The organism is Candidatus Amarolinea dominans (assembly GCA_016719785.1).
Taxonomy (GTDB): domain Bacteria; phylum Chloroflexota; class Anaerolineae; order SSC4; family Amarolineaceae; genus Amarolinea; species Amarolinea dominans.
Genome location: JADJYJ010000010.1, coordinates 1 through 115,343, shown reverse-complemented (window position 1 = coordinate 115,343; position 115,343 = coordinate 1). Strand labels below are relative to the sequence as shown.

Annotated in this window: 101 protein-coding genes, 2 tRNA genes and 2 pseudogenes (1 of these 105 running past the window's edge); 66 read left to right on the top strand and 39 right to left on the bottom strand. The window is 61.6% G+C overall.

The window, feature by feature from the left end; translation table 11 throughout:
* A protein-coding gene (locus IPM84_13350; GenBank protein MBK9093729.1) for an exo-alpha-sialidase crosses the window boundary here: on the bottom strand, positions 1 to 651 show its 5' portion. The gene continues 564 nt to the left of window position 1, outside the view; the window shows 651 of its 1,215 coding nt (coding positions 1–651); the start codon lies at positions 649 to 651; its stop codon lies off the left edge, out of view.
* Between the two features lie 53 nt (positions 652 to 704).
* Complete coding sequence (locus IPM84_13345) at positions 705 to 2,156, bottom strand: hypothetical protein (GenBank protein MBK9093728.1); 1,452 nt, start codon at positions 2,154 to 2,156, stop codon at positions 705 to 707.
* A gap of 197 nt (positions 2,157 to 2,353) precedes the next feature.
* On the opposite strand from IPM84_13345, the gene IPM84_13340 reads away from it, so the two are divergent.
* Together IPM84_13340 and IPM84_13335 are read left to right on the top strand one after the other, a co-directional pair.
* Positions 2,354 to 3,820 (top strand): hypothetical protein, encoded by a 1,467-nt coding sequence (locus IPM84_13340; GenBank protein MBK9093727.1) that lies wholly within the window; start codon positions 2,354 to 2,356, stop codon positions 3,818 to 3,820.
* Positions 3,733 to 5,766 carry a UvrD-helicase domain-containing protein gene (locus IPM84_13335; protein MBK9093726.1) on the top strand — a complete coding sequence of 678 codons (2,034 nt, stop codon included), beginning with the start codon at positions 3,733 to 3,735 and terminating at the stop codon, positions 5,764 to 5,766. Before IPM84_13340 ends, IPM84_13335 begins: the two co-directional genes overlap by 88 nt.
* Here IPM84_13335 and IPM84_13330 read toward each other — a convergent pair.
* Together IPM84_13330 and IPM84_13325 are read right to left on the bottom strand one after the other, a co-directional pair.
* The gene (locus IPM84_13330) at positions 5,662 to 6,249 is read right to left on the bottom strand and encodes a PIN domain-containing protein (protein MBK9093725.1); all 588 of its coding nucleotides are present in this window, start codon (positions 6,247 to 6,249) and stop codon (positions 5,662 to 5,664) included. The genes IPM84_13335 and IPM84_13330 overlap by 105 nt on opposite strands.
* 6 nt (positions 6,250 to 6,255) lie before the next feature.
* On the bottom strand, positions 6,256 to 6,801 hold the full coding sequence (locus IPM84_13325; GenBank protein MBK9093724.1) for a type II toxin-antitoxin system Phd/YefM family antitoxin: 546 nt from the start codon (positions 6,799 to 6,801) through the stop codon (positions 6,256 to 6,258).
* Positions 6,802 to 6,915: 114 nt separating this feature from the next.
* On the opposite strand from IPM84_13325, the gene IPM84_13320 reads away from it, so the two are divergent.
* Positions 6,916 to 8,085 carry a radical SAM protein gene (locus tag IPM84_13320; GenBank protein MBK9093723.1) on the top strand — a complete coding sequence of 390 codons (1,170 nt, stop codon included), beginning with the start codon at positions 6,916 to 6,918 and terminating at the stop codon, positions 8,083 to 8,085.
* Between the two features lie 10 nt (positions 8,086 to 8,095).
* Here the strand turns inward: IPM84_13320 and IPM84_13315 are convergent, their stop codons facing one another.
* Entirely contained in the window at positions 8,096 to 8,530 is a 435-nt protein-coding gene (locus tag IPM84_13315; GenBank protein ID MBK9093722.1) for a hypothetical protein, read from the bottom strand.
* Positions 8,531 to 8,765: 235 nt separating this feature from the next.
* Between IPM84_13315 and IPM84_13310 the strand changes: the two genes are divergently transcribed.
* Positions 8,766 to 9,956 (top strand): LysM peptidoglycan-binding domain-containing protein, encoded by a 1,191-nt coding sequence (locus tag IPM84_13310; GenBank protein ID MBK9093721.1) that lies wholly within the window; start codon positions 8,766 to 8,768, stop codon positions 9,954 to 9,956.
* Between the two features lie 324 nt (positions 9,957 to 10,280).
* Here the strand turns inward: IPM84_13310 and IPM84_13305 are convergent, their stop codons facing one another.
* Positions 10,281 to 10,424 carry a hypothetical protein gene (locus IPM84_13305; protein MBK9093720.1) on the bottom strand — a complete coding sequence of 48 codons (144 nt, stop codon included), beginning with the start codon at positions 10,422 to 10,424 and terminating at the stop codon, positions 10,281 to 10,283.
* Positions 10,425 to 10,501: 77 nt separating this feature from the next.
* On the opposite strand from IPM84_13305, the gene IPM84_13300 reads away from it, so the two are divergent.
* Complete coding sequence (locus tag IPM84_13300; GenBank protein ID MBK9093719.1) at positions 10,502 to 10,801, top strand: hypothetical protein; 300 nt, start codon at positions 10,502 to 10,504, stop codon at positions 10,799 to 10,801.
* A 294-nt stretch (positions 10,802 to 11,095) separates the two neighbouring features.
* Entirely contained in the window at positions 11,096 to 13,012 is a 1,917-nt protein-coding gene (locus IPM84_13295; protein ID MBK9093718.1) for a PAS domain S-box protein, read from the top strand.
* A gap of 39 nt (positions 13,013 to 13,051) precedes the next feature.
* Here IPM84_13295 and IPM84_13290 read toward each other — a convergent pair whose 3' ends face one another.
* Positions 13,052 to 13,447 (bottom strand): CBS domain-containing protein, encoded by a 396-nt coding sequence (locus IPM84_13290; protein ID MBK9093717.1) that lies wholly within the window; start codon positions 13,445 to 13,447, stop codon positions 13,052 to 13,054.
* 188 nt (positions 13,448 to 13,635) lie between these two features.
* On the opposite strand from IPM84_13290, the gene IPM84_13285 reads away from it, so the two are divergent.
* A tRNA-Arg gene (locus IPM84_13285) sits at positions 13,636 to 13,708 on the top strand.
* A gap of 203 nt (positions 13,709 to 13,911) precedes the next feature.
* A complete protein-coding gene (locus tag IPM84_13280; protein MBK9093716.1) occupies positions 13,912 to 15,345 on the top strand; it encodes a hypothetical protein in 1,434 nt (477 codons plus the stop codon).
* A gap of 81 nt (positions 15,346 to 15,426) precedes the next feature.
* On the opposite strand, the gene IPM84_13275 is transcribed toward IPM84_13280, so the two are convergent.
* Together IPM84_13275 and IPM84_13270 are read right to left on the bottom strand one after the other, a co-directional pair.
* The gene (locus tag IPM84_13275) at positions 15,427 to 16,395 is read right to left on the bottom strand and encodes a site-specific integrase (protein MBK9093715.1); all 969 of its coding nucleotides are present in this window, start codon (positions 16,393 to 16,395) and stop codon (positions 15,427 to 15,429) included.
* A gap of 116 nt (positions 16,396 to 16,511) precedes the next feature.
* Entirely contained in the window at positions 16,512 to 18,242 is a 1,731-nt protein-coding gene (locus IPM84_13270) for a nucleoside kinase (protein ID MBK9093714.1), read from the bottom strand.
* A 121-nt stretch (positions 18,243 to 18,363) separates the two neighbouring features.
* Here IPM84_13270 and IPM84_13265 point away from each other — a divergent pair, with 121 nt between their 5' ends.
* The 15 genes from IPM84_13265 to IPM84_13195 all read left to right on the top strand — a co-directional run bounded on the left by IPM84_13265 (position 18,364) and on the right by IPM84_13195 (position 32,987).
* Positions 18,364 to 19,896, top strand: coding sequence for a hypothetical protein (locus tag IPM84_13265; protein ID MBK9093713.1), 1,533 nt, complete (start codon positions 18,364 to 18,366; stop codon positions 19,894 to 19,896).
* Between the two features lie 219 nt (positions 19,897 to 20,115).
* Positions 20,116 to 20,277 carry a Flp family type IVb pilin gene (locus tag IPM84_13260; GenBank protein ID MBK9093712.1) on the top strand — a complete coding sequence of 54 codons (162 nt, stop codon included), beginning with the start codon at positions 20,116 to 20,118 and terminating at the stop codon, positions 20,275 to 20,277.
* A 162-nt stretch (positions 20,278 to 20,439) separates the two neighbouring features.
* Positions 20,440 to 20,601 carry a Flp family type IVb pilin gene (locus IPM84_13255; GenBank protein ID MBK9093711.1) on the top strand — a complete coding sequence of 54 codons (162 nt, stop codon included), beginning with the start codon at positions 20,440 to 20,442 and terminating at the stop codon, positions 20,599 to 20,601.
* 165 nt (positions 20,602 to 20,766) lie between these two features.
* Positions 20,767 to 21,162 (top strand): pilus assembly protein, encoded by a 396-nt coding sequence (locus tag IPM84_13250; GenBank protein MBK9093710.1) that lies wholly within the window; start codon positions 20,767 to 20,769, stop codon positions 21,160 to 21,162.
* Between the two features lie 27 nt (positions 21,163 to 21,189).
* Positions 21,190 to 21,609: a pilus assembly protein gene (locus IPM84_13245; GenBank protein MBK9093709.1), complete on the top strand. Its 420-nt coding sequence runs from the start codon at positions 21,190 to 21,192 to the stop codon at positions 21,607 to 21,609.
* 388 nt (positions 21,610 to 21,997) lie between these two features.
* Positions 21,998 to 22,936, top strand: coding sequence for a pilus assembly protein (locus IPM84_13240; protein ID MBK9093708.1), 939 nt, complete (start codon positions 21,998 to 22,000; stop codon positions 22,934 to 22,936).
* Between the two features lie 32 nt (positions 22,937 to 22,968).
* Positions 22,969 to 23,640: an isoprenylcysteine carboxylmethyltransferase family protein gene (locus IPM84_13235; protein ID MBK9093707.1), complete on the top strand. Its 672-nt coding sequence runs from the start codon at positions 22,969 to 22,971 to the stop codon at positions 23,638 to 23,640.
* Between the two features lie 33 nt (positions 23,641 to 23,673).
* Positions 23,674 to 24,492 (top strand): Flp pilus assembly protein CpaB, encoded by an 819-nt coding sequence (gene cpaB, locus IPM84_13230; protein MBK9093706.1) that lies wholly within the window; start codon positions 23,674 to 23,676, stop codon positions 24,490 to 24,492.
* Between the two features lie 89 nt (positions 24,493 to 24,581).
* Complete coding sequence (locus IPM84_13225; GenBank protein MBK9093705.1) at positions 24,582 to 25,907, top strand: response regulator; 1,326 nt, start codon at positions 24,582 to 24,584, stop codon at positions 25,905 to 25,907.
* Positions 25,908 to 25,972: 65 nt separating this feature from the next.
* Positions 25,973 to 26,881 carry a type II secretion system F family protein gene (locus IPM84_13220; GenBank protein ID MBK9093704.1) on the top strand — a complete coding sequence of 303 codons (909 nt, stop codon included), beginning with the start codon at positions 25,973 to 25,975 and terminating at the stop codon, positions 26,879 to 26,881.
* Between the two features lie 12 nt (positions 26,882 to 26,893).
* Positions 26,894 to 27,820 carry a type II secretion system F family protein gene (locus IPM84_13215; protein MBK9093703.1) on the top strand — a complete coding sequence of 309 codons (927 nt, stop codon included), beginning with the start codon at positions 26,894 to 26,896 and terminating at the stop codon, positions 27,818 to 27,820.
* A gap of 39 nt (positions 27,821 to 27,859) precedes the next feature.
* The gene (locus IPM84_13210; protein ID MBK9093702.1) at positions 27,860 to 29,794 is read left to right on the top strand and encodes a PD40 domain-containing protein; all 1,935 of its coding nucleotides are present in this window, start codon (positions 27,860 to 27,862) and stop codon (positions 29,792 to 29,794) included.
* A 72-nt stretch (positions 29,795 to 29,866) separates the two neighbouring features.
* The gene (locus IPM84_13205; GenBank protein MBK9093701.1) at positions 29,867 to 31,336 is read left to right on the top strand and encodes a CpaF family protein; all 1,470 of its coding nucleotides are present in this window, start codon (positions 29,867 to 29,869) and stop codon (positions 31,334 to 31,336) included.
* A 145-nt stretch (positions 31,337 to 31,481) separates the two neighbouring features.
* On the top strand, positions 31,482 to 31,829 hold the full coding sequence (locus IPM84_13200; protein ID MBK9093700.1) for a DUF192 domain-containing protein: 348 nt from the start codon (positions 31,482 to 31,484) through the stop codon (positions 31,827 to 31,829).
* A 30-nt stretch (positions 31,830 to 31,859) separates the two neighbouring features.
* Positions 31,860 to 32,987 (top strand): response regulator, encoded by a 1,128-nt coding sequence (locus IPM84_13195; protein MBK9093699.1) that lies wholly within the window; start codon positions 31,860 to 31,862, stop codon positions 32,985 to 32,987.
* A 250-nt stretch (positions 32,988 to 33,237) separates the two neighbouring features.
* Here the strand turns inward: IPM84_13195 and IPM84_13190 are convergent, their stop codons facing one another.
* The 8 genes and pseudogenes from IPM84_13190 to IPM84_13155 form a co-directional block, all read right to left on the bottom strand.
* Positions 33,238 to 36,441 (bottom strand): type I restriction endonuclease subunit R, encoded by a 3,204-nt coding sequence (locus IPM84_13190; GenBank protein MBK9093698.1) that lies wholly within the window; start codon positions 36,439 to 36,441, stop codon positions 33,238 to 33,240.
* Complete coding sequence (locus IPM84_13185; GenBank protein ID MBK9093697.1) at positions 36,438 to 37,223, bottom strand: hypothetical protein; 786 nt, start codon at positions 37,221 to 37,223, stop codon at positions 36,438 to 36,440. Before IPM84_13185 ends, IPM84_13190 begins: the two co-directional genes overlap by 4 nt.
* The gene (locus tag IPM84_13180) at positions 37,220 to 38,362 is read right to left on the bottom strand and encodes a restriction endonuclease subunit S (protein ID MBK9093696.1); all 1,143 of its coding nucleotides are present in this window, start codon (positions 38,360 to 38,362) and stop codon (positions 37,220 to 37,222) included. The genes IPM84_13185 and IPM84_13180 overlap by 4 nt, the downstream gene beginning before the upstream one ends.
* Positions 38,359 to 39,471 carry a DUF1016 family protein gene (locus IPM84_13175; protein ID MBK9093695.1) on the bottom strand — a complete coding sequence of 371 codons (1,113 nt, stop codon included), beginning with the start codon at positions 39,469 to 39,471 and terminating at the stop codon, positions 38,359 to 38,361. The genes IPM84_13180 and IPM84_13175 overlap by 4 nt, the downstream gene beginning before the upstream one ends.
* Before the next feature lie 61 nt (positions 39,472 to 39,532).
* Entirely contained in the window at positions 39,533 to 39,919 is a 387-nt protein-coding gene (locus IPM84_13170; protein MBK9093694.1) for a type II toxin-antitoxin system VapC family toxin, read from the bottom strand.
* Complete coding sequence (locus tag IPM84_13165) at positions 39,916 to 40,140, bottom strand: hypothetical protein (GenBank protein ID MBK9093693.1); 225 nt, start codon at positions 40,138 to 40,140, stop codon at positions 39,916 to 39,918. Before IPM84_13165 ends, IPM84_13170 begins: the two co-directional genes overlap by 4 nt.
* A gap of 11 nt (positions 40,141 to 40,151) precedes the next feature.
* Positions 40,152 to 41,737, bottom strand: a pseudogene (locus IPM84_13160) (SAM-dependent DNA methyltransferase).
* A 271-nt stretch (positions 41,738 to 42,008) separates the two neighbouring features.
* Positions 42,009 to 42,081, bottom strand: a tRNA-Lys gene (locus tag IPM84_13155).
* Positions 42,082 to 42,447: 366 nt separating this feature from the next.
* Here IPM84_13155 and IPM84_13150 point away from each other — a divergent pair.
* Positions 42,448 to 42,594, top strand: a complete 147-nt coding sequence (locus IPM84_13150; protein ID MBK9093692.1) for a hypothetical protein — start codon at positions 42,448 to 42,450, stop codon at positions 42,592 to 42,594.
* Between the two features lie 5 nt (positions 42,595 to 42,599).
* Complete coding sequence (locus IPM84_13145) at positions 42,600 to 43,775, top strand: MFS transporter (GenBank protein MBK9093691.1); 1,176 nt, start codon at positions 42,600 to 42,602, stop codon at positions 43,773 to 43,775.
* A 20-nt stretch (positions 43,776 to 43,795) separates the two neighbouring features.
* Here the strand turns inward: IPM84_13145 and IPM84_13140 are convergent, their stop codons facing one another.
* Positions 43,796 to 44,590 (bottom strand): alpha/beta fold hydrolase, encoded by a 795-nt coding sequence (locus IPM84_13140; GenBank protein ID MBK9093690.1) that lies wholly within the window; start codon positions 44,588 to 44,590, stop codon positions 43,796 to 43,798.
* Between the two features lie 267 nt (positions 44,591 to 44,857).
* Between IPM84_13140 and IPM84_13135 the strand changes: the two genes are divergently transcribed.
* The gene (locus IPM84_13135) at positions 44,858 to 45,424 is read left to right on the top strand and encodes a histidine phosphatase family protein (GenBank protein ID MBK9093689.1); all 567 of its coding nucleotides are present in this window, start codon (positions 44,858 to 44,860) and stop codon (positions 45,422 to 45,424) included.
* Between the two features lie 15 nt (positions 45,425 to 45,439).
* On the opposite strand, the gene IPM84_13130 is transcribed toward IPM84_13135, so the two are convergent.
* A complete protein-coding gene (locus IPM84_13130) occupies positions 45,440 to 46,702 on the bottom strand; it encodes an MFS transporter (GenBank protein MBK9093688.1) in 1,263 nt (420 codons plus the stop codon).
* A gap of 155 nt (positions 46,703 to 46,857) precedes the next feature.
* Here IPM84_13130 and corA point away from each other — a divergent pair, with 155 nt between their 5' ends.
* The 3 genes from corA (at position 46,858) to IPM84_13115 (ending at position 49,918) form a co-directional block, all read left to right on the top strand.
* Positions 46,858 to 47,823 (top strand): magnesium/cobalt transporter CorA, encoded by a 966-nt coding sequence (corA, locus tag IPM84_13125; protein MBK9093687.1) that lies wholly within the window; start codon positions 46,858 to 46,860, stop codon positions 47,821 to 47,823.
* 217 nt (positions 47,824 to 48,040) lie between these two features.
* Positions 48,041 to 49,084 (top strand): hypothetical protein, encoded by a 1,044-nt coding sequence (locus IPM84_13120; GenBank protein ID MBK9093686.1) that lies wholly within the window; start codon positions 48,041 to 48,043, stop codon positions 49,082 to 49,084.
* A gap of 87 nt (positions 49,085 to 49,171) precedes the next feature.
* Positions 49,172 to 49,918, top strand: a complete 747-nt coding sequence (locus tag IPM84_13115) for a CDP-alcohol phosphatidyltransferase family protein (GenBank protein MBK9093685.1) — start codon at positions 49,172 to 49,174, stop codon at positions 49,916 to 49,918.
* Here IPM84_13115 and metF read toward each other — a convergent pair.
* A complete protein-coding gene (gene metF, locus IPM84_13110; GenBank protein MBK9093684.1) occupies positions 49,906 to 50,784 on the bottom strand; it encodes a methylenetetrahydrofolate reductase [NAD(P)H] in 879 nt (292 codons plus the stop codon). The two genes, IPM84_13115 and metF, sit on opposite strands and share 13 nt — an antisense overlap.
* A gap of 189 nt (positions 50,785 to 50,973) precedes the next feature.
* Between metF and IPM84_13105 the strand changes: the two genes are divergently transcribed.
* From IPM84_13105 to IPM84_13085, 5 genes are read left to right on the top strand one after another with little or no spacing between them, the layout of a single operon-like run.
* A complete protein-coding gene (locus IPM84_13105; GenBank protein ID MBK9093683.1) occupies positions 50,974 to 52,128 on the top strand; it encodes an ABC transporter substrate-binding protein in 1,155 nt (384 codons plus the stop codon).
* Positions 52,129 to 52,145: 17 nt separating this feature from the next.
* Complete coding sequence (locus IPM84_13100; GenBank protein MBK9093682.1) at positions 52,146 to 53,201, top strand: branched-chain amino acid ABC transporter permease; 1,056 nt, start codon at positions 52,146 to 52,148, stop codon at positions 53,199 to 53,201.
* A 14-nt stretch (positions 53,202 to 53,215) separates the two neighbouring features.
* Positions 53,216 to 54,142 carry a branched-chain amino acid ABC transporter permease gene (locus IPM84_13095; GenBank protein ID MBK9093681.1) on the top strand — a complete coding sequence of 309 codons (927 nt, stop codon included), beginning with the start codon at positions 53,216 to 53,218 and terminating at the stop codon, positions 54,140 to 54,142.
* Positions 54,143 to 54,148: 6 nt separating this feature from the next.
* The gene (locus IPM84_13090) at positions 54,149 to 54,937 is read left to right on the top strand and encodes an ABC transporter ATP-binding protein (protein MBK9093680.1); all 789 of its coding nucleotides are present in this window, start codon (positions 54,149 to 54,151) and stop codon (positions 54,935 to 54,937) included.
* Positions 54,938 to 54,989: 52 nt separating this feature from the next.
* Positions 54,990 to 55,718, top strand: coding sequence for an ABC transporter ATP-binding protein (locus IPM84_13085; GenBank protein ID MBK9093679.1), 729 nt, complete (start codon positions 54,990 to 54,992; stop codon positions 55,716 to 55,718).
* A gap of 141 nt (positions 55,719 to 55,859) precedes the next feature.
* On the opposite strand, the gene IPM84_13080 is transcribed toward IPM84_13085, so the two are convergent.
* Positions 55,860 to 56,501, bottom strand: a complete 642-nt coding sequence (locus tag IPM84_13080; GenBank protein MBK9093678.1) for a histidine phosphatase family protein — start codon at positions 56,499 to 56,501, stop codon at positions 55,860 to 55,862.
* Between the two features lie 127 nt (positions 56,502 to 56,628).
* Between IPM84_13080 and IPM84_13075 the strand changes: the two genes are divergently transcribed.
* The 3 genes from IPM84_13075 (at position 56,629) to IPM84_13065 (ending at position 60,113) form a co-directional block, all read left to right on the top strand.
* Complete coding sequence (locus IPM84_13075; protein ID MBK9093677.1) at positions 56,629 to 56,928, top strand: DUF4143 domain-containing protein; 300 nt, start codon at positions 56,629 to 56,631, stop codon at positions 56,926 to 56,928.
* A 273-nt stretch (positions 56,929 to 57,201) separates the two neighbouring features.
* Positions 57,202 to 58,575 (top strand): PD40 domain-containing protein, encoded by a 1,374-nt coding sequence (locus IPM84_13070; GenBank protein MBK9093676.1) that lies wholly within the window; start codon positions 57,202 to 57,204, stop codon positions 58,573 to 58,575.
* 80 nt (positions 58,576 to 58,655) lie between these two features.
* Positions 58,656 to 60,113: a M23 family metallopeptidase gene (locus IPM84_13065; GenBank protein MBK9093675.1), complete on the top strand. Its 1,458-nt coding sequence runs from the start codon at positions 58,656 to 58,658 to the stop codon at positions 60,111 to 60,113.
* On the opposite strand, the gene IPM84_13060 is transcribed toward IPM84_13065, so the two are convergent.
* Positions 60,046 to 60,405 (bottom strand): HigA family addiction module antidote protein, encoded by a 360-nt coding sequence (locus IPM84_13060; GenBank protein ID MBK9093674.1) that lies wholly within the window; start codon positions 60,403 to 60,405, stop codon positions 60,046 to 60,048. The genes IPM84_13065 and IPM84_13060 overlap by 68 nt on opposite strands.
* Positions 60,406 to 60,417: 12 nt before the next feature.
* Complete coding sequence (locus IPM84_13055) at positions 60,418 to 60,699, bottom strand: type II toxin-antitoxin system RelE/ParE family toxin (protein MBK9093673.1); 282 nt, start codon at positions 60,697 to 60,699, stop codon at positions 60,418 to 60,420.
* 241 nt (positions 60,700 to 60,940) lie between these two features.
* Here IPM84_13055 and IPM84_13050 point away from each other — a divergent pair, with 241 nt between their 5' ends.
* Together IPM84_13050 and IPM84_13045 are read left to right on the top strand one after the other, a co-directional pair.
* Entirely contained in the window at positions 60,941 to 62,323 is a 1,383-nt protein-coding gene (locus IPM84_13050; protein MBK9093672.1) for a PD40 domain-containing protein, read from the top strand.
* A gap of 12 nt (positions 62,324 to 62,335) precedes the next feature.
* Complete coding sequence (locus IPM84_13045) at positions 62,336 to 64,705, top strand: M23 family metallopeptidase (protein ID MBK9093671.1); 2,370 nt, start codon at positions 62,336 to 62,338, stop codon at positions 64,703 to 64,705.
* An 87-nt stretch (positions 64,706 to 64,792) separates the two neighbouring features.
* Here the strand turns inward: IPM84_13045 and IPM84_13040 are convergent, their stop codons facing one another.
* From IPM84_13040 to IPM84_13030, 3 genes are all read right to left on the bottom strand, one after another.
* Positions 64,793 to 66,550: an alpha-glucosidase gene (locus IPM84_13040; GenBank protein MBK9093670.1), complete on the bottom strand. Its 1,758-nt coding sequence runs from the start codon at positions 66,548 to 66,550 to the stop codon at positions 64,793 to 64,795.
* Positions 66,551 to 66,560: 10 nt separating this feature from the next.
* Positions 66,561 to 67,271, bottom strand: a complete 711-nt coding sequence (locus IPM84_13035) for a Type 1 glutamine amidotransferase-like domain-containing protein (protein ID MBK9093669.1) — start codon at positions 67,269 to 67,271, stop codon at positions 66,561 to 66,563.
* Between the two features lie 119 nt (positions 67,272 to 67,390).
* Entirely contained in the window at positions 67,391 to 68,794 is a 1,404-nt protein-coding gene (locus IPM84_13030; protein MBK9093668.1) for an MFS transporter, read from the bottom strand.
* 202 nt (positions 68,795 to 68,996) lie between these two features.
* Between IPM84_13030 and IPM84_13025 the strand changes: the two genes are divergently transcribed.
* The 11 genes from IPM84_13025 (at position 68,997) to IPM84_12975 (ending at position 82,043) form a co-directional block, all read left to right on the top strand.
* The gene (locus tag IPM84_13025) at positions 68,997 to 70,538 is read left to right on the top strand and encodes a hypothetical protein (GenBank protein ID MBK9093667.1); all 1,542 of its coding nucleotides are present in this window, start codon (positions 68,997 to 68,999) and stop codon (positions 70,536 to 70,538) included.
* A gap of 229 nt (positions 70,539 to 70,767) precedes the next feature.
* The gene (locus IPM84_13020; GenBank protein MBK9093666.1) at positions 70,768 to 71,382 is read left to right on the top strand and encodes a superoxide dismutase; all 615 of its coding nucleotides are present in this window, start codon (positions 70,768 to 70,770) and stop codon (positions 71,380 to 71,382) included.
* Positions 71,383 to 72,021: 639 nt separating this feature from the next.
* Entirely contained in the window at positions 72,022 to 72,717 is a 696-nt protein-coding gene (locus IPM84_13015; GenBank protein MBK9093665.1) for a DUF11 domain-containing protein, read from the top strand.
* A gap of 10 nt (positions 72,718 to 72,727) precedes the next feature.
* Positions 72,728 to 72,880: a hypothetical protein gene (locus IPM84_13010; protein ID MBK9093664.1), complete on the top strand. Its 153-nt coding sequence runs from the start codon at positions 72,728 to 72,730 to the stop codon at positions 72,878 to 72,880.
* 11 nt (positions 72,881 to 72,891) lie between these two features.
* Positions 72,892 to 73,365, top strand: coding sequence for a hypothetical protein (locus tag IPM84_13005; protein MBK9093663.1), 474 nt, complete (start codon positions 72,892 to 72,894; stop codon positions 73,363 to 73,365).
* An 11-nt stretch (positions 73,366 to 73,376) separates the two neighbouring features.
* The gene (locus IPM84_13000; protein ID MBK9093662.1) at positions 73,377 to 77,432 is read left to right on the top strand and encodes an RHS repeat protein; all 4,056 of its coding nucleotides are present in this window, start codon (positions 73,377 to 73,379) and stop codon (positions 77,430 to 77,432) included.
* An 8-nt stretch (positions 77,433 to 77,440) separates the two neighbouring features.
* Positions 77,441 to 77,974: a hypothetical protein gene (locus IPM84_12995; GenBank protein MBK9093661.1), complete on the top strand. Its 534-nt coding sequence runs from the start codon at positions 77,441 to 77,443 to the stop codon at positions 77,972 to 77,974.
* 712 nt (positions 77,975 to 78,686) lie between these two features.
* Positions 78,687 to 79,115, top strand: a complete 429-nt coding sequence (locus IPM84_12990; protein MBK9093660.1) for an RHS repeat protein — start codon at positions 78,687 to 78,689, stop codon at positions 79,113 to 79,115.
* On the top strand, positions 79,036 to 81,183 hold the full coding sequence (locus IPM84_12985) for an RHS repeat-associated core domain-containing protein (GenBank protein ID MBK9093659.1): 2,148 nt from the start codon (positions 79,036 to 79,038) through the stop codon (positions 81,181 to 81,183). The genes IPM84_12990 and IPM84_12985 overlap by 80 nt, the downstream gene beginning before the upstream one ends.
* Positions 81,184 to 81,280: 97 nt before the next feature.
* A complete protein-coding gene (locus tag IPM84_12980) occupies positions 81,281 to 81,595 on the top strand; it encodes a hypothetical protein (protein ID MBK9093658.1) in 315 nt (104 codons plus the stop codon).
* 34 nt (positions 81,596 to 81,629) lie between these two features.
* Positions 81,630 to 82,043 carry a hypothetical protein gene (locus IPM84_12975; protein MBK9093657.1) on the top strand — a complete coding sequence of 138 codons (414 nt, stop codon included), beginning with the start codon at positions 81,630 to 81,632 and terminating at the stop codon, positions 82,041 to 82,043.
* Positions 82,044 to 82,128: 85 nt separating this feature from the next.
* Here the strand turns inward: IPM84_12975 and rsmI are convergent, their stop codons facing one another.
* The gene (rsmI, locus tag IPM84_12970; protein MBK9093656.1) at positions 82,129 to 82,998 is read right to left on the bottom strand and encodes a 16S rRNA (cytidine(1402)-2'-O)-methyltransferase; all 870 of its coding nucleotides are present in this window, start codon (positions 82,996 to 82,998) and stop codon (positions 82,129 to 82,131) included.
* A gap of 11 nt (positions 82,999 to 83,009) precedes the next feature.
* Positions 83,010 to 84,311 carry a hypothetical protein gene (locus IPM84_12965; GenBank protein MBK9093655.1) on the bottom strand — a complete coding sequence of 434 codons (1,302 nt, stop codon included), beginning with the start codon at positions 84,309 to 84,311 and terminating at the stop codon, positions 83,010 to 83,012.
* Positions 84,312 to 84,921: 610 nt separating this feature from the next.
* On the opposite strand from IPM84_12965, the gene IPM84_12960 reads away from it, so the two are divergent.
* The 3 genes from IPM84_12960 (at position 84,922) to IPM84_12950 (ending at position 90,860) form a co-directional block, all read left to right on the top strand.
* The gene (locus tag IPM84_12960) at positions 84,922 to 87,867 is read left to right on the top strand and encodes a hypothetical protein (protein ID MBK9093654.1); all 2,946 of its coding nucleotides are present in this window, start codon (positions 84,922 to 84,924) and stop codon (positions 87,865 to 87,867) included.
* A 155-nt stretch (positions 87,868 to 88,022) separates the two neighbouring features.
* Complete coding sequence (locus IPM84_12955) at positions 88,023 to 89,444, top strand: SH3 domain-containing protein (GenBank protein MBK9093653.1); 1,422 nt, start codon at positions 88,023 to 88,025, stop codon at positions 89,442 to 89,444.
* A 9-nt stretch (positions 89,445 to 89,453) separates the two neighbouring features.
* Positions 89,454 to 90,860, top strand: coding sequence for a cellulase family glycosylhydrolase (locus IPM84_12950; GenBank protein MBK9093652.1), 1,407 nt, complete (start codon positions 89,454 to 89,456; stop codon positions 90,858 to 90,860).
* 237 nt (positions 90,861 to 91,097) lie between these two features.
* On the opposite strand, the gene IPM84_12945 is transcribed toward IPM84_12950, so the two are convergent.
* The gene (locus tag IPM84_12945) at positions 91,098 to 91,928 is read right to left on the bottom strand and encodes a hypothetical protein (GenBank protein MBK9093651.1); all 831 of its coding nucleotides are present in this window, start codon (positions 91,926 to 91,928) and stop codon (positions 91,098 to 91,100) included.
* Between the two features lie 112 nt (positions 91,929 to 92,040).
* Between IPM84_12945 and IPM84_12940 the strand changes: the two genes are divergently transcribed.
* The 7 genes from IPM84_12940 (at position 92,041) to IPM84_12910 (ending at position 98,923) form a co-directional block, all read left to right on the top strand.
* On the top strand, positions 92,041 to 93,957 hold the full coding sequence (locus IPM84_12940; protein MBK9093650.1) for a hypothetical protein: 1,917 nt from the start codon (positions 92,041 to 92,043) through the stop codon (positions 93,955 to 93,957).
* Between the two features lie 164 nt (positions 93,958 to 94,121).
* Entirely contained in the window at positions 94,122 to 94,610 is a 489-nt protein-coding gene (locus tag IPM84_12935; GenBank protein ID MBK9093649.1) for a hypothetical protein, read from the top strand.
* A gap of 233 nt (positions 94,611 to 94,843) precedes the next feature.
* Positions 94,844 to 95,650: a DUF1449 family protein gene (locus tag IPM84_12930; protein MBK9093648.1), complete on the top strand. Its 807-nt coding sequence runs from the start codon at positions 94,844 to 94,846 to the stop codon at positions 95,648 to 95,650.
* A 75-nt stretch (positions 95,651 to 95,725) separates the two neighbouring features.
* A complete protein-coding gene (locus IPM84_12925) occupies positions 95,726 to 97,798 on the top strand; it encodes a hypothetical protein (GenBank protein ID MBK9093647.1) in 2,073 nt (690 codons plus the stop codon).
* Between the two features lie 26 nt (positions 97,799 to 97,824).
* Positions 97,825 to 98,328 carry a hypothetical protein gene (locus tag IPM84_12920; GenBank protein ID MBK9093646.1) on the top strand — a complete coding sequence of 168 codons (504 nt, stop codon included), beginning with the start codon at positions 97,825 to 97,827 and terminating at the stop codon, positions 98,326 to 98,328.
* Entirely contained in the window at positions 98,292 to 98,483 is a 192-nt protein-coding gene (locus tag IPM84_12915; GenBank protein MBK9093645.1) for a hypothetical protein, read from the top strand. Before IPM84_12920 ends, IPM84_12915 begins: the two co-directional genes overlap by 37 nt.
* The gene (locus IPM84_12910) at positions 98,474 to 98,923 is read left to right on the top strand and encodes a two pore domain potassium channel family protein (protein MBK9093644.1); all 450 of its coding nucleotides are present in this window, start codon (positions 98,474 to 98,476) and stop codon (positions 98,921 to 98,923) included. The genes IPM84_12915 and IPM84_12910 overlap by 10 nt, the downstream gene beginning before the upstream one ends.
* A gap of 363 nt (positions 98,924 to 99,286) precedes the next feature.
* On the opposite strand, the gene IPM84_12905 is transcribed toward IPM84_12910, so the two are convergent.
* The 7 genes from IPM84_12905 to IPM84_12875 all read right to left on the bottom strand — a co-directional run bounded on the left by IPM84_12905 (position 99,287) and on the right by IPM84_12875 (position 103,136).
* The gene (locus IPM84_12905; GenBank protein MBK9093643.1) at positions 99,287 to 99,454 is read right to left on the bottom strand and encodes a hypothetical protein; all 168 of its coding nucleotides are present in this window, start codon (positions 99,452 to 99,454) and stop codon (positions 99,287 to 99,289) included.
* 128 nt (positions 99,455 to 99,582) lie between these two features.
* Entirely contained in the window at positions 99,583 to 100,197 is a 615-nt protein-coding gene (locus tag IPM84_12900) for a hypothetical protein (protein ID MBK9093642.1), read from the bottom strand.
* A gap of 88 nt (positions 100,198 to 100,285) precedes the next feature.
* Positions 100,286 to 100,873 carry an SRPBCC family protein gene (locus tag IPM84_12895; GenBank protein MBK9093641.1) on the bottom strand — a complete coding sequence of 196 codons (588 nt, stop codon included), beginning with the start codon at positions 100,871 to 100,873 and terminating at the stop codon, positions 100,286 to 100,288.
* Between the two features lie 163 nt (positions 100,874 to 101,036).
* On the bottom strand, positions 101,037 to 101,855 hold the full coding sequence (locus IPM84_12890; GenBank protein MBK9093640.1) for a hypothetical protein: 819 nt from the start codon (positions 101,853 to 101,855) through the stop codon (positions 101,037 to 101,039).
* Positions 101,816 to 102,496, bottom strand: a complete 681-nt coding sequence (locus IPM84_12885) for a recombinase family protein (GenBank protein MBK9093639.1) — start codon at positions 102,494 to 102,496, stop codon at positions 101,816 to 101,818. The genes IPM84_12890 and IPM84_12885 overlap by 40 nt, the downstream gene beginning before the upstream one ends.
* Positions 102,497 to 102,523: 27 nt before the next feature.
* Complete coding sequence (locus IPM84_12880) at positions 102,524 to 102,733, bottom strand: hypothetical protein (GenBank protein MBK9093638.1); 210 nt, start codon at positions 102,731 to 102,733, stop codon at positions 102,524 to 102,526.
* A gap of 244 nt (positions 102,734 to 102,977) precedes the next feature.
* A complete protein-coding gene (locus IPM84_12875; protein ID MBK9093637.1) occupies positions 102,978 to 103,136 on the bottom strand; it encodes an acetyltransferase in 159 nt (52 codons plus the stop codon).
* Positions 103,137 to 103,517: 381 nt separating this feature from the next.
* Between IPM84_12875 and IPM84_12870 the strand changes: the two genes are divergently transcribed.
* The 6 genes and pseudogenes from IPM84_12870 (at position 103,518) to IPM84_12845 (ending at position 113,772) form a co-directional block, all read left to right on the top strand.
* A complete protein-coding gene (locus IPM84_12870; protein MBK9093636.1) occupies positions 103,518 to 105,908 on the top strand; it encodes a right-handed parallel beta-helix repeat-containing protein in 2,391 nt (796 codons plus the stop codon).
* A gap of 1,164 nt (positions 105,909 to 107,072) precedes the next feature.
* Positions 107,073 to 108,998, top strand: a complete 1,926-nt coding sequence (locus IPM84_12865; GenBank protein ID MBK9093635.1) for a right-handed parallel beta-helix repeat-containing protein — start codon at positions 107,073 to 107,075, stop codon at positions 108,996 to 108,998.
* Positions 108,958 to 109,530 carry a hypothetical protein gene (locus IPM84_12860; protein ID MBK9093634.1) on the top strand — a complete coding sequence of 191 codons (573 nt, stop codon included), beginning with the start codon at positions 108,958 to 108,960 and terminating at the stop codon, positions 109,528 to 109,530. Before IPM84_12865 ends, IPM84_12860 begins: the two co-directional genes overlap by 41 nt.
* Before the next feature lie 101 nt (positions 109,531 to 109,631).
* On the top strand, positions 109,632 to 111,113 hold the full coding sequence (locus IPM84_12855; protein ID MBK9093633.1) for a CAP domain-containing protein: 1,482 nt from the start codon (positions 109,632 to 109,634) through the stop codon (positions 111,111 to 111,113).
* Between the two features lie 153 nt (positions 111,114 to 111,266).
* The gene (locus IPM84_12850) at positions 111,267 to 112,835 is read left to right on the top strand and encodes an ATP-binding protein (protein ID MBK9093632.1); all 1,569 of its coding nucleotides are present in this window, start codon (positions 111,267 to 111,269) and stop codon (positions 112,833 to 112,835) included.
* Positions 112,832 to 113,772: pseudogene (locus IPM84_12845) on the top strand (NAD(P)H-binding protein). The gene IPM84_12850 and the pseudogene IPM84_12845 overlap by 4 nt, the downstream one beginning before the upstream one ends.
* A 42-nt stretch (positions 113,773 to 113,814) precedes the next feature.
* Here IPM84_12845 and IPM84_12840 read toward each other — a convergent pair.
* Genes IPM84_12840 through IPM84_12830 form a run of 3 tightly spaced genes read right to left on the bottom strand, consistent with a single transcriptional unit; the run spans position 113,815 to position 115,325 of the window.
* On the bottom strand, positions 113,815 to 114,093 hold the full coding sequence (locus IPM84_12840) for a hypothetical protein (GenBank protein MBK9093631.1): 279 nt from the start codon (positions 114,091 to 114,093) through the stop codon (positions 113,815 to 113,817).
* 49 nt (positions 114,094 to 114,142) lie between these two features.
* Complete coding sequence (locus tag IPM84_12835) at positions 114,143 to 114,628, bottom strand: hypothetical protein (protein MBK9093630.1); 486 nt, start codon at positions 114,626 to 114,628, stop codon at positions 114,143 to 114,145.
* Positions 114,588 to 115,325, bottom strand: a complete 738-nt coding sequence (locus tag IPM84_12830; GenBank protein ID MBK9093629.1) for a hypothetical protein — start codon at positions 115,323 to 115,325, stop codon at positions 114,588 to 114,590. The genes IPM84_12835 and IPM84_12830 overlap by 41 nt, the downstream gene beginning before the upstream one ends.
* Between the last annotated feature and the right edge of the window lie 18 nt (positions 115,326 to 115,343).

Genomic DNA, 115,343 nt, shown 5'->3' with positions numbered 1-115,343 from the left:
GTAGGGGCCAGGTTCATACCAGCCACCAGGACGCGCGAACACAACCTGATCATCGCGGAAGGCTGGAGATGGGTGAACCTCCAAGACGCTACCCTCTTCCCACATCACCTGCCAAGTAAGGCCGCCATCATCACTGCGCACGACACCCTTGCCCAATCGTTGCGGGTCATTGAATCTGGCAGCGAAGATCGTGTCCGGCTGATTCGTGGCGTAAGGGCCGATGCAGTCGCTAGGGTACGAGTGCCCGTGGTAAGTATCACAAGCTGAGCGATCTTCCCACGTATCACCACTATCAGTGCTACGTACCACGCCCGACCAGGCGATCCCGCCGTTGTCAAAGCTATACGACAGATATACTGTCAGGCCAGATCTGTTCATCAGTGGCACAAACGCAGGTGTGTCAAAACCACCAGGCCCGAGAGACTGGAACACGGCTTGCCAACTAGATCCATCGTTCGTGCTGCGCCATAGTTTGGATTCATACGATCCCGAAATAGGATGAAAATAGACGGTGCGGTCTTGCTCGAAGAACGGCGAAGGAACAATGCTGTGTGCGTACTCAGACTCTGGACAAGTGGGTAGCGCAGAACTGCCGGCCTGCGCCTGCGTAACCAGAACGCAGGAACTCACTATGGCGGCTGACAACAGCAAGAGTAGCCTATTTCGACGTTGCCTAACGCGCGAAGACCCCATGTATCGTCGTTTCATGGTGTTGGAGTAGAGGTGGGAGGATGCATGGGGTCATAAGAGGCCCATTCAAGACCCAGACCCGTCAGGCGATATGGCGGGGTACCGGCTGCCTCGGGATACATAAGAATTGTGTTGGCGTTTCCATAGGAAACGCTAAACCAGGCCACCTCCCGGTAGCCAGGGTTATCTCTCGATCCTAACCAGGCCGTCATGGGACGCATGAGACCGTCGCGCACCTCTCCTGCTGACGGAGTTGGAGTGTTTTCGCCGGTGGCTCCGCCAAGATAGCCATACTCTGTGATCCACAGTGGTTTGCCGCGAGTCTCGGGTTCTTGTTCGTGTACTAGCAGCCAGTAATCTTTCAATTTACCCTTCACGCAACTGTTGAAGATGTCGCCAATGTCACCCTGATTTCTTGAACAGTTGGTGCTACTGATAAATGGATATGCATGAAGATGCACTCCATCTAAAGTCAGGTATTTATACTCGGGCAGTAGCTTTAATTGATGAATGCGAGCCATAAACGCATCCCACCACTCCCTGATATCACTGCGGGTGTGAAACTGTCCACAACAAAAGACCCTGGCGGTCGAGTCGGCTTCTTTGATGGCGGTGTAAACCTCAGCGTAGCGCTCGGCAGTGATTCGGGCAATGGTTGCAGTTAGCTCTCCCTGACTAGGAGCGGGCGTAACAGATGGGCCCCAAGCGCAAGGCGTGCCGCTATTCGCCTGCCTGCACATGGTGTAAGCACACTGGAGATAACCATAGTAAGGTGTGGAGGTGGGACCAGATGTCGGTGTTGTGCTAGGAGGTGGAATTGCTGTCATCAGCACCGCAGGATGATCCGGTTCATTGAAAATGAGCCAGATCCGGCCAGTGTTCGCCTGTACACGCTGGCGCAGGAGGTCCAGGTTGTCACTTGCGTCCCGGCACCACATCATCGGAACAAAAAGAGGATCGTTGAACTGGCCGTTTTGATTGGCCGGCCACGACTCGTAGTCCCAATCATACCACCAACTCAGGTTGAGATTTGCCACCAGGGAGTTCTGCTGCCAGTCGTCACCTGCTCCCTTCCAGCCAGCGTAGCGCATGTGTGGCATGTAGACCATGCTGGCAACTTCAGGTTGCGCAACCAGTAACTTGAAAGCAGGCGGCGGCGTCTCTGTGTATTCTGGTGTACGGGTGATAATGGGGGTAGTGCGCGGTGTTGGTGTGATAGATGAAAACGACCTTGGATCGGGCGGGCCATGTCGTCGAGCGCCAAGAATTCGGGCCATTTCCGGGTCGGCAACAGGTGCAATCGGCTGTGGTGGAGGCTGAATGGGTGAATTGAACAATAGAATGGTTAGCGCGGGGGAGTTGGTTGCGTCTGTCGGTAGCGTTGACAGGACGAAAGCGACAACGCCAGCGATCAGCGTCAGAATGACGAGGAAGTACCCCCCTCCACTCGGTTGACCAGTGCTCATTGTTGACTTCCTCCCAAGAGCACACACGCATGGGCAATTCATTAGTTTCATAATAACACCGTTGGAAAAGAGTGTCAAGGTAAGTACAGCAATTCCGAATTCCTGATGAATGAATTCACGGGCTGACAAATGACCTGGTGTGTGTTATACTGCGCCCGCTGAACCAATTTTCGCCGCCGGATCAACTCGAGGTGGGGATGGAATTCCACCCCGATCTACACATTCACTCTCACTTCTCCCGCGCCACCAGCAGGGACCTGACGTTCGAACATCTCGCGCGCTGGGCGCAGCTCAAGGGCGTCACCGTCGTGGGCAGCGGCGACATTGCCCATCCCGGCTGGCTGCAGGAGATGCGCGACCGGCTCGAACCGGCCGAAGATGGGCTTTTCCGCCTCAAGGATGACCTGGCTGCCGCTGTCCAACAGACGGTGCCGCCGGCCTGCCAGGCCCCGGTGCGCTTCCTCCTGGCCGGCGAAATCAGCAACATCTACAAGCGCCACGGTCAGACGCGCAAGGTTCACAACGTCGTCTGCGCGCCCGATTTCGACACCGTGGCGAAGATCCAGGCTGCGCTGGAAAGAATCGGCAACATTCGTTCAGACGGCCGCCCCATCCTCGGCCTGGACTCGCGCGACCTGCTGGAAATCATCCTGACCATCAGCCCGCAGTGCCATCTCATCCCGGCCCACATCTGGACGCCCTGGTTCGCCATGCTTGGCTCCAAGTCCGGCTTCGACTCGGTGGAGGAATGCTTTGGCGACCTGACGCCCGCCATCTTCGCGCTCGAAACCGGGCTTTCCTCCGACCCGCCCATGAACTGGCGCATCTCCAACCTCGATCGCTACACCCTGGTTTCCAACTCTGACGCGCATTCGCCGCCAAAGCTGGCGCGCGAGGCCACCCTGTTCGACACCGAACTCTCCTACGCCGCGATCTTCCAAGCCCTGCGGACCGGCGATCCTGCCACTTTCAGAGGCACGGTGGAATTTTTCCCCGAAGAAGGCAAATACCATCTCGACGGCCACCGCAAGTGTAACGTCTGCTGGGAACCGGCCACCACGCGTGCGCACCAGGGGCTGTGCTCCGTGTGCGGCAAAGAGGTCACGATCGGGGTCCTGCACCGCGTCGAAGCCCTGGCCGACCGGCCTGCGGGTCAGCGGCCGCCGCGCGCCGCGCCTTTTACCAGCCTGATCCCGCTGCCGGAGATTCTGGGCGAGGCGGCCGGGGTGGGAGCAGGGTCCAAGCAGGTGGAGCAGGCGTACCACAAGCTGTTGGCAGCCCTGGGGCCGGAGCTGTTCATCCTGCGCCGCGCGCCGCTGCCGGCCATTGCCGGCGCGGGCGGGGAGCGCCTGGCGGAGGGCATTGGCCGCATGCGCCGTGGCGAGGTGCAGGCCGACGCGGGCTATGATGGCGACTACGGCGTCATCAGGCTCTTTGCCGCGGCGCAGCCGGGCGCCGGGCTTTTTCAAGGGGACCTCCTCCCTGCGCCCTGGCCGGCCCCTGCGGCCCGGCCAGGCGCAGATCAACCTGCGCCTGCGCCCCGCCTGCGCCCCGGCTCAAGGCCGCCGGCCAGCAAGTGGCCGAACCGGCGCCGTCCATCGCCTACGCCGCGCCGGCCGCGCGGCTGCTGGCATCGCTCAACGCCGAACAGCGCGAGGCGGTAATGGGGTCGCAGGAACCGCTCATCATCGTGGCCGGGCCGGGCACCGGCAAGACCCGCACCCTGACCGTGCGCATCGCGTATCTGATCCAGGTGCAAGGCGCGGCGCCAGAGGCCATCCTCGCCATCACCTTCACGAACAAGGCGGCGCAGGAAATGACCGCCCGCCTGATCGGCCTGCTGGGCGCAGAGACGGCACAGCGGGTCATGGTCAAGACGTTCCATGCCTTCGGCGCGTGGCTGCTGCGCCAATGGGGCGCCAGCCTGGGGATCAGCCCGGATTTCATCATCTGCCGCGATGAAGAGCGCCGCGCGCTGCTGGCGCAAGCTGCACCTGAGCTGCGCCTGGCGGAGCGTGACCAGTTCCTGGCCTGGATCTCCGACGCCAAGAACCGCCTGCTCTCGCCCGCATCGCCTGAGTTGAGCGCCGTGTGCGAGGATGAACGTTTGCCGGGCATCTTTCAGCGTTACGAGGACGCGCGCCGGCGCAGTCAGGCCCTCGATTTCGATGACCTGATCGTGCAAGCGGTGCGGCTGTTGGAGACGCAGGACGAGGTGCGCGCCGCGCTGCATCAGCGTTTTCACTGGCTGTGCGTGGACGAGTACCAGGACATCGCCCTGGGTCAGTACCGCCTGCTGCGTCTGCTGGCCGCGGGCGGCGCCAACCTGGCCGTCATCGGCGATCCCGATCAGGCCATCTACGGTTTCCGCGGGGCCGACCGCCGCTTCTTCCTGAATTTTGCCCAGGACTACCCCGGCGCCCGGCGTCTGCACCTCAGCCAGAACTACCGCTCCACGCAGATGATCCTGGACGCGGCCGCGCAGGTCATTGCGGCCAACCGGGACGAGCGCGTGCCGCTGCAGGCGGTGCAGGTGCTGGCCGATTTCGTGCAGCAGGTGCGCATCGAGATTTTTCAGACGCAAACCGATCGGGCCGAGGCCGAAACTGTCGTGCATCAGATCGAGCAGATGGTGGGCGGCACTAGCTATTTTTCGCTCGATTCGGGCCGCGTGGCCGATGCGCCCGCGGCGCCGCACGCCTTTGCCGATTTTGCCGTGCTTTTCCGCCTGGGTGCGCAGAGCCGCCTGCTGGTCGAGGCCTTCGAGCGCTCCGGCATCCCCTTTCAGCATGTGGGGCAGACCCCCCTGCTCGAGCAGCCGGCCGTGCATCATGTGCTGGCCTACCTGTGGCTGGCCGTGCAGCCGGCCACGCAAATTCATCTGGAGACTGTGCTGGGCAGCGGCAAGGGCGCCTTCGCCAGCGGCGCGATGGGCCGCTTGAACGCCCAGTTAGCCGCGTCGCCGACCGGCCTGTGCGACGCCCTGATGGCGGCCGCCCTGGCCGCTGATTTCAGCGTCACACAGCGGGAACGCCTGCGCAGCCTGGCCGTCTTCTGGCAATCGCCGGAGATGGCGCCTGGGCAGCCGGTCGCGCGCCAGATCGAGGCCGTTTACGCATTTGCCTGTCGCCAGGCCAGCCTGCGCGGCGAGCCCACAGAGGCTGAGCAGATCGCGCAACTGGCGCGCCGGGCCGCGCCGTTCGATGAGCGCCTGGCCGATTTCCTGGAGGCGCAGGCGTTACAAGGCGAAACGGACGCCTACGACCCGCGCGCGGATCGGGTCACGCTGATGACCCTGCACGCGTCGAAGGGGCTGGAATTTCCGGTGGTTTTCATCGTGGGCTGTGAAGAATCGCTGCTGCCCTACGCCCGGCCGGGCGCCGCGGCCGACATCGAAGAGGAGCGGCGTTTGTTCTATGTCGGCATGACTCGCGCCCAGCAGCGGCTGATTCTCACGCATGCGGCCTCGCGCTTCCTGTTCGGCCGGAGCATGCAAAACGCCCCTTCACGCTTCGTAGACGACATCGCCGCGGCGCTGAAAGCCCTGCGCGAGATGGAGAGGCCATCGCCGCGTCCCGCGCCCGTCGGCGTGCAGCTTGCGCTGTTCTGAGCTGAAGCGTGCGCTAAGTCGGACGGTCGCCGCGCACGACGTACAGAAAGTGCAGACCATCCAGGATCGGAATGCCCGGAAGGCGCCATCCAGCACGGCAGTGGGGATCGTAGGTCGGTGGGTCCGCGCCCAGGCCAGGATGGCATCGTCATCGGGATCGGCCTTGATGACGGCTTGAATCTGCTCCGGTGCAACTTCTACGTGTTCGCCAAGCATGATCAGGTCGGCCACATAACGATCCGCTGCGTCCGCGGCGATCTTGCGAGCCTGGAGTTTCTCGACAAGCTCGGCCAGTAGATCGTCGGAGTAAAGTTGCGTAAACTCGCGTGCTCGCCAACGTTCAAGTAGTTCAACGGTTGGGCTGCGCGAGTTACGTGAAAGATGGGCTGCGATGGGTACGTTGGTATCCAACACGGCTCGGAACTTCCCGCCTGGATGATCAGAACCGGGTGAAAAGAGGGTGTCCTTGGCCGGCTCAGTCATCGCGTGCTACTTCCGTTTCGTCATTGATCGCACGGCCATCCTGGATCGCTTCCTCGCGAGCGCGCCGAGCGCCGCGCGACCGTCCTGGATGACTTGCTCGGTCGTCCGATCACGTTGCGCCAAAGCCATTTGCGCGGCGCGGCGGATGGCGTCTCGCACTTCTGATGATACCGGACGGCGCGGCTGGAAAGCCCGCATCCCGCCCTCAGGCGTAGGCAGCAGGATCGGAGTGTCGTCTATGTGTGCGTCTAGCGCAGCCGAAACAGCAGCGAGCTCGCCCTGAAGTCGGTTGACCTGCCCCACCAGGCTTTCATACTGGTCCACGCTCAGCATTACCACCTTGGGTCGGCTGTAACGCGTAATATAGAAGACCTGGTTGCGCCGACCAACCTGCTCGACGAGGTCCTTAATCTGGCGCTTTGCCTCGCTTACAGACAGAATTAGCATGGGTAACACCTCGACGGTTATTGGTTCCATCCCTCGACCCACGGTATTATCTTGGTCAAGATTTTGGTCAAGACTCATTATAAACTCGATGCCATCGAGCGTCAAACCGGTTGAAACATCTCATATGTGGGTTCGATACCCTTTGCTGAATCTTGTCAATCGCACATTTGTTCTGTATAATAGGTGCTGTTCCCGATCCGCACGAGGGGGATGGCACACATGGACGTTCGCAGCAAGATCGAATGGTTGGAACAGGCGGCGCAGTACGATGCGTGTCTGGAGGCCGGTGAACCGGCGCCCGTCACGCAGATGACCGCGGCCGCGTCGCGTGTGCCTGACCTGCGTGATTCGGTTGCGCTGCTCAGCGCGGGCGGGCGCAAGGTGCCCGTCCTGAAGATCCTGCAGACGAGCGCGTGCGAAAAGAACTGCTACTACTGCCCCTTCCGCGCCGGCCGCAACTTCCGCCGCGAAACGCTCAGCCCGGATGACCTGGCCGCGTCGTTCGATCAGATGCAGCGCGCGGGCCTGGTGCAGGGCATCTTCCTCAGCTCCGGCATCATCGGCGCCGTGCGCTCCATGGATCGCATGCTGCAAACGGTGGAATTGATTCGCCATAAGTACGGCTTTCGGGGTTATGTCCATCTGAAGATGCTGCCCGCGGCCGAAGAAGCGCAGATCGAGCGCGCCGTCCACCTGGCCGACCGGGTGTCCACCAACCTGGAGGCGCCCACGCCCCTGCACTTGAGCCGCCTGGCGCCGATGAAAACCTTCGAGGAAAGCCTGGTGGAGCCGCTGAAGCGCGCCCGGCGCCTGATTCAGCAGACCCAGTGGAACAGCGGCCAGCAGATCGCCCGCGCCGGCATGGTCACGCAGTTCGTGGTTGGCCCGGCCGGCGAGAGTGATCGCGACCTGCTCGGCACCAGCCAACGCCTGTACCGTGAGGTGGGGTTGCACCGCGCCTACTACAGCGCGTTCCGCCCGGTGCGCGACACCCCGCTGGAAGGTCTGGCCGCCACCCAGCCGCAGCGCGAGTTTCGCCTCTACCAGAGCGATTTTCTCCTGCGCGCCTACGGCTTTCGCGTGGAAGAACTGCCGTTCGATGACAGCGGCAATTTGCCGCTCGATCAGGACCCCAAAGTGCTGTGGGCGCAGCGCCACCCGGAGCGATTTCCGCTGGAAGTCAACCGGGCGACGCCGCAAGACCTGCTGCGCGTGCCGGGCATCGGCCCGCAGACCATGCGCAACATCCTGCGCGCGCGCCTCGATGGCAAGTTGCGCGACCTGGGGCAGCTCAGGAAGATCGGCGTTGACGTGGCCCAGGCTGCCCCATTTGTCTTGCTCAATGGCCGCGCCGCGCCGGTGCAAATGGCGCTGGGCTTTGCGTGGTAGGCGGCCGGCCTCAGCCCTTCCAACCGACTAGCGCCCGCGCACTGCGCATGATGAGCTTCTTCTCCTCCCCGCCCAGGTGACTGGGGTTACGGTTGAGGAGGAACGCGGCATCACGCAAGTCCTGGATGATCTTTTCCAACAGGGCGTGGTTTTCTTGCAGTAACGGCAGCGCCTCATCCGGCGACGTGGGCATATTGGTCGGATCCATAATCGCGACCTTGAGCGCCTTGCCCACCGCCGTCAGCAGATAGGGGCTGAGCGCGACCTCGGCCGTTTCCAATGTCACCGGTAGCACCCAATGCTTATCGTTGGGAATGGCGCGAAAGCGGCGCCCTGGCACCGCCTTGACCTTTTCCACCATCTCGGCGAAGCTGCCGCCCGTCAACGTGTAGCGCACATCACCGATCTGGATGTGAATCTCCTCGACCGTGCGTTCTTTTGCCATGATTTCCTTCTTGAAAGGCCGGCCTGCGCCGACCAACGCTGCGCCCACGCAGGTTGGTCGCCTGGCGGTACGCCCTTCAGGTGCGATTTCAATTGCTCGACTTGCCGGTATTGTAGCAAAGGCTGCGAGAATACTCAAGCCGCCCACCCGCCGTCATTCCGCACCCCCGCACCAGGCCGCGTGAGCTGCATTCAGCGCATTTGCTCAAACCACCCGCCAGGCTATAATTCAACCTATGACCTATCGTGATTCTGTTCTCGCTCCGCCCCCCGCAGTTCCGCAAGGCCCCACTTGCCCGCACTGTGGCACACGCCTGGCCGAACGGGCCGCTGTTTGCTTCATGTGCGGCGCGGTCATGCAAACGGCGCGGCGCCGGCGCCGGCAAATTCCCTGGCTCGACCTGGCGCTGCTCGTCGTCATTGTGGCAGCCATCGCCTTTTGGTGGACACGCCTGACCCCAACGGCCGACCCGATCGAGGTTAGTAGCGCTGCGCCGCTGCCCATGACGGAAATTGCGCACACCCAGGCGCCGACTCTCACCCCAACATCAACAACGCTTACCCCCACCCTGCTGCCCGCAACATCCACCCCGTCGCCGACGCCAGCATTCATCACCTATAAAGTGGTGGCGGGCGATACGCTTTCAGGCATCTCCGCGCGTTTTGGCGTAGCGGTGGACGCCATTCTGAAAGCCAACAAGCTGCAGGTGAGTGCCCGGCTGGCGGTCGGTCAGGCCCTCATCCTTCCGACGGCCGGTATGAAGGTAGAAGCCCTGACCGCCAATGGCACGCCTGCCCCCACGGCTACGCCCGACAATGCGACGCTGATGTACCGTGTCAAGGCTGGCGACACCTTGTCGGGCATTGCTCTTCAATATAAGGCAACGGTCAGCGCCATTCTGGAGGCCAACAAACTGAAGGCGGACGCCATTCTGCGCATTGGCCAGGTGCTGATTATCCCCCGCGGGACCCCCATGCCCACCTCAACGCTCACGATGGCCGCCAGCCCAACCTCCACGGCGGGGCCTCCGCTGCCGGCGCCGGTTCTGCTTGGCCCAGCCGATGGCGCGATCCTGGCCGCCACCGAACCTGTTGTGCTGCGTTGGGCGGCGGTTGGCACCCTGGGCGAAGAAGACTGGTATGTCGTGCATGTGTGGTCACTGGCGCCAGGCGGGCCTGATCTGGAGCAACAAGTCAAGGGCACCAGCCTGCGCCTGGAGGCGACCTTGCGGCTGTCCGATTATGTGGCTGCACGCGGCTGGCGCTGGCGGGTCATCGTGGCGCGCCACTTCGGACATGCGGCTGACCCGGAGCCTCTACTTACCGCGCAGCCTGGCCCCACGCCAACCGCGACGGCGCTGCCCGATCCAGCCAGGCTGCTCTTGCTCAGCCCCCCGAGCGAGGTGCGTTCCTTCGCCTGGAATTGATCCCCACCCGCGATGCTCATGGGAATGGCCGCAAACTTGAGTTTTTTGCGTTCCAATGGTATCTTGTCTGTAGTGGTTGAATGACTGGGTTGAATGACTGAGTTGAATGAAAGTGCAGGGTTGAGGAGGAGTTATGAGTGAAAACAAGAAAACCGCGGTCGCCGGCGCCGGCAGTGGCGAGGGCAAGGCGAAGCGCCGCGTGAGTTCGTTCTACAAGCGTTTTTCAGACACGCGTGATTTGGCCGAAAGCCTCGTCATGGGCACACAGGCCACCGTGCAGGCGGCTGCCATGCAATCGAGCAGCGAAGCCGCCCAGGGCGCCGATCAGGCCACGGAGGCGGTCAGCGGCCTGGCTTCGACAGCCGGCGCCGCCACCCGCCAACTCATCGAGGCCACGGCGCGCACCGTGGGTGCAACCGGCGGCGGCATCAAGGGCGCGGCCAGCGGCATTGCCCAGGGCTTGAACATTGCCGGCGACGCCTTCTCGACGGCGACCCGAACGGCCGTCAGCGAATTTGGCTCCGCAGCGGATATGGCGGCCCAGGGTGATCTGGATGCTGCCGCGCCAGGCTGCGCAGGGCATCACCAACGTGTCACTCAGCGCGGCCATGGGCGCGATCGGCGCCGGGGCCACGGTGATGGGCGCGATCGTCGGCGGCGTGCAAGGCGCCGGCGCCGGCGCCATGGACAGCAGCTTCGATATGACCGATGCCGCCGCGCAGATGACCAAAGGGATGATCCGCGATACCGCCAAGAGCGCCGAAGTAGTCACTGATGTCATGACCGGCATCGTCAAAGCCAGCAGTAGGCGCGTCAAGAAGGCGCTGGTGCGCGACGCTGACTGAAGCAAACCAATCTACCCCTGCCACGCGGAGCCGGGTGGCAGGGGCCTCATGTTTGTGGCCTGCCTGCTGCCATGCGGGTACTCCCGTCTTATTGACTTCGCACCTCTCACCTCCTATGCTCATAACCAGATATACTGCAAGCGGGAATAGACTTCGCCTTTCCGCCTGGGCCGCCCGCCTAGTATTGCTATTTTAGTCAAAGTGCTCTTCGGGGAGGTAGTCCGCGTGTCGTCATCTTCTTGTCCCCAGCCTGTGCCGGCTGCCGCTTCTGCTGACCTACTCCATGATGTTTCCATGTTCGATCACGCACACGATGGTGTTTTTGTTGCCGATCCGTCCGGTGTGTTGTGCTATGTCAACGCTCGCCTTGCAGAGATGCTAGGCTGCGCCGGCGCAGCCGAACTGTTGGGCCGTCCCTTTCCGGCCGCACAGTGGGACACAAACCCCGCTTTTGCCGAGATGTGGCGCCAGCTTCTGGCTCAACATCACCTTCATCTGCCGGAAGTCACGTTACGCACGGTGGACGGCCGCGTGCTGCATGTCTCATGGGCGGCCGTATGTCTGCGGTCGGCTACCGGTGATCTCCTCGCTGTGCGCGGTCTGTTGGCAGAGCATGCGCAGCACCCGCCCGCAGACAACAGCGCAGGCGACAGCTATCGCCTGCTGGCTGCGCTGGCAGCCGTGGCCGACGCCACCAGCAGCTCACTGGATGTGCATGAGATTCTTGACGCCAGCCTGTTGACGGCCGCCTCGGTGATGCACGCGCCCATCGGCATCGTGCGCCTGCTGGACGCAAAGGGCACCTCACTGGTGCGGGCCAGGGAATTTGGCATCCCGGCAGAGGTTGAACTTCCTGTACGCACACCGCTGTGCGAGGGCCTGCTGGGAACCGTGGCCTGCAGTGGACTTCCGCTGCTCCTGGATGAGGCCAGCACGGACGCCCGTGCCGTGGCTTACGAAAGACACCTCGGCCTACGCTCGCTCCTGGCCGTTCCCCTGCGCACCCAAGCGCGCACGGTAGGCGTGCTGGCGCTGGGTGCGCGCCAGCCGGGCCATTTCACCATCGAGGACGTTGGTGTCGTGCTTTCCCTGGGCCTGCAAATTGGCGCGGTGGTCGAGCGTGCGCAATTGCACCAATCGGTCGCTGAAAAGGAGCGACTGCTCACACAGCAGATCGAAAATGCGCGCGATCCGATTATCAACGTGGACTTGCAGGGCTACGTCACGCTTTTCAATCACGCGGCCGAAGAACTGGTGGGTTATGCCCGCGCTGACGTTTTAGAGCAGCCCCTGGCCAGGCTCGTCGCACCGGAGCGCTCTGGCGCGATGCTGGCTGCGCTGCTCGGCCCAACCGGCGATGCCAGGACCAGCGATGTGGCGTTCATCACCGCGGCCGGCGAAGAGGTGCTGTTAGAGGTACGCGTGACCCCCTTGATGCGGGCCGGCGAACGAATCGGCGCGCAGTTGATCGGCCGCGATGTGCGTGCGCGGCGCCGGCTGGAGCGCGAAAAGGAGAGTTTTCTGGCGACGGTGTCGCACGATCTGCAATCCCCGTTGGCGGCCATCATGGGCTATGCGGAATTCCTGCTCAGCGGCGCAGCCGGCCACTTGACGGATACGCAGATGCAGTTCGTCGAGGTCATCCTGCAGTCGTGCCGGCATCAGTTGGCCCTGCTGCGTGATCTGCTGGAGATTTCCCGCCTGGAGTCGACGCGCTTCCAGTTAGAAAAGAATTGGGTCTGGTTGGATCAGCGGTTGAGTTGGCTCGTGCAGGCAGCCTTGCCGCAGGCGCTCGAAAAGCAGGTGGATCTGCACGCGCAACTGGCTGACAACGTTCCGCCCGTCTGGGCGGACCCGAACCGCATCGAGCGGGTTATCACGAACCTCATTTCCAATGCGGTAAAATTCACCCGCGCGCGCGGGCGCGTGGTGGTGCGCGCCTTTCATGATGATGAACTCCGGGCGGTGCGCGTGGAGATCAGCGATACCGGCATCGGCATCACGCCCGAAGATTTACCCAAGCTGTTCGACAAATATCAGCGCGGGCGCCTGTCGCGTGCGGCCAGCGAAGGCACCGGGTTGGGATTATACATTGCGCGCGGCATCATCGAGGCACACGGTGGCGAGATCGGTGTCGAAAGCACGCCCGGCAAGGGAAGCATGTTCTGGTTTACGTTGCCAACCAGCGCAGCGCCTGCAAGTGCGCTTTAGGCAACCCAGCAGCCTGTCAGGGCAGACTCGGACGGATGGCTATTCTCGCATCATGTTGTACACCAGGTCCGTATCGCCGATGACGCCAATTGGGCGCAGCTTAGCGCCATCTTCGCGCACCACCACAACCCGATGGACATGATGCTGGAGAAGCATATGAGCCACTTCGATCAGGCGCGTTTCCGGATGCACCGTGATGACTTGTGGACTCATGAAGACGCTTACCAACTCCTCTCTCCAATCCGAAGAATTGACGTAAGCACGCAGCAGATCAATGCGGGTGATAACGCCCGCCAGGTAGCCCTGGTCGTCAACAACGACCATGCCGCTGATGTCCTCCTCGGCAATGCGGCGAGCCACCTCTTCCAACGTATCGTCGGTTCGGCAACTATAAATTCCAAGGCGCTTGGCATCCAGGACGGTTCGATTTGGCATTTGTACCTCTATGACATACCTTTATGACGCCCATGTCGGGCTTGCGCGAAAAGGTCAGCACACGGTCGTGTGTGTCTCTTTGCACAAATGCAGTTTATCAGGAAGTACGTGAGTTGTCAATAGGCACGGGCCACGCGGCCACGACCAATTTGACAGCCCCTGGGGCCGGTGCTAGAATCGCGCGACTGGCCCTCGTAGCTCAAAGGACAGAGCGCCTGGCTTCGAACCAGTAGGTTGGGGGTTCGAGTCCCTCCGGGGGTACTGGTGCATTTGGGCCTCAATGACTCAATGACTCAATGACTCAATAAACCGGCGATTCCGTGGCGTTGCAAGACGTTGAAAATCACCGGGAGTCCGTGAATGGACTGAGGCCCAAGTGGTCCCGATGCGCTGAACGTTGGAGTGCTGGTGCATAGGCGCTCCAACGTTCTTTGTTTACACATGCTGTGGCTATTGCGAAACCCATGCCAGCCGACGAACGCCTTCCGCTCAGCGGACGTGAAATCGAGATCTTAAGCCTGGTTGCCACCGGCAAGACCAATCAGGAAATCGCACGCGCCCTGTTCATCAGCCCCAACACGGTCAAAGTTCACCTGCGCAACATCTTCGAGAAGTTGCAGGTGCAAAGCCGTACCGAGGCCACGCTCGTCGCCATTCGCAGTGGCGTGGTCCAGGTGGGCGAGGCCAGCACCCCCCCGGTTAGTCTGGCCGGAACAGGCGCCGTACCGCCGCCGATCCTCGACCCGCAAGTGAGCGTGGAAACTGCGGCCGTTGACCCGGAACCGCCGCGGCAAGCGGCTCTCACCCACTGGCGGCCTGACCTGGGGCCGGCGCTGCCCATCCACCGCGGGCAGCGCGTTTACCTGGTGCTGAGTGTGCTCGGACTGATAGCGGTCTTGCTGGCGCCGTGGACGCGCGCCGCCATGAACAGCGGTCGCGCAGCCGGCAGCACCCTGCTCAGCGATGCGCAGATGATGCAGACCGGCCTGCCCAGCCGTCAGGACGCCGCGCGCTGGCGCGTGCGGGCAGTGCTCCCCGGCCCGCGTGCGCGCCATGCCCAGGTGGCCTTCCGGGGCCAGGTTTATGCCATCGGCGGTGAGACCCCCACCGGCATCACCGATTCGGTGGATGTCTATAATCCAGAGCGCAACGAATGGCAGCCGCGTACGAACCTGCCCCGCCCGCTGGTCAACGTGCAGGCGGCGGTGCTGAAGAACCTGGTGTATGTGCCCGGCGGCATGTTGGCAGATGGCTCGCTGACAGCCGCTGCCTTGAGCTATGATCCCATTGCCGATTCGTGGGGTGAAGCGCCGGCCCTGCCGGCGCCGCGTGCCGCCTATGCCCTGGCCGCTTCTGAAGCGGCGCTCTTTGTGCTGGGCGGTTGGGATGGGACGCAGGTGGTGGCCTCGGTGTTGATCTATGACCCGGCCACGCGAGGCTGGCGCGCCGGCCCTCCCTTGCCAGAACCACGCGCACTGGCCGGCGCCGCGATCATCGCCGATCACCTGGTGGTCGTCGGCGGGTTCGATGGCGTGCAGCCGCGCAATACGCTGTTCATGTTGGCGCTCAACCGCGACGGTACACTGGAAGATGGTGCGTGGGAAGTGGGCGCCCCGCTGCGCAGTGCGCGCAGCGGACTGGGCGTGATTGTGGAGAGTGGCGCCCTCTACGCCTTTGGTGGCGCGGACGCAGCCGTGGACTACCACGAACGTTACGACCCCTTTACGCAGACCTGGTCGTCCATCGTGTCGCCCTGGACGGACGCATGGCGCGGGATGGGTGTGGCTGTCGTCGCGCCCATGATTTACATCAGCGGCGGCTGGAACGGCGATTACGCGGAGATCAACGAACAGTATCAGGCCGGCTTCCGCACCTTCTTGCCCAACAGCCCGCGCTGAGTGGCGCCCGCTCCGCGTCCATGCACATCAGGCGCCGCGGCCCGGGCAGAAGGCCGGCCAGCTTTGTTTGCAGGCGGACACTCACAGTCCGGGCGCGGCCAACAGGCGAATTCTCTCCAGCGTTTCGCGCCAGGAAATCTCCGACAACCCCATCTTGAGGCGCAGGCGTTCTGCCGGCATCCCGGTGCGGTAATCGCGCACCGCGGCTGTCCAGCGCAGGCCCTCGAACGAGACGCTCTTGGTCATGCCGGCCGCCTTGCCGGTATCGCCCAGGACATACTCCAGATTGCGGGATGTACACTCGAACAGAAAGACCTTCGGCTGGTATTCGCGCAGGTACTGTTGAATAGCCGGCGCCAGTTTGGGGCTGAGGCCAAGTTTGCGCTCTTTGTCATGATAACGAGGGTTGTCATAGCGCACATAGACCGCGGGGCCAAGTGGATCGGAACTGTCGAGATGTTCGAGCTTGACACGCATGGCCTCGCCTTTCTTCATGGCGGTTTGCAGCACCAGGTTGATGAGCAGATAGGGCCGCGCATCAGGCTTGCTGCGGTTCCAGAGCATGTCCTGACTGGTTTGCAGCATCTGCTTGACTTCATTGTCATACAGAATCACCGGCAGCGCCGCGCTGGTCGGCAGATGAATGATCGGCGCCGCGGGATCGCTGGCGATAACCTCGGTCGCGCGCAACCAGGCAAAGAAGACCTTCAGGGTCGTCAGGCGGCGGGCGTAGCTTTTGGAGCTGCACGGCGCCTTGCGTTCATGCTCCAGCCAGTAGAGAAATTGCTGCAAGGCCTGGGTGCTCAACTGATGGAGCGGCCGGCTGGCGCCGGTGTGGCGTCCCAGCAAGCGCAGATCGCTCTGAAACGATTTGACGGTGTTGTCGGCAAACCCCTGGCGCACCATGTAAGGATAAAACGCGGTGATGGCCGCGGCCAGGGACGATTGCCCGGTCAGCGTGGGTGTCTGGGTAATAGGCGGCGCCGGCGCCCTCTCCTCCGGCGGCGCAAAGAGACTGGGTTGTACTGCATCGGCTTCTAAATCTGCCATGTGTTACCCTCCCGACACCCATTGCATTTCGCATAGTTTAGCACGCTTAGATTCTAACCCATTTGCGGCGTTTTGTCAATCCCCTCCAAAAATCGAAATGCGTGGCAAATTCAGGGTCAGGTTGGCAGTACGCTGAAATCCTGGAGAATGGACCCGCCGATGAACTCGCGCAACAGCGAGTTGTCGGGCACCATGTCCAGCGGACAAGGCAGAAACCATTGCAGGAAGGCCAGCAGGCGCCGCGCCTCCACGTACTCTAACCCGCTGCTTTCGATCTGCAGCAACAGCGGCTCGACATACGGCTTGAGTACCGCCAGCTCGTAGACCAGGGCCGAATTGAACATCACGTCGGCGTTTTCCTGGTATGGAAAGATGTAGGTCGTTTCGCCGCTGCGCACACTGTCCCAGCGTTGAATCGTGGACTGCGCGCTGTAGCCACGGTACTGCGCGTCGCGTAAAATGCGGCGCAGCAGACGGGTGTCCGTGGTGGGGATGCGGTTGTGATCATCGAGGTTCAACTGTGTCAGGGCCGACACATAGATGCGATAGATGCAATCTGGCGGAATATCAGGCACCAGGTTGGGGTTCAGTCCGTGAATGCCTTCCGCAAGGATCACCACATCATCGCGCAGGCGCGTGGTTGACCCGGTTTCACGTTGACCATTGTGAAAATTGTAGCGCGGCAGCGCCACCTCACGCCCGGCCATCAGGTCGAGCAGGTGCGTGTTCAACAGAGGCCGATCGAGGGCGTCTAGCGCTTCGAAGTCATAATTGCCCTGGGCGTCGCGCGGGGTCAAGTGACGGTCCAGAAAGTAGTTATCCATTTCCAGCGCAAATGGGCGCAAACCGTGCGCCAACAACTGCACAACCAGGCGTTTGGCAAAGGTGGTCTTGCCGGAGGAGGACGGCCCAGCGATGAGAATCAGACGCACGCGCTCGCGGCGGCTGCCAATGTCGTGCGCAATGGTCGCGATACGCTGCTCGTGCAGCGCCTCATTGACCAGGATCACTTCCTGCATACGACCATCCTGGATGGCGTCGTTCAGAGAGCTGACATCTCCGATCTTCATGATTTCCATCCACGCGCGGTGCTCGCGAAAGACGGCTGCCAGCTTGGGGAAATCCTGATCATCAGGCAACTGATAGGGAGCGCGACGGCGTGGGAAGCGCAATAGGAATCCAGGGGGATAGGGCTGCACGGCGAACAGATGTAAATAACCGGTAGAGGGCAGCATGTAGCCGAAAAAGTAGTCAACCACGCCTCGCAGTTCGTAGACCGGCAAGTACTCCTTGCGCCGATATTTCAGGAGGTTGACCTTGTCCTGGTCGCCTTGCTGCTTGAACAGGGCGACGGCTGTCCCCACCGGTACATTACGGCGCACAATAGGCTCATCGGCTGCGGCGATCTCGTGCATACGCTGATTGAGCTGCGCCACTTCGTCTGCGCTCAAGGGCGGGCGCCCCCTGACCTCGCAAAACAGGCCGCCCATAGTCAAAGAGTGATCCACCAGCACCCTGGCGTCGGGGAAAAGTTCATGCGCTGCGACCACCAGCAGGAACGCCAGTGAGCGCTGATAGATACGCATGCCGTCGCTGTCGGACATCGTCACCGGGCGCACATGGACGTCTTCATTGACAACCTGACTCAGTTCGGATAGATGCCCGTCCACCAGTGCGGCCATCACCGGCGCCTGCTCCGTGGACCAGGCGTGCTGGATGAAGGCTTCGAGACTCGTGCCGGTCGGGCCGGCAAAGATGCGCCCGTCAGCCAGATGTACCTGCACCGCGCTGCGAGGAAGTGCCGGTACGATTATGTCACTTGGTAGTGTCTGCGCGTGTGCTGCCATGCTTATCGTTCTATGACCTCTCTGAGGTAGAATAGGGTTTAGATAACCTAACTTTACTGCAAGTGCTGGGAATGTCAAAAGATGACCTCTGGTCATCCATCATGTTTGGGAGCCGACACCTATGACCGCACAAACAACCTCACAAACAACCGCCCTCAGCGCGAAGATGACAGCCCTGGATAAGGTGTGGGCAGCGATCGCGCTGCTCACGCCGCTGTGGCTTGCTTTCCTGACTCCCCTGCAACGCCTCGACGTATGGTGGCATATCAAAGTGGGTGAGGCCATTGTGCAGACCGGCCAGATCCCCACGGTTGACATCTACTCTTTCACGGCCAACGGGACGCCATACGGCTACGCCAATGTCTGGCTGGCCGACGTCATCTTCTACGGGCTGTATCGCAGCGGAGGCACTGCCCTGTTGATCGGCATGACCGGCCTCTTGCTGTGCGCCGCGTGCGGGCTGAGTTGGCACCTGGCCTTTCAGCGCAGCGCCAGCGCGCGCCTGGCGACGGTGGCGAGCCTGGCGGGCGCTGTGCTGATCATTCGTTTTGGCGCCGCCCGCCCGCAGATTTTCTCCATTATCCTGTTTGCCCTGTTTTTCTGGTTGCTGGGTCAGGCGCGTGCCCGCGGACAGGGCCGGTGGCTGTGGCCGCTGCCTCCTCTCATGGCGCTGTGGGCCAACCTGCACGGTGCGTTCCCGCTGGGCCTGCTGCTGATCGTGTTTTTCCTCGGTGAAGGGCTACTGCGCTATGGGTTGAAGCAGCCGCTGCCCGCGGAACGACGGCTGCTGCTGGCGCTTGCGGCTTGCCTGCTGGCGTCGGTTGCCGCCGCCGGTGTCAATCCGGCCGGCTACGCGGTTTTCAGCACAGTACAGGGCATCATAGGCGCCCCGGCCGTCCAGCAGTTGGCGCTGGAATGGCAAGCGCAAGATATCAAACTGGGCGCCGATCTGCCATTCTTTGTCCTCTGTGCGCTAACCTTCCTCGTGTTGATCTACACGCCGAGCCGGCCGTGGATCGGTGATGTCCTGCTCTTGGGTGGCTTCTGCGCGCTTGGTTTGAGCGCGCGCCGGCACGGCGTGTGGCTGGCATTGATCGCACCGCCTTTGCTGGCAGGCTACCTGGCGCAGTGGCCCTGGCCGGCGCGCCCCGCGCGTGTGACCAAAAGGACAGACGCGCCCGTCACTCACGGCCAGGGTGCGCCGCGCCTGCTGATCGGCGTTCTGCTCCTTCTCACCCTGTTGCTCAGCCCCTGGGTGCGCCCGCGCCTGCCCAATCAGCGCCTGAGTTACGGTTTGCTCGACGCGCGCACCCCGGTCGCGGCGGTCGAGTATATGGCAGAGCAGGGTGTGCAGGGGCGCGTGTTTCATCCGCAGTGGTTTGGTGACTACCTCCTCTGGCGTCTCAGCCCTGCCGTCCAGGTCTTCCTGGATGGCCGCGTGCATCTGTATGACTGGCAGACCTGGCGCAATCACAGTGCGATCCTCAACGCGTGGGATTGGGAACGGCTCCTGGCAGACTACCAGATCTCCTGGGTGCTCCTGGATACCGCCGACCCAACACAGACTGAGCTGCGCGCCGCGCTGCGCGCCTCACCGCGCTGGCGGCTCCGCTACGCCGACAACGTTGCGCTCCTCTTCGGTCGCGCCCCGTAGCTCGGTGCGCTGCCTTCCGCACGATACAGGCAGAGTAGTACATCTGTACCAGGAAAAATCATTGCGATTGGGTCGCGGGTACCATTGAGATTCGCCATCATCGGGACTACACTAGAGCCAATCAAGTACGAAGGAAGTCAAGGAAGTCAGGGCAGTGAGTGCCGTGAACCTTGACCCAAACGAATGGCTCAGCCATCATTCATTCATAAGGAGATCGAAATGTTTACTTATCTGGTCGCTCTGTTGAACCGTGAAGAAGGGCAGGACCTGGCCGAGTACGGTCTGATTATCGCCCTGGTCGCCATCGTCGTCATCGCTGCGCTGACCGCCCTGGGTGGCAGCCTCAACACCATTCTCACCAGCATCTCTGGGTCCATCTAACTCAAGCTAACTCAAACCCTGAAAATTGGCCGCCTGCAGAAGTTGCGCAGTCTCCGCAGGCCACTCTCCCCGCAGCGGTTAACGCCCGCACAAATCACGCCCGATCTCGATCATTAATCGTTTTAATCTGTTTCTTGTGTGCTCATGAAAGGAAAATGCATCATGTTGAACTATCTGGTCGCTCTGTTGAACCGTGAAGAAGGGCAGGACCTGGCCGAGTACGGTCTGATTATCGCCCTGGTCGCCATCGTCGTCATCGCTGCGCTGACCGCCCTGGGTGGCAGCCTCAATAGCATTCTCAGCAGCATCTCTGGCGCTATCTAATCTCCCAAGTCGAGCCGTGAGAGTCGCTGTCAGTGAAGCCCGGCATTGGCCTACGGCACTGAGGCGGTAAATCATGAACAGAGCGGGGCTTAACCGATAAGTTAAGCCCCGCTCTGCGTTTCTGCGCGTGGCAGCTTGCGTCATATGAACGTGAAGGAGTGAAAAATGCAGTCACACCAAACCCTTGCCCACCGGCGCCAGGCCGGACAAAACCTGGTTGAACTGGGCCTGCTGTTGCCCATGTTGATCCTGATGCTCGGCATCCTGTTCGACATGGGGCGCGCCTTCAATGCCTACATCGTCATGACCAATGCTGCTCGCGAAGCGGCGCGTGTGGGCGCCGTCACGCCGAGTGACACCGCCGGCATCACCACTGCCGCCCTGAGCGAGATGCAGCGAGGGGGCCTGAGCACATCCTTGACCCAGGTGCAGATCAGCACAAACTACGGAACCCGCGAAGTGCGGGTCACGCTGACCTACAGCTTTCCTCTCTTGGGCGCGATGATCTTTAGCGGGCAACCGGTACTATTGCAACGCGGCGTAAGTATGGTTATCCTGTAAGTGATACTAACAAGAAAGGATCACCACATGTCGCAACCAGGGCAGCCGTTGTTTCCGGAGATGCATCCTCGGCGGTCAGAACATGGCCAGAGCACGATCGAGTTTGCGTTATCTGTGGGATTTGTCATGCTGCTGCTGATGGCGTTCCTTGATATGGGCCGCGCCATTTACGCCTTCGGTGTGGTGGCAGAGGCGGCGCAGGAGGGGGCGCGTTATGCGGTCATCTCCCCCAACGACACAACCGGTATCGTCAATACGGCACGCAGCCACGCCGTGGGCCTCAACCCGAGCCTGCTCACCGTCACGCGCAGCCTCCCGAATACGTCGCAGGTGGACGTGCAGGTGACGTACCAGTTTCGCCCGGTGACTCCCATGATCAGTCAAGTCATTGGAGGAAGCGGCTTTATCCAGCTCAGTAATACGGCGCGCATGTTGATCGAACGCTGACTTAGGAGCGAGCTGGCAGGATCCCCGGCTCACACTCAAGGCTTGAGGATCGGGGCAGCGGCGATTTTCAATGTGGAAGCCCCCCGTGGAAGCCTCCCGTAGAAGCCTCCCGTAGAAGCCTCCCGTAGAAGCCTCCCGTAGAAGCCTCCCGTAGAAGCCTCCCGTAGAAGCCTCCCGTAGAAGCCCCCCGTGGAAGCCTCCCGTTGAAGCCCCCCGTGGAAGCCTCCCGTTGAAGCCCCCCGTGGAAGCCCCCCGTGGAAGCCTCCCGTAGAAGCCTCCCGTAGAAGCCCCCCGTTGAGTAATAGGAAGCCCTACTTCTTCAATGAAGGACATGAAAGAGGGCAGAGAGAAAGGCAAGAGAGAGAGGCAACAGAATGGAGACAGAAGGATGATTTGCAAATGGATCGCCCAACGGCGTGACCTGGTACACCCCCGCCTGCACAAAGGACGCCAGTCAGGACAGTCGCTTGTTTTGATCGCGCTGCTGCTGCCAGCGCTGCTGGGGGTGATTGCGCTGGCGATTGACGGTGGCTACGCCTATGCGCAGCGGCGTCAGATGCAAAACGCCGCCGACGCGGCGGCCGTCGCAGGCGCACGGGCTTTCGCCCTGCAGAGCAATGTCAACTCCGAAGTGTCTCGCTTTACCAGTGCCAACGGTGCCTCTTCGTTCTCATGGCGTCAGTTAAGCGAAACGCAAACCGATGTGTTGACCAACCTGAGTATCAACCTCACCAACATCGAGGTGACAGCCAACGTGACCTTCGACACGTTCTTTGCTCGCATTGTTGGCATCAACCAGATGACCGCCACGGCCACCGCGCGCGCACGCGTGCAACCGGTGAACGGTATTGGCAACATGCTCCCCATCATTCCATACGAGCAGAATTTCGTCTTCGGCCAAGAGTACAACATGTGGGACAATGTGCAGAACGCGCCTGGCGGATTTGGCTGGGTCAACTGGGACGGCGGCTCGCCGAGTACCCCGGTCCTGGTCAACTACATCTCGAACCCTGCGTCGTCCGGGGTTCGCAACATCGGTGATTGGGTGCATTCGATGACCGGCGTCAAGTCCAGTTCCCAGGTGCGTGACGCCCTCTCCTACTGGCTGAACCGGCCGGTGATCGTGCCCATGTACGATCAGGTCACCGGCAGCGGCAGCAATGCCATGTACCGCATCAGCGGGTTCGCCCAGTTCATCATGACCAGTTTCAGCCTGACCGGAAACCCCAAAACCGTCCGTGGTCGCTTCGCGGGCCTGGTCATGCCAGGCAACGGTGGTTTCACGCAGTGCTTGACCTGTATGGTCACGATCAATCTGAGTCAATAGGGCGCCGTCGCGGCAAGGGCGGAGGCCTGCGCATGACCTCCGCCTCTTGGCGCCAGGAGTTGAGCAATACCGTGCAAAACGTGCAAAACGTGGATCCAAACGAAACAGAAAACGGCCCCAAGTCAGCCTCAGAGCGGGCGCTGGATCTGATGGTGGCGGTGGTGTGGGCGCTGGTGGCCGGCGGCTACCTGTGGGGCCTGCGCCAGGAACGCAGCCTGGCCGGGCTTGGGCTGTTCATTTTCTACACCCTGGTTGCCGTCAGCTTCTTGCGCCGGCGCGCCGCACGGCGGACGCCGACCTGGTGGGAAAATGGCCTGGCCTTGTTCGGCGTCTTTTTACCCATGTTCGGTCTGCGGCCCGCAGCAACCGGTTGGCCCATCGCCGGCGTGGTTGTCCAGGTGCTCAGCCTGGCCGGCATGATCGTGGCCCTGGGGTTCCTGGGGCGCAGTTTCGGAATTGCCCCGGCTGATCGCGGCGTCGTCAGGCATGGGTTCTATGCCGTGATTCGCCACCCGCTGTATGCATGCGAAACCCTGTTCTACCTGGGTTTTCTGTGTGCCAATCTTTCGATCATGAATGGACTAGCCGTGATCATGATAACCGCGATCACGGTGGTGCGCATCTTGCGTGAAGAGCGCATTATCAGCGGTTATCAGGCTTACGCACAGCAGGTGCATTGGCGCCTGCTCCCGTTCGTCTGGTAGCGCTGACAAGACGGTTAGAAGGAGCGATTCATTATGCGACAACGTGCTGGCTGGTTCTGGTTAGTGACTGGTATTCTGGTCGCTTTATTTGCTGGCTTTATGACATTTCGTACCCTTGCGCAGGCCACAGTAAACCAGGCTCTTCTGCAGGATGTGCCTGTTTCGCAGGCCGTCGTCGCGGCGCGTGACGTACCCGCCAACACGGTGCTCACTGCCGACGACCTTGAGGTTCGGGAAATGCCGGATCAATTCCTGCCCGCAGGCGCCGTGCGCGACATTAACGACGCCCTGGACAAGATCACCACCGTGCAGATGATCACCGGCGAGGTGGTGCAGAGCCTGCGGTTGGTGACGCCCGATGTTACCGTGGCGACCAACCTGGCCTTCACGATTCCAGCGGGCAAGGTGGTGATGGCGCTCCCCCCGCTTGATCTGATGAGCAAGCTCGGTCTGCTCAAGGCTGGCGACAAGGTTGACCTCCTGGTCAGCGTGAACGTGGGGGATAGCGCCAGTAGCGGCCAGTTGGCAACGATCAGTTCCTTACAGAATCTGACCATCACGGCCATCGTCATGCCGCAGATTGACATTCCCCAGGGCGCGACCGTTTCTCCTGATGGCAGCGGCAAGGAAAGCGGCTCGGTTCAAGCCCTGCTTTTTGCGCTTGACCCGCAGGATGCCCTGGTCCTGAAGTATCTGAAGGACAGCGGCGGTATCATTGATATTGTTCTGCGGGCTAACAATAGCGATGAATTTGCGCGTACCGAGCCTGTGGACTTGCCTTATCTGGTGGACAAGTACCACTTCCAGATCCCGGCAACACAGCAAAGTGCTGACACGGCTGCCAGTCGCTAGTGGATTCTGGGCCAGTCGCTTGACAATGCCCGGTTTTGCAGGCGCAAGGCAGATTTCGTCAGGGAATGCCTTTTCTGTGAGGAGCTGACATGATGGTGTCGCGTTCGTACAAAGCTATCCGTGTGCTGGTCGTCAGCGGCCGCACCAACCATGCTGTTGAGATCACGGACGCGTTTACCGGGGTAGAGGATGTCCAGGTTGTGGGCGTGGTCACTCGACCTGACCAGGCCATCAAACTGGCTGAACAAGCGCAGATTCATGTTGCGCTCATAGACGACACTGTGCCCGAAGCAACGCCTTCGAGCGTCACCCGTGCGCTGGTCACCGCGCTACCCTCGGTGGCCGTGGTCGTGCTGACCTCGAGCCATGCAGTTGATGAAGTTCGCTTGTCCATGCTGGCCGGTGCGCGCGGCTTCCTGATGCAGCCCTTTAGCGCTGCAGAACTCATGGCTACCGTGCGTCAGATTTTCGAGCTGGAAGCGTCACGTCAAGCCTTGTCGGTCAGTCACGCGCCGGCCTTTGCCCCACAGCACAAGGCCAAGATCATTACCGTGGCCGGCCTCAAAGGCGGCGTGGGCCGCACGATGGTTGCCAGCAACCTGGCTGTGGCTCTGCAGGATGCCCTGGGTAAACATAACGCAGGCGTGGTCGTGGTGGACGGGCACCTGGGCGCCGGTGACATCGGCAGCGTGCTGAACCTGCGGCCTTTGCACACCCTGGCCGACCTGCTGGCCCGCGGCGGTGAGCTGGATCGTGACGTGATGGATGCCATCCTGACCACGCACCCTGCCGGATTACGCGTGCTGCTGCCGGCCTCGCAGTTCAACGGGCTGGAGGTGGTAGAGCCTTATCATATGGAACAGGTGCTCACGCAATTGCAGCAGATGTGCGAATACATCGTGGTGGATACCGGGCCGGCCCTCGACCGCACCACGCTGGTCATGCTCGACATGGCTGACATGCTGTTGGTCGTCACTACGCCGGAGATTCCCTCCCTGTTGCGCACCAGCCTGTTTCTGGATTCGGGGCGTAGTTGGGGCTATTCGGATGCAAAGATGCAGTTGGTGCTCAACCGTGCCAACAACAAGGGGGGGATTCCGCTGGCAGATGTGGAGGCGCATCTGCGCACTAAAGTGGCGCTGACCATTCCCGATGATGCGGCCCTGGTGACCTACTCGATCAACCGGGGCGTGCCCCTGGCGATGAGCGACAAACGCAGCCTGGTGGCTGCGGCGCTGATCGAACTGGCCCGGCGCATCATGGGAGGAGAGCCGACGAAGCAGGCAGCGCAGAAATCGGACGGCTTGCTTGGGCGTTTGTCCAACTTACGCATGCCCGGCGCTGGTATCAGCACGGCTGCGGTTCAGCCTGGCGCCAGCAAGGTCAACATGGTCGGTTGGAGCAGCAGTAAATAAGGGAGAGATGACCTATGTTAGTCGCACTGACACTCGGTCTTGCCATTGTGGTCGCTGTCATCGCCTTGTTCATGGGCGTCTTCTTGGTGATGGAGCCAGATAAAGAGATGACGTCACGCTTACTTTCGCTGACGACATCGGCGGGAGAGGCGCCCGAACCTGACGAGAGCCAGGGCAAAATCGGCGGCAAATTGAACAAACCGGTGGGCAAAGCGATGAACCGCTTGGGACTGAGTGGCAACATTGCCCACAAGTTAGCCCAGGCCAACATGGCAATTACGCCCAGCGAATACTACATTATTACCGCCGGCCTGATGCTCGGCGCGCTCCTGCTCGGCTGGGTGCTAACCCGCATATTCGCCGTTGGCATGGCGGCAGCGCTGGTCGCGTATATGATCCCCGGTTCGCGGCTCAAGAGTGCGCACAGCAAACGTCAGCAGAACTTCACGCATCAACTGCCGGATCTCATCATGATGCTGGTCAGTTCTTTACGAGCCGGTTATGGCCTGGTGCATGCCATCAATATCGTGGTCAGTGAGATGCCATCGCCCTCGTCAGAGGAATTCGAGCGCGTAGTGCAGGAGATTGCGCTTGGCTTTTCCTTGCGCCAGGCACTCGCCCACATGGTCGAGCGTATCGAAAGCGATGACCTGGGCCTGATGGTGACGGCCATCAACATTCAGCATGAGGTGGGTGGCAATCTGTCGGAGATCTTGGAGACGATCAGCAACACGATTCGCGAGCGGGTGCGTATCAAAGGCGAGATCCAGGTCATGACGACGCAGCAGCGTTACACCGGGTATGCATTGGTCGGTATGCCTTTCATTCTGGCCGTCATTATTTCTGTAATCAATCCTGGCTACATGTCCGAGATGTTTCAGCCCGGTTGGCCGATGTTTATTCCGATTGGCGCGCTCATCATGATCTTCATGGGCTTCATCCTGATGCGCAAGATGATTCGTATTGATTTTTAGAGGAGTTATCCGATGTTATCGAATCCTTTCGTCTTGAGTGTTCTGGTTGGCTTGGGCGCCGCCCTGTTTCTGTACGGCATTTACCACGTGCGACAGCCGGCCGAGCTGCGCAGGCGCGTGCGGTCCGCCTTCGAAGACCCCGCGCAGTCCTATGAGCAGTTAGAGTTGCAGACCACGTTTAGTGAACGCGTGATGCAGCCGCTACTGCGGCGTATTTTGGCCTCTGCCAGCCGCTTCGCACCGGCCGGCAATGTCGAGCGCCTGAAGCACGACCTGATTGTTGCCGGTAATCCGCGCAATCTGACCCTGATTGACTTCATGGGGCTGCGGTTGGTGGCCGGGCTGGTGGCGGCTGTCATTGCCTTCTTCCTGTTATCATGGCGCGGCATGAATGGGATATCGGCCATCCTGTTCTCGTTTGCCGGCGGCATCATGGGCACCTATCTGCCCAACTACTGGCTGAAGCGGGCCATCAAGGCTCGGCAGCGCGAAATCACACGCGCCCTGCCCGATGCCCTGGACATGCTCTCGATCTGTGTTGATGCCGGTCTCGGCTTCGACGCCGCCCTGATGAAGGTGGGTCAGCGCTGGCAGAACGCCCTGGCCCTGGAATTCGGCCGGGTGATCGGCGAAATTCGCATGGGCGCCCGCCGTCAGGAGGCCCTGCGCAACCTGGCCAGCCGCACCGATGTGCCAGAGGTTTCAAGTTTCGTGGCGGTCCTGGTGCAGGCTGACAGCCTGGGCGTTTCCATCACCGACGTCTTGCACGCTCAGTCGGAACAGATGCGCATGCGACGACGCCAGTGGGCTGAAGAACAGGCACGCAAGGCGCCCCTCAAGATGCTCATCCCATTGGTCATGTGCATTTTTCCCGCGTTGTTTGCGGTGATTCTCGGCCCTGCCGTGCCCCGTATCGTGCGGGCATTTGGCAATATGTAACTCGCCCCGATGGTCGTTGACCGATAGGATGAAACAATCATGGATACCAACCAAACAGATTCGACAACGCTTCAGTATGATCCGCTCTATCAGGAGGCGCTCCTGCACCTGCAGCAAGGGCATTGGCCCGAAGCAAGCCAGCGCTTCGACGTTCTCATGCAACGCTATGAGGGCGTCAATGAGCTGAGATCACTGCAAGAATATGCCCAGCTCAAGGCTTCCCTGACTCAGCACGGGCCGCGCACAGGCCTGGGAGGGACAGCGCGGCTGCGTGAAATCTTCACCCGCCGGCGCGCGCTGGCGCTCTTGCTTCTGTTGGTGTTTGGCGCCTGGGTCGTCTTTTTCCGCAGTTACGTGAAACCCGCAACCGACGTGCGCGCATCGGCGCTGCGCCTCGACGAGCATTTGACGGTTGCACACGATGCGCTCACCCGCAGCGATTATGTCACGGCGCAGCGCGAGTTCCAAGCGGTATTGACCGAGGACCCCAACAACACCGAGGCGCTGCAAGGGTTGAACACCGCACGCAGCCAGGCCGATCTCGAAGCCACGTACGCGCGGGCCGCAGCCTTGCAGCGTGACGGCAATTGGGAGCAGTCACTCCCCCTGCTGCAGCAGATCGCCGCCACATCCCCTGGCTTTCGTGATGTAGATGAGATGCTGCAACGTGCAAACCGGGGACAAGGGGTTGGTGAGCGTTATGCGGCCGCGGACGAAGCGTTTCGCACGCAAAACTGGCAGGCAGCCATCGAAGGCTATGAGGCGATGCGCAGCCTGGATGTGCGCTATGAGCAAACGACGGTGACGGCTAATCTTTTCGCGGCCTACGTACACCAGGGCAAGACCATTTTGAGCAGCGAAACCAGCGCCGATGCGGCCGAGACTGCCCTCAGCATGTTCCAGCAGGCCCTGACCCTCAAGCCGCGCGAGTCGGAGGCCACGACCCTGCGCGATCAGACACAAATCTTCATCACCGGCAATTCCGCGTTCCAGAAGGGTGAATGGCGCAGCGCCATCGCCCTCCTGCGGCCTGTGTACGATCAAGCGCCTGGTTTTCTGAACGGGATGGTCGCCACACGACTGTACGATGCATATCTTGAGAGCGGGTCCGCGTACCAGCGTGAGCGCAATTACGTGGATGCGTTCAAGGACTACACCGCTGCCAGCGAATTGCAGGTTCCAGACGCCAGCCGCGCGCAGGAACGGGTGCGCATGGTAGGCCTGCTCTTGACACCTACCCCAACACCCTCGCCTTCGCCAACGCCAACCGAGGCGCCCGCCACGCCGACGCCGCAGCCGCCACAGGTGGCCGTGGAGCCGATCAAGCTCTCCTCGCCCAAGCTCAAAGGGATGATCGTCTTTCGCAGTATGCGGGAAGAAGGTGCGGGGCTTTTCGCCATGCGCCCTGACGGCAAAGGGATTGTGCCCGTGGAGGACGAGCAAGGAACCGTCGAAGTCGTCGGCGTCAACGGCGAAAACCTGACCATGAATTACCGCAGCACCGGTTATGAAAAACTGGAAGCCCTGGACGCATGGACCCCCGATCGGCGCCTGCGCGTGTTTGTCGAAGGCTCCAAGAATGAAAAGACGATGACACCCATCTATCTGTGGCACTACGACATTCCGCAGAACTGGGACACCGTCCGCACCCAGGTGCTGGACAACACGGCTACCAACTACAACCCGGTCCTGACGCCCGATGGAACGGTCATCGTCTTCGTTTCCCAAAAGGACGGCGATGACGAAATATGGCGGATCAACAGCGATGGCACCGGTTTGCGACAACTCACGCGCAACGACTGGGAATGGGACAAACACCCATCGCTATCCGCGGATGGCAAATGGATCGTCTTTTGGTCCAATCGTGGCTCGACGGGCAATGGTCAACTGCTGATCATGGACCTGGACGGCAAAAATGTGCGCACGATCAGCAGTGGCAAGAATTACGATTGGGACCCCATCTGGATCAAGTAAGACGCCTTGCTGCTTGCATTAGGTGTGAGCCAAGTTTGCTGACCCAGACTTTGCTCCTGTCAGGAGAAAATTATGTCACTATTGAACCGAACCAATAATCGGCCGCCGATCCCGCCGCCGCCGCCGCCCATGGAGCGCCCCAAACTAAACCGGATTGATCGCCCGAACGGCAACCCGCTCGGGCCATTGCCGCCACCGAATGTTTCCGCCGCGCGCCCCAGCGCGCCACCACCAACCGCCGACGTCACCAACTCAGAGCCGTACCTGATGGTCAAAGACCAGGTTCAGCGCCGCTTGCTGATGGAGATGACGCCAGGGATGAACCTGGCCACGCCCGATGAGGCGCGGCGTGTCATCGAGCCGATCTTTACGCAGGTCCTTTCGGAGGAGAACGTTGTTCTCAATCGGCAGGAGCGACTCAACCTGTTCGAGTCCATTCTGGCCGAGATCATCGGCTATGGCCCGATTCAACCACTGCTGGATGATGATTCGATTACCGAGATCATGGTGAACGGCCCCAAGAAGGTGTATATTGAACGCAAAGGCAAACTGACGCTGAGCAATGTCGCCTTTACGGATAACGAGCATGTCTTGCGCATCATCGAGCGCATTGTGACACCCCTGGGCCGGCGCATTGATGAATCGTCACCGATGGTGGACGCGCGCTTGCCTGATGGCTCGCGTGTCAATGCCGTCATTCCGCCCCTGTCCCTGGATGGGCCGTGCTTGACCATTCGTAAGTTTTCTAAAATTCCGTTTACCGCCGATGACATGCTGCGTTTCGGCACCTTCACGACCGAGTTCATTGAATTCACCCAGGCCGCGGTTGAAGCCCGGCTCAACATCATCGTATCAGGGGGTACCGGCTCAGGTAAAACCACCGCACTCAACATCCTCTCGGCGTATATCCCGTCCGACGAACGTATCGTCACCATCGAGGACTCGGCCGAGCTGCAACTAAAACAGGAGCATGTCGTGCGTCTGGAGTCGCGGCCGGCCAACATCGAAGGTAAAGGCCGTATCAGCATTCGCGACCTGGTCATCAACGCCTTGCGCATGCGTCCCGAACGCATCGTCGTCGGTGAGGTGCGCGGCGGCGAGGCGTTGGACATGCTGCAGGCCATGAACACCGGTCATGACGGCTCCATGACCACCGCTCACTCCAATGGCCCGCGCGACACCATTTCACGTATCGAAACGATGGTGCTCATGGCCGGCATGGACTTGCCCCTGCGCGCCATTCGCCAGCAGGTGGCCTCGGCCATTGACCTGGTGATTCACCTGGACCGCCTGCGGGACGGTTCACGCAAAGTCACGCGCGTCTCTGAGGTCATCGGCATGGAAGGCGACACCGTGTTGATGCAAGACGTATTCGTGTTCCAGCAGCGAGGCATGGAAGGCGACAAAATCCTGGGACGGCTCGAACCAACCGGCCTGCGGCCCAAGGTGTATGAAAAGATCGAAGCCGCCGGTCTGCACCTGTCGCCATCAGTTTTTGGTCTTGTCAACGCCAACGCGGCCAATCCGCTACGGCGTCATTAGTAGGGGCATGGCCTTGCGCCTGCCCGCGTGGGCGACCGCAAGGGTGCGCCTACAAATTGAGGGGTAGGGGCATGGCCTTGCGCCTGCCCGCGTGGGCGACCGCAAGGGTGCGCCCCTACAAATTGAGATACGTCAGAGGTATATCGTGAAAGTTTATAATGTCACACAGCAGCAGTGGTTAGCCGAGCGGACAGAAATCGCCGAAAATTTTTGGACGCGGCTGCGCGGCCTGATCGGCCACGCGCCATTGCGCCCTGGTGAAGCCATGTTGATCCGTCCCTGCAAAGGTGTCCATTGCTGGTTCATGGGATTCCCACTGGATATCATCTTTGTAGATAACAACTGGCGTGTTGTGTCTGTTGAACATGACATGCGACCCTGGGCAGTGGGCAGGCCAATCAAAGCAGCAGCCTTCGTAATCGAAATGGCCTCAGGCGAAGCTCAGCGCACGCAAACGATGGTAGGTGACCAATTGCAAGCGCGTGCCACCTGATCGCCCACCAAAAGGAAGTGGGTAGCGTTCATGGCATACAAAGTTCTGGCGGTTGATGACGATCGCGACCTGTTACGTATGATGGTGCTCGTTCTCCAGAATGCCGGCTACGAAGTCCTGCCGGCGCGCAGTGGCAGCGAAGCCCTCTCTATCCTGGGCAGTCATCTGCCGGATGTGGTTATTCTGGATGTCATGATGCCAGGCATCAGCGGGTACGATCTTGTGCGCTGGTTGCGCGCCAATCCCGCCACGGCCGCCTTGCCGGTCATCATGTTGACGGCCAAGGCCCTGCAGCAGGACAAGGCGTTCGGCTTCGAAGCCGGCGCGGATGATTACCTGACCAAACCGGTCAGTCATTCGGAATTATTGATGCGGGTCAAGTCGCTCTTGCGCCGCGCCACCGTCATGCCGGCGGCCGTTGGCTCCACGTCGCATTTCATTGGCTTTCTGGGCGCCAAGGGCGGAGTAGGCACAACCACCCTGGCGATCAACACCGCCTCTGTGCTCCTGTCTGGCGAGCATGAGGCCATTCTGGTGGACTTGCAGCCGATTACCAGTGCCCTGATTACTCTCAACCTGGCGGCGCCCGCGCTGCCGGCTAACATGACCAATGGCAACGGCGGCGTGTTGGCCGACGCCAACGCTCTGCAAGGCTTCATGGTGCAGCACAGTAACGGCCTTCGAGTGCTCTCCCTGCCGTCACCCTGGCATTACAACGACGCATTGTTGCCTGCCGAACAGCTCGATGCCCTGTTTCGGACGATTACCACCCTGGCGCCGTTTGTCCTGGTGGACATTGGCTGTGGATTGACTCCCCTGACGCGTCGCGCATTGGCCTTCATTGACCGGCTGATTGTGGTGACGGAGCCTGAGCGCCCCTCGCTGGAACTGACACGCAGCTTGCTGGGCGAACTGCGGCCTTCGCTCAATAAGAGCTACGCGCAGATCGGTCTGGTCAGCATCAATCGGTCGGGTGGCGGCCTGTCGCGATCACCGGCCGAAATGGAACGCATGTTGGGGGTGCCCCTGTTAGGCGTCATCACGCCGGCCAGTGAGGTCTGCTTCCAGGCCAGCCAACACGGCTTACCAGTGGTGACGGCCTATCCGAGCAGCATCATTGCCGAGCAAATTCGCACCATCGCATCCCGGCTGCAATAATCGCGGCCGTCAGACTGGACGTGCGGTTATGTGGCTGCGAAGTCCATTTTGACCTGAACGGTGCGGGATGTTTGAACATCAATCGGTAAATTGTCGGCGGCTGCATCGTTGAATGAAAAACCTTGCGGTACGTTGCTGAGGTCTAATACCACGATTGGCTTATAGGGTGCATCCTGCGACCAAGCGCACCGGCGTCAATAGGGGGCAGCGGAATTGCCGTCCGGTGCAGCACCCTTGTTAGGCGGCTTCTTCATGCCGCCGCATACACACTGCGCCCAGCACCATAGTAGGCGTCATACACGTGCTGGAAGACAGCCATCGTCTTTTGCGTGAACAGTTGCGGCGTGTAGACCTTTGGTAAGCCCTGGTCCAGTAGTTTTTCGATAGTCACCCGCACTTCGGCGCGGGCCTGCTGACGTTTGCGCCAATCGAGCACCAGTTTGCTCGCTTTGAGTGTGGATAACAGTTCTTTGGCCGTGGTTTTGACTTTCTCCCGGTCCGCGTGGCTGAGTTCAATCTGCGGCTTAGTCAAGAGGTCAAAGAGCGCTAACTCCTCTTCGTTCAACTGTTCGCCCACGCCCCGCAACTCTTCTTCATTCAGACTGCGGGCGAACGCCATCAGTTGCTGGAAGAACTCCTCGGCGTTGAGGCTGCCCGCGTTGTAGGCGTCAATCATGGCCTGGAATTGTTCCAGGTAATCCATGCGCGTGCGGTTGAGCCGCACCAGGGCCATGAGCTTCTGCGCCACCGTCCCCTTGAGTTGTTCGTTCATGGTGCGCTTGTGGCCCGTCTTGAACTTCTCCGCCAGCTTCTTGAAGTCAATGGTGCTCAGGTCAATCCAATGCTCATCGCCAAAGGACGCGTTCGGCTCGCGGATGACGTAGCCCTCCGTAGCAATGGAGCGGTCGAGCAGTCCCTCCACCTGCTGCATGACCAGCGCGATGTCCGCCGGCGGTATCAGCGCGCGGATTTTGTCGGCGATGACCTTCATCGGCGTCACTTCGGTGGCAAACTCCCGCGCAGCCGGGTCGGGCAGCACGGCCTTATACAGCCGCTGCACGGTGTTGACCAGGTCGAGATAGCGGCGTTTGATCTCCTCGGAGCTCACCAGCGCTTCGACAGCATCATCGAGCAGGCCGATGCGGGCAAATCCCTGGGCGGTTTGGATGGCCGTAAGGTTTACCCGTTGTTGTTGACACAAGCCGCGGGTTTCTGCCAACGCCTGCCGCAGCGCCGTCACCAGCGCGGCCTTGTCCTCCACCGGCTTATCGCCGCCGCCGCCCGCGCCATAGATGGCCAGCGCCCGCTCCAGATTGCGGAACACGCCGGCATAGTCCACGATCAGCCCGCTCACCTTGCCAGGATAAACCCGGTTGGCGCGGGCGATGGTCTGCATCAGCGTGTGGTTGCGCATCGGCTTGTCGAGGTACAGGGTCGAGCAGCTCGGCACATCGAAGCCGGTCATCCACATGGCGCAAACAAAGACCAGCCGGAAGGGGTGGTTCGGATCCTTGAACTTGATCTCCAGATCTTCCGTCACCATGCGCCTACGGTGCGGCCGGATGTCCAGCCCTTTTTCGGCCATCTCGGCAATCTCGTTCTGTCCCTGGGACACCACCACCGCCATATCGGTCTCTTTCAACAACTGCAGCCGCCGCTCTAATGCTTGCCCATGCTGCCACTCCGGTGAATCTACCGGTTTGCCCTCGATGACATATCCCGGCAACTCACGCCACGCTTGCAGTTCCGCCTTTGCCGCCTTGAGTTTCTCGGCCCAGTGCTTTTTCACCTTGTTATACATACGGATGGCCGTGGCCTTGTCAATGCAGACCATCATCGCCTTGCCCTGGAAGCCCCGCCCGGTGAAATGGGCCACCAGGTCTTTCGCGATCGCTTCCAACCGCTCGTCGCGAGTGATCAGGTGATACTCGCGCGCAAACTCCCGCTCCAGTTTCTTTTCTTGGGCCTCGTCCAGTTCCGCCGCCTCCAGCAGGCGCTCCATGTCCGCGTTGAGGTTGTCGTTGACCAGTTGCAGTTCGGGGATGCGGTTCTCGTAGTAGAGCGGCACCGTCGCGCCATCAGCCACCGACTGCTGGAAGTCGTAGACGCTGATGTAATCGCCGAAGACCTGCCGGGTCTTCTCCTCACCCACGATCAGGGGCGTGCCGGTAAAGGCCAGAAACGCGGCATTGGGCAGGGCCGTGCGCATGTTCAGTGCCAGCGCGTCATACTGGCTGCGATGCGCCTCATCGGTGATGACGATGATGTCTCGCCGCTCGGACAGGACGGGGTGCGTCTCGCCTGGCTCTGTGCGGAACTTGTGGATCAGGGTGAAGACGTAGCGGTGATCCTCCGTGAGCAACTGCCGCAGGTGACGGCTGCTTTCCGCCTGCGCGCGGCCTTCGGTCACCACCCCCGCCGACGCGAAGTGCTTGTAAATCTGCCCGTCCAGCTCCTGCCGGTCGGTGACGACCACAAAGGTCCAGTTGCCCGGCAGCTTGCGCAGCACCTTCTGGGCGAAGAAAATCATCGCCACGCTTTTGCCGCTGCCCTGGGTGTGCCAGAAGACGCCCAGCTTGCCCTCACGCTGGCGGATGTCGGCCAGGGCGGTGAGGGCATTGTTGACGCCCAGGTATTGATGGTTCTTGGCCGTCAGCTTGATCAACCCGCCGGGGACTTCCTGGAAGATGGTGAAGTTCTCCACCAGGTCCAGCAACCGCGCCGGGTCGCAGACGCCGCGCAGCGTGGTTTCCAGCGATACCCGGCCCGCCTCGTCCTCGCTGCCCACCTTCTTCCACTCGGCAAAGTGCTCCCAGCCCGCGCTCACACTCCCTACCCGGCTCTGGCTGCCGTTGGAAAGGATGAGCAGGGCGTTGGGCCAGAAGAGGTGAGGAATGGTGTCCTTGTAATCCCGCAGGTTGCCGGTGTAGGCGCTCTCCAGGCGGCGGTGGGTGGCCTTGAGTTCGATGAAGAGCAGGGGCAGGCCGTTGACAAAGCCCACCAGATCGGCGCGACGGGTGTGCATCTCGCCTGTGACCCAGAATTGCGAACAGAGCAGAAAATCGTTGTTGTCCGGATTCTCCCAGTCAATGACCTGCACCACGGCCACAGTCTCACCGTCGCCGTCGGGATCGGGCACAGGCACACGCACGCCGTTCTTGAGCAGTTGGTAGACCTCTCGGTTGGCGGCCACCGACCCCATGCGCGAGCGGTCCCGTCTCAGTTCCTCTATGGCCTGGTGGATGGCCTCGATGGGTGCGTCCGGGTTCAGCCGCAGCAGAGCCAGGCGCAGACGGGTGGTGAGGATGACTTCGGCTTTGGTCTCCCGGCCCAACGTGCTGGCGCCATGATCGAACTCATGGTAGGCGTTGACCGTCTCCCAGCCCAGCCCTGCCAGCAGGGCGATGGCGGGTTGCTCGACCAGGGCATCTTCGCTGTAGCCGGAGAAGGTCATGCTTTTTCTCCCACGCTTGTCACGCGATGCTTCTCGAAACTGAACAGCCGATCGCTCCCGAACAACGCCGCGCGGACTTGCTGCGCTGTGATCTGATTGCCTTTCGGCAATGACGCAAGCGCATCGAACAGTGTCGTCCGAGAGAGGGGTAATTCAACCAGGTAAAAGGGAAATGTGCTGGGGCGGCCCAGCACGCTCCACAAATGCGTAAGATCGTCTCGGATCGTCCGCAGGTCTGCCGTCCTCGGATCGGGTGAGGGCTTGAACAGCAGATAGGCCAACGCCGGCTTGCCCCCCGCCGCACAGGCGGAAGCGGCACGATGCACCATTTGGTAAACGGCATCGGTGAAATCTGCCAGGTAGAGCGGCTGCGCAGCATGGTGTTGGAGCAAGCCCAGCCAGCCAGCGAGCACGTCGCGGCGATTGTCTGGGTTTGCTCCGGTTTCAAGCCACTTGCCGACCGTATCATAGCGCGGCTCGGTCCATTTGGCTTCGATGGCGAGCGAGGAGTCGCCTGAGATCACCATCAGATCGCTATGGGAGGCATTGCCTCTCCCCGTTGGAGGTTTCACCCGGTATTCGAGATGCAGGTTGCACTCTGCAGGCATGCCCAAGTCTTGTAGCAATGAGTTCACCATCGCCGGCTCATGCTTGAGCCACGCCAGCAAGGGGACGGTTGAGCGGGTTGGCGACGCAAACTCGTCGCGAGCATAATGCGACAGCGCATCGTCTACCGCGGCAACCACGGTTCTATCGTAAGAAAGGCTTTTGAGCATCTTCATGCTGTAGCCTCCTCGCCAACCGCGATGTCCAATTCCGACACATCCACCGCGCCGGAGATGAGCTTGGGCAGCAGCAGGTCGCGGGTGCGGCGGAGGGTGGTATTTTGAAGGCGCAGAACTGCGGCTTGCCGCTCGAAGTCATCGGCAAATTGGCAGAACCATGTCAATATGTCCGTTGGTGGCGTCACCGTTTCGAGTGAGTAGGCTTGGTTGCGATTCAAGCCCGGCACGGCAGCGTCGTTGTTGAGGAAGTTCTTCGTCTGGAGATCGTAGAACAGAAAACGTAAAGGCATTTTCGATGTGACGAAATAGGCCGTGTCGATAGGGTAGAAATCCTCGTCGGACCAGAAGATGCTTCCGACATTGCCCTTGCGCCCAACGACAATACCAGGGCCGTTGACGAGCGGTACGTCGTGATGGCCGACAACACCGCTTGAGCCATACACAGGCACATCGCCTCCACGTCGGTCTTCCTGCTTTAATGCTTTGCCGTAGTTTAATTCCAATACTTCGCCAAGCCTTTGCACCTCCCACCCCTCCGGAATCGGACCAAGGGGAGAATCGGTGAAGCGGGCGTGCCGGTGGCCGGGGAAGCGGAACTTGACGAACCACTCGCGGTAGAGATTCTGCGCCATCTCCTCCAGAATCTTGATGCGGCGCAGGTTGTTCTCGATCAGGTCGTCGTAGGCGGAGAGGATGGTGGCGATTTTGCGTCTATGTCTAGGAAAAGGAATTTCAAACTCGCGGATTGAATTTTGAGTGAGGTTAGGAAAAGTTCCCCCGCCAGCGTACTTGAGAAGAGCCTCCAATTTCCAGTCGAGGCAGTATTTGATGAATCGAGTATCAATCTTGGTTTCACCACGTATGGAGCAGACACCGCGACCAAGAGAATAGACGCGATCCGCCCAATTCATTCGACCCGTGGTTGACCCACGCACACAGAATATTAGATCGCCGGGTCTACACTCCCTCTTCGAATCTGTGGTAAACAGAGTGCAATTCGGATAGGTGGGGCCAAACTCCGTTGGACCATTAAGCAGCGGCAAGCCCGTGCCATCTTGATTGTAGGTATCACCCTTGGGTGATGTACCCATCGTTATTGCGGCAACCTGCGAGAGAGGTCTTTGCGGAATCTTCATTCCTCCACCAGCAACTTGGCCACATTCTCGGCGATCCGCTCTTCCATCTGATTCTCCAGCCGTTTGCGAGCGAGGGCAATGGCCCGATGCAGTTTCTCTTCCAGCAGTTTTTTGGGCGGCAGGGCAGTGAGGTATTCGGCGACATGGATGCCAGAGCTACCCAGTTCCAGCAGTTCGATCTGCTCCTGTTTCTTGCCGGCGCAGAGGATCATGCCGATGGGTGAGTCTTCCCCTTCCTGCCGCTCGTGCTTGTCGAGCCAGCGCAGGTAGAGTTCTATCTGCCCCTTGAAGGCGGGCTTGAACTCCTCCATCTTCAGGTCGATCACCACCAGGCGGCGTAAGCGTCGATGGAAGAAGAGCAGGTCCATATAGAAATCGTCGCCATCCACGGTGATGCGCTTTTGGCGTTCGAGGAAGGCGAAGCCAACGCCCAGTTCCAGAATAAAGGCTTCCATCTCGCGCAGGATGGCCGCCTCCAGGTCTTTTTCGGCAAAAGTGTCCTTGAGGCCAAGAAAATCCAGTAGATAGGGGTCGCGAAACACTAGGTCGGGGGTGAGCCGATCGGTCTCTCGCAGCGCCGCCAGCTCCTGTTCGATGAGTATCTCCGGCTTGCGCGACAGCGCCGTGCGTTCGTAGAGCATGGAACCGATCTTCTTCTGGAGGGTGCTTGTTGACCATCCTTCAATCCGGCACATCTCGGCGTAGAAGTCGCGCTGAAGGGAATCCTGAAGGTAGATGATAGAGAGGAAATGGGTCCAGCTCAATTGTCTCATCAGTGCTGAGACAATTCGTTCGTCGGGAAATGCCTCGGCAAACCGCAACATGTGGCGTAGGCTTTTTTCGGAGAATCCCCGCCCATACTCTGCCTCCAATTGTCTCGACAGTGTAGAGACAATCTGCTCGCCATATTCGGCCCGTGCGCCTTTGAGAATCTCCTCGTTGATGCGTTTGCCGATGCGCCAGTAAAGCATGGTCAGGGCAGCATTGACCGCAGTAGCGACACCTTGCCTGGTCTCCTCGATCATCTGCCGGAGATCTTCCAGAAGCAGAGGCGCTGCTACGGGCGGCACACGTTCCATTTTCACCAGGTCATGTTTTTTGCTCGCCATCACTTCCCCTCCAACAACCTCGCCATATTCTCCGCAATGCGCTCTTTCCGTTCCCAGCTTTTCACCATACCCGCTTCACGCCATAACGATCAAACATTTCATCGCTGCTCGCCACTGGAGTCCCTTCCACCAGCGACTGGGCAATGATCAAACGGTCGAACGGGTCGCGGTGATGAAAGGGTAAATCCACAACCCGTGCGGTGTGTGACATAGAGATGGACAAGAGGGTAAAGTTGTTGGTCAGCAACTGATCATCCCAGAACGCTGCAAAAGGCGCCGGTAGCGCATACTTGCCCAGACTGATCTTGATGGCGATCTCCCAAAGACTTGCCGGGCTGACGAAAATCAACCCATCTGTGGCAACGATGCTCTCCCGCGCCCTTCCGCTCAATCGGGGATCGTCCAGCACAAACCAGAGTAGCGCCTGCGTGTCTAGTAACAGATTCATGACATGTACTCCTTGAAATCATCCAAGTGTTCGTCGTCTTCGGACAACACCTTGAGGATTCCTTTCGCGCTTCCAGGGTACCGTCGTTTTTTGGGGGATTCCGCCTGTTCTGGTAGAAGAACCACCAGGCGGGCAAATTTCCCGTAGGCGTATTGGAACGCCTCCGGCAAATAGATGTGACCGTTCTTATCAATCCGTGTTTCAAATTCTATAGCTTGCATGGATTCCTTCCTTATTGTGTTTCCAATAACTTAACCACATTCTCCGCGATCCGCTCTTCCAACTCCCGAGCCTCAGCGTTGAGGACCTCCAGCTCCTCGTTTTGCTCCTCCAGCCGCTCCTTGAAGTCGAAGTCGTCTTCCGCGCGGGCGGTCACCCCCACATAGCGGCCGGGGTTGAGGCTCCAGCCCTGTGCTTCGATCTCGGCCAGCGTTGCCACCTTGCACAGACCGGGCACATCGGCGTATTTGGGTTTCTTGCCGAAATGTTCGGCCAGCAGGCCGGCGCTGTCGTGCAGGTTCTCCGTCGCTTCGCCGCGGTAGAGGCGGGCGATGTTGGCCAGGAACTCGATCTGCGCCGGGGTCCAGTCGCGATGCGCGCGGTCAAGCTGGCGGTAGAGGTGGCGGGCATCCATGAAGAGCACCGTTTCGCTTCCCCTCACCCCCGGCCCCTCTCCTGCAGGGCGAGGGGGGAGATTGCGCTTGCCCCGGTCGAAGAACCAGAGCGTGCAGGGCAGGGTCACGGTGTAGAAGAAGTTGGCGCCGACCGCCACCATCACATCCACGGCGCGGGCTTCGATGATCTGCCGGCGGATCTCCAGTTCCGAGCCGCGGGCGTCGGAGGCGGAGTTGGCCATGACAAAACCGGCGCGCCGCTGTCATTCAGCGCGCTGTAGAAGAGCTGAATCCAGAGGTAGTTGGCGTTGTCGGTGCGTGGCGGGCCAAAGGGAAAGCGCGGGTCGTCCTTGAGCCGGTCCTTGTCCACGCGATCCACGTTGAAGGGCGGGTTGGCCATGACGAAGTCGAACTTACCGGTGGAGCGGTGCAGGTCTTCGTAGTAGGCATTGCCCTGGCGGATGTCGCCGGCCAGACCGTGGACGGCGAGGTTCATCTTGCCCAGGCGCACGGTTTCGGCCACCTTCTCCTGACCGTAAATGCTCAACTCGGCGCCGGGGTTCTTCTTGTGCTCCGCGACGAAGCGGGCACTCTGCACAAACATGCCGCCAGAACCGCAGGCCGGGTCGAAGATGCGGCCGTGGAACGGCTCGATGATGCCGACGATCAACTGAACGATGGCGGTGGGGGTGAAGAACTCGCCGCCCTTTTGGCCCTCGCTCATGGCGAAGTGGCCGAGGAAGTATTCGTAAATCCTGCCGAACGCGTCCCCCCCGATGTCCATGGGGACGGAGTTCATAGTCTTGAGCAGTTCTTTGAGCAGGGCATTCTCGAAGCGGTTGTAGGTCTTGGGCAGGACATCCTTGAGGTCGGGATTCTCGGCCTCGATGGCGCGCATGGCATCGTTGATGGCCGCGCCGATGTTGGCCCCTTCCGGCAGGGTGATCAGCGCCGAGAAGCGCGCTGTCTCGGGCAAGTAGAGCACGCCCCGCGCCTGATAGTCCACCGGGCCGATGATGCGCCGTCCGCTGCCGGCGCCGGCCAATTCCTTCGCCGCCGCCTGGAACTTGTGGTCGGCATAGCGCAGAAAGACCAGCCCCAACACTGGGACAGAATATTCCGAGGACTTGAGCTTGGAATTGGCGCGCAGTTCATCGGCTGCGTCCCACAAGCGGGCTTCGATGTGGTTTCCGCTATGGTTCATGGATCCTCCCTGGAGCGGTGTACTGGCCGTCTATTCCGCCCGCAAACGCGTGGCCCTCATGCCCCGCGAGTTGACATTGACAAAAAGATAAAGGAATAAGCCTCATCTCCACTATTCTACGCACTGTTCAACTCATCCATAACCTGATTATGCTGGACAATCGTCATTTTTCATAATCTTGATAGCTACCTGCTTAAGGTGGACGGGTTTGTCAAGACACGCAAATGGTAAAAAATACGACCAAGTGAAACCAATTCACTTGGTCGTATGATGACCCGCCAGGGACTCGAACCCTAAACCCAATGATTAAGAGTCATTTGCTCTGCCAATTGAGCTAGCGGGCCACAACGAGCCAGATTTTACCATACGGACAGAGCCTGCGCAAATTTTCCCCAGGATTACGACAACCGATCGGCCGCGATGCGCGTGCGCCCAGGCGGTGAAACAGGCGACTTTGTGGTACAATACCGGTCGAATTCAATGGCCTCCGCAGCAGGCCACGACGATCGAGTTGCACGCATGGAGGAACAACGTGAACATTGCGTCGCCACAGTTCAAGACCACTCTGAGTCTGGTCGAGATGGAGACCTTCATTCGCAGGGCAGTCCAAGAAGCAGTCCGCGAAGAACTCGCGCCCTCTGCGCCACACCGATGACTCTATTGTCGAGAACTGGGCGCACGAAGGCCCTGAAGATCCCGCTGGCGATCAATTGTTGCTTGCCGAAGCGATCGAAGAACGTGACCGTTACTCGACCAACCCGGAAGCGTGGATGGGGTGGGAAGCCTTCAAGGCAGAGTTGGCCGTACTGATCATGCGGTTACGCCACAAAGATTATGTGGATTACCACAGCCTGTGATCTTGATGACACCCAAACGACAATTCAAAATTGGCCTGATCCTGCTGGCCTACATCGCGTTCATCTCCCTCGGTCTGCCTGACGGGCTGCTAGGGGTGGCCTGGCCCTCGATGCGTGCGGACTTCGCGCTACCGCTGGACGCGCTGGGCATGCTGCTCGTGGCGTCCACCGCCGGCTATCTCACCTCGAGCTTCTTCAGCGGCCGCATCATGGCGCGGATGGGCGTCGGCGGGCTGCTGGCCGCAAGCTGTGCGGCGACGGGCGGCAGTCTGCTGGGCTACACCCTGGCGCCCTCGTGGTGGGCGATGATTCCACTCGGCGTGGGCGCGGGGCTGGGCGCGGGCGCGATTGATGCCGGCCTCAATACCTACATCGCCTCCCACCATGGCGAAAGCCTGATGCAGTGGCTCCATGCCAGTTTCGGCGTCGGCATCACGCTCGGCCCGATCATCATGACCACCGGCTTGAATCTGTTCGGCGCCTGGCGCGTGGGCTATGTCGTAGTCGGCGTGGCCCAACTGGCGCTGGCGGGCTGCTTTGCGGTCACGGCGTCGCTGTGGCGGCAGAACGGGACCGCCGGAGAGGCCGATGCCCCCATGCGCCTGACAGACTTTCAGACGCCTCTGCGCGAAACGCTGCGCCAGCGGGGCGCGTGGCTCAGTATCCTGATGTTTTTCATCTACACCGGCATCGAGGTCACCCTGGGGCTGTGGGCGTACACGCTGTTGACCGAGTCGCGCGGCATTGCGCCGGCGATCGCGGGCCTGTGGGCCGGCAGCTATTGGGGCACGTTCACCGTGGGTCGCGTCATGGCCGGGCTGTACGCGCCGCGGGTGGGCGCCAACAGGCTCGTCCAGATCAGTCTGTTGGGGGCGCTGGTCGGCGCGCTGCTCTTGTGGTGGAATCCCGCGCAGGCGGTGAGCCTGTTCGGCGTCGGGCTGGTCGGCTTTGCTGTGGCGCCCATCTTCCCCGCGCTGGTGTCCGGCACGAGCGGCCGCGTCAGCATGCGCCATGCGGCCAACACCATCGGCATGCAGATCAGCGCGGCCGGCCTGGGCGCCGCGCTGCTGCCCACGGTCGCGGGCAGCCTGGCGCGCTACACCTCGTTGGAGGCGATCCCCGTCTACCTGGCAACGCTGATTGTCACCCTCATCGTGCTGCACCACCAGTCAACGCGCTAGGCAATCGTCTTCTGCACTCGCTACGCCACTTGCACGGTCAAAAACTCCCACAAGGCCGTATTGAACGCGGCCGGCGCTTCCAGGCTGGCGAGATGCCCGACGTCTTCCAGAACGACCAGGCGGGCGCCCGGCACGGTGCGCGCCATCGCTTCCGATTCTGCCGGCGGGATCAGCTTGTCATCCGCGCCGGTGATCACCAGCACCGGCAAGAAAAGCCCTTCCAACACGTCCTGACTGGCGCCGCGTGTGGCCATGCCAAGCTGCGCGTTGGCCAGCGCCTCGACCGGCGCGGCTGCCATCAGCCTGTGTACGTGAGCCACGAGCTGCGGCTGCTGCTGAAACGTGGCCGGCGCCAGGAGCTTGGGCAGCATGTCATCCGCCACGGCAAGCGCGCCCTGTTGCCTGGCGACAGCCGCGGCCGCCTGCCGATTGGCCTTGCCTGCCGGGCTGTCTGCGCCCGCCCGTGTGTTGACCAGGATCAGCCCGCGCAGCATCTCCGGGAACTGACGGGCAAAGGCCAGGGCCACATAGCCGCCCATGGAATGGCCGCCGATGACCGCGCTGCGGACACCCCGCTGTTGCAGCAGCGCATGCACGTCGGCCGCCAGCATCTCCATCGTGTACGGCCCTGCCGTCACTTCTGATTCGCCAAAACCCCGCAGATCCGGGGTGATGACCCGAAAGCGTGTCTTCGAAGCCTCCACCTGCGGCGCCCAAATCGCGCGCTGCAACGGATAGCCGTGAATCAACACCACCGCCAATCCCTCTCCCTCGTCACCAAACGCCATCTCGAATCCATTGATCATAGCTCGCATGTTTGACCCCGCTTTCTCCCTCTAACCTGACTTGAAAACAACATCCCCGCCAACTCCGTTACGCTCTCTTCCCCCCTTCTCCTCTCCGTTACACGGAGAGGAGAAGGGGTCGGGGGTTGAGGTGAGGTTCGGGGCTCCCGGTCCGCTGGCATTTTCATCCACGGTCGTTCCGCCCTCTGCGCTCTCCACTTTGCACTTTGTACTTTGTGCTCTGCACTTCTCTCTACCGTCTTGCCTTCCGCCCCGATTTGCGCTACACTCGCGCCCATGTCATTCAATCAACATTCACAAATCGTCTACTTGATTCGCCACGCGACCCCTGACTGGGCCGACCACACCATTCCGTATGACACGCCGCCTGGCCCGGCATTGACGGCGCAGGGACGGCAGGAGGCGCATCTGCTGGCCGCGCACATGGCCGGCGCCGGCATCGGCCGGCTTTTCTCATCTGAGATGGCCCGCGCCCAGCAAACGGCAGACATCCTGGGCCAGCGCTTGTCGCTGCCGGTTGAAATTGACCCAGGATTGATCGAGATTCCGCGCGGCGAAAGCCGTGAAGCCCTGGAACAGCGGATGCTGGCCCTTTGGCAGCGTCGCGTCCTGGATGCCATGCCTACGCAACCGCTGGCGCTGGTTTCCCATGGCGGCCCCATCGAGGTGCTGTTGCGCACCGTGGTGTACCCACCCCTCGACTTGCTGCCTTTCAAGCAGCGCTTCGATCGCCAGAACCCGCTCCCGCCGGCCGGCGCCTGGGAACTCACGCGGCAGGCGGATGATACCTGGCAGGCGACCCTCCTCTTTCATCCCCTGGCCGTTGAGCAGGTCAGGGTGTAGGCGGGTCGGCCGCGTCTACGCCTCCACGGGCACACTGACTGGCGCCTGGTGTGGGTCATGCACGGCCAGGGCCAGGACGGCCACGGCCAAAATGCCGCCCACGAGCGCCAGGATGAACATGGCCGGGTAGCCCGAAGCGTCAATGGCCCAGCCGCCCAGCAGCGGCGCCAGCACCCCGGAAGGTGCGGTCAAGGTGTTAGCCAGGCCCACGTAGGCCGGACGATCCTTCGCACTGCCGAATTGGAGCGTAAAGGTGATGCCGACGAGCCAGAAGCAGACACTGCTGATGCCGGTGAGCACAAAGATCACAAACAGCCAGCCCACCGTGGGGGCCTGCAAGGCGACTATCGGCACGATGACGGCCGCCACGGTGCCGGCGATCATGGCCTGACGGTGCCCCCAGCGATCTCCGAGCATGCCCATCAGCGGGTTGGCAACCATCTGCGTCACCATCAGGCTGCCGGTTAAAAGGCCCAAGAGCGCAGGGTCCGCGTTGAATCGCTTGACCGCGTAGACCGTGACGAAAGCACTGGGAATGACGACGATGCTTTGTAGCCACCGACCGATCAGGTACCAGCGGAAATTGCCATCCACGCGCAGGATGGTCCACAACTGGCGGCGGAAAGTGAGCGCACTCATGGCCGGCGGGGTGTCCGTGTCCGGCGGTTCGCGGGTAGCGGCCAGAAAGACCCAGGAGACGCTCATGGCCGCGGCGCACAAAAAGAAACAGACGGCAAAATTGATCGGGTAGGGCTGATCGTTGAGAATCCATCCGGCCGCGACCGCGCTGCCGGTGCCCAACAACGAGCCAAACGCGGCCTGCGTGCCGAAGAACAGGCCCCAGCGTGTGGGGGGCATGGTGCGGCTGATCATGGTCTGCCAGAAGTTAGCCGTCAGGCCGGCGCCCAAACCCTGAAGCGTCAAAAGGGCAAACGTGATGATCAGGGCCTGGGTGGAACTCAAGCGCGCCAGTTGCAGGGCCAGAACGCCGAAGAGGACATACGGAAAGCGCTCAACGATAGTCAGGGTCACAACCGCGGGCTTCAGCCGCGCACGTGAGGCCACGGCGCGCGCCGTGAACACCTGGGGTAACTGCCAAAACACGGTGTGGACCGCCGGAATGAGACCGATGAGCAGAGCCGAATCGGTCAAGTGACTGACGAAAAGGGGAAAAACGGTGACCCAGGAGGCAAAGCCGACACCGAACACAAAAAAGCCGCCATCCAGCACATTGACGGCGAAGTTATAGCGATAATGGCGTAGCACGTAGGCTGACATTCGTGACCATCCTCCCACACAAGAAAACGCCGCCAACTGGCGACGCTTTGCACTCGGCGCCCATTATAGCAGGCTTGCCCCTTCTTGGCAATCAGTCTATAATGGGCTTCCGAAAAAATCCCAATCCGGTGCAAGTCAACGGGGTGCCGTCAACCATGCTTACGATCAAGGCCTTGTGTCAGGGTGAATTTTCCACCTATTCGAACTCCGAACAGATCGGAGATCTCATTGCGCGCTCGGACGCGCTGGTTTGGATAGACATGGTCGCGCCGACGGCGGCGGATCGCCAGGTGCTGCACACGCATTTCAACTTTCACCCGCTGGCCCTGGAAGACATCGAGCATCGCCATCAACGCCCGAAGATCGAGGTTTACGGCCACCATTACTTTATCGTCGTCTACGGCGCGAACCTGAATGCGGATCTGGAGAGCATTGGGTTACGCGAGATCGCCATCTTCCTGGGCAAGAACTACGTCGTGACGGTCCATGCCGAGCCGGCGCCTGAGCTACAAGCCGCGCTGGAGCGCTGGGAACACAGCACCGAGTCTGTCGGTTCGGACCTGGGGGCGGTGTTGTACGCCATTATGGACGGGTTGGTGGATGAGTATTTCCCGCTGATTGACGCCGTGGCCGAACGTGTAGATGTGCTGGAGGAGAAGATCTTCGAGCGTTTCAACCGTGATGCACTCAACGACATTTTCACGCTGAAGAAGGACCTGCTGGCGCTGCGGCGAGTGGTGGGGCCTCAGCGCGATGTCTTCAACGTGTTGATGCGCCGCGACCCGCCCATCTTGCCAGCCGGTTCCGTTATCTATTTCCAGGATGTGTACGATCACACCGTCCGTGTCCTGGACAGCATTGACATCTATCGTGATCTGCTTTCAAGCGCGCTGGATGCCTATTTGTCGGTACAGAGCAACGCCTTGAATGAAGTCATGCGCCGTCTGACCGTGATTTCGACCATCTTCTTGCCGCTCACCTTCTTGAGCGGCTTCTTCGGCATGAACTTCGAAAGCCTGCCGTTTCATGAGCCGCTGGCGTTTTGGTTCAGTATCGGCATCATGGTGTTGACGCCGATCGCCATGGTCCTCTGGTTTCGTTCACAAGGACTCAGCGACTAACTCTTGCCAATTGACCCACCTCAGTTATCTTGACAGCCTGTGGTTGACCATGTAAACTACTTAACGGCGTCTACGTCTTGACCCTCGATCCACGTGTTCTACTCGACCCTCAAGTCGGCGGCGCGTGCACGATTGATTGAACTCAAACCAGTCTCAAGTTAAAGAAAGTTAAAGATAGAAAACGTAAGCGATCCCTCGTGAAGGAGTGTCCCGAACCATGCGTAAACTCAAGGTGGATCTGTCGGCGCTAGATTTTGCTATCGAAGATGTGTCGGGAGTAACCACCTATTATCTCGATACTGTCAATGGCGCAGTCATCCAGGTACGCACTGAAGACCGTCGTACATGGGCCAGGATATATGATGAGCTAAGTCGCCAGCCGAATGTCACCAGCGCAGATTTTGCCGCCACGTTCGCCCAGGTTGCACGGGGTGAGGTCACGTCCGTCTCTCTCCAGGCCGTGCATGAACTGGAAATGAACCTGGGCCAGCGCACTTTGCGCGTGCCGCGTGCCGATTCGCGCAAGAGTTATGAAGATATCGAAGAATTTATCGCCACCGTTGCCGACGAGCCGTTTCGCGACACCTTGACTCATGCCCTCGGTGGACAAGGCGCATTTCGCCGTTTCAAGGAGACCCTGGCCGGCGACCGCCATGAACGCGAACGCTGGTTCCGCTTCAGAAACGCCCACATGCGCGAGCGCATCATCGAATGGCTTTCGGCTTATGACATCGAGCCACTGCTCGGATCCGCACACGAGCCGGAAACTGGCATACCGTCTGTACGAATACGCCTCCTACGCGAGATGTCCGAGTTGGTCCGTTTACTCATGAAGGCGCCGGGCGTCACCCGCATTGCCATGATCGGCTCCCTGGCTACCGAGATCGAAACCCCGCGCGATGCTGATCTCCTGGTATCGGTGGAAGACGAGTCCAACCTGGCAACCCTGGCCAGGCTCGGGCGGCGTTGGCGTGCCTTCGTACAGAGCTTGCATTGCAGTGGTGATATCTTTCTGGCCGATAATCAAGGAAATTACCTGGGCCGCACCTGCCCCTGGAAGGACTGTGGTGCGAATTTCAACCCTCGATGCGATGCTCGGCATTGTGGGCGTCGCCGCTACCTGCATGATGATCTGAATACGATCCGCCTGTCGCGTCAGGTGACTTTGAATCCCCCGGTTGAACTATGGCCTGAAATCGTGCTGCGCGGTCCGGTGCCTCAAGATGTGACTGACGTCTTGCTCAAGCCACTGCAACAGTAACGACCCCCGCTTGCTGGCACGGAACGGGGTGATGCCTTACGGCGCGGTACATTCTTGACCGCTGCCAGACCAGACGATGAGGTGTATATGTCGCTAATCGAGGGAGATACGATCGCCATTCGCAACAGCCGCAAGGTTGCCGCGTGGGGCGTTCATCTGTTCACTGCCAGTGGCGTCGCCTGGGGCTTCCTGGCCCTGCTGGCCATTCAGAATCATGATTGGCTCTTGACGTTTCTGTGGATGGCCATTGCCGTCGCGGTTGACAGCCTGGATGGCACCCTGGCGCGGCGGCTGCAAGTCAAGGGCGCGCTGCCGGGCTTCGACGGTGCGCTGTTGGACAACGTGGTTGACTATCTGACGTACGTGGTGGTGCCGGCCTTCTTTTTGGTTGAAGCGGATCTATTCCCACCCCAGCTGGCCACGACGGGCGCGGTGCTGATCTTGCTGGCCTCCGCTTATCAGTTCTGCCAGGCCGACGCAAAGACCGAAGACCATTTCTTCACCGGATTTCCCTCCTACTGGAACGTCGTCGTGCTCTATCTGTTTCTGTGGGGTCTCAGCCCGCAGGTCAACCTGGCGATCGTGATCGTTTTGGTCATCCTGGTCTTTGTGCCGGTGCGCTATATTTATCCGTCACGCACGCAGGCCTATCGGCACGTAACGTTGGCAGTGCTTTCCGTGTGGGGTGTTTTGACCGTTGCCGCCCTGGCGCAGCATCCGCGTGTGGCCCCCTGGGTCATGCTCGGCTCGATGCTGTGCATCAGCTATTACGTGGCCCTCAGCCTCTACCTGTCCGTTGGGGCCGGCCGGCGGCGCCAGCTTCAGTCGAAGTAGGACCCCAGCGCATCAACCAGCCGCGAGGTGGCGTGGTTGTTGTTCAAGGTGAACACATGCAGGCCAGGCACGCCATGATCCAGGAGTTCGCGACACTGCTCGATGGTATACTCGATGCCGGCTGCTTGCTGCGCGGGGCTGCCGTCCTCATGGCGCAGCAACGCCGCACTCAACGCATCGGGGATGTGCGCCCCGCACAGAGAGGTGATGCGTTGAATCTGCGAAAACCTGGTAATGGGCATGATCCCCGGAACGATAGGCGCCTTGATCCCCGCGCGCGTGGCCTCGTCGCGAAAGCGCAAGAAGTCGGCATTGCCATAGAAGAGCTGCGTCAACACCACTGACGCGCCGGCATCAACCTTGCGCTTCAAGTTTTCCACATCCTGCACTAAATGGCGGCACTCGACATGCCCCTCCGGGTAGCCGGCCACCGCAATGTCCAGTTCAGCGGTATAGCCCTTGATAAACGCCACCAGGTCGTTGGCATAGCGAAAACCGTCGGGCACAGGCGCAAACTGCGCGTCCCCCTGCGGCGGATCACCGCGCAGCGCCACCAGGTTACGCACGCCCTGCGCCAGTACGCGATCCACATAGTCGCGCACATCGTCACGCGAGGAGCCAACGCAGGTGAAGTGGGGCACGCTCATCACCTGGAAACGCGTATGGATCATCTCGACCAGCTCCAACGTTTTCGGGCGGGTCGAACCGCCCGCGCCGTAAGTCACCGAAACGAACGCCGGCCGGTGCGCCACCAGGTGCGTCAGCTCGGTCTGCAGGTTCGCCCAACTCTGCTCTGTCTTGGGCGGAAAAATCTCAACCGAGAGGGCCGGTTTGCGACCCGCGTAGATGTCCTTGAACTGCGTCATAGTTGTCCTTGTCACCTCACTCCCTGTACGAATCAGCCGCTATCATACACCACACACAAGCATTCTTCCAAAACTGACTTGACTTTGACGGGTTCTGGCGCCTGTGGTATGATTGCGCCTACCTCAAAGACTCCCAATCATGATAGAACACAACAATCTGTTTGCTTTTTGCTCCATGGAGGGAAGACTATGCGGAACATTCGTCTTGTTTCTCTATTGTTAGTGGCGGCGCTGCTCCTCGCGGGCTGCGCACAGGTGGCAACTCAGCCTGCGCCGGCGCCCGACGGCCTGAGCGGAGAGATCGCCATTGGCGCCGTCTGGTCACTGACCGGCGCGGCCGCCATCTATGGCCCGTCACAAAAACAGGCGGCCGAGATGGCGGTAGAGGAAATCAACAAGGCTGGCTTGCTAGGCAAAGCCACGATCAAGTTGATAACTGAGGATGATCGCTCAACGAAAGAAGGCGCCATCGCCGCGTTCGAGAAGCTGATCAACCAGGATAAAGTCATCGCCATTTTTGGGCCGACCCTGTCCAACTCGGCCAAGGCCGCCGACCCCATCGCCCAGGAGAAGAAGGTAGTGGTGCTGGCCACCTCCAACACGGCCGCCGGCATCGTCGAAATTGGCGATTTCATCTTCCGCAACAGCTTGCCTGAGGCGTCCGTGATTCCCAACACGATCAAGATGACCAAAGCCAAGCTGGGCTACAAGCGGGTGGCCGTTCTCTACGGTGACGACGACGCCTTTACCAAGAGCGGCTATGATGCCTTCAAGGCTGCCCTGGACGCCGAAGGCATCGAGATCTTGACCACCGAGACGTTCAAAAAAGGTGACACCGACTTCTCGGCGCAGTTGACCAAGATCAAGTCGCTGAACCCCGAGGCCATCGTGGTCTCCGCGCTGGCAGAAGAAGCGGCGGGCATCATGTCCCAGGGCCGACAGCTCGGCATTCCCGATAGCGTTCGTTTCATTGGCGGCAACGGCTTCAACTCGCCCAAACTGGCGCAGTTGGCCGGCGCGGCCGCTGAGGGCGCCATCTCCGGCGCGGCCTGGTTCGTCAACTCCGACGCGCCTGGCAACCAGGATTTCGTCAAGGCCTACAACGCCAAGTACGGCGCCAATCCCGACCAGTTCGCCGCGCAGGCCTATGCCGCGGTCTACATCATGGCCTCGGCCATCAAGAACGCAGGCAAGGCGGAGGGGCAGGCAATTCGCGATACCCTGGCACAGGTCAAGGACGCGGACACCGTGCTCGGTAAGTTCTCCTTCGCCGCCAGCCGCGACCCTGTGCATGCCCCGATCGTGCAGGTGGTCAAGGACGGCAAGTTCGATCTGTTCAAGTAGGGCAGACTGGCACAGTTATGGAACAACTCCCACAGCAGCTCATCAACGGTATCTGGCAAGGGGCTGCCCTGGCACTGTTTGCCATGGGCTACACCCTGGTCTTTGGGGTGCTCGATATCGTCAACCTGGCACACGGCGCCAACTACATGTGGGGCGCGTTCATCGCGTTCTTGTGTGTCACGCAGTTGGGCTGGCCGCTGTGGGTTTCTATTCCGCTAGCCATGATCGGCGCGGGCCTGCTGGCGATTCTGCTCGATCGCCTCGCGTTCAAACCGCTACGCAGCTTGACGATGGGCGGCCTGGTGCTCTGGGCCGGCTTCATCCTTTTACTGCTCGGCATCATCGGCGCCTGGCCCGCGCCCTGGGGGATGATCCTGCTCGGCGCCGGCGCCGCGCTGGCGCTGGCCGGCATCGTGCTTGACTATCGCGCGATCCGGCCGCTGCGCCAGGCGCCGGTGCCGCGCCTGGCGCCGATGATTTCCTCGATCGGCGCGTCCATCATCTTCATCAGCGTGGCGCAGGGCGTTTTTGGTGCGCAGGTCTCCCGCTTTCCCCCTGAGATTTTCCCCACCGCCCCCCTGTCCCTCTTCGGGCGCGCGGTCATTGCGCCGATTCAGGTTCTGGTTCTTGTCCTTGCCCTCAGCCTGATGCTCACCCTGCGCCTGCTCATCGAACGCACATCCCTGGGGCGCGCCATTCGCGCCATCGCCTGGAATGAACGCACGGCCCGCCTGCTCGGCATCAACGTAGACTGGGTGGTGGCGCAGACATTTTTCCTCTCTGGTGCGCTGGCCGGCGCGGCCGGCGTACTGCTGGGCCTGGCCTTCAACCGCCTGGAGCCAACCATGGGCAACGAGGTGGAACTGGCCGGGCTGACCGTCATCATCGTGGGCGGCATGGGCAGCATCGGCGGCGCGGCCGTGGCGGCCTTTCTGGTGGGCATGATTCGTGTCTTGAGTGTGGCCTACCTTGACAGCAGCTTCCGCGATGCCTTCGTCTTTGCCCTGCTCATCTTGGTCCTGCTCGTGCGTCCCAGCGGCATCCTCGGCCGCAGCAGCAGCGTACGCGCCTGATGAGGAGTTGAGACATGCCTGCGTTCATCAGCAACCACATCTCCCTCGTCAACTTCACCCTCATCAACATCGCCCTGGGGCTGAGCATCTACCTGACCCTTGCAACCGGCCTGCTCTCCCTGTCCAATGCCGGCTTCATGGCGATCGGCGCCTACACGGCCGCCATCGTCGCCACGCAAACGAGGCTGCCGCTGGGCGCCGGGCTGGCCCTGGCCATGCTCATCGGCGTGCTGCTGGCCGTACCCTTCGGCTTGATCATCCTGCGCCTGCGCGACATCTACCTGGCGATTGCCACCCTGGGCTTTGGCGAGATCGTGCGCATTATCGCCCTCAATGGCGACAAACTGCTGCGCGCCTTCAGCGGCCAGCCCGACCTGACTATTTTCAACGGCGCCGAAGGCATCACCCTCACCTACCGCACGCCACAGATCATCCTCGGCCTGCCGCACACCACCTGGCCGATCCTGCTCTACGTCCTGGCCTGCATTTACCTGCTGGCCACCCTGCAGCATTCACGCTACGGCCGCTTGATGGCCGCCATCCGCCTGGATGAAGCAGCCGCGTCAACCCTCGGCATCCAGGTGGTGCGCTACAAGCTGCTCGTCTTCGTCCTCGGCGCGGCGTTGGCCGCCGGCGCCGGCGCCTTGAGCACCCCCATCGTACGCGTGATTGATCCGCGCAACTATGTCTTCGGCCGCGCCGTGGACATTCTGGCCTACGCGGTGCTCGGCGGCATGACCCACTGGGCCGGCCCGATCCTGGGCGCCATTCTACTGTCAACCCTGCCGGAGACCCTGCGTTTTTTGCGGGCGCAGCGCGAAGTGATCAACGGCTTGGTCATCATGCTGGCCATCATCTATTTGCCGCGCGGGCTGGCCGATCCACACTTTTGGCGCCGCCTGCGCTTCTGGTCACGCGTGCCCGCCGCGGCGCAGGAGTGAGGGGCCATGCCTGATCGCACCCAGACGCTGCTGCGCGTCGCCGATGTCAGCCGCCAGTTTGGTGGCCTGACCGCGCTCGATCATGTCTCCTTCGATGTCATGGCCGGCGCCATTTGTGGTTTGATTGGGCCGAATGGAGCCGGCAAGACCACGCTCATCAACATCATCAGCGGGCTGACTCCGGTCAACAGCGGGCGCATCACCTTCGACGGCGCGGTGATCAGCGGCCTGCCTGCGCATGACATTGCCCGTTGTGGCATCGGCCGCACCTTTCAGAACATCCGCCTGTTTGGCGACCTGTCGGTGCTGGAGAATGTCATGGTCGGCCACCACCTGCGCCAGCCGGGCGCCATCATCGAGACGCTGCTGCGTCTGCCGCGCAGCCGGCGCGCGGAGCAGGCGACGCAGGCCGCCGCCCTGGGCCTCCTGCGCCGGTTGCGCGTGGAGCACCTGGCGGCGGCCGCGGCCGGGGCGCTCTCCTATGGTGATCAGCGCCGCGTGGAAATGGCGCGCGCCCTGGCGCTGGAGCCACGGCTGCTGCTGCTCGATGAACCGGCGGCCGGCATGATCGCCGCGGAAACTGAGCAACTGGCGCATCTCCTGCTGGAACTGCGCGCGGCCGGCCTGACCCTGTTGGTCATCGAACATCACATGGATTTGATCATGAGCATCTGCGATCAGGTGGTGGTGCTCAACTTTGGCCGCACCATCGCCGCCGGGACGCCGGACCAGGTGCGTCATGACCCCCGCGTCATCGAGGCCTATTTGGGCAATGAAGGCGATGAAGGCCAATGAAGGTCAATGAAGGCCAATGAAGGCAATAAAGAGACCGAGGCGTAGCGAGATCATGCTCACGGTGACGAATCTACAGACAGCCTACGGTGCGATTGCCGCGCTGAAGGGCATCACATTCACGGTGGCACAGGGCAGCGTGGTCGCGCTGGTGGGCGCCAATGGCGCGGGCAAATCCACCACCCTGAACACGATCAGCGGGCTGTTGGCCCCGCGCGAGGGCCGCATCACGTTCGACGCGCAGGATATTACAGGCTGGCGCGCGGATCGGGTGGCTGCCCTGGGCCTGGTGCAGGTGCCCGAAGGCCGCCAAATCCTGGCGCCGCTGAGCGTGGAAGAAAATCTGCTGTTGGGCGCCAACCGGCGGCGTGACCGCGCCCACATTCACGCCGACCTGGAGGCGACCTTTCAGCGCTTTCCGCGGCTGCGTGAGCGGCGGCGCCAGGAGGCCGGTTCGCTCTCCGGCGGCGAACAGCAAATGTTAGCCATCGGCCGCGCGTTGATGGCGCGGCCACGCCTGGTGATGATGGATGAACCGTCGCTGGGGCTGGCGCCGCTGCTGGTGCAGGAGATTTTCCGCATCATCGCCGATTTGAAAGCGCAAGGCGCAACCATTCTCCTGGTGGAACAGAACGCGCGCAAGGCTCTGCAGATCGCCGACTACGCCTATGTCCTGGAGAGCGGGCACATCGTGCAGCAAGGGCCGGCCGCCCAGTTACGCGCAGACCCAGCCATTGTAGAGGCCTATCTCGGCAAAAGCCGCGCGCCAATGCCCACTTCCTGATGAGGGGCATCTGCCGCGAGGGGCGATGCCGATTTTAACGCCGGGGCGCCGGGGCGCCAAGAAAAAGCCCTTGCGTCTCTGCACCTTTGCGCCCTTGCGTTAGAGTCCGCTTGCCCAACGCTCCTTGCGCGACCGCAGCGTTCAGCGTTCCTCGTTCAGCATTTCTCCGATATGACCGACATCATTCATGCGCACGAGGCGCGGCGCCGGTTCGAACACCACCTCGCTGATACCGCAGTTGTCCATCTGGTACCCAGGCCAGCGATTGCCCTGGTTTTCCAGGAGCAGGGCCAGCACGGTGGCCAGGGCGCCGCCGTGACTGAAGATGGCGACGGTCTGGCCTGGGTGGCGGCTGAGGATGGCGCGCACGGCGCGCACGAGGCGCAAGCCGAACTGCATGGCCGACTCACCGCCGGGCGGAGCAAAATGCGGGTCGCTTGCCGTGCGCACCCACATCTGTTTCTCGTCGCGCAGTTCCTCCAAGGTCAAGCCGTCCCACTCGCCCAAGCGATACTCAGACAAGTCGGGGTCAACCTGCACCGGCAGTTCGCCGAGCGCCGTAGCCAGGGCGGCGGCCGTCTGCCGGGCGCGGGTCAGCGAACTGCTGTAGATGACCTGGATAGGCCGGTTTTCGCTCAGCAGGCGGGCGGCCAGGGCTTGGGCTTGCGCCTGCCCGGTGGCGTTGAGCGGCCTGTCGGTGGCGCCTTCCAACTGGCCGTTGACGTTGGCGTCGGTCTCGCCATGACGGATGAAAAGGAGCGTTGTTGGGACGATTGAATTCATGGATTGATTATGTTTCCCCTGTCTCATCTTATTCTATCACGAAAAGGCGCCACGGCGCAACCTGTTCCTGTCCGATTCGCATCATATAAAAATAAGAGTTGACTTTAAGAAAAATAGGATTAAAGTGGTGGGAGCGGTCTTCGAGACCAGCGTCTACACGGAACTGCTCAAACGCTACGGCAGCCAGCAGGTAGGTTACTGGCGGACCACCGACAAGCGCGAGGTTGACTTTATCGTGCGCCAGCCAGGAGTCACCCTACTGATCGAGACCAAGCTCACTTTTCCGCATGGGACACCTCCCCTGCTGAAGGCTGCTGGCGCCGCCGTCGGTGATGCTGTGGCTGAGGTGGAGGATTATCGAGTCGTGGGGCTGTACGGGCGCCCCGCCGAGGATCGGATGATCTACCCCTGGCAGTTGTACTTCTGATATACTGCAAGCGGGCACGAATTGCGCCTTTTTCCTTAGGCGGAAAAGCGAAGTCTATTCCCGCTTGCAGTATAGCATTCAGTTGCATTACCTTGGATCGTCTGAACCATGCTCACGAAGGCAAAGGGGCCAATTCGTGAAAATTCGTGGCAGAGATCATCCTGTTCGATCCCGGCTTGGCCGGGTTAGGTTATGATGGAACTGCCGCCCATCATAACCGCCCGGTTGGGCGACCGATTGATTTGCGACATTCTGATCTGAGGAGGACAAGCCATGAATGGGTTGCACATGAGATTGACTATCGCACTGGGGGCGCTGCTGTTGGCCGGTCTGCTGGTTGTGTTAGCCAGTTGCGGGCCCGGGTGGCCGCCAAGTGTCACGCCAGAGCCGCTGACTGAGGTCGCGCAGCCGCAAGCGATGCCAAGCAGCACAGCGGGACCTATCGTATCACTATTCCAGTCTCCTATCCAGACGCCGACGCCTATCCCCACGCCGTGGATCGAGCCGCCCCCACCGACCCGGCGACCGACGCCCACCATTCCGCCTGTGCCCACGCGGCTGCCCACGCCGGTGGTGACCCGCATCCCTACCGCGGTGCCGCCCATCATTCCGCTGCCACCGGGAGAGCCGGAACCATACACCATCGTCTATCGAGAGGGCAGTGTGGTGCGAGCCGTGGACAGCGACGGCCGCAACGACCGGGTGGTGATAGACATTCCTGCCCAATTATCGCGCTTTCTGGTTGACCGCAGCTTCCTGGTGGGCACCTGGGCCAGTCCTGCGCCCGATGGCAGCCGACTGGCGCTGGTGGCAAGCGATTTCGAGAACCTCGATACGTTACCGAGGGGGAAACAGGTTGAATTCGCCATCTATCTCCTCGATCCGGCGACCAGGGACCTGCGATTGCTGGTGGAAGACGGCGTCAAGCCGGTGTGGTCACCGGATGGTGCTCGCATTGCCTATCGCAGCACCCGAACCCAGGGGTTGTGGGTGGTAGATGTGGCCACAGGGGACACTCAAGAACTGTTCGCTGTAGGCTATCCCGAAACCGAGCATCAGGCCGATTGGTTCACATGGTCACCCGATGCGCAGAGAATCGCCGTGGTGAAGAACTGGGGCGGTGTCGCCAATGTAGGGGGTATTTGGATCGTCAATGTGGGCAATGGCGGCGAGTCTCGTCAAGTAGTTTCAATGGAGATGAACGCCTTGGGTCTCGAGTGGTCTCCTACTGGTAAGGACGTTTTGTTCCGATCAAGGAAAGGTGAACGACTAACTCCCGGACGACCGCTTAGCATTTGGATTGTCGAAGCAGACACCGGAGTACAGCGGCAGTTGACTCGAAACATGAGCGCTGGCGGCGGCGCACCAGTCTGGTCGCCGGATGGCAATTGGATTGCTTTTGCAGGAACGAATCTATTGGAAGGCGAACCCTATCAATATGACCTTTGGCTGATTAGCAATGATGGGAATGCACTCGCACGCCTGAATAATGACCCTGCTACTGACCTGAACCCAGTCTGGACACCGGATGGGCAGCGGATAGTATTCTACAGGGAAGGCGACGGGATTTGGGATGTGACCCTCAGAGACGGTTCACTCAGGCAAGCCTGGGATCACGATGTCGTATCGTTTCTTCTCTTGCGATAGATTTCGACTCATCGGCGCACAATCAGAACCTGTGTGGAAGTCACTGACAATGCAAGGCTCTCATTCAAGAGGTGATTCTTATGATCAAGCATTCTCACCCACGACATTACGTCATCTATGGCTTGCTTATTCTTGCTGTTACTGCGGCTCTTATGGTCATAACCGTATATGCTGCCTATTCTATCCGAAGGCCCATCACTGATAACGGTGGCATCGTCAATCAAGTCTACTTGTATGGAGAAGAATCTGGTGGCCAAGTTCATAGAGGTGTAGACTTCCGGCATGGAACAGGTACCAATGTTCGGTCTACCGATGATGGAAGAGTAATGGCCGTTAACGAGGATGTGCGTGACAATCAAAACACAGAGGGTGCATTTGGCAACTACGTGATGATACGGCATGCTCGAATGCACTACGATCGTGCAGTGGGTCAAATGGCCTATGTGTACTCAATCTACGCGCATCTGAAGTATAACAGCATAAGCGTCAATGTTGATGATACTGTCAGTGCCGGACAGGTAATTGCCCAGTCCAATAGCACGGGTAATAGCACCCTTTCTCATCTTCACCTGCAGGTCAATCTTTCCACGGATCTCAACCGTACTGACCCAGAGGATTGGGAGTGGTCGCAAAACACCTCGCGCAATCCTGAGCTGTGGTTGGAAGCGTTCAATAATAGCGGTGTTCAGACGACCAGCGCGATAGGCAAACTCACCGATGTCAACGGTAATCCTGTTGGCGGCAAGCTGATCTGGGGAATGGAGAAGCCCCTGGCAGCGGAAGGGGACCCGGCGCACAATTTCCTGACAGCACAGACCTATGCCTACGCCTGGGCCAATGCGGACGACCTGCTTGTGGAGAATTTTGGCACTACGGATGTTCAACCGGGTACCTACCATCTCTATGCGCGCTATCCCAACGGCGCCCTGTATGAAGACCTGGGCAACCACACCTTTGTGGCGGGTCGAACCACCTTCATCGGACTGTATCCCGCTTATCTGCCGGACGTTCTATCCAACTACTACGGCTGGAACTCGACCATCCTGGTGCGCAACAACAGCCAGGTGAAGGTAGCCCAGGTCAACACCAGCTTGCTCGCCGACGATGAGTACGGGGTAGACCGACAGAATACCGACTTCATTGCGCTCAACGGCACCAGGGAGGTGCGCTTCTCCAACTATTGCTTCTATTGTCGGGGCTCCAGCCTGGCGGTGAGCAGCCAGGACCAGGCCGTGATCGTGGAGAATCGCTATAGCGGCGGCGATTATGGGGATGGCAGCGCGGCGGTTGCGTACAGTGCTTTCGACGCGGGTAGCGCCGCGATGTACCTACCCTATGCCGTCTACTACCCGGATGCGGTCACCGGCGGCGTGCCTTTCGTCCAGTATTCCCGCTTCACGGTGCAAAACGCCACCACCGCAGCCGCCAGCCTGCAGCTCACGTACATCAACCGCGGCGGTGTGACCGACTTCACGCGCACCGACACCCTGCTGGCGAACGGCCTTCGCGCAAGCCAACAGGTGTATTGGCCTGTCTAGCAGGCGCCAACTGGGCAACGGTCAGCAACTGCTGGCCGATAGCTATCTCAGCAGTCTTCAGGTCGTAAGCCGCTTGTAGATTGAGCCAGTATTGCGGCGATTGGTCCAGTGCGCGACCGAAAAGCAGTGCAAGTTCCGCCGTCACCGGGCGTGTGCGATTGACGACATACGACACGCGCATAGGCGATACGCCAATGGCGCGCGCAAACTGTGCCTGTGAAATGCCAAGTTCATGCAGTATCTCAAGCAGAAACTCGCCGGGGTGAATGGGCGGCAAACCACTACTGATCATAACAACCTCTTCTCAGTGATAATCAACGATTTCGACGTCAATAGCGTCGCCATTCTCGAAACGAAAACAGACCCGCCACTGGTCATTGATGCGGATGCTCCACTGTCCGCTGCGGTCATGCCTCAGTGCCTCTAAGCGGTTCGACGGTGGTAGGTGTAGATCCTCGATGCGCGTGGATGCATTCAGTTGTGTGAGCCGCATCGCTGCACGAGCGCGAATCTCGGTTGGGAGACGGCGTGACCTGCCGGTGGTGTAGAAGTATTCCGTTTCGTCATCAGCGAATGATTGAATCACAAGATATATCATAAACGAAATGTTTATGAGTGTCAAGCAACGGCCGCGTCACATCGAGCCTTGACATGGCGCCAAACTGCTCCAAAACTCGTTGATTTTTTCCCCTAAAAACACCCATTTGTAGCCAGTTTGTAGCCACCTCCGTGCTATACTTTAGGGTGTGATGGAACTGCCGCCCATCATAACCGCCCGGTTGGGCGACCGATTGATTTGCGACACTCTGACCTGAGGAGGACAAGCCATGAATGGGTTGCACATGAGATTGACTATCGCACTGGGGGCGCTGCTGTTGGCCGGTCTGCTGGTTGTGTTAGCCAGTTGCGGGCCCGGGTGGCCGCCAAGTGTCACGCCAGAGCCGCTGACTGAAGTCGCGCAGCCGCAGGCGATGCCAAGCAGCACAACGGGACCTATCGTATCACTATTCCAGTCTCCTATCCAGACACCGACGCCTGTCCCCACGCTGTGGATCGAGCCGCCCCCACCGACCCGGCGACCGACGCCCACCATTCCGCCTGTGCCCACGCGGCTGCCCACGCCGGTGGTGACCCGCATCCCCACCGCGGTACCGCCCATCATTCCGCTGCCACCGGGACAGACCGCATCGTATACGATTGCTTTTCGTACCGGTAATCTTATTCGCGCTATCCGCAATGATGGTACGAGCGAGCGCGTGCTAATAGATGTTCACGCCCAAGTGCCACTCTTTTTAGCCAGCCAAGATATGGGTGTTGACACATGGGCCAATCCGTCACCAGATGGAACTCAACTTGCCTTAGTATTGAGCAACGTAGAAAGTCGGACATCCTTAAGTAAAGGTGAAGCACCCGAATATAGCATCTATCTATTCGATCTTCGAATGGGGATCTTGCGGCAGCTGGTGCAGGGTGGAATCGAACCGGTTTGGTCTCCTGGCGGCGCGCGCATCGCCTATCACAGTACTCGGACTCAGGGCTTGTGGATTGTGGATGTGGCGACCGGGGATCGAGGCGAGATTTATCCGGTTGATCGAGAAAATGAACATAAAGCCGTCAATTTCGCTTGGGCGCCCGGTGGACAGCGTTTGGTCTTGGTGGACAGTGTTTTTCGGCGGTCTGCCACGATGGTGGTCGTTGAGGCAGACGGTGGAGGATCTGTTCCTGTGCTGGTGTCACCACAGGCACCGGAACTGTACTTTCCACAATGGTCGCCTAATGGCGATAAGATTCTGTATGTCTCTCTGTTAGGCGAGAGATCAGGTCCTGATTATCCTTACAACTTGTGGATTATGAACCCTGATGGATCCAGACAAACCCAACTCACGCGAGACATTGACGTGACCGCGGGGATTCCCCGTTGGTCTCCTGATGGAAATTGGATTGTATTTACCGGAATTCGATATTATGAAGAGCCCCAACCCCTTACCGACCTGTGGCTTATCGATAGGACAGGAACCGAGCTGAAACATCTAACCTCGAATTTTACGAGCGCCAGCAACGAATGGCTGGCGACCTGGTCTCCAGATGGCACCCAACTGATCTATGTTACTGATTTAAGGAGGGTGTGGACTCTCTCGCTGAGCATTGGAGTGCAAACCGGGCTTTCAGCAACGCCTGATTTCATCGTTCTTTCTTCGTTAGACTATTAGGAGGCAAGAGCAATGACAAACACACTCGTAGAAAAGCAGTTCAGAATAAGTGTACTTATCGCTGCATTCCTGGTGTTACTGATGGCAGCGCTTATTGGTGACATTTACGCAGCATACCAAATTCGACGCCCGATCACTGACAATGGTGGAAAGATCAACCAGTATTATTTGTATGCTGAGGAGTCCGGTGGAAGCACGCATAAAGGCATCGACTTTCCCTACCCAAACGGCACCAGCGTATACGCTGTCGCAGACGGTACGGTTGTCCAACTGCGTGAAGATAGACCGGATGGAGACAGAAGCACCGCTTGGGGCAATTTTGCGCTCGTGCGTCACAATCAGCGACACTATGATCGTACATCGCAACAGATGGCTTACGTCTACTCCGTGTATCTTCATCTCAAACAATGGAGTGTACCAGTACAGGTGGGCAACGTCGTATACGCTGGCCAAACCAAGATCGGTGAAGTGGACGACACCGGTAGTTACTCGCAGGGAAATCACCTACACCAGCAGATTGTTGTTCATCCTGAGTCAGACAGACAGCTGGAGCCTAACACACTCGACTCAGAGGCCCGGTCGCGGAACCCTGAACTCTGGCTTGAATCATTCAATAACGGCGGGACCCAAACAGCGAACGCAGTAGGCAAAGTGACCGATGCCAATGGAAACCCAGTCGGCGGATTGCGAATTCATGGCATACAAAAACCTGCCAATGCCACTTGGGGGAGCTATGGTTGGTCACAGACCTATGCCTACACCTGGGCCAATGCGGACGACTTGGTGGTGGAGAATTTTGGTACCACCGACGTGCAGCCGGGGACCTACCACCTCTATGCTCGCTATCCTAACGACACCCTCTATGAAGACCTGGGCAACCACACCTTCGTCGCGGGCCGGACCACCTTCATTGGTCTGTATCCCGCCTATCTGCCGGACATCCTATCCAACTACTACGGCTGGAACTCGACCATCCTGGTGCGCAACAACAGCCAGGCCAAGGTAGCCCAAGTCAACACCAGCTTGCTCGCTGACGACTGGGTACACCGGCAGAATACCGACTTCATTGCGCTCAACAGCACCAGGGAGGTGCGTTTCTCCAACTATTGCGCCTTTTGTCGCGGCTCAACCCTGGCGGTGGCCAGCCAGGACCAGGCCGTGATCGTGGAGAATCGCTATAGCGGCGGCGATTATGGGGATGGCAACGCGGCAGTCGCCTACAGCGCTTTCGACGCGGGTAGCGCTGCGATGTACCTGCCTTACGCCGTCTACTACCCGGATCCGGTCACCCACGGCGTGCCTTTCGTCCAGTATTCCCGCTTCATGGTGCAAAACACGACCACCGCGGCCGCCAGCCTGGAGCTCACGTACATCAACCGCGGCGGCGTGACCGACTTCACGCGCTCCGACACCCTGGTAGCGAACGGCTTTCGCAATTACGACTTGCGTGATCCAGGCGGTGCAGTGCCGGATCTGAGGCAGACGGACTACTACAATACTCAATGCGGAACGTTGGCCGGCTGCAACTGGACCGGAGCAGTCAAGGTTACCTCGACCAACGGCCAGCTCATCACTTCTGTGCTGACCAACTACTGGCGCTGGTATGTGGCGGCTTACAACGGCGTCAGCGGTGGCGCACGGCCGGTCTTTGCACCTTCCATAGAGCGGCGTTGCACCGACTGCAATCCCAACGCAGGAAGCTGGCAGGGCTTCTCGATCACCATCGTGCAAAACCTGGGCAGCAGCAATGCCAACGTGACCCTGCGCTATCGCAATGCCGCTACCGGCAACGAAGACCTGACCATCTCCGGTCAAACCATCACACCGAATGCGGCCAAAGGCTTCAACACCAAGACGGGTGGCAATGTCGAGGCCAGCGTCTACAGTGTTCTGGGAGGCGCATGGGCAGGCGCTGTCATTGTTGAGTCCAATCAGCCGCTGGCAGTAGCGCAGATCACCCTCCGGCCGGACAACAACGTGGCTGGCGCCTATACCGGCGTTCACAGCGGACTGGCGAGCACGAACACCTACCTGCCGGGTGTCTACCAGAAGAACACCGCCTACACTTCTTGCCCGTCCAGTGAAAACCAGTGGGATCAGTACTCCATCTTGCGCATCCAGAATCCAACTACCAGCAATGCCACTGACGTGGACATCTATTACTACGACCAGAACGGCACGCTGACGTTCCAGGAGTCGAACTTGACGATCGTCGCGGGCAGATCGCTCAGCCGCAATACCCGCAACCATTGTGCTACGATTTCTTTGGGCGGCAACTGGACAGGTTCGGTACGGATTCAGTCTAACCAACCACTGGTAGCCGTGGCGGAGACGCTCAAGAGTGGACAGTGGCTGGCCAGCTACAACAGCATCAACCGGTAGATGGCCTGCGCTTTTCCGGTCAGTCGCTCATGCTCCTGCGGGGGCGATTTCGCAGAAAACGCCAGGGGCGCCAGTTGCCAACTTGCGTCACAATCTAACTTGGGATTTTCGATTCAATGCGCCGATGAAAACCTCGAACGGCGCCAGTGTCAGATGGCGCAGGGCCTGCGGGCCGGCCGGGCGCTCGTGGCTGGAAAACAGGCATTGCACCTGTCCGGCCGCCAGATCGAAGGTCAGGTCTTGGGCCTGGTCCGCCATGTTGAGCACCACCAGGCAACTTGCCTCCGTCTGGTCGAGCTGACGCAGGAAGGCGAGATAAGTGTCGGCCGATTCGTGCAGCGGGACGTAGGCGCCCGTTTGTAGCGCGGGGGTTTGCCGGCGCACGGCCAGCAGGCGGCGATAGAAGTTGAGCAGCGAAGCAGGGTCGTCAGCCTGCTCGGCCACGTTGACCACCTGGGCCGCGTTGGGGTTGACCGGCAGCCAGGGCTGCACGCTGGGCGGACAGAAGCCGGCCTGGGGCGCAGGCGTCCATTGCAGCGGCGTGCGACATTTGTCGCGCCCATGATGGGCCGCATGCGCCACGGCGACCTCCGCCGGCAAGCCGAACTCCGCGTGCGCCATCTGGTAGAGCTGCAGGCCGAGCAGGTCGCGGAACTGACTGACGTCGTCGAGCAGCAGGTCGGTCATGCCGATCTCCTCGCCGTTGTAGAGAAACGGGGTGCCTTGCAGGGTCAGCACCAGGGCAGCCGAGAGCCGCGCCAGCGCCGCGTCGTGTTTGCCGTTGCCAAAACGGGTGTAGACGCGGGACGAGTCATGGTTGCCCAGGGTGTTGCACGGCCAACCGCCGGCGGGCAGTGCGGTCAGGCGAGCGGCCTGATTGGCGCGTACCCAGGCTGGCGTCAGGCGCTCGGTTTGCATGAGCGGAAAATTGAAAACCAGGTGCAACTCGTTGTGGCCGTTGCCCATGTAGGCGATGTCGTCCGTTTCGCCCACGAGCATGGCGCCGGGATAGGCGTCAATCATCGTGCGCAGATCGGACATCAGCGCATGGACGCCCGGCTGATCCACCTGGTGCTGGTACATCAGGCGCCATTGCTCGACGACCTGCTGGCGCTGCTCGTCGCTGGAGGCCAGGGCCATCAGCGCGAACAGATCACGCTGACTCATCTGCGTGGTATGATCGGTCAGCGCAGGGTCTTCGAAGAGGGTGTTGATGGCATCCAGGCGGAAGCCGTCCACGCCCAGGTCGAGCCAGAAACGCGCGGCCGCGAACATCGCCTGCCTGACAGCCGGATGGCGCCAGTTGAGGTCGGGCTGCTGCTTGAGGAAGTAATGGTAGTAGTAGAGGCCCAGCTCTGGCACAAATTCCCAGGCCGAACCGCCAAAGGCTGAGTTCCAGTTATTGGGCGGCCCGCCGTCGCGGCCGGGATGCCAGACGTACCAATCGTGATGCGGCTGCTGACGGCCGCGGCGGGCGTCCTGGAACCAGGGGTGCTGATCGGAGGTGTGGTTGAGCACCAGGTCGAGCACCACACGGATGTCACGCTGATGGGCGGCGTCGAGGAAGTGCGTGAAATCGTCGAGCGTGCCGTACTCTGGCGCCACGCCGGTGTAGTCGGCCACGTCATAGCCGCAATCCAGCAGGGGCGAGGGGTAATGCGGCGAAAGCCAGATCGCGCCGATGCCCAGGTCTTGCAGATAGTCGAGGCGACTGTTGATGCCGGCCAGGTCGCCGATGCCGTCGCCGTTACTATCGGCAAAGCTGCGCGGGTAGATTTGGTAGAAGACGGTCGTTTGCCACCAGGGTTGTGCGCCCGTTGGCGAGAGTTGAGAGTGGTTGGTCATTGGTCGCCTTTCAGCTTGTGGGCAGGCTCACGGTCTCTCCGGCGGTGTAACGCTCCTTGCGACTGGCGTCCCACACCGTTACCCCGCCGCTGCCCGCGACCGTCAAGATGCTATCCATGCAGATCAGGGCGGTGTTGCAGTCAATGCCCACGAGCGTATGCCCGTTGCCCAGGACAAAGTGCAGGATGTTGGTCATGAGGTGCGATATCTCGTCGAAGTGCGGCAGGATGATGGCGTTGGGCAGATAGGCCAAGCCGGGCTGACAGACGGGCGGCGGTGGGAAGCGGGGAATGTGCTCGCCCCAGATCATGGCGCCGGCGCTGCAGCCGGCCACGACCCCGCCGGTGTCCAGGACGTACATGATGGCGTCGAAGACCGGGGTGCCCACGAGAACATCGTACAGGTAGGTGGCTCTGCCGCCGGACAGGTAGACGAAGTTGGCCTCGGCCACCTGGTCGGCCAGGCGGGTATCTTGGGCGCTGGCGCGATCAAATACGGGCAGTGACTGCACCTCTGCACCCAGGCGGGTGAAGTGGTTGATGCCCAAATCGGCCCAATAGCGCAGGCGCTCCTCGCTCTCCGCGCCGGCCGCCGTGGGTAGGCAGACCACACGCTGGGGCGCGGGCAAGCGGCTGAGCAAGAAGCGGTCTATCGCTTCGACGACTGGTAGATATTCGCCGGCGCCTAGCAGCGCCAGTGTACCATTGAAGGTTGGTGTCATGATACCTCGCTAATAATGAAAATGAATGGGCCATTATTCCAAAACCGAGCATGACCACGATCATGGTGAAGAACAGGATGGTGATGTTGCGATTCTTGCTGAGATTCTTCATGCGTTGGTCAGGCTGAGAGTGTCGTTGCGGCGCGGCGCCGCGCCAATTCCCGCAGCGTTTCTTCATGATTTTCTTTGGTGATGGGGAATTTGTACACCAGGTAGATGCCGGCCGCCAGGATGAAGGCGGGAATGGGGCCGATCATCAGACGAATGGCGAGCAGCGTGCTGTCCGGCTGCACGATGAGTGTGGTGGCGCCTTCGGGCGGCGTGATGTAACCGGTCCAGTTGAGCACCTGGCTGACCAGGAAGAGGCCGAGCGCCAGGCCGAGCTTCTGCAAGAGTACGAAGAAGCCGTAAAACGCGCCCTCACGCCGCTTGCCGGTTTCCAGTTCGTCCAGCTCGATCACGTCGGGCAGCATGGCCCAGGGCACCAGGTAGGCCGTGGCCACGCCAACGCCGGCCAGCGCGCCCAGCGCGATGATGACCCAACTGGGCCAGTCCGGCTGCACCAGGAAGAGGGCGAAGGCCACGACGATCCAGAAGATCATGCCGCGGTAGTAGACGCCTTTCTTGCCGGTGCGGCGGCTGACGGCCGTCCAGATGAAGAGCCAGATGAGCGCGCTGCCCTGCACCGCCAGAATCACCACCGGCACCAGGCCGGGCTGGCGCAGCCAGTAGGTCATGTAGTAGATGACGATGGTGGAGACTGTTTGCACCACCAGCCAGGAGAGCAGGTAGATGCCGGTAACATAACGAAAGGCGCGATTTCTGAAGGTGATCTTGAGGCCATCGAAGAACGGGATCTCCTCCTGTTCCGACTCCTGATGGCGTTCGTAGGTGCCCCAGAAGGCGAAGAAGAAGGGCAGGGTGGCGCAGATGGCCCAGACGCCGGCCGACACGGCATAGGCGCCCTGGATGCCCATGCTCGGCTGCACGGCGTTGACGATGAGGGGATGCAGGACCGCGGCAATCAGGCCGCTGCCGATGGAGAAGGCAAAGCGAAAGGAGTTCAGGCTGGTGCGCTCGTCGTAATCACGCGTCAGTTCGGGCGTCAGCGCGGTGTACGGCACGTTGACCACCGTGAAGGCGGTGTCCAGGAGCAGAGAGACGACCAGGTAGTACCAGAATTTGCCATTGTTGCTGACCTGCGGTACAAGAAAGAGCAGGAAAAAGGTCAGGCCGAAGGGAATGGCGCCGAACAGGAACCAGGGCCGGCGGCGGCCCCAGCGCGTCTTGATGCGGTCCGAAAGCACACCCACAATGGGATCATTGACAGAATCCCAGATTTTGGTGAGCAGCAGGATGACGCCGGCCACGGCGGGATTAAGGCGGGCCACGTCGGTCAGGAAAAAGAGCAGGAAAAAGGACATGATGGCGGTGGCGATGGCGGGGCCGACATCTCCCGCGCCGAACGCCAATTTGGTGACGAGAGGGACCTTTTCGGTTGCTTCAGCAGGCGGACGCACGATGAATTCCTCCAGCAGATGGAATCGGGCTTTGCAGCGCCGATGGGCGGTTGGGGGCAGACGATGGATTGGGGGAGTTTACTCCAAATTGACACACAAGGCAATTTGGGGCTTTACGCGGTGCTTGACGCACTGCGTCATGTATGTTACACTAAAATCAGTCAGCAAGAATAGATTTTCGACCGCCGGAGAAGGGGAATGACCTATGACGACACCTGGAATGACTGTCCTGGAGGAAAGCACGCTTGCCGTCGCGTCAGGGGATGAATCGGCCGCGATACAGGCGCCGACTGTCTCGGTTGGCGATCTGGCCTTACCCGATGTCGTCGCGCTGCTGCACGGCGACGACAAGGACCGGCAAGCGCAGGCCGCGGCCAGGCTGGCCGACATTGGCCTGCACCGGCCGGCCACACTGGCGCCGGTGGTCCCGCAACTGCTGGCCGCGCTGACCGACTGGGACGACCTCGATGCGCATCGGGATGTCGTGCGCGCGCTGGAGGCGGTGGCCGACTGGAGCTTGAAACCTCTGCGCAGCGCGCCGGAGATGGCAGCGCTGCGCCGCGCCCTGTGGGATCAGCGCAGCGCTGCCGCCCGCGCCTTTGCCGCGCAGACCCTGGCGCGGCTGATGGCCGGCGATCAAGACCTGCTACAAGAAGCCTGGGAGGAGCTGGCGCAGGCCATCGGCCATCAGGCCAACACGCACCAGGTGGACGGCATGTTGGAGGGGATTCGCACCCTGGCGGGCAGTGCATCTGGTCGCCCGTGGCAGGCGCAGATACGGGCGTTGGCAGAGCCGTTCAGCACCCATTGGAAACCCCAAGTGCAGACGATGGCGCGTCACATTCTGGATGACCTTGAACACAACAGCGCGCTGCCGCCCTATCTGCGTGCGCTGAAAGTTCAAAGGCCGCACCAGCCGCCGCCGCCGGCCTTGCCTGAGACAGAAGCACCCGCCCCAGGCGCCCAGTATGTTTCCTTACGCGACCTGTGCCAGTTGCCGTTGCCTGAGCAGATCAAGGCCTTTCGCCCTTTGATTCCCAACCTGCTGCTGACCACCTGTGAGATTGACGAACAGTCACTGCGCGACCGGCATGGCGACTTCGCCCTGCGCCTGGCCACCAACGCCAACAGCGCCATGGTCGAACTGACGATCTGGCGCCAGCGCGGGGATCAAGACCCGGCGCTGCTCCTGCACTTTGGCGAGACCAGCAACGGCCAGTTGCAAATCTACCTGGTGGTGGTCAACAACCTGGACGCAGAGCGGTTCGACATTGATTACGACAGCGCAGGACATCCCACGCTGTTGGGGTTAGTGGCGCGCAATCTGGCTGCAGAAGAGGCCGCTCTGCGCGCCGGCCTGACGCCCGGGCAGGTGCGCGCCGGGCTGGGGCTGGTCAGCCGCCGCCTGCTGCCGCGCGTCGAACGGTTGGCGGCCGCGTGGGGCAAGCAGTACATCTTTGCCCAGCCGCTGGCCTATCACAACGCCATCCTGCTGGAGCGCTGGGGCTTTTTCTACCTGACCGGTCAGCGATTCATGGAAGACCTCGATCGGCGCTTTCGCGACGGCGACCTGGCCGGCCGCCTGGATGGCAGCACTTTCCGGCCGCTGGACGCCGGCCGCACCGTGCGCGGGCGCAGTTGGGCGATTCATGACGGCATTTTGGGCGAACCGTGGCCCGAGCTGCACATGGCCCGCCGTGTGGGCCGCCTCAGCCAGGTGTGTACGTTTGCCGACGCTGCCTTCTGACGCTCCCCCCGTAGGTCACGCCTCCGGCGTGACGGCGCTGTCCGCGGCGGAGCATGGTTTGCTGACGGGAAGATATTTCAACGCGAAGACGCGAGGGCGCAAAGGCTCTATCTGATTGCGAGTAAAGCAACATTAGTGTTGCTAAAGTTGACAACACCGGCGCATTGTAGTAAAATGATGGCTGTTCCGAACAATCACGAAAGAAAACAGAACGAAGGAGAAATCACCGATGGCTCATACGCTTCCACCTTTACCCTATGCATACAACGCACTGGAACCATTCATTGATGAACTGACGATGCAGATTCACCACGACAAGCATCATCAGGCCTATGTCACCAACCTGAACAACGCGCTGGCCAATGCGCCCGAACTGGCCGAGAAACCGCTGGAGGCCCTGCTGGCTGAGATCGCCGGCGTGCCGGAGAGCATCCGCACGGCTGTGCGCAACAACGGCGGCGGGCATCACAATCACAAGCTATTTTGGGAGATCATGGCTCCCGGCGGCCGCGGGGAACCGACCGGCGCGCTGGCCGAGGCCATTGCCGGCACGTTCAACAGCTTTGCCGATTTCAAGACCAAGGTCACGCAGAACGGCGTTACCCGTTTTGGCAGCGGCTGGTCATGGCTAGTGGTGGACGGCAAGCACAAGCTCGCCGCCTATAGCACAGCCAACCAGGACAGCCCCCTGATGGACGGGCACACCCCGATCCTGGGCATTGACGTGTGGGAACATGCCTACTACCTGAAGTATCAGAACCGCCGGCCCGACTACCTGGCCGCGTGGTGGAACACCGTCAACTGGGACGAGGTCAGCAAGCGCTTCGCAGCCGCAATGGCCTGATAGTTCCATTTTTTCAACGCCGGGGTGCCGGGACGCCAAGACGCCGGGACGCAAAGGGTTTTCAAGTAACCCTTGCGTCTCCTGCGCCTCTGGCGTCTTTTGCGTTAACGGGATTTGCTCACACAGGGACGCCAAGACACAAAGGAGTATTCTCTGATTCCTTTGTGTTCTTCGTGTCTTTGTGTGAGATTTCTTTCTTGGTCACACAGGGACGCCAAGACACAAAGGAGTATTCCTTGGTTCCTTCGTGACTCCCTGTCGTCACCCGAATTTGCCTCTTGACAGATCGCCGCGCGCGTGGTATGCTGTGACCAGCCACAAGCATGCCCCCCGCCTTCCGAGTCGTCTCCCGCCGTCGGAAGTCCCCGGCGAGAGTTCTCTCTCCCGCCCGCGACCTCCTTACAGCAGTCAGGAAAATGTCCCTGACCCCAGCCGTTTCGATTGCTGCACGAAAGGAGTCCGTTGTCATGTTACGCTGGTGTTCTACTTTCTCTCTCCTCTCTTCTCGACATTCTGCTCGCGGCCGGCTCGCGCCGCGCCTGTCGTCGTTGGTTCATCTGTTGGTAGTATTCAGCCTGCTCTTTTCCACGGCGGCTGCTGCTACCCCCCCCCCCCCAGATAAATACCGCTACTAAACCCATGTCCCCTGATCCCAATTTCGATCTCATTTCCGATCCTGGTGCGACGCCCGCGCCTGCGCCGGTGCAGTTGACGCTGGCCGCGGCACCGCGGCAGGTCGAGCCGGCCGGGGTGGTCACCTACACCGTGGTCATCACCAACACCCTGGCCGACCGCGCCCTGAGCGGGCTGGTGGTGAGCGATACCCTGCCGCTGGAGCTGGCCTATTGGCCGGCCGGGGAGGGGGATTTCAGCTACCTGGAGGCCGAGCGCCGGCTGGAGTGGGTCATCGGCCAACTGGCCGCGGGCGCGACGCTGACCGGCACGTTCCAGGCGCAGGCGCTGGGTGCGGTCAGCGGGCAGGTCATCACCAACACCGCGGCCATCGTGAGCGAGGAGGTGGGCGCAGGGGTGACGGCCAGCGCTGCGATCACGATCACCGCGGCGCCCTGCCTGGGCGAGGACTGCGCGCCGACGCCCACGGCCGAACCGCCGACCGCCACGCCGACGGCCGAGCCGCCGCCCTGCCAGGATGAGGAGTGTACACCGACGCCGACGGCCACGCCACCGAGGATGAGGAGTGACGCCAACGCCGACCGCCACCTGGACGCCGACGGCGACGCCAACGCCGACGGCTGCACCGTCACCCCTGCCAGGATGATGAGGGGTGTACGCCGACGCCGACGCCACCTGGACGCCGGGGCCGGGGCCGGATGAGGTGTGGGTGATGCCTGATCAGGAGAGCCGGTTGCAGAGCAGCGATGGGCGGGTGGTGCTCACGATTCCGGCTGGTACGGTCAGCGCACCGACCCTGGTGCGCTACACCCGCACGAGAGCGATCCCGATCAGCCGGCGAACCTTGATTTCCTGTTCGAGTTGAGCGCCACGGAGATGTCGGGACTGCCGGTGACACAGTTTGCGGTGGGGTTGACGCTGCGCTATCGCGATCCGGCGGCTGGCGATGAGCAAACGCCCTGGCCACCGGGCGCTTCGCTGTTCTTCCAGGATGCGGCCGACGGGCGTTGGGTGGTCTTGCCAACGAGCATGGATCAGGAGCAAAGGCGGCTGATCACCACCCTGACCCATTTGACGCTGTTTGCGCAAGGCAACGCCATTGTGCCAGAGCCTGCGCCGGGGATCGAAGGGGTGCAGTCGCAGTTGTACAACGGGGCCTGGACCGTGAGCTACCCGATCGCAGCGCCGCCGGGGCCGGGCGGACTGGCGCCTGGGCTAAGCCTGGACTATAGCAGCCGCAGCCTGGCCGGCGCCGGTCATCATCAACTGGCCGGGTGGGGCTGGGACATCGGTGGGTTGAGCTACATCCTGCACGATTTGACTCCAGACGGCATGGGAAAGTACACCTGACCCTGAACGGCGTGACCCATGAATTGGAGAAACACGGCGAGATTTTCTACAGCGTGCAGGACCCCTTCCTGAAGATTCGCCGGCCCACCGCTTCCAACCCTGACTATCCAGTCGATGGAAGTTTTGACCCCAGTACGCCGACGCCCTTCAAGACGATTGATCTGCCCCAGACGCCGGCGCTGTACAACCGGGACAACCTGGTGTGGGAGGTGACGACCGAGGGCGGCATTACCTATCACTTCGAGCCGGCGCTGTATGTGCGCGATTGCAGCAATGGAGACTGGACGCCTTCGGAACTGCGGGTGGTGCATCGCTTCACCAAGTGGGTGTTGACCGAGGTGCGCGACACCACGCCAACGACGCCTAATCGTCTGACGTTCAGCTATGACTATGAGGGTTCGTTGTTGGCGGTGAATGTGCCGGCAGACTGTTGGAACCGCGACTACACGGCCGATGCGCGCATCCAGGTGCGTGCGGTGCGGGTGAAGGAGATCAGCTATGGGCCAAACGGCGCCTTCAAGCTGAAGCTATTCTATCTGAACCGGGAGGACCGGGCTCAGCACTTCGACGAGACCGGCTACCAGGTTTTCTGGACACGAAAGTACCTGCAGCGGGTGGAGGTGATGGCCAACAATACGCTGCTGCACAAACTGGTGTTGGGCATGACGGCGTTCATCAACCCGGCGGCGCCGTCGCAGAGCCGGCTGTACTTGAGTACGATCACGCACTATGGGACCGGCAGCAATGCGCTGCCGCCAACCAGCTACACCTACGGGAGCGGCACGACGGATGGGCACATGGTGACGGTGAACAACGGCTACCAGGGACGGGTGGAGGTTACGTACGGCGGTTCGAGCGGCGGAATGGTGGTGCAGCAGGAGCGGCGGCGTGGGGGCGGGAGCGATCCGGACATCGTGACGAGCTACTGGTACACGACGACCTGGGACAACGAGGCGGGGGGCTTTGCCGAAGCGGAAATGACGCTGGTAGGGAGCGGCGCCTTGATCGGCAGCGGTCAGCCGGACACGCGGCTGAAGCAGTGGTTCCACACCACGACCAATCAGCACCGCTGGAAAGGCAAGCTGTCCAAGACAGAGACGCGTGCGGGTTTGGGCGTCACCAACAACTTGCTGGCGCGTTCGCTGCAGACCTGGAACGAGACCAGCGTGGGGACGCCGGGCGGGATGCACTTCGTCTATCTGCAAGACAAGACCGAATACGTTGTGGACCCCAACGGCACGGACCCGCCGCTGCGTTACACCAAAAGCGTCAACACCTACGATGCGGCGTATGGCAATCTGCTGTTGACCCGGCTATACAGCGAGGCCGCGCCAACGATACCATACCGAACGATCAAGCGGGTCTATTCCCCACGCAATGACGGCACGACCTACATCGTCAATCGGGTGGCGGAGGAGAAGCTGTTCGCGGGGAGCGAAAGCGGGACATGCCAGGGGCAGACGCGCACCATCTACGACAACTACAGCGGCTATGCGGCGTACAACCAGGCGCCGACGGCTGGGCAGGTGAGAGAGGTGTGGCAGGCGGGACAGGGCGGCACGGGGTGTGACGCGAACTGGATGCGGTCGACGGCTTACGGCTATGACCAATGGGGCAACCGTTGGAGCGAGACGGCGGCCAATGGCAGCGTGGTCACGACGGCCTTCGACAGCACGTTTCATGCCTATGCGATGAGCGTAACGGTGCAGGCCTGTCAGTTGGGCGGCGCGACGCTGACGACGACCATCGCGCTACGGCATGAATGCGACGGCGGGGGCAGCGGGTTGGTGGGACAAATACAGAGCGAGACCGACGCCAACGAGGCGGTCACGCTCTATACGTACGATACGTTTGGCCGGCTGACGGAGGTGCGTAAGCCGGGGGCGGGGTTCAGCAACCCGGCGACGGAGAAGATTGTCTACACGACGGACCAGGGGTTGTATGTGCAGCGGCATTTGCTGCGCGATGATGGGAATGGCGACGCCAGCGCGAGTGCGACCTACCTGGAGGAGCGCACGTTCTACGATGGGTTGGGGCGCGTGCGGCAGGTGCAGAAGGAGTACAGCAGCAGCCAGTGGAGCCTGGTGAGCCAGCGCTACGATGGGCTGGGCAACCTGGCGGCGGCCTCGGCGCCGTACACGAGTACGGTGAGCGGAGTGACGTACCAGGCGGTGAACTGGAGTGGGCTGGCCGCGACGCAGTCAACGTCCGATCGGTTGGGGCGGGTGACGCAGGTCACGCAGGCGGACGGCAGCACCGTGCGCACCTACTACCAGAATCGACAGACGGCGATGCTGGACGAGCTGAACCACCAGACGATCTCGGAGAGCGATGCCTTTGGGCGGTTGGCGAGTGTCAAGCAGTATGATCTGACGCTGGCGCCGGGGGCTGCGCCGAACTGGGGAGCGACGGTCTACGGGCAGGCCAGCTACAGCTACGATGTGGCCGACCGGCTGAAGCAGATGACGGGGCCGGACGGGGCGGTGACGACGATCGGGTACGACCTGGCCGGCCGCAAGACCAGCATGAGCGACCCGGACATGGGTGCGTGGAGCTACACCTACGATACGGCGGGCAATCTGCAGACGCAGACCGATGCGCGGGGTTGCGTCATCACCTTCAGCTACGATGGCCTCAACCGGGTGAAGGGCAAGACCTACAGCGGGTCGAGTGGATGCAGTGCGACGGCGGTGGGTTACACGTATGACAGCGGCACAACCGGCAAGGGGAGACGCACCGGGATGAGCGACAGCTCCGGCAGCGCGAGTTGGACCTACGACGGCCGCGGACGGGTAACGCAGGAGAGCAAGGCCATCAACGGAACGGGCGGCGGAACCTTCGTGACACAGTGGGGATACGACTCGGCGGATCGGCCGCTGTGGATGAAATACCCCGGCGGCAGTGCGAGTCAGATTGGCGAGCAGGTACACTATGCGTACACGACGCAGGGGTTGCTGAACACAGTGCGCAGCAACGGCAGCACCTACTATGTCGGCAAGACGCAGTACAACGAACGCGGGCAGGTGATGGAACGCTGGCTGGGCAGCACGACCGGGGTGGTGAAACAACTGTACGCCTACAGTGCGGCCGAGAACTTCCGCCTGCTGAGCCTGAAGGCAGGCACGAGTCCGAACTACGATAACCGGCAGAACATCAGCTACACGTACGATGATGCGGGCAACGTGCTGACGATTACGGATGCGGCGGCGTACGGCGGGAGCCAGGCGCTGCGCTTCACGTATGACAGACTGGATCGTCTGCAAACGGCATGCACGCTGAGCGGGGGGACCTGCGTTGCCAACAATGGAAACTACGGAGCTTACAGCCAGCGCAATTACGCCTACAGCAATGCGGGCAACATCACCAATTTCGAGAGCACAGGCACGAACCTCTACTATCAGAATGGCGCACACAAGCATGCTGTGACCCATGTCGGGGGCACGACGGCAGGCTATCAGAAATACTGGTACGACCAGAATGGCAACGCCACCCGGCGCATCAGCGGCAGCCAGGACATCACGTTGACCTACGACGCGGAGAATCGGCTGACTGCGATGTCCGGGGGCGTGACGGCGAGTTACGTGTACGACGGCGACGGCAACCGGGTCAAGGAGACCATCAGCGGCGCGACCCGGGTCTTCGTAGGGAACACTTACGAAGTAGACAACGGGACGGTCAAGAAGTACTATTACGCTGGCGCCGCACGCGTGGCGGAGAACAGCGGCGGTGTACTCTACTATCTGCTGACGGATCATCTCGGCTCCACCGCGCTGACGCTGGACAGCGCGGGGAATCGGTTGAACACCAACACCGAGATTCGCTACTACCCCTACGGCGCGCCGCGTTACACGGCGGGCACGACGCCGACGACGTTCAACTTCACGGGGCAGCGGCGGGATAGTGGATCAGGGTTGCTGTTCTACCAGGCGCGATGGTATGACCCGGTCATCGGGCGATTCCTCGCCGCGGATACGATCATTCCCCAGCCGCAAAGATCCGCAAAGTTTGAATCGGTACAGCTATGTCGGGAACCGACCTTTACGTTTTGTGGATCCGAGTGGATTTGACCCCATAGATGCTGCGTGGGAGCAAGCCTTCTACGCCGCGCATGATCGTGCGCCAACTGACCAAGATCGCCGAGATCGGTTCTTTTCGATCTTGTTTGCCGGCAGTGGGGCTAACGGTTCGTGGACAGATGAGGATTGGACAAGGTATCACGCCAATAGGGAAGGACTCTGGGAAGGTAGCACATCATGGCAAGGCGCTCCATCTGCAGGACTGGATCGTTTTGTTACTCATCTTCAACAACTGGCCTCGTATTATGCACCCGGCGAGGAAGGATTATACGCCCAAGCCATTGGTTTTATTTGGGGAGGTGTACCGCTTGGCCATGCCATCCCTGCAGCCTGGCAGATGGCAACCAACCCTGGCGCTGCATGGGCCCAATATGAACCTCTCTTCGAAGGCACAGCCAACTGGAGAGCATCATTGGTTGATGACCCCAATCCAAGCCATCATTACGCAGGACTTTTTTACCTGGGGTATTTCTTTGGGCCAGCTGCTGGTTACGCCAGCAATTGGCTTCGAGATGGCCCTCTCAGCGAGTTGAGTAATCCCGATCTGAACTTGGGGTATGTGGCGGTAAGCCACGGGTCCATGTTGTATGATGGAATCATCAGCATGGCAGAGGTTGGCTTGGCCGTGACTTATGCTGTGGATGCGCGATCCGGGCTTTGGGCGAGCAACTCGCCTGGTCATCGTGTGCCATGGTACTACTTTCAGCCGTGGGCGAGGTAGCGCCATGCTGAATACCATATTGACCATAACGATGTGTTTATTTATGTTGACGCTGAACGGATGCGCCTTGATATCGCCTCAACCGACCCCTCCCCGAGAGAACACCAACAACACCACACGAACTACAAGTACTGCCAAAAAAGGCGAGTATTGGATGTACAGGGGATCCGAAATTAGATCCAGGCGGGATTAGTATCTGGGAACTGCCCGGTGTCAAGCCTTCAGATCCAAACAGTGCATACATGGGTGACAGAGGTAATCTGTTGGGGGTTCTGCCATGCTACAAAGAAGTTACCATTTGGGACTTTGCCTGGTCAAATACCGATCAAGAATTCTGGGCCTTTGTCAAATCCTCAGGTTCTCTTGAAGGGTGGATTCCTCTGAATCTGCTCGATTTGACACCGTACGATGTGAAATGAGGACTGGACACCACTACCAAAGTTGGGTAAAGTAACGCTGTGATAAAGTAGCGTTATCTAGGGTAGAGGAGGTGTTTGATGTCCCCTTTTTGCACGGCAGAGTTGATGCTTGTTACCACTCTGGCGACGACGGTATCAGCGCAAAGCGCCCCGAGCCCCCCGCCCCGCCCGCGCCCGCTGGCTGGCGACCGACTGGGCAGCGGCACGGCCACGTGTCCGACGCCGGCCTGGAATGCGAATGCGAACGGGGTGACGACCTATGCTTACGACATCGCCGACCGGCTGCTGCAGATGACCGGGCCGGATGGGGCGGTGACGACGATCACGTACGACCTGCTGGGGCGCAAGACGAGTATGAACGACCCGGACATGGGTGCGTGGAGTTACACGTACGACACGGCCGGGAACCTGGTGGCGCAGACCGATGCGCGGAATGTCACGATAGGGTTTGGCTATGACGGACTGGAACCGGCTGACGCAGAAATGGCAGAGCGGCAGCAGCAGCGGGATGGTGTTGGCCGATTACAGCTATGATGCGTTCGATGGGGCCACGCAGTTCGGCAAGGGTCGGCGCACCGGGATGAGGGCGTATGTGGGCGGCGAAGTCAACAACAGCGCGAGTTGGACATACGACAAGCGCGGGCGGGTGACGGCGGAAACGCACACGATTGATGGGGAGGCGTACACCCTCGGTTACACCTATGATTCGGCGGACCGGGTGCTGCGGGTGGTTTACCCGACCCAGAGTGCGGAGACGGTCAACGTGGCGTACACAGCGCAGGGGCTGCCGGGGCGGATGTACAGCAGTGTGGATTATGTGCGCAGCGGGAATGCGGTGTATGATGAGGCCGGAAGGCTGACGCAGTTGAAGCTGGGCAAGCAGAGCACCAACAACAATCCGGTGGTGCAGATGGCGTTCACCTACCATCCCTGGACAGCGAGCGGCGGACTGGGGCGCCTGCAGAAGGTGAAGGCAGGAACGTCGGCGGATGCCAGCAGTTTGCAGGACTTGACGTATGGCTACGATACGGCCGGCAATGTGCGCTGGATCGTGGATGCGCGCAATAGCGGTCAGCGGCAGTGCTTCAGCTACGACGGGTTGGATCGGTTGTTGCGCGGCTTCACGGGTGATGCGATTTGCGCGGGCTACGACGATGGGACCGGGAGCTGGGTGTACGATGAGAGCTACAGCTACAACAATGCGGGCAACCTGATCAGCAAGACGGGGCAGGGGACGTACAGCTACGGGGTGGCGCAGGCGGGCAGTTGCCCGGAAGGTGCGTTGGTGAAGAAGCATGCGGTGGTGAGCACAAGCAACGGCAGCAGTTACTGTTACGATCAGAACGGCAACATGCGGCGGCGCACGATCGGGGGGAACACCTACACCCTGACGTATGATGACGAGAATCGCCTGGTCAGCATCAGCGGGGCAGCAACGGCGAGCTTCGTGTATGACGCGGATGGGAACCGGGTCAAGAGCGTGATGAACGGGGAGACGGTCACCACGATCGGCAACCTGTACGAGAAGAAGGTGGTTGGCGGCGCGACGACGCACACGAAATACTACTATTTCAACGGTCAGCGGGTGGCCGTGCGCGTGGCGGGGGTGTTGTACTGGCTGTTGCGCGATCACCTGGGTAGCACGACGGTGACGGCCAATGGCGCCAGCGGTGAGCGCACGGGGGAGTTGTGGTACAAGCCGTGGGGTGAGAATCGAGGGACGCCCGTCGGCGCGACGCCGACGACCTACCGGTTCACGGGTCAACGCGAGGATGCGAGCATTGGGTTGTATTTCTACAACGCCAGATACTACGACCCTTATCTTAACCGGTGGATCCAACCCGACAGCATTATACCCAATCCTGGCGATCCGCAAAATCTCAATCGCTACTCTTACTGCCGGAATAATCCTCTACGCTTTATCGATCCATCAGGCCACGACCCGTTGGATCAGGCGTGGCAAGACGAATTTGAGCAGATGCATCATCGTGCGCCGACGGCCGAAGACATTTTGATTCGTCTGTTCTCGATAGCCTTTCCTGGCGAGTGGAATTGGTCAGTCTTCTACGACGCTGACGGTAACTACGTCCAGGGAAACCTGGAGAGCGTATTCCGAGACAACCGACCTGCTAACTGGTCATGGAATGACATGCCAAGCGCGCTGGAACGCTTGACCGGTTGGTACAAAGCTGGCGAAGAGGGTATGTTCACCAGAGACATTGGTAGCCTGTTCGGAGGTCTAGCCAATCGCTTGGAAGCGCCAAACGCTTGGCCGGCGGTCAGCAATGCAGGGAATCCCATACGGACCTGGGTTTATTTTGATCGGCAGGGGTTGCCTGCCTCGTTCATGGGCACCTCAGATGACGATGCGAATGTGCATCATTGGGCTTGGGCGCTGACCATGGGGGCGGAGTACGGCCCGGGCGGCAGTTTGCTCAACACGGGGCGCGAAATCACGCAATTTCATGGCGATTGGCGCAATAGCTGGTCAGATGTCAGCATCGGAAATCGCGGGGCTGCGCTCGGTGTTCGATTCCGTGTCCTGGGGTTGACGGACATCACACACGCATGGAACTTTTTCATGCTGGATCGTTGGTTCTGATGGACGCTGCCAGGAGGCTTGTTATGCAACATATCAGTGTTGCCGGCAGACTGGGAGCAGTGAGTGTCGTGATCTTGTTGGTCACACTGGTAGCTGGATGCTATACATCGCCGTTGGAGGAGGCGAGAAAACAGGTGCCCGTGGGGACGCTGCGCGACGATGCGATCCGGAGTCTGAGCGAAAGGCCTGGTACCATCAGCCATGCCCCAATCTCGTAGGCGGCAAGCTTGAAACAATCACGGATCTTTTCTTCTTCGGCCGTCATAAGTATGACCAAGCCGACATCGTGATTGTCAAGAGTAGGCCTGTCAATGGCGTATTCGTCGTGGACGATGATCTCGGCAGCTTTGAGCCATACGTCTGGCATGCCGTCTACAAGGATTGTCTGCAGCGCGAGCAGTTCGAGGATTAGGATTGTTTGTCTTGCTCGCAAGGCAGGTGATGAGGTGAAGATGTATTACCAGGCCGGGGGTCAGCGCATTGCGCTGCGGGTCAACGGGGTGGTGCGCTGGCTGGCGACCGATCATCTCGGCAGCACGGCGCTGACAGCCAGCGAGACCGGCGGCCGGCTGTCGGAGATTCGCTACAAGCCGTGGGGCGAGAGCCGCTACACCTTCGGTACGACGCCGACGCAGCGCCGCTTCACCGGGCAGGTGCTGGACGACGTGGCAGGCGGCACGGTGGGCTTCAACCTGACGGGGTCGGCGCAGGAGTGGATGCGTAGCTACGTCGGCAACCGGGGCGAGGAACACAAGGGAGCGGCAGGAGCCATCGCGTCGTCGCGTCTACTCCAACCGCCCCTTGCCAGCCGCCGCCTCGCTTTCACTGGGGAGACAGTGTGCGGCTACTGCGTCGTGTAACGGGTAAACCAGCGCTGCAGGTCGGCCGGCTCGGCGAAATCCAGCAAGTCGTCGGCCAGCCGGTCGAGCGTATAGCGGTCAGGCGTCACCCCTCGGGGTCAGCGGCATCCCTGTCTGCCACCAGCAGGCGGTAGACGTCCTTTTTGCGCCAGCCGGCCAGCCGCGCGACCAGCCGCGGCGCCATCTGGGTGTCAATCCCTTCCTGCGCCAGGATGGCGAGCGCCTCGCGCACCTGACCAACCGGCCAGGCGCCGCTCTCCGCGGCCGGCGCGGGCGGCGCGCCTTCGATGACGATCACATATTCCCCACGCGGGGCCTGGGTTTGCGACCGTGCCAGCGCCTCGCCCAAGCGACCGTGCCAGATCTCCTCATGCTCCTTGGTCAATTCACGCGCCAGGGTCACGCGGCGGTCGCCCAACACCGCAACCAGGTCTTGCAGGCAGTCCAGCAGGCGATGCGGCGCCTCGAAGCAGACCAGCGCGCCCGGCTCATCCGCGGCCTGACGCAGCAGTTGCTGCCGCTCAGCGCGCTGACGGGGCAGGAAGCCCAGGAAGAGGAAACGTTCGCCGGGTAAACCCGACGCCGCCAGGGCAGTTACCACCGCCGAGGGACCGGGCACCGGCACGATCCGATGCCCGGCCGCGATGGCCGCCTGCACCAGTTCGGAACCGGGATCGGCAATGCCCGGCATCCCGGCGTCCGACACCAGCGCGACATCGCCTGCCTGCAGGGCCGCCAGCACTTCGGCCTGGCGCTGCGCCTTCTTGGGCGCAAAGGCGTCGGTGTAGGTGAGCAGCCGCGGCCCGCTGATGCCGCAGTGGGCCAGCAGCCGCGCGGTGACGCGCGTGTCCTCGGCCGCAATGACCGGCGTTGCCGCCAGCACCTGCTGCGCTCGCAGCGACCAATCGGCCGCGTTGCCCAGCGGCGTGCCCACAATGTACAATGTATGTGGCATTCTCTTGGGTCCTACCGGGTTGCCAGTGTGAAGATCAGGTGTTCATCCACCTTGCGCAGGGCGACGTGCGGGCCGAGGCCTGGCTCCAATCCCGCCTGTGCCTCATTCAGTCGCGCGACCAGCTCATCCAATGGATAATCGGGATACAGCCCCAGGCGCCCGCGCAAAATTTCGGCGCGCAGCACCTCCAACCGCGCCCGGCTGACGGTATCGCTGTCGGGCAGCGCGCTGGCCAGGTCGCGGTAGAGGGCAAACAGGTTGGCGTTGGCCTCCACCAGTTGCGCCTCGATCTCATCCCGCTGCGCCTCCCAGGCGGGCGCCAGGCTGACCTGCAGATCCAGCCGCGCCACCCGCCACTTGAAGGTCAGCCAGTTGGTCAGTGCCAATTGCGCCGCGGCCTGGGTTTCCGGCATCTGCGCGGCATCGCTTGCGATCTGCCGATAGAACGCCGTGCGCTGCTCGTCTTCTGCCACCAACTGCGGCTCCAGGCGGATGACATCCGCATCGGTCAGTTGACGGCCCGCCAGCAGCCCGTTGATGAGGCCATCCACGGTCGCGCGCCGCGCCTCGATGGTGGCGGTCAGGGTCTCGGAAATCGCCAGCGGCGCGCGCCAGCGGTCAAGCGCCAGGTCAGGCGGACGCTGGGGCGGGGCGCTGCGCGGGGGTAGTTTGCTCGCCAGTTGGCGCAGCGCCTGCGCCTGCGGCTGGTCTTCCATTTTAATGTACGCGGCAGCCAGACGCGTCAGGATGTCCACACGCTGCGGGTCGAGCAGGTAGGTGCTGCTGATGGCGAGGGTTTCGGCCAAATCCAGGCTAACCCGTGCCAGGCTCGGTTGCTGCAATTTGCGCCAGCCCTCCGCGACCTGCAGGGCGGTCTCCGCGCGTGCGATGTCGGGCAGCGCGGGGCTGAGCGCAATCACCTCCTGGGTCAGGCGCAAGCAGAGCGCTGACTTGGCGGGCTGCTGGCTGGTCATGAAAGACCTGCTCAGGAGCAGGAGATGGCCGGCGCGCTGAGCATCGGTCAGTTCAGGCGACTGCACCACCAGGGCGTAGCCAGCATCGAGTTCATTAGCCGCCAGCGCCCGGCGCACGGCGTCATCCACCGCATCGCCGGCCAGGGGCAGCAGTCCCAGGTCTGGCGGCACGAACGCGCCATCCACCGCGCGCCACGGTTCCTCCCAGGTCAGGTCCGGTGCGTTGGCGGGCGTCGTATCAAGGCTGAAATAAGCATAGAGCGAGATCAAGCCCAGGCCAAGCAAGAAAACCAGGCCCACACCCAGGCCGATAAACGTCCAATCGAATTTACGCGGCATGCACAACATCCTGTAGCGGTATCATCTCAAAAAGCGTACCTACTGCTCAACCTGCCCCCCGGCATCGGATGAATCCGACTGGAAACCCGCTGAAGCGGGTTGCGGCGGGCGGCGTTTCGAATCTGCTTCAGCAGGTTTCCGCCGATTTCCATCGGATTTCCATCGGATTTCCATCGGATTTCCATCGGATTTCCATCGGATTTCCATCGGATTTCCATCAGATTTCCATCGGTGGCTGCCGGATCCCAAGTATACTGCAAAACGAGCGAAATCTGGAATTGGGGCGGCGCCGTCACATTCGTCTGTCACTTTGCCAAATCCCAATCGCTATGCTAGAATGTCAACCATGTTGGAGTACGCCGATGTGAGACGTACAAGTAGGCGCCCAGTTCCCTGTGTTGCTCTGCCGAGAGGGCTGTGCGCCGAACCTATTCAAACGTGGACGGGCAGTCATCGTCCTTCGTCTGATGAGCGCCTCGACCAGAGACCGCTGTTCGTCACGCCGGCCGCGTCGTACCCTATGGAGTGCGCCGGGGTGTTGGCACACGCACTGGTATGAGGCATTTTTCATATCTGACTACAAATTTACGAAAGGAGTGGCGTTTTGTCAATGCAGCAAACCGCGAACTCGTCTGACCTCTATCCAAACCTGACCCGGTGGTTCAACAGCCGCAACGGAAGCTGGTTGTTGAATCTCGCTATTGCCGGGCTGGTCATTTTCAGCCTGATTCTCCCCCCTGTTTCTCTCATCGAGCGCACCCAGACCCGAGGCTTCACCCGCGTGGGCGAGCAGGGTGGCTCGGTGGTTGACTCCGATGGCACCTCGGTCACGGTGCCTGCCGAGGCCATGACGCAAGGCACGACGCAGATACGCCTGACCAGCATCTCGCGCCAGCCCTTCATGGCCGGTGAGGGTGGTGCGGAACTGCGCAAAGCGGCCGAGCAACTGCCAAACACGGTCAACCCGCGCAGTCCGCTTTATCAGACCAGCGTGCGCGGCGCCAAGCCGCCCCAGGCTGTCATTCACGTACCGATCCCCAACGACTCCGAACCTTATGAAACGCTCGACCTCTACGGTTACGACCCGAAGGCTGCTGCCTGGTCTTACATCCCCAGCCAGATTGTGCCGCAGGATGACGCGATCGAGTCGAAGCTGACGGCCGTCCCCGCGGCCTTCATGGTGATGCAGACCACCGCGCAGCCGCCGGTTGCCGCCGCACTGGTCACCGCGGACAATCCGCTGCCAGACGCCGGCAAGGGCGCGCTGGTGGAGGTCAACCCGGTGGGCCTGCGCCTGGCCGGTGACGGTGGCATCGAGGGCAGCATACAGGGCCTGCCCGCCGACGCAGCCAGTTCCTTTGCGGTGGTCCCCACCCTGCGTAACTTTGGCGATGACGGCTCCATCCGCACCGATTTGATCGCCAACTTGCTGGTCAGCGCGGAGCAGCAGGAAAAGCAGATCAGCGCCATCGAGCAGTTGCTGGTGAGCAACCTGTACAAGGGCATTGACCTGGACTACCGCGGGATCAACGCCGAACTGGCGGGGGACTATGTCGCCTTTGTGACCAAACTGGCCGCAAGGCTGCACGCCCAGGACAAGAAGGTCTCTGTGCGGGTGGAGGAGCCGCGCCAGGTGGCGGCGGATCGCTGGGAAACCGGGCCGTACCTCTGGCGTGAGCTGGGCGCGGTGGTGGACACCTTCCGCATCCCGGCCATCAGCAATCCGCAGGCCTATGCGCCAGACGGCCAGATGCACACCCTGCTCAAATGGGCCGTGGGCGAAGTCAACCGCAGCAAGATTCAGATCGTGCTGCCCGGCCGCAGCATCGAGCGTTCGGGCAACTACTATCTGCTCAAGGCTTACGATGAAGCCCTGCAGCCGCTGGTCGGCCAGGTGCAGGCCACCAAAGGCGTGGCCGCGCCGGGCGAACAGATTGATCTCAAGGTCATTGCCGAGCGCGCCACCAGCCAGTTGACTTTCGATGACGCCATCGGCGCCTACACCTATCGCTATCGCGACGATCAGGGCTATGAGCGGACGGTCTGGCTGGAAAATGCCGCCAGCCTGAGCCACAAGTTTGCGCTGGTCAATCAGTATCACCTGCAAGGCGCTACCCTGGACTATCTGCCTGCAACCGATCCGGAACTGTGGCGCATGCTGACCACCTTCCAGCAGGGCGCGCCATCGGCGCAGCAGAGCGAATTCGGCATCAGTTGGACCGTCAAGGGCGCTGATGGACAGGTGACCGATGTTTCCAGCCAACCGCTGAGCGAAAACAGCGTCTACGCGTTCAAGGCGCCGGATAGCCCAGGCGCGCAGTATCAGATCAATGCAGTCATTGTGGAAAACGGTCGCCCCGTCAGCCCGGCCGGTGAAGTCGCGCTGCTGGTCGCCACCTACACCCCGGTGGCAACCGACACGCCGGAACCGACCGCGACCCCCACGCCGGCCCCGACCGCAACGCCCGCGCCCACCCGGCCGCCTGCGCCCGCGGCGCCGCCGGCGGCCAACAACCCGCCCGCGCCGCGCCCTAGTGGCGGCGCCGGGTTTGGCTACGGCGTGCAGGCGCAGGTCTACGGCGGCGCCGACCTGGGTTATGTGGTCAACGCCACCCGCAACATGGGCTTCGACTGGGTCAAGTTCCAGGCGCCCTGGAAGGACTTCGAAGGCGGCGGCAAGGGCGACTACGGTTGGGGCGGTATGGACGACATCGTCAACACCCTGGCGGGCGGCGGCATGAAGATCCTGGCCAGCATCGTCAAGGCGCCCAACTGGTCGCGCAACCCGGCCTACGGCTATTCGGATGAAGGCCCGCCGCAGAACTTGCAGGACTACGCCGATTTCGTGGGCGCGTACGCGGGGCGCTACTGCGGCCGCGTGCAGGCCATCGAGGTGTGGAACGAGCAAAATCTGCACTACGAGTGGGGCAACGAGCCGCTCGACGCCGGCCGCTATGTGGAGATGTTGAAACTGGCCTACCGCGCCATCAAGGGAGCGTGTCCGGGCATGATCGTGGTCAGCGGCGCGCCAACGCCCACGGGCGGCGGCGGCGGCAAGGCCATTGATGACATCGAATACCTGCAGGCGATGTACCGCGCCGGCATGAAGAATTACGCCGACGCCATCGGTGCACACCCCAGCGGCTACAACTGCCCGGCTGACGGCGACTGGCGCACGGTGCAAGACCCGAGCGCCTCCTTCCGCGGCCCGTTCGACAACCATCATCATTCCTGGTGCTTCCGCGGCACCATGGAAGGCTACCGCAACGTGATGATCGCCAACGGCGACGGCGGCAAGCGCATCTGGCCCACCGAGTTTGGCTGGGCGATCGGCCCGGCCTTCAACAACAACTACGGCTATGCCAACGACAACACCCCCGAAGAGCAGGCCGCCTGGCTGGTGCAAGCCTACCAAATGGCGCGTGGCTGGGGTTGGGTTGGCCCCATGTTCCTCTGGAATATCAATTTTGGCATCACCAACCCGGGCACGGAGCTGGCGCAGTTCGGCATCGCCGGGCGGCCAGCCTACGATGCCCTGGCCCGCATGCCCAAGTGAATCCGAGCAGGAGAGGCGCTGATCCGATGCGCCTCTCCTGCTGCTCGTGTACTAATCTATGGCCTGGCCGTCACGCCCTTCAGGTGCGATCTCAATCTCTCAATCTCTCAATCTCTCAATCTCTCAGTCTCTCAGTCTCTCGTGAGGAGGACCCTATGTCTCGTCTGTTCGTGCTGCGTCGTGCCCTGTTTCTCACACTGATTCTGCTCACCGCGCTCCCGGCCGTGTCATTGGCCGCGCTTCCCCAACCGGCGCCGGTCGCCCGCCCCGCCCTGGCCTCTGGCCCCACCGCCACCGTCACCGGCGATCTGGTCAATATACGCTCTGGTCCCTCCACCGCCTACACGATCCTGGGCCGCGTCACGCTCGGCCGTTCGCTGGAAGTGATCGGTAAGAACAAGGGCGCCACCTGGCTCAAGGTCTGCTGCACCACCGGCGACAAGCAGGGCTGGGTCAGCGCCTCCCTGGTGAAAGCCAACAGCAGCCTGAGCGCCGTACCCGAGGTAGCTGCGCCCGCGCCGCCGCCACAGACGACGGCCAAACGCACCACCGTGTCCGCGCCCGCGCCCAACGTGCGCGCGGCCGGCTTCTTTGGCTATGGCATCCAGGTAGAGACCAGCGCAGACAAGGGCTTCATCATCGGCGCGGTCAAGAACATGGGCTTCAACTGGATCAAATTCCAGCTTCCCTGGAAGGATTTCGAGGGACAGCCGGGCCAGGTGGACTTCGGCGGCCTGGACGACATGATCGGCCAGTTCAACGGTAACGGGCTGAGCATCCTCGCCAGCATCGTCAAGGCGCCGCAGTGGGCGCGGGCTGGCAACAGCAACTTCGATGTCGAAGGCCCGCCGGCCGACCCGGGCACCTATGCCAACTTCGTGCGCGGCTTTGCCAGCCGCTACTGCGGCCGCGTGCAGGCCATCGAGGTCTGGAACGAACAAAACCTGTGGTACGAATGGGGCGGGGAACCGCTTGATCCAGGCCGTTACGTGCAGCTCCTGGCCGCGGCCTACCGCGCCATCAAGGGCGCATGCCCGGGCATGATCGTGGTCAGCGGTGCGCTGACGCCGACCGGCGCGCCCGCGCCGCTGGCGATGGATGATGTCGCCTACCTCTCGGCCATGTACCGCGCCGGGCTGCGCAGCTATTCCGACGCCATCGGCGCGCACCCCAGCGGGTTCAACTGCCCGCCGGACGGCGATTGGCGCTCGGTCTCCGATGCCGGCGCCATCTATCGCGGCCCCTTCGACAACCGACACCACTCCTGGTGCTTCCGCGGCACGATGGAGGGCTATCGCAATGTCATGTTGGCAAATGGCGACGGCGCCAAGCGCATCTGGCCCACCGAGTTTGGCTGGGCCGTTTCCGGCAACCCGCATCCTGGCTATGAGTATGCAGCCGACAACACGGCCGACGAACAGGCCGCCTGGACTGTGCGCGCCTACGAGCTTGCCCGCTCCTGGGGCTGGGTTGGCCCGATGTTCCTGTGGAACTTGAACTTCGAATCCGGCGAGCAAAGCGCGTTCAAGATCTATGGCAGGCCCACCTATGATGCGCTGCGCAACATGCCGAAGTAACGAGGAAAGATGAGGCAATCCAACAGGTACCGACGATTCTTGCGCCTGCTGACCGGAATCGTTGTTGTCACACTGATTTTGTCGGCCTGCGGCCCCGCGTCACCGCCGCCAACCCCCACGCCAACGAAGACGCCAACCGTGGCCGCGACCAACACCCCCCTACCGCCGACCGCTACCCCTGTGCCGCCGACGGCCACGCAGGCGCCGGTCACTGCCACCCCCACCGCGGGCACGGGAGCGACAGTCACCCCGGCGCCCAATCAGGCGACCGTCACGCCCGCGCCGGTCAAACCGACGGCCACCCCGCCCCCGGCCGGCGGTGATTCCAGCCGCGGCTTCAAATCGCCCGATTTCGGCGTGCAGGCGTTCCTCTGGTGGCGACCGGAGATTGCCGACCGCGACCTGGGGCTGGTGGAGGCCGCCGGGTTCACCTGGGTCAAGCAAAATTTCCCCTGGCGTGAGATCGAGGGCGCGGGCAAAGGTCAGTTCGACTGGAGCGTCACCGACCGCATCGTGCAGCAGGCGATCGAGCACAATCTCAAGCTGATCGTGCGTGTGGACAGTCAGCCCAAATGGGCCGGCGGCGGTTTCCCGTGCAACGGGCCGCCCGACAACTACAAGGACTTCGAGGATTTTCTGTCGGCAGTGGCCAAGCGCTACACCTGGAAAATTCAGGCCTATCAGATCTGGAATGAACCGAACCTGAATCGGCCCGATGGCGGCGGTGAATGGGGTTGCCGACCGCCCAACGCGACCGAGTATGTGCGCCTGCTCAAGTCGGCCTACGCGGGCGTCAAGAAGGGCGCGCCGTTGGCCCTGGTCATCTCGGCCGGTCTGACGCCCACCGGCTCCTGCTGCGATATCGCCATTCCCGATGACAAATATCTGGAGCAGATGTACCAGGCCATGGGCGGCAACAGCGCGGGTTACTTCGATGTGCTCGGCGTGCATGCGGCCGGTTTCCGGGCCGCACCCAGCATCGGCCCGGATGAGGCCGCGGGCAACAAGGCCGAGTACGGCGGCGAGCGTTTCTTCACCTTCCGCCGTGTCGAAGACCTGCGCAAGATCATGGTGAAGTACGGCGATACCAACAAGAGGGTGGCCGTGCTGGAATTTGGCTGGAGCACCGATTCGCGGCCAGACTCACCTTACCACTGGCACGCGGTGACGGAGGAGCAGCAGGGCGATTACCTGGTGCAGGCCTTCGAATGGGCCAAGACCCACTGGCAGCCCTGGATCGGTCTCATGGTCGTCGTTTACATGCCGGACGTGGATTGGACCGAGGCGCAGGAGCAATACTGGTGGTCCATCATGAAGCCAAGCCAGATTGACGAACTGCACTGGCGCCCCGCCTATGCCAAACTGCGCATCTACATCCGTCAACAGCGCGGCCTGGCCCCAAACTGGCCGCCGTAAGGGAAGTGCAAAGTGCAAAGTGCGAAGTGCAAAACGCTGAATGTGGAATGCTGAATGCTCAGAGCTGAATGCTGAATGCTCAGAGCTGAATGCTGAATGCTCAGAGCTGAATGCTGAATGCTCAGAGCTGAATGCTGAACGTCCTATGCACTATTCAGAATTCAGCATTCATCATTGACAACAGGGCGGAACGTCGTCTGCACTTTGCACTATGTACTTTGTACTTTGCACTTTGCACTACCCCCTCACCAACGTATACACCGCCAGCGATTCTGGATGCTCGGCATCGGCGGTGACGTTGACGGCGGTGTAGCCGGCGCGGAAGGCGTTTTCGAAGAGGGCGCGGGTGCCCAGGCGCCAGTGGCTGGCAGCCTCGACATTCTCCCGCTTGACGCGCTGGAAACTGGACGGAATTTGCACGCCGATGATGTCGTCGGCAGGAAGCGGCCCGGTGGCGGCCAGGAACGGCAGGTCGCCTTGCATGATGACCCGCGTCAGCATCTGCTCGGGCTGGCCGGCGACCGGCGCCATCACGCGCTGGCCCGTACTCACACAGTGCAGCGCGCGATCGCTGCTTACTTCCCAGCGCACATGAAAGCGGTCCGTCGGCAAGGCCGCATTGAGACCGCCCAGGCGCTGGCCGTAGATGTTACGCTTGTAGATGCGCGCCGTGGCCCCTAACTTAGCGATGTTGAGCACCGCGTTGCGCGCCTCCAACGGATCGTAGGTCCACGTGCAGATCTCCAACCCCTGTTCCAGCATCAAGCTGCGCTGAGCCAGTTTCAGGCGGTAGCCCAGGTTATGATCGCGATAATACGGATGGACCGCGGCCATGTGCGAGCAGTGCTTGAGCACATCGCCTTCACGGCCCAGGAAACCGAAGACAAAACCGATCAATTCGCCCTGCGGCGTGAATGCGCCCAGTACCAGCCCGGCCTCGTTCTGAATGGTCAAGAGCAGATGGGCCGGCACCGCGTCGATCGGGTCGGTCTGCCAGCAGACCTGCTGCAGCTCCTCGGCCGCGATATACTCCTCGAACGTCGAAAGACGGCGAATCGTGATCTCCATGCGTATCCGTGCTCCCTATCCTGCAGAGTGAGGTTCGATTTCGGAATTGATCACCATTTTACACCCGTCAGCCCGACACAAGAAATCTACGAATTTGGAGAAGCGTTTTCAGATGCGTCGTAATTTTCTCGTTCCCTGGGCCATCGTTGCCCTCTTGATGGTTGGCGCATGGACCAGCCGTGGATTGGCTTCCCCTCTCACTCAGCCAACATCCCCGCCGTCCGGCCCCCTGCTGCCGCCGGTTGCCACCGAGTTGATCGGCCAGATCGGCGGCGCCACCTATGCCCTCGATTCCTCCGGCCCCTACGTGTACCTCGGCGTGGGGCCGCGCGTGCTGGTGTTGGATGTCACCGACCCGGCCGCACCGCAGCAGGTCGGTCAGAGCGCCGCGCTGCCGACCGTGGTGCAGGACGTGCAGCTCAGCGGCAGTCTGTTGATCGTCGCCCTGGGCGAGGCTGGGGTGCAGGTGCTGGATGTCAGCACACCCGCGGCCCCTACGCTGGCCGGCAGACTCGACACCAGCGGTGATATTCGCCGGCTGGCCCTGGCGCCCGGCCGTATCTACGCCACCGACAGCACGGGCAGCCTGCAAATCATCGGCCTGACTGATGCCGATCACCTGACCTGGTTGGGCGCCTATCCAGGCCAGGCGCGCCAGGTGGCAGCGGTCGGGACGATGGTCTACCTGTTGCGCGGGACAAGCATGCTGCTGCTCGATGCGGCCAATCCGGCCAACCCTGTCCTTATGGGCGCCTACCAATCCACGGCCTACCTGGAAGCGGTCACGGTGATCAATGGCCTGGCCTACCTGGCCGCGGGCGCGGACGGCATGGAGATCGTCAGCGTGACCGACCCGGCCGTGCCGGCGCAGATCGGCCACCTGCTGACTCCCGGCGCCAGCAAGGGAATTGCCGTGGACGGCGCGTTCGCCTACCTGGCCGCGGATCAAGATGGGCTGCAAGTGGTTGACATCCAGGACGCCGCCGCGCCGACGCTGGCAGGCAGCTACGCCTATGCCGCCATCGGCAGCGCGCTGCGGGTGAGCAGCGGTCACGCCTTCGTCGCAGGCAAGGATCAAAACCTGGTGATCGTGGATGTGTCGCAGCCGGCCGCGCCGGTGCGCGAGAGTTCCTTCGATCTACCGGCCGCGGTCCGGCGCACGCGTGTTGACGGAACTCGCGCCTACCTGGCCGATGCCGATGACGGCCTGTGGATCATGGACATCACCGATCCGGCCAACCCGGCGCCGCTCGGCCTCTATCGCACGCCCGAATCGCCGCTCAATGTCACGCTGGATGGATCTCTTGCCTATGTCGCGGTCGGCGACAGCGGTCTGCAGATTCTCGATGTCACCGACCCCGGCCAGCCAACCCTGCTCGGCAGTTACGACACGATCGGCTATGCCTTCGACGTGGCGATCAGCAACACCCTGGCCTATGTGGCCGACGGGCCGCGCCTCTCGGTCATCAACGTCAGCCAACCGGCCACGCCGACCCTCGTCACCGTGCTCGGTCTGCGCGATGCGCGCAGCGTGGACATCGTTGGCGATCTGATGTACGTGGCCGATTTTCGCTCCCCGCGCGGGCTGCGCATCTTCAGCCTGGCGAATCCGGCGGCGCCTCTGCTGCTGGCAACCTACCCGTATGACGGCGCCGCGGGCGAAGCGCGTGTGCGCGATGGCGTCGCGTACATCGCCCAGACGGTCGGTCTGGAGACAGCCACGGTCATCAGCCCCACCGCGCCCGCGCGCCTGGCGAGCATGCCGCTGCCGGGCAATTCCTACAGCCTGGCCCTGGCGCAGTCCTGGGCCTTTGTGGCCTGCGGCAGCGGCGGCCTGCAGATCGTGGACGTGAGCGATCCGGCGCAGCCGTTGGTCACCGGCCTGTTCGCTGCGCCCGGTTCTGCGCGCGGCGTGGACGTGCAGAACGATCTGGCCTATGTGGCGGCTGACACCGGCGGCCTGATCGTCGTGCGCATCACGCCGCTGGTGCAGGCATCGCCCTGGTTCTTCCCGTTCATGCCAGGCTGAGCAGCCCGTTTCCGCAACACCAACCACCAGTCAGGTCCCAGCCACGTTGGCGGGTGGTTCGCCAGACACGCTTGTTGAGATACCATGAACCTAACTCTAACCGGGAGAACGCTGGCCGTCCAATCTGGCCCTATGTTAAAAGTGCAAAACTACTGAGGAATGAAATGAAGAAGGAATTTCACTGTAACTGCAAAACCGGCTGCCGCAACAGGCGCTGCGCGTGCTTGAAAAACAACGAGCCATGCGACGAGAACTGCACCGGCGCCGACTGCCACAATCCGTTGAACGGCGTGGACGTTGACGCCCTTTCTGTTTGCGCCATCCAGAATATCGAGGAGTTCCAAGAGCTGTCGGAGAAGGAGCTGGCAGAGGAACACGAACTGCCGTGCGGGTGTGAGCACGTACCGCTCAGGTCGCTGCTCGATGACTATACCTGCCAGGGGTGCAGCGAGGTGTACTGGTACTCTTTTTGCTGGCAGAGTGTCGTCCAGGATAGCTGCACCTGGCACTGTGAGGTCTGCGGCCAGTGTCGGGATTGGCGGGAATGGCACTGCGAACGCTGCAACAAATGCACCTATGGCGTCTCGCTACCCTGCCAGCACTGCGGGGCCGAAGGGCCTTACCAGGGGATGTTTGAAAAGGGACTGAGTTGAACTAAAACGGAGCGTCTACAACCGAACTCATCAACGTGCTGTGCAAACAGGAACGCCGGCGGTCTGCGCACGTATGCCACGGCACGCGGGGACATCGTCCGCTGGCTCAACTCCGCACTCGTCCTCAACTTGCTTTGACGGCTGCTGCGACCTGGTGGTAAAATGCGGTCTGTGATCGGCGTCGAAATTCTGTCAGTCGGCGCGGACGGGGTCTGCTGTGCCTGAGGTGTGCAATGCTGCGTGATCTTCTCGCTTTTGCCTTTGCCTGGTATAACCTGCCTTTCACGGTGCTGTTCGCCATGGGGATTCTGCTCGCCGGCCTGCAGTTGACCGGGCTGGGCGCGGGCGATGACGCGCACGGGGATGCAGACCACGACGCGGACGTCGATCAGGGCGCGGACCTCGATCACGATGCCGGCCTGGACCATGACGTTCATCTCGATCATGATGCCGGGCTGGATCACGACGCTCACCTCGATCATGGCGCAGACCTCGATCACGCGGCGGATGGCGGCCACGCGGCCGAGCATGAGAGCGGCGCCGGCGCGTCCGGCAGTTTTTCGCTGCTGGCTTTCCTGGGCGCGGGTAAGGCGCCGCTGCTGGTGGTCTTACTGATCCTGTTCGAATCGGTGGCCCTGCTGGGTTGGCTGTTGAACGGCCTGCTGGCTGGCGCCACCGGGGTGTACCCCGGCCCCGCGCTGTTCGCGGTGCTGCCGACCGCGCTGGTCATAGGCAGCCTGGTGACCGCACGCATGGCGCGCTGGGTGGGCCACGCGCTGCCGCCCATCAGCACCACGGCCAGTCGCGCGCAGAGTCTGGTGGGTACCCACGGCACGGTCATCAGCCCGTTCGTGGACGACCAGTATGGCATGGTCCATCTGCGCGACGCGGGCAACACGTTGATCACCATTTTCGCGGTCGTGCAGGGCGAAGCAGCCATCAAGCGCGGCTCTGAGGTGATCCTGTTGACTTACGACCCGGTTCACCGCCGCTACATCGTCACGCTGGCGCAACCCCCGCTGCGCGACGCGGGTCGCTGAACGTTTTTCTTTGACAGCTTCCGCCAGGCCGGCGCACCTCACCCCACCGGCCCCAGTTTCAGGGAGATTCCGACGATGCAGATAGCCGTTGTCTATGGTTCCGTGATTCTTGCAGTTGTGCTCTTGCTCCTCTTGGTCCTCGTGCGCTCCGTCATGCGCTCTTATGTCAAAACGCCGGCCAATCGTTCGTTCGTGCGCACGGGCGGCCTGTCGCAAAAGGTCAATAACCCGCCCAAGGTGGTGATGAACGGCGGCGCCTGGGTGTTCCGGGCCATCCATGAAATCACCTGGGTTGACCTGGGCACGATGGCGATTGACATCGAACGCACCGAAAACAACGCCCTTCTCACCAAAGACCCGCAGTACGCGGACATCAAGGCCATCTTTTACGTCAAAGTCAACCCCACCGTCGAAGGTATCATTGACGCCGCGCGCACCATCGGCAGCAAGCAGGTGGATGTCAACGCGGTCAAGCAGCTGGTCGAAGCCAAGCTGGATGGCGCGCTGCGCGACGTGGCGGCCTCCTTCACGCTGATGAGCCTGCACCAGGAACGCGAGAAGTTCATCCAGGAGGTGCAGAATCGGCTCAAGACCGACCTGGAGGAAAACGGCCTGGTGCTCGAATCGGTGTCGGTGCTGACCCTGCGCGCCGCGCGGCAGGGATCGTTCGGCACCGATGATGTCTTCGGCGCCCAGGTGGCGCGCGCCAACGCCCAGGTCATTCAGCAGGCGCTGCGCGAGCGTAACGACATCGAACGCACCGCGGAGATCGAGATCAAGCAGCGCGATACCGACACCGCGCGGCTGCGACTCAACCTGGATCGTGAACTGGCCCTGGCGTCCGCCACCCAGTCACGCGAGGTGCGGACAAGCCAGGCGGTGGAAAAGGCGCAGGCCGAGCTACGCGAGTACGAGGAAATACAAAAATCGGAAGCGGCGCGCGTGGCCAAGGAACGGGCCGTGGCGCTGATGGAAATCGAGCGCGACCAACAGCTTGCCATCCAGAATGAGCGCAAACAGCAAGAGGTGATGGGGGCCGAGGTGACGCGACGCCAGGCCATCGAAATGGCAGAACAGCAGCGCCAGATCATCGTTCTGACCGAGCAGCAAAAACGCGAGGGCGCCGAGAAGGATCGCCTGCTGGTCTCGGCCGCACGCGAGGAGGCGGCGCAGGCGGTGGTGACGGTGCAGGCCACGCAGACAGCGCAGCGCGAAGCCAGAATCCGCGTGATCGAGGCCGAGCGCGAGGCGCAGAAAGCGGTCATCGAACAGAAGAATCGCATCGAGCTGGATGCGCTGCGCAAGCAGCGCGAGGCCGAAGCGCAGGCCAAAGCCTTGAAAGAGATCGCCGCGGCCGAAGCCGAAGCGGCGCTCAAACAGGCCGACACGCTGCGCACCCAAGCCCAGGCCGAGGCGGAGGCGTCGAAGTTGCGCGCGGAGGGCACGAAGGCGACCTCGTCGGCGGTCGGCCTGGCAGAGGCCGATGTCATGAAGGCCAAGGCCGATGCGGCCATGCGCGAGGCCGAGGCGATACGCGCCCGCGGCCTGGCCGAGGCCGAGAGTGCCAAGGCCAAGGCCGAGGCGCTGGCCGCGTTCGACGGCGTGGCGCAGCGCGTGGAAATGCTGAAGCTGCAACTGGATGCCCAGGTACGCATCGAGATCGCCAAGGCCCAGGCGCTTGGCTCGGCCCTCGCGTCCATGAATATCAAGCTGATCGGCGATCCGAACGCGGCCGCTTCCCTGCTGCGCCTGGTGACGCTGGCCGACGGCATCGGTGAAGTGATCAGGGCCGCGCCCGAGCCGGTGCGGGAGATTGGCCAGCAGTTGATCAACCGGGCGACTGGCGATCCAGCCGGCGATAGCCTGGTGCGCATGGCGGCTACGGAGAGCGGCAAGGCCGCGGCGCCGGGCACCAGCATCGAAGAACTGGCGGCCCTGGTGCCTGAGGTGATGCGTGTGGCCGAGAAGAGCGTGGACTTGAACAAGGTCAAGGGCAAGAGCCTGGGTGAGATTCTAGCCCTGGTGGGTCAGAAGGTGTCCGGCGACGAACGCACGCTGGTTGAGAAGGCGCAGCGGGCGTTGGCGCAGCTGCCGGTGCTCAACGACCTGCCCTTCGAGGACCTCTATCTGCGCATGGCAACCCATTGACCGGTCGCTGCAGGAGGTCATGAGCGATGAAGTTGAGGGCATGGCTGGCCGCGTGGTGGCAAACGATCCTGCGGGACCTGTTCGGCGAGGGCGATGAGGCCGGGGCGGACAGGCCGCGGGGATCAACGTCGCGCGACCGGGCGGCCGACGATCGCCTGAACGCCCTGCTCGCCGAGGCGCAAACCCGGCTGGATGACCTGCAGACGCAGCGCCACGCGGCCGTGGCCCGGCGCAAGCGCGTGGAGTTAGCCTGGCAAGCCGCCCTGGCCGAGGTCAACCGCCTGGATGCGGCGGTGGATGCTGCGCTACTGGCGGGCGAGGAGGACCAGGCGCGCCGGCACCTGGCCGCACGGCAACAAAGTCAGGCCCGCGTACAGGAGTGGGCAGAGCTGCAGCGGGCCTGCACCCAGGTTCTGGACGAGCTGACCGCGACGGCCCAAACCCAGGAGGCCCGCCTGCTTGAGGCGCGACGAAAGCGCGAGGCCCTGGAAACGTGGGAGAACGCACGGCCGGCGCCGTGGAAACGCTGACGCGGGCACAGCGCGAGCAGGATCATCGGACCGCGGAAATCCAGGTCGAGCTGCGCCGGCGTCAGGAGCAGATCGCCCAGGCTGAGGACCGCATTGCAGCCCGCCGCGAAGTGGCGCAGACGCGACCGAGGACCGAGGAATCATCATGGCGCTGACCCCAGAACAAGAGCAAGCGCTGACCGATTTACTGCGCCGGCTGCCGGCAGCATCCGCCAGCACGCCAACGCCGGCGCCTGATCTGTTGCAGACGTGGCTGGGCGTTTCGGGCGCTGATCTCGGAGCCACCTTGCAGTCTCTGCAGGCGCGCAAGACGCATGTCGAGGCGCGGCTCTTGGACTGGGTCGCGAAAAACCCGTTCGATGCAGCCGTGCAATTCCTCGGAGCGGCCGCGTGGGCCTTTTATCGCGCCGAACAACACGCCAACCCTAGAATCGCCACCTACACCGATGCCTTCTATTACATCGCCACCTGCGCCTCGGTGGGCTACGCCGACATCTTCGCGGTGACTCAGACCGGCCGGGCCATCGCCGCGCTGGTCATGATCATCGGCCCCGCGCTGACCAACCGCCTGCTCGACCAGCCGCGGCGCGATTGAGGCGCTTCGGCCAGCGCAGGGTTAGCGCTGTGCGCGGACAGGCGAGGTATACTGCAAGTGGGAATAGACTTCACTCTTCTGCCGGCGGAAACAGGCGCAATTCGTGCCCGCTTGCAGCATAGTTCAGCACTCTTTCGGTCAATCAATGGCTGATGCTCATCGTGCGCTCGCCTGCGGCCGCCGCCGGCTGAGCAGGTGCGTTCTGTCAGTCCCAGCGCGCGGCGATGTGTTCGGCGATGAACGCCGCATCGTCCCCGACACCCAACAGCAGAGCCAGTAGCTGGTTGCCAGCCCGGCCTGTCCACCGCCCACGATAACGGTTTCTATCGTCTGATGGGCCATGCCCCGCCCCCAATCAATTCGTCAAGCCACGCTGACGATCGCGCCGTCGTGCCATTCGGGGTCAGCCAGCAGCAAGGCGCGCAACTGCATGAAGCGCTCGCTCTGCTCCGGGCTTTGGGCGTTGGCCCAGTAGGCCTCCTTGCTCTCGAACACAGCCACCAGGAACAGCTCGCCGGGGTCGGCGTCCATCTGGTAAACGCAAGCGTGACCTGACCGGGCGCCACGCCCATGCTGTCACCCAACGCCTTCAATTCCTCGATCCTGGTCGGGTCAATTTTGATCCGTGCAATCGTGCCGTACATGGTTTCTTGCTCCTATCAATTTGGTTTTTCGAGGCGAGATGCTCGTAGGCTCAGGCCCAAGAGCAGGTACCACAGCGGGTTGACGACGAAGCCGGTCAGCGCGGCCGGCAGCAGCACCAGCGGGCTGGTGGGCGTCAGCACGATCAACCGGCCCAGGTAGACCACGATCAGCAGCGCGCCGAGCAGGAATGTCAACGCGCCAAAGCCAGGGGAGAAGCTCAGATGACGGCGCATGAGGCTGCCGGCGATCAGCACGGCCAGGCCGGCCACGCCGAAGGTGAGCAGGCCGCGCGGGTCAATCTGGCTGGGCAGGGCGGCCACAGCGGCCGGCAGCTCTCCCGGTGGATTGAGGACATTCGCCAGGTCGTAGCCGCCGTGAATGGTGGCCCCCACGGCCGAGATGGCGCCCAGCATCAGGCCGAGCATGGCAACCTGCGCATCGGCCTCGCCCAGCCGCTCGAACAAGGCCACCAGGGCCACGAGCGACAACAGGCCGCCAATGAGCAGGCACAGCGAGTAGAGCAGCGCGTTCTGGAGGACGACGAACGCCACAGAGTACAGCAGCCCGATCAGCGCGGCCGCGATGGCCGCCAGGCCGGCGGCGCGGTCGAAAGCGGACGATGCGTTCATAGATGATACCTCGTTACCAGGATATTGAAGATGGCGCTTGCGGCCATTCGACAGGTCTTGCGCGGAGGCGCCGCCCTGACTGCGCACCTCAGGCCTGGCTGGCCGTCGAGGCCAGGCTTGCAGGGGCGCAGTCAGTAAGGCGGACAGCCCTTTCGCGGCCCCACGCCATGACGATGTCGTGGTTCCAGGCGAAGAACGGTCGCGCGAGCGGCGCCAGGAGATTCATCCAGCGCTTGGTGGTCGTCACGTTCCAATCGTAGCGCGCAGTCGTGATGCCATTGGCTTCGCTGAAGGTCCAGTAACCGGTCCCTTCCAACTCGCCTGTGGCGCGGCCCTCGATGCGCCGGAACGGTTCGATGCAGGTTGTCTCCATCACGAAGGTGAGACGATAAGGCAGCTTGCTCTTCCAGGTGTAGTGGTGGGCGGCGCCGATCCCGCGGCTGTCCCCGCGGCGCAGGCGGACGACCGCCTCGACCCCCCGCCACCACTGCGGCCATCGCTCAACCTCGGTAATCGCCGTCCAGATGGGGGCAACCGGTGCGGCGAGTTGCCAGATGGTGGTAAAAGAATAGTATACGCGGGCTGTCAACAGACCGGCCAGGCTGGCGTCGAGAACGGCGGCATGAGTGTTGGGATTGGAATTGGAAAGCGGTCTCTCGGCGCCTGGGTTCGTCATGATTGCATCTCCTGCCGGTGATTGACATCGGCCTCGTACCGATCATCAGTGACCCCAGGATACACGCGAATGATGCTCTGTGAACAGATCGAACAGTGCTCACTTCTTGTTCATTTTTCGGAAAGCGCGCGCTTTCCTGCACCACGCCCTTGTGTAAAAATCGTTATTCAACGCAAAGACGTTGTGGTTTCAAACGACAATCATCATCGGTCGGGACGATGTGCTTGATCACGATTTCATTTTTTCCGACAACAACGTGATCAATTAACAACCGAATCACTTCCTGTTGTAAATCCGGGCTGGGATTTGCAAGGTTTTCCTGGATACGCTGGCAATATTGCTGGAAATCTTCGATCAATTCCTGCTTGATTTGTTCGGACTTGGCCTCTTGCTCGATTTGCAGAAGGCGCGTTTGAATGTTTTTTTGCTCCTCATCCAGACGTTGTTTGCGCACCAGGTAGGATGGCTTTTCGATCTGCTCATCTTGGTACAAGTCCAGCAGACGTTCTTGCTGACGGTCGAGCGATCGCAAGCGATTTTCCAACCGCTCTTTCTCACCTTGCTCGATGTTGGCAGCTTCATCGCAGCCCCACGCTTGGGAAATCAGTTTGGGATTTTTCAAAAGCTCCACCACTGCGTTCCAAACCAGGGTTTCAACGGTGTTGCCGTCAATGCGGCAGGTATGCTCAGGCGTATCGGGGGCACGGTGAACACCGCCATAGCCACAGCCAGGAAAAATAGCCATTCCCAGCGGGGCGGTGAGTGTATGGCTAAAAGTGGCGCAAATCAACAAGCCGCGCAGGAGATAGCGGTGGTTGCGATTGTTGCGCATTGAGAATCGCTGGTTCGTTTTCAGTCGTTCTTGTGCCATGCGCCAGATATCCTTGTCCAAAATGCTGGGGACGGGAATGGCAATCCATTCTTCTGTGGGGCGAAGCATACTCACCGGGCAAAGACGCTTGCCATGCCCAATTTTACGCAATCGCCCCACCTCATGATACACCTTTTCGGTGCGATTGTAGTAAGCCAATCCGGTATATTGGGTTTGTCGCAGGATGTTTCAATCAGGCTACTGCGCCAGCACTTCCCGCGACGCGGTTGGAGGCCGTCTCGATTCAAGCGATCTGTGATTTCTTGAATAGTCATCGGCTCGGATTGGGTATACCAGGCGTAAATTTGACGCACGACCCTGGCTTCTTCGGCATTGATTTCCCAACGCCCGCCTTCCCTCCCTGTTTTGGGCACGTAATCATACCCATATGGGGTCTTTGGGTTGACCATTGCTCCCTGACGTGCGCAATGCAGACGCCCTCGCCGCATCCGTTCGGCAATCACAGCCCGTTCATACTCGGCAAACAACCCTTGAATGCCGAACAACAGTTGGCTCTGCGGGCTATCGCTCACCGGAGGCTGGTTCACAAACAACATTTGTATCCCGGCTTGCCGAAATTCTTCCAGCAGAAGCACCTGCAACATGTACACCCTTGCCAACCGATCTGGACTCAGGCAGATCACCACCTGGTAACAGCCTTCACCTTCTCGGTCTCGTAACCGATCCAGCGCCGGACGATCCAATTTCGCCCCGCTCACCGCCTCGTCCAGAAAATACAAGTCCTTTCGCAAGGCGTACCCTCGTGGGTGGGACATTCTTCAATCGCCGCCACCTGGCTGGCTATCGTGGCCTCCTCTTCCTGGCGTTGCGTCGAAACACGGGCATACAACGCAGCTGTCTGTTTCATTACGAACCTCCTTCGGCTCTGTTTCTTGACTCAATTTCTGATAAGCGGCTTTCAGTCTGTGCATGGCATCTCGATGGGCTTGGCGTTCCATCCGTACTCGCCATTCTGTTTTTGCTTTCATTGGCTGCCTCCTGAATTTCGCCTCATGACTTTATTCAGGATAGCACATTTCAGCCACCGTAACTTCAGCGTTCTCGCTTGCGCCCGAAACAGATAGGAAGTTCTATTCGATTGTCAAAGTGCAAGTCCCTTCTCTTCACCACCTTCTTGTCGTTTGTAACCATAACGCCAAGTCGCAAGGACGCGAAGGGCGCTATCGAGACCATTCTCACTGCCTGGCTGAGCAGTTACGGCGGCACGCATACTCAGGTCTCAGCGGCAGGAGCCTGCATGGCCTCCAGCGCGCATTCCCAGGCGCCTTCATGGCACAGGCCATCGGCTCGAGCGCGTTCGTAGGCCGCCAACCCCGCCTGCAAGCGCGCCTCGCTCAAGACGACAGCCAGCGCGCTGTCACCCGTTGTCAACTGGTCGCTGACCAGGGCTAATCGCTCTCTGATCGTCGCTCGTCTCTCGTTATCCATGGTGTATCGCCTTCGAGCGCGAGTGTTTCATCTTTTCCTCCTTCTTGCACCGGTCCGGATCGTGGGAGTCACTCGAACCGCGCCGATTCTGCCTAAAACCCACATTTGGGGTTGCTGTCCATCTCCAACCCGACTTGACTTAATTCGGTATTAGTGCTATACAAGTCCGTAAATTATCTCTCACACAGAATGCTCCTTTCCGCCTGCCGCCATGAGGCAGTCAGATTTCTTCATCGCTCTGTCAAACAACTCCAAAATACGCGGCAACTACCGACGGCGGATTGTGCAGTGAGTGTAGCATAAGCCCTGGGAAAGATGGTGATCATGAACACGATGATAAGATACATGCCGCTGCGATACACCTTGCTGCGCCTGGCTGCCCGCGCCGGGCACATTGCCTTTACTCTGGCGATCTCCCTCATGTTGACATTCACCGCAGGTTCGCAGTCTGCGGCGGAAGGGCCGCGTCGAACCGCACCCATCCCGGCTCCCGCTGGCCTGCAGACGACCTTCGTCGTCCGCGGCGCTTCAGCGCCGGCGTCGAAGAAGACCGCGCCCGGCGCGGTTGTCGTCTCCTCGTCGGCGCCCCTCGCCTACGCCTCAACCTGGGCCGATGGCGTTCGGGCCGCGACGGTCGTTGGCGGCATTCCCGCGACCGCGCGCCTGCTCTCGGCGCTTCAATCAACGCAGCCAGCGGCCGCCCAATCTGCCGCGCCCCAGGGCTACATCGTGCGCAACGCCAACCCCGACGGGCCAGACTCGCTCTACGCCGCCATTTATCTTGCCAACGCCAACCCCGGCCACGACGACATCACCTTTGCCATTGATCCGCCTGGGCCGCACACGATTTTCATGCAGGGGCCGGGGCTGCCGGTCATCACCGATCCGGTGACCATTGACGCGACCACGCAGCCCGGCTGGAACGGCGCCCCGGTCATCGAGCTGGACGGCACCCCGTCCTACCAGGCCAATGGGCTTGAGATCCGGGCAGGTTCCACCACGGTGAAGGGGCTGGCGATCAACCGCTTCCAGGTTGGAATCTTCATTCTGGACGGCGGCGGCAGCATCATTACCGGCAACTATATCGGCGTTGGTCTGAGCGGCACGCAAGCGAAGGGCAACGCGCTTTCGGGCATCGAGATTCGCGGCTCCCCCAACAACCGCGTAGAGGGGAATGTCATCAGCGCCAACCATACCGGCGTGTTCATCAACGGCGCGACGACCGGCAACCGGATCTATGGCAACTACGTGGGGACGAACAAGACGGGCGACCAGGCGCTAGGCAACAGCCCTGGCGCGGGGGTCAGCATTCAAGCCGCGAATGAGAACTACGTAGGGGGGGCCGCGGAGGGACAGGGAAACCTGATCTCCGGCAACACCAATGGCGTTTTGCTCTACAACGGGACCGCGGGCGTCTCTATTCAGAACAACGGGATCGGCTTGACGAGCTCGGGCCTCGCCGCCCTGCCGAACACGAGCTACGGCATCGTGTTCCAGGGCGCCAACGGCAACGACATCGGCGGCGATACGGAGGAGGAAGGCAACGTGGTCTCCGGCAACGGGAACGTTGGCATCTATCTGTATGCCGGCGCCAACGGGAACCGCATCCAGGGCAATAGAGTTGGGCTGCAATGGGGCGCAGGGCTTCTGGGCAACGGCAGCGCCGGCATCGCCATCGCGAATAGCTTCGACAACCAGGTTGGCGGCACGGCCGACGGCGCGGAGAACGTGATCGCGGGCAACGCCGGCAGCGGCGTGCATATTTCGGGCACATCGGCGGGCAATCACGTGCTCGGCAACCTGATCGGCGCCGTGCCGTTCGCCCACCCTGATCCGGGCAACGCCGGCCATGGGGTCGAGATCAACGGCGCCAGGGAAAACACGATCGGCGGGACGACCGCGGCCGAAGGCAACGTCATCTCCGGCAACAAGTTGGATGGCGTGTGGATCGGCAACGGCGCCAGAGATAATCGTGTCCAGGGCAACTTCATCGGCCTGACCGGCGCCGGGGGAGCGCTGGGCAACTATTTGCACGGCATCGAGGTGGCGGACGCTGGCGTCAACTTCATCGGCGGGCGCAGCGCCACGCCGGGCGCCGCCCGGCAACGTGATTGCGGCCAACGGCAGCGCCGCGGCCGGCAGTGGGGTCGGCATTGTTCTACACGGGACCACGACCGGCGTCGAAATCAAGGGCAACCTGATTGGCACGAACAGCGCGGGGAGCGCCAACCTGGGCAACCGCAACGCGGGCGTCGCGCTGGTTGGTTCCGACACAGCCTCCAACCTGGTCGGCGGCGAGGATCGCGAGTCGCGCAACGTGATTGCGGGCAACGGTCGCAGCGGTGTGCTGCTGAGCGATCGCGCGGTCAGCAACCGCATCTACGGCAACTTCATCGGCCTGGCCGCGGATGGCACGACGGTGGTGCGCAACGGCCAGCACGGCGTCTCGCTCGAGAACGCGTCCAGCAACTTCATCGGCGCGCCGGCCAACCCCGCCGGCAGCGCGCCCGGCAACGTCATCGCGGGCAACGGCGATGGCAGCCAGGGCAACGGCGTGGGCGTGTTCGTCAGCGCCGGCTCGACGCTGAACAAAATCGAAGGCAACGTCATCGGCGCGGACGCCACCGCCACGCTGGCGCGGCCCAACCGGCTCAGCGGCGTGATTTTGGACGGCGCGGGCACGCGCACCAACCAGGTGGGGCGGGTTGCGGTTGATGGGGGCAACATCATCGTCGGCAACGGGCTGGATGGCGTGACGATCCAGAACGGCGCGGCAGAGAACATCATTTACGGCAACGCCATCGGCGTCAATACCGCCAACGCCCGACTGGGCAACGGACGCCACGGCGTGGCAGTTTACAGCGCGGGCAGCGATCTCAATCTCATCGGCGGGTCGGCCGCGTTCCAGGGCAACATCATCGCGGCCAACAGTCAGGACGGCGTGCGTCTGGCGGAGGCTGCAGCGCGCAACAAGGTGCAGGGCAACAGGATTGGCATGGACGCGAGCGGGACGACGGCATTGGGCAACGGCCAGAGCGGCGTGGTCGTGGACGCGGCAAATACGAACACCATCGGCGGGCCGGGCGTCGGAGAAGGCAATGTGCTTTCCGGGAACGGCCAATACGGCATCAGCCTGCAGAACGGCGCCACCCAAAATACCGTGGCCGGCAATCGTATCGGCACGGATGCGGCCGGCGCGACGGCCAGGGGCAACGGACTCAGCGGGGTGCAGATCAACGCGGCGAACGACAACACGGTTGGCGGGGCTACGGCAACCCGCGGCGCGGCGCCCGGCAATCTGATCTCCGGCAACGTGCAGGACGGCGTGATTCTGGCGGGCGGCGCCACGCGCAACAGGCTGTTGGGGAACATCATCGGCGCGGACGCGACCGGCGCCAGACGGCTGCCCAACGGCTTTCACGGCGTCGAGATCACCGGTGCGCCCGGCAACACCGTCGGCGGGTCGAACAACCCGCCGGCCGCGCTCGCGGGCAATCTGATCTCCGGCAACGGCGACGGCGCTGAAGGCCACGGGGTGGGTGTGCTCATCTCGTTGGCCGCCGCCAACAGCTCGGTGCAGGGCAACCTGATCGGCACGGACCTGGCCGGTGAGAACGCGCTGCCCAATCTGCTCAGCGGCGTGCTGCTGACGGACGCGGGAACGAACACCAATCAGATCGGCGGAACGGGGTTCGACGTCGAGAACATCATTTCGGGCAACATGCTCGACGGCGTCGCCATCCAGAGCGGCGCCGCGGAAAACCGGGTGCAGGGCAACATCATCGGGCCGAATCGAACCGGGGCGCGGGTGCTGGGCAATGGGGCCAATGGCGTGAAGATCTTCGACGCGCCGCGCAATTCGATTGGCGGGAGACGACCGTGATGGGGTCGGCGCCGGGCAACACCATCTCCGGCAACGGGCTGATCGGCGCGCAAGGGCACGGCATTGCGATTGCCGGCCCCAATGCCATGGGCAATGTCGTGCGGGGCAACCTGGTTGGCACGGACGCGACGGGCACACGGGCCCTGGGCAACGGCCTGAACGGCGTCTATCTTCAAGGCGCGCCGGGCAACACCATCGGCGGCGAAACGTTGGTCGGCATCGCCTCGCCGCGCAACGTGATTGCAGCCAACGGCCAGGCGGGTGTGAAGATCGAAGGCGCGGGCGCCAGCGGCAACAAGGTGCTGGGCAATTCCATCGGCGTGAACGCGGCGGGCACGGTCGCTCTGAGCAACGGGAGTGATGGCGTCGTCGTGCAGGGTGCGCCGGGTAACATCATCGGCGGAGCAGCGGCGCCGGCGGGCGCGCTGCCCGGCAATGTCATCTCTGGCAACAGCGGCAACGGCGTGGGCATCTATGGCACGGCCGCCAGTGGCAACAAAGTGCTGGGCAACCTGATCGGCCCGGACGCGGTGGGCGCGGCCAGTTTGGGCAACACCCGTGCGGGCGTGGCCGTTGACAGCGCCAGTGGCAACACCATCGGCGGGCCGCGCAGCGGCGCAGGCCCTCAGCCGGGCAACGTCATCTCCGGCAACGGCGAGGACGGCATCCAACTGACGCGGCCGGGCGCAACCACAAATACCGTGCAAGGCAATTTCATCGGCGCCGCAGCGGACGGAACGAGCGCGCTGGGGAATGATGGTCATGGCGTTTTCTTCACCCTGGGCGCGAGTGAGAACGACATCGGCGGCGCGGGAGCGGGCGAAGGCAATGTCATCGCCCATAACGCCGGGGCGGGCGTCTTCGCCGATTCTGGCCGGACCAACACCTTCGCGGTCAACAGCATCTTCGCCAACGACAGCCTGGGCCTCGACCTGGCGCCGGCCGGGGCGACGGCCAACGACAGCGGTGACGCGGACGATGGCCCCAACCGCCTGCAGAACTTCCCGCTGCTGCTGACCCTCTCCGCCAACCGCAAGACCCTGACCGGCTCCATCAACAGCCAGCCCTCGCAGAGCTATCGGCTGGAATTCTTCGCCAGCCCCACCTGCGATCCTTCGGGTTACGGCGAGGGTGGGACGTTCCTGGGCGCAACTACGGCCACCACCAACGCCTCGGGCAATGCCGCGTTCTCGGCCACCTTCGTCAATGCGGTGCCGGCCGGTGACCAGATGACGGCCACCGCCACGGACCCCAACGGCAACACCTCGGAGTTCTCGCGCTGTTTCGACGGCGCGACCCCGATCGTAGATGCCATCGAACCGGCGTCAGCCAGCGCGGGCATCAACGTCGAAGTCACCATCCTGGGCTACTTCTTCCAGCCCGGCTTGCAGGCGGCGGTGGGGTCGAGCATCGTGCAGGGCCTTCAGCACTTGCCCGACGAGACAGCGCCGCCCTTCCGCGCGCGCGTGCGCGGAACGCTGGTCGCGGGCCTGGCGCCAGGCGCGCGATGTAACCGTGACCAATCCCAACGGCCGGGCAGGCGTACTCGCCCAGGGATTCACCGTGCGGTCGGATGTCAGCCGCGGGCTGGGCGCGGCCACCGTCACCTACGGCCCCTACACCTGGCGCGGGGTGACTTCAGCCAACTATCCCTTCGTGGTCTCATGTGTACCACACGCAAGCATCACAGTCGAGGAGCCGATCTACGGCGACCCGCCGAGCAGCGTCACCCTGGTGGACAGCCAGGGCAACCTGCTGGGCGTCATGACCCGTGTGTCCAATTTTTCCGGCGGCGGACTCTACCGCGGCGCGGCGAGCATCCCCAACACGGCCCTGGGCGTCGTCGTGACCAAGCGGGTCGTCTGGTCCGATGGCGTCACCATGACCGAGACTGTGCTGAGCGGCCGGCTGGCCTGCATTGATCCGGCCGGCAAGGTCTTCGATGCCAGCACGAGCGCCCCCTTGCCAGGCGCGGTGGTGACGCTCTACCAGCGCGACCCGGTCACGGGCGACGCGATCTGGAACCCGGCCCTTTCCGGGCAGCTCAACCCGCAGGCCACGAACAGCGACGGTCGCTACGGCTGGCAGACGTCAGCGGGCAGCTTCTACGTGCTGGCCGCCAAGCCCTGCTTCGCCGACGCGCAGAGCCGCACCGTGACCGTACCGCCGCCGGTGACGGACCTGGACATCGGCCTGACCCCGCGCGCCTGCTCGCCTGTGCAGATGGCCGCGGTCGAGGTGACGGACGGCGCGGGCAATCCAGCGGTTGCACTGACGCCCGGCGCGTCCATCCGTCTGCGCGCGGTGATCAGCAATACCGCCAGCAGCGCCGGCCGCGTGGGGCAGGATGTGACCGCGACCTACAGCCTGATCCTGGTGGATGCGCGCGCCAGGCGATCCCGGCGCTCTCCGAGAGCGGCACGCGCACGCTGGCGCCCGGCGCCAACACGCTGACACTGGAAGGGCGACTGCCCACCTCGCCGGAAGGCGAGTACACCTTCGGCGTCCGCGTGAGCTTCGACCAGCAGACCAGCTTCCAGGCGGCCCGGTTCCGGATGCAGTCGCCACGCCTGTATCTGCCGCTGTTGCGGCGTGCGGGCGGGGGCGGCCCCACGCCAACGCCCACGCGCACTCCCACGGCCACGCCAACCACGACCAGCAACGATTTTGTGCGCCGGGTCATCGAGCTGAGTAACGCCGCGCGCAGCCAAAACGGCCTGCCGCCGCTGCAAACACAGACCAACCTGGGCAATGCGTCCGCCTGGTTCGCCGGGGACATGGCGGCGTATAACTACATCAGCGCCAACCACATTGATCGCCTGGGCCGTGACATGACCACGAGATTGGTCGGCTTCGGTTACTCGCCGCACTACACGATTGCTGAGAATATCGCCTGGGGGCAGGACTCAGCCGAAGCAGTGGTGAATGCCTGGCTGAACAGCCCGCCCCATCGCGCCAATCTCCTCAATCCCCTGGTCTGCGAGATTGGCGTCGGCTACGGCTACAACGCAGCAAGCACTTACAAACATTACTGGGCGCAGGACTTCGGCTGCCGTTCTGGCGCGGCCACCGCGACCGTCACGCCGACCGCCGCCGCTTCCAGCACGCCCACGCGCACACCGACCGCGACGCGTACCCCGACGCGCACGCCCACCGCGTCCGCAGGCACACCGACCGCCACGCCCACCGCGTCCGCAGGCACGCCGACCAGCACACCGACCGCCACGCGCACCCGCACGCCGACCGTCACGCCCACGCGCACGCCCACCGCGTCCGCGGGCACGCCGACCAACACACCGACCGCCACGCGTACGCGCACGCCCACCGCTACCCCCACAGCCACAGCGTCTGCCAATGGCATCTACGGTCGGGTCACCTCGCACGGCGCGGCCGCGGGCGGTTTACGGCTGGACCTCCGGCGCTGGAACGGCGATGATTGGAGCACACAGGCCGCGACGATAACGGCCGCAAACGGCAATTATCTCTTCGTCGGCGCGCCGGCGCTGACCGCGGACGAGTTCTACGCGGTGCGCTATCTGAACACCCCCGACGACCCCAACCCTGGCGAGGGGTATCTGTGGAGCTGGTGGGGCAACCGGCTGGCCGCCTACACCGCAGGCGCGACGGCCTGGGGCGGAGACTTCGACGTGGCCGATGTCGCACTGGTCTCGCCAGAGGATGGGGCCGAGATCACGCTGCCGGCGCAGTTCTGCTGGACCCCGCGCGGCGTAGCCACCGACACCTACCGGCTGGCGCTCTACAACTGGCTGACCGGCGAAACCGCCACGACGGCCTTCCTGGGCAACGTGGCTTGCGTCAACCTGACGGGCATTCCCGCCGGCTGGCCGTCAGGCGAAGTCTACATGTGGTGGGTTGAAGTGGGGCAAGGCCCGGACCCGAATGCGACGCCGTACAACGTCGGCGCCTCGCAGGGCGACCGCCTGGTGACCATCAACCACAGCGGGCTGGCGGGCCGCGGGGCCATTCCGACGCCGTCCTGGTGGCCGGCGTCGGTGGCGAGCGCCGGGCGACCCTAATTCACTCGGCGGCGGCAGTCAGTGCGGTTGCCTGCTTGATGACCTGTTTTCTGTGGATGGAATACCCGCACGATACAGATCATAACGATGCGAATCAACCCCGATCGTGAGGGTGATTTCCAACTTCTGACGCAATTGTGCTACAATACCGCCATGCAAAAGCTGCCGATCGGTATCCAGTTCTTCGACTCGCTGCGCGAAGGCAATTTCCTCTACGTTGACAAGACCGAGCAGATCTACCGGCTGATCAACACAGGAACCTTCGTCTTCTTATCGCGGCCGCGACGTTTTGGCAAGTCGCTGCTGGTCTCCACGCTGCAGCATCTCTTCCAGGGACATCGTGAGCTTTTCCGCGGGCTTTGGATCGAAGACAAGGTTGACTGGCGGCCGCGCCCGGTGCTGGTGATCAACTTCAACGATCTGGACTATCACGAACAGCCGTTGGAGCGAGCGCTGACCAATCACCTGGATCGCCTGGCCGCCGAGCATCAGGTTCAACTGCAGGCTGAACACTACAAAGATAAATTCCAGGAACTGATCGTCTGCCTGTCAGCCGAGCAAAAAATCGTTCTGCTCATTGACGAATACGACCGGGCTATCACCGACCTGTTGGAGAACGAGCAGAAGGTGGCCGAGCATATCGCCACCCTGAAAAATTTCTATTCGGTGCTGAAGACCACCGCGGCCAACCATATCCACTGGACTTTCCTGACCGGTATCTCCAAGTACGGCAAGCTGTCGCTCTTTTCCGATCTGAACAACCTGCTCGACATCACCCTGGACGAGCGTTTTGCCACCCTGGTCGGCTATACGCAGGAGGAACTGGAGCGCTACTTCCCCGACCGCATCGAAGCCCTGGCCGCACGCTTCGCCGTCAGCCGGGCGGAGATGGTGGAGGCCATCCGCTTCTGGTACAACGGCTTTTCCTGGGATGGCAAGCAGACGCTCTATGTGCCCTTCTCCACGCTGGTCTTCTTCGAACTGCAGAGCTTCGAGAATCACTGGTTCGCCACCGCCACGCCCAGTTTCTTGATCAAACTCCTGCGCAGCAACCAGGTGGCCGCCTATGAACTGGACGAAATCTATGCCGACAACCGGTTGCTCGATTCGGCCGACGTGAATCACATAGATGCGGTCTCCCTGCTATTTCAGACCGGCTATCTCACCATTCGAGAGAGACTGCCCTCTGTCGCTGGCACCGAATACCGGCTTGGCTACCCCAATCACGAAGTGGCACAGGCTTTCAGGCAATACTTGCTGGCGGATTATCTGGGGCCACGGGTAGGCGCCCTTCCATCTTCCTTGACAGGCAGGCTGCAGAAGGCGCTGCGCCGGGATTCCATCGCCGAATTTGTGCTGATCCTCAATTCGGTCTTTGCCAGCATTCCTCACACCATTCATCTTCCGCTGGAAGCCTACTACCATTCACTGGTCTATCTGATCCTCAGCGTACTTGGCTTCGAGGTGAACGCCGAAGAGGTCATGGCGCATGGCCGTATAGACGCGGTGCTGGAACTGCCCAACAGAATCTACATCATCGAATTCAAGATGACCAGCGCGCAGGTTGCGCTCGATCAGATTCGGGCGCGCGGTTACGATCAGCCCTACCGCGCCAGCGGCAAACCGGTGGTGCTGATCGGCATTGCCTTCGACAAGGAAAAACGCGCCATAGGCGACTGGAAGTCAGAACCGGCGGCTGAACAAAGTCAGAGGAATCAATGACAGAAGCTCGCATCCACGCCGTCACCGGCGTGTTCGGCTATTCCGGCAAGCAGCATTGCGCAACGTCTGCTTGCCCAGGGCCAGCCGACGATCACTCTCACCAACTCGACCGACCGCCAACGCGTTCGGAGGCCGGCTGCGGATTTACCCGTTCCACTTCGACCGGCCTGACGAGCTGGCGCGCTCGCTGCAGGGGGTCGAGGTGCTCTACAACACCTATTGGGTACGTTTCAACCACCCGCTCTTTCGCCACGCGGACGCAGTGCGCAATACACTCGTGCTCTTCGAGGCGGCCAAACGCGCCGGCGTGGCGCGGATCGTGCATGTGAGCATCACCAACCCCTCGGAGGACTCGCCGCTGGAGTACTTCAGCGGCAAGGCCCGGCTGGAGCGGGCGCTGATCGAGTCAGGTCTGTCGTATGCCATCCTGCGGCCCACGGTGCTTTTCGGTAAGGAGGACATCCTTATCAACAACATCGCCTGGCTGCTGCGCCGCCTGCCCATCTTCGGCGTCTTCGGCGACGGCGCCTACAAGCTGCAACCGATCTACGTGGATGACCTGGCTGCCCTGGCCGTGGTGCAGGGCGCGGCGCGGGAGAACGCGATCATTAACGCCATCGGCCCCGAAACGTTCACCTACCGGGAGATGGTGGGGACCATCGGCCGCTTGATCGGCGCACGGCGGCCGGTGATCGGCATGCCGCCGGCCGTGGGCTACTGGGTCGGTCGTGCGGTTGGCGCGCTGGTCGGCGATGTGACCATCACGCACGAGGAGATCGCCGGACTGATGGCGAATCTACTCTATGTGGATGCCCAACCGGCCGGCGCAACCGCGCTCAGCGCGTGGATCGCGACCCATGCTGACACCTTGGGCCGGCGCTACACGAGCGAATTGGCGCGGCGTCAGGATCGCGTGGCCGCGTATCGAAGCAATTGAGATGCGACTTGAGAGGTTATACCGCCTTGATCAGTGGTGTACCTACTTCAGCCCCAACGCAGGCATAGGAGCAATTTCCTCGCTATACAACCAGCTATCGAAGAACGCCCCTAATTCCTGTCCGCTGACCTCTTCCGCCACGGCGATAAAATCGGCAGTCCTGACATTGCCACCCTCGAAGCGGTCAAAATAGGTTCTCAGAATAGCGAAGAAGGCCTCATCGCCGACCTCGATCCGCAGCGCGTGCAGTCCCAGCGCCCCCCAGGCGTACACCCCGCCGTTGAACAGGCTGTCAGCCGCGGGTTTGCCCGGCGGGGTCATCTTCTCGCGGGACTCAACGACATGCTCGTATCGGTCTCTGACCCACGCATCAAGAGCTTCGCTTCCCTGTGTGTTCAACCCACAGCCCCTCCGCATAAGCCGCAAAGCTTTCATTCAGCCAGATGTCGCTCCAATCCGCCAGACTGACGCTGTTTCCAATCCATTGATGCGCGACTTCGTGAGCGATGATCCGCTCAGCGGACGAGATGTCCTCAAGATTGATTATGTCAACGCCGAAGATCGCCATCGTCTGCGCTTCCAGGGCGGTACCAACCTCCGTATTCATCACCACCGAACCATACACCTCGAAGGGGTACGGGCCGAAAATTTCGCCAAAGAAGGCGAGCATCTCCGCCTGGCGGGCGAAAGGTGCGCGTATCGCTGCGTCCAATCCCACCGCATAGTAGTTGCGAATTGGTATCCCATTCGGGCCTTCCTCGGTTTCGACTTCGAACTCGCTGATGTTCACCGTGGTCAGATAACTTGGTATCGGATCACGGGCTTCCCACAAAGGTGGTGGAATCGCCGTGATCAATCGTGTCAGCCAGCACTCCATTCGCCGCAACCGCGAAGGGTTTGGGCACGGTGACGCGGAAGGTGTAGGTCGCTTTGTCCAGGGGATGGTCGTTCACCGGGTAGTAATTGGCAGCGCCGTCGGGTTCGCTCAACACGAAGCTTCCCCGGCCAAAATTCACCCAGCCGGTCGGCACAGGGATCGCAACCGATTCAATCGCTTCAGGTGCGCCGTGGTAGGTTACCTCGACCGTGAAGAGCTCGTTTGCGTCAAGTGGCGTTGCCGGCGTGATCGTCAGTTCTTGCCCGCTGCGGCTGAACTCGGCTGGCTGACCATCCACGGTGATGCCCGCGATGGTGAAACCGATGAAGTCCAGGTTGAAAGCGCTCAGATCTTGTGTCGCCTTTGCTTCGATGGTAGCAACGCCGTTTAGGGTACTGGCGCCAACATCACTGACGGTCAAGTCAAGGCGATAATGCTGGACATCATAGCCGCCATTACCGAAGCCGGGATACAAGGAGTCGCCGAGGCCAGACGCCCCGGACTTTGGTCCAGAGCCAGGTGTTGGCGGAGCGGGTGGTGGGGTCGGCGCTGGCGGCTCTGGTGTTTGAGCCGGAGCTTCGACGACCGAAGTGGGTATGGCGCTTCCACATCCAGCCAAGAACAACATCACCAGGGTCACTGCCATAGCCTGCTGCAAAACCTGTTTCCAGTTCATGGTTGTCTCATTTCATTC

Coding starts and splice junctions, on each gene's coding strand:
- IPM84_12935 (MBK9093649.1), top strand. CDS start 94,122: ATGAAGAAGGAATTTCACTGTAACTGCAAAACCGGCTGCCGCAACAGG.
- IPM84_12830 (MBK9093629.1), bottom strand. CDS start 115,325: ATGAACTGGAAACAGGTTTTGCAGCAGGCTATGGCAGTGACCCTGGTG.
- IPM84_13245 (MBK9093709.1), top strand. CDS start 21,190: ATGTCGCAACCAGGGCAGCCGTTGTTTCCGGAGATGCATCCTCGGCGG.
- IPM84_13270 (MBK9093714.1), bottom strand. CDS start 18,242: ATGGCAGCACACGCGCAGACACTACCAAGTGACATAATCGTACCGGCA.
- IPM84_13050 (MBK9093672.1), top strand. CDS start 60,941: ATGAATGGGTTGCACATGAGATTGACTATCGCACTGGGGGCGCTGCTG.
- IPM84_13195 (MBK9093699.1), top strand. CDS start 31,860: ATGGCATACAAAGTTCTGGCGGTTGATGACGATCGCGACCTGTTACGT.
- IPM84_13250 (MBK9093710.1), top strand. CDS start 20,767: ATGCAGTCACACCAAACCCTTGCCCACCGGCGCCAGGCCGGACAAAAC.
- metF (MBK9093684.1), bottom strand. CDS start 50,784: ATGACGCAGTTCAAGGACATCTACGCGGGTCGCAAACCGGCCCTCTCG.
- IPM84_13060 (MBK9093674.1), bottom strand. CDS start 60,405: ATGATCAGTAGTGGTTTGCCGCCCATTCACCCCGGCGAGTTTCTGCTT.
- IPM84_13290 (MBK9093717.1), bottom strand. CDS start 13,447: ATGCCAAATCGAACCGTCCTGGATGCCAAGCGCCTTGGAATTTATAGT.
- IPM84_12940 (MBK9093650.1), top strand. CDS start 92,041: ATGCGTCGTAATTTTCTCGTTCCCTGGGCCATCGTTGCCCTCTTGATG.
- IPM84_13135 (MBK9093689.1), top strand. CDS start 44,858: ATGTCATTCAATCAACATTCACAAATCGTCTACTTGATTCGCCACGCG.
- IPM84_13190 (MBK9093698.1), bottom strand. CDS start 36,441: ATGACCTTCTCCGGCTACAGCGAAGATGCCCTGGTCGAGCAACCCGCC.
- IPM84_13330 (MBK9093725.1), bottom strand. CDS start 6,249: ATGACTGAGCCGGCCAAGGACACCCTCTTTTCACCCGGTTCTGATCAT.
- rsmI (MBK9093656.1), bottom strand. CDS start 82,998: ATGCCACATACATTGTACATTGTGGGCACGCCGCTGGGCAACGCGGCC.
- IPM84_13210 (MBK9093702.1), top strand. CDS start 27,860: ATGGATACCAACCAAACAGATTCGACAACGCTTCAGTATGATCCGCTC.
- IPM84_12930 (MBK9093648.1), top strand. CDS start 94,844: ATGCTGCGTGATCTTCTCGCTTTTGCCTTTGCCTGGTATAACCTGCCT.
- IPM84_13310 (MBK9093721.1), top strand. CDS start 8,766: ATGACCTATCGTGATTCTGTTCTCGCTCCGCCCCCCGCAGTTCCGCAA.
- IPM84_12960 (MBK9093654.1), top strand. CDS start 84,922: ATGCAGCAAACCGCGAACTCGTCTGACCTCTATCCAAACCTGACCCGG.
- IPM84_13315 (MBK9093722.1), bottom strand. CDS start 8,530: ATGGCAAAAGAACGCACGGTCGAGGAGATTCACATCCAGATCGGTGAT.
- IPM84_12900 (MBK9093642.1), bottom strand. CDS start 100,197: ATGAACGCATCGTCCGCTTTCGACCGCGCCGCCGGCCTGGCGGCCATC.
- IPM84_12880 (MBK9093638.1), bottom strand. CDS start 102,733: ATGAAAGCAAAAACAGAATGGCGAGTACGGATGGAACGCCAAGCCCAT.
- IPM84_13090 (MBK9093680.1), top strand. CDS start 54,149: ATGCCTGATCGCACCCAGACGCTGCTGCGCGTCGCCGATGTCAGCCGC.
- IPM84_13175 (MBK9093695.1), bottom strand. CDS start 39,471: ATGGCGAGCAAAAAACATGACCTGGTGAAAATGGAACGTGTGCCGCCC.
- IPM84_12945 (MBK9093651.1), bottom strand. CDS start 91,928: ATGGAGATCACGATTCGCCGTCTTTCGACGTTCGAGGAGTATATCGCG.
- IPM84_12860 (MBK9093634.1), top strand. CDS start 108,958: ATGACCGAGACTGTGCTGAGCGGCCGGCTGGCCTGCATTGATCCGGCC.
- IPM84_13225 (MBK9093705.1), top strand. CDS start 24,582: ATGATGGTGTCGCGTTCGTACAAAGCTATCCGTGTGCTGGTCGTCAGC.
- IPM84_13345 (MBK9093728.1), bottom strand. CDS start 2,156: ATGAGCACTGGTCAACCGAGTGGAGGGGGGTACTTCCTCGTCATTCTG.
- IPM84_13010 (MBK9093664.1), top strand. CDS start 72,728: ATGCCTGATCAGGAGAGCCGGTTGCAGAGCAGCGATGGGCGGGTGGTG.
- corA (MBK9093687.1), top strand. CDS start 46,858: ATGCTTACGATCAAGGCCTTGTGTCAGGGTGAATTTTCCACCTATTCG.
- IPM84_13035 (MBK9093669.1), bottom strand. CDS start 67,271: ATGACACCAACCTTCAATGGTACACTGGCGCTGCTAGGCGCCGGCGAA.
- IPM84_13080 (MBK9093678.1), bottom strand. CDS start 56,501: ATGAATTCAATCGTCCCAACAACGCTCCTTTTCATCCGTCATGGCGAG.
- IPM84_13215 (MBK9093703.1), top strand. CDS start 26,894: ATGTTATCGAATCCTTTCGTCTTGAGTGTTCTGGTTGGCTTGGGCGCC.
- IPM84_13260 (MBK9093712.1), top strand. CDS start 20,116: ATGTTTACTTATCTGGTCGCTCTGTTGAACCGTGAAGAAGGGCAGGAC.
- IPM84_13165 (MBK9093693.1), bottom strand. CDS start 40,140: ATGCAAGCTATAGAATTTGAAACACGGATTGATAAGAACGGTCACATC.
- IPM84_13340 (MBK9093727.1), top strand. CDS start 2,354: ATGGAATTCCACCCCGATCTACACATTCACTCTCACTTCTCCCGCGCC.
- IPM84_12995 (MBK9093661.1), top strand. CDS start 77,441: ATGCTGCGTGGGAGCAAGCCTTCTACGCCGCGCATGATCGTGCGCCAA.
- IPM84_13140 (MBK9093690.1), bottom strand. CDS start 44,590: ATGCGAGCTATGATCAATGGATTCGAGATGGCGTTTGGTGACGAGGGA.
- IPM84_13005 (MBK9093663.1), top strand. CDS start 72,892: ATGTCGGGACTGCCGGTGACACAGTTTGCGGTGGGGTTGACGCTGCGC.
- IPM84_13130 (MBK9093688.1), bottom strand. CDS start 46,702: ATGTCAGCCTACGTGCTACGCCATTATCGCTATAACTTCGCCGTCAAT.
- IPM84_12955 (MBK9093653.1), top strand. CDS start 88,023: ATGTCTCGTCTGTTCGTGCTGCGTCGTGCCCTGTTTCTCACACTGATT.
- IPM84_13025 (MBK9093667.1), top strand. CDS start 68,997: ATGACGACACCTGGAATGACTGTCCTGGAGGAAAGCACGCTTGCCGTC.
- IPM84_13095 (MBK9093681.1), top strand. CDS start 53,216: ATGCCTGCGTTCATCAGCAACCACATCTCCCTCGTCAACTTCACCCTC.
- IPM84_13085 (MBK9093679.1), top strand. CDS start 54,990: ATGCTCACGGTGACGAATCTACAGACAGCCTACGGTGCGATTGCCGCG.
- IPM84_13120 (MBK9093686.1), top strand. CDS start 48,041: ATGCGTAAACTCAAGGTGGATCTGTCGGCGCTAGATTTTGCTATCGAA.
- IPM84_13180 (MBK9093696.1), bottom strand. CDS start 38,362: ATGAAGATTCCGCAAAGACCTCTCTCGCAGGTTGCCGCAATAACGATG.
- IPM84_13045 (MBK9093671.1), top strand. CDS start 62,336: ATGACAAACACACTCGTAGAAAAGCAGTTCAGAATAAGTGTACTTATC.
- IPM84_13105 (MBK9093683.1), top strand. CDS start 50,974: ATGCGGAACATTCGTCTTGTTTCTCTATTGTTAGTGGCGGCGCTGCTC.
- IPM84_13305 (MBK9093720.1), bottom strand. CDS start 10,424: ATGTTCAAGCCCTGGGCAATGCCGCTGGCCGCGCCCTTGATGCCGCCG.
- IPM84_12980 (MBK9093658.1), top strand. CDS start 81,281: ATGCTATACATCGCCGTTGGAGGAGGCGAGAAAACAGGTGCCCGTGGG.
- IPM84_12855 (MBK9093633.1), top strand. CDS start 109,632: ATGCAGTCGCCACGCCTGTATCTGCCGCTGTTGCGGCGTGCGGGCGGG.
- IPM84_13205 (MBK9093701.1), top strand. CDS start 29,867: ATGTCACTATTGAACCGAACCAATAATCGGCCGCCGATCCCGCCGCCG.
- IPM84_13065 (MBK9093675.1), top strand. CDS start 58,656: ATGATCAAGCATTCTCACCCACGACATTACGTCATCTATGGCTTGCTT.
- IPM84_13235 (MBK9093707.1), top strand. CDS start 22,969: ATGACCTCCGCCTCTTGGCGCCAGGAGTTGAGCAATACCGTGCAAAAC.
- IPM84_12920 (MBK9093646.1), top strand. CDS start 97,825: ATGAAGTTGAGGGCATGGCTGGCCGCGTGGTGGCAAACGATCCTGCGG.
- IPM84_12895 (MBK9093641.1), bottom strand. CDS start 100,873: ATGACGAACCCAGGCGCCGAGAGACCGCTTTCCAATTCCAATCCCAAC.
- IPM84_12910 (MBK9093644.1), top strand. CDS start 98,474: ATGGCGCTGACCCCAGAACAAGAGCAAGCGCTGACCGATTTACTGCGC.
- IPM84_13020 (MBK9093666.1), top strand. CDS start 70,768: ATGGCTCATACGCTTCCACCTTTACCCTATGCATACAACGCACTGGAA.
- IPM84_13015 (MBK9093665.1), top strand. CDS start 72,022: ATGTCCCCTGATCCCAATTTCGATCTCATTTCCGATCCTGGTGCGACG.
- IPM84_13070 (MBK9093676.1), top strand. CDS start 57,202: ATGAATGGGTTGCACATGAGATTGACTATCGCACTGGGGGCGCTGCTG.
- IPM84_13295 (MBK9093718.1), top strand. CDS start 11,096: ATGTTCGATCACGCACACGATGGTGTTTTTGTTGCCGATCCGTCCGGT.
- IPM84_12950 (MBK9093652.1), top strand. CDS start 89,454: ATGAGGCAATCCAACAGGTACCGACGATTCTTGCGCCTGCTGACCGGA.
- IPM84_12850 (MBK9093632.1), top strand. CDS start 111,267: ATGCAAAAGCTGCCGATCGGTATCCAGTTCTTCGACTCGCTGCGCGAA.
- IPM84_13255 (MBK9093711.1), top strand. CDS start 20,440: ATGTTGAACTATCTGGTCGCTCTGTTGAACCGTGAAGAAGGGCAGGAC.
- IPM84_13100 (MBK9093682.1), top strand. CDS start 52,146: ATGGAACAACTCCCACAGCAGCTCATCAACGGTATCTGGCAAGGGGCT.
- IPM84_12990 (MBK9093660.1), top strand. CDS start 78,687: ATGCTTGTTACCACTCTGGCGACGACGGTATCAGCGCAAAGCGCCCCG.
- IPM84_13185 (MBK9093697.1), bottom strand. CDS start 37,223: ATGAAGATGCTCAAAAGCCTTTCTTACGATAGAACCGTGGTTGCCGCG.
- IPM84_13275 (MBK9093715.1), bottom strand. CDS start 16,395: ATGGCAGATTTAGAAGCCGATGCAGTACAACCCAGTCTCTTTGCGCCG.
- IPM84_13280 (MBK9093716.1), top strand. CDS start 13,912: ATGCCAGCCGACGAACGCCTTCCGCTCAGCGGACGTGAAATCGAGATC.
- IPM84_13320 (MBK9093723.1), top strand. CDS start 6,916: ATGGACGTTCGCAGCAAGATCGAATGGTTGGAACAGGCGGCGCAGTAC.
- IPM84_13145 (MBK9093691.1), top strand. CDS start 42,600: ATGACACCCAAACGACAATTCAAAATTGGCCTGATCCTGCTGGCCTAC.
- IPM84_13265 (MBK9093713.1), top strand. CDS start 18,364: ATGACCGCACAAACAACCTCACAAACAACCGCCCTCAGCGCGAAGATG.
- IPM84_13170 (MBK9093694.1), bottom strand. CDS start 39,919: ATGAATCTGTTACTAGACACGCAGGCGCTACTCTGGTTTGTGCTGGAC.
- IPM84_13040 (MBK9093670.1), bottom strand. CDS start 66,550: ATGACCAACCACTCTCAACTCTCGCCAACGGGCGCACAACCCTGGTGG.
- cpaB (MBK9093706.1), top strand. CDS start 23,674: ATGCGACAACGTGCTGGCTGGTTCTGGTTAGTGACTGGTATTCTGGTC.
- IPM84_12840 (MBK9093631.1), bottom strand. CDS start 114,093: ATGACCCCGCCGGGCAAACCCGCGGCTGACAGCCTGTTCAACGGCGGG.
- IPM84_12925 (MBK9093647.1), top strand. CDS start 95,726: ATGCAGATAGCCGTTGTCTATGGTTCCGTGATTCTTGCAGTTGTGCTC.
- IPM84_12870 (MBK9093636.1), top strand. CDS start 103,518: ATGAACACGATGATAAGATACATGCCGCTGCGATACACCTTGCTGCGC.
- IPM84_12905 (MBK9093643.1), bottom strand. CDS start 99,454: ATGGACGCCGACCCCGGCGAGCTGTTCCTGGTGGCTGTGTTCGAGAGC.
- IPM84_13240 (MBK9093708.1), top strand. CDS start 21,998: ATGATTTGCAAATGGATCGCCCAACGGCGTGACCTGGTACACCCCCGC.
- IPM84_13115 (MBK9093685.1), top strand. CDS start 49,172: ATGTCGCTAATCGAGGGAGATACGATCGCCATTCGCAACAGCCGCAAG.
- IPM84_12965 (MBK9093655.1), bottom strand. CDS start 84,311: ATGCCGCGTAAATTCGATTGGACGTTTATCGGCCTGGGTGTGGGCCTG.
- IPM84_12985 (MBK9093659.1), top strand. CDS start 79,036: ATGACGGACTGGAACCGGCTGACGCAGAAATGGCAGAGCGGCAGCAGC.